Annotated in this window: 93 protein-coding genes, 2 tRNA genes and 1 pseudogene; 53 read left to right on the top strand and 43 right to left on the bottom strand. The window is 71.0% G+C overall.

Features of this window, described 5'->3' with window-relative positions; translation table 11 throughout:
• Window positions 1-231: 231 nt before the first annotated feature.
• Genes ACIPVB_RS15215 through ACIPVB_RS15205 form a run of 3 tightly spaced genes read right to left on the bottom strand, consistent with a single transcriptional unit; the run spans window position 232 to window position 2,776 of the window.
• Window positions 232-1,317, bottom strand: a complete 1,086-nt coding sequence (locus ACIPVB_RS15215; protein WP_400370005.1) for an ABC transporter permease — start codon at window positions 1,315-1,317, stop codon at window positions 232-234.
• Entirely contained in the window at window positions 1,314-2,090 is a 777-nt protein-coding gene (locus tag ACIPVB_RS15210; protein ID WP_400370004.1) for an ATP-binding cassette domain-containing protein, read from the bottom strand. The genes ACIPVB_RS15215 and ACIPVB_RS15210 overlap by 4 nt, the downstream gene beginning before the upstream one ends.
• Window positions 2,087-2,776 (bottom strand): nucleoside/nucleotide kinase family protein, encoded by a 690-nt coding sequence (locus tag ACIPVB_RS15205; protein ID WP_400370002.1) that lies wholly within the window; start codon window positions 2,774-2,776, stop codon window positions 2,087-2,089. The genes ACIPVB_RS15210 and ACIPVB_RS15205 overlap by 4 nt, the downstream gene beginning before the upstream one ends.
• 233 nt (window positions 2,777-3,009) lie before the next feature.
• On the opposite strand from ACIPVB_RS15205, the gene ACIPVB_RS15200 reads away from it, so the two are divergent.
• Window positions 3,010-3,738 (top strand): SDR family oxidoreductase, encoded by a 729-nt coding sequence (locus ACIPVB_RS15200; protein ID WP_400370001.1) that lies wholly within the window; start codon window positions 3,010-3,012, stop codon window positions 3,736-3,738.
• Between the two features lie 187 nt (window positions 3,739-3,925).
• Here the strand turns inward: ACIPVB_RS15200 and ACIPVB_RS15195 are convergent, their stop codons facing one another.
• Window positions 3,926-5,173 (bottom strand): D-arabinono-1,4-lactone oxidase, encoded by a 1,248-nt coding sequence (locus tag ACIPVB_RS15195; RefSeq protein ID WP_400370000.1) that lies wholly within the window; start codon window positions 5,171-5,173, stop codon window positions 3,926-3,928.
• Between the two features lie 106 nt (window positions 5,174-5,279).
• Entirely contained in the window at window positions 5,280-6,440 is a 1,161-nt protein-coding gene (locus tag ACIPVB_RS15190) for an ROK family protein (RefSeq protein WP_400369999.1), read from the bottom strand.
• 88 nt (window positions 6,441-6,528) lie between these two features.
• Here ACIPVB_RS15190 and ACIPVB_RS15185 point away from each other — a divergent pair, with 88 nt between their 5' ends.
• The 8 genes from ACIPVB_RS15185 (at window position 6,529) to araA (ending at window position 16,146) form a co-directional block, all read left to right on the top strand.
• The gene (locus ACIPVB_RS15185) at window positions 6,529-7,014 is read left to right on the top strand and encodes a glutathione peroxidase (RefSeq protein WP_400369998.1); all 486 of its coding nucleotides are present in this window, start codon (window positions 6,529-6,531) and stop codon (window positions 7,012-7,014) included.
• 215 nt (window positions 7,015-7,229) lie between these two features.
• Entirely contained in the window at window positions 7,230-8,126 is an 897-nt protein-coding gene (locus ACIPVB_RS15180; RefSeq protein WP_400369997.1) for an esterase/lipase family protein, read from the top strand.
• 101 nt (window positions 8,127-8,227) lie between these two features.
• Complete coding sequence (xylA, locus tag ACIPVB_RS15175; protein ID WP_400369996.1) at window positions 8,228-9,415, top strand: xylose isomerase; 1,188 nt, start codon at window positions 8,228-8,230, stop codon at window positions 9,413-9,415.
• A 169-nt stretch (window positions 9,416-9,584) separates the two neighbouring features.
• Window positions 9,585-10,976 (top strand): xylulokinase, encoded by a 1,392-nt coding sequence (xylB, locus tag ACIPVB_RS15170; protein ID WP_400369995.1) that lies wholly within the window; start codon window positions 9,585-9,587, stop codon window positions 10,974-10,976.
• 207 nt (window positions 10,977-11,183) lie between these two features.
• On the top strand, window positions 11,184-12,173 hold the full coding sequence (locus tag ACIPVB_RS15165) for a LacI family DNA-binding transcriptional regulator (RefSeq protein WP_400369994.1): 990 nt from the start codon (window positions 11,184-11,186) through the stop codon (window positions 12,171-12,173).
• 105 nt (window positions 12,174-12,278) lie between these two features.
• Window positions 12,279-12,995, top strand: a complete 717-nt coding sequence (locus ACIPVB_RS15160) for an L-ribulose-5-phosphate 4-epimerase (protein ID WP_400369992.1) — start codon at window positions 12,279-12,281, stop codon at window positions 12,993-12,995.
• Window positions 12,992-14,614 (top strand): xylulokinase, encoded by a 1,623-nt coding sequence (locus ACIPVB_RS15155; protein WP_400369991.1) that lies wholly within the window; start codon window positions 12,992-12,994, stop codon window positions 14,612-14,614. Before ACIPVB_RS15160 ends, ACIPVB_RS15155 begins: the two co-directional genes overlap by 4 nt.
• Before the next feature lie 20 nt (window positions 14,615-14,634).
• Window positions 14,635-16,146: an L-arabinose isomerase gene (gene araA / locus ACIPVB_RS15150; protein ID WP_400369990.1), complete on the top strand. Its 1,512-nt coding sequence runs from the start codon at window positions 14,635-14,637 to the stop codon at window positions 16,144-16,146.
• 319 nt (window positions 16,147-16,465) lie between these two features.
• On the opposite strand, the gene ACIPVB_RS15145 is transcribed toward araA, so the two are convergent.
• The 5 genes from ACIPVB_RS15145 to ACIPVB_RS15125 all read right to left on the bottom strand — a co-directional run bounded on the left by ACIPVB_RS15145 (window position 16,466) and on the right by ACIPVB_RS15125 (window position 24,118).
• The gene (locus ACIPVB_RS15145) at window positions 16,466-18,133 is read right to left on the bottom strand and encodes a deoxyguanosinetriphosphate triphosphohydrolase family protein (protein ID WP_400369988.1); all 1,668 of its coding nucleotides are present in this window, start codon (window positions 18,131-18,133) and stop codon (window positions 16,466-16,468) included.
• A gap of 443 nt (window positions 18,134-18,576) precedes the next feature.
• On the bottom strand, window positions 18,577-20,931 hold the full coding sequence (locus ACIPVB_RS15140) for a glycoside hydrolase family 3 N-terminal domain-containing protein (RefSeq protein WP_400369986.1): 2,355 nt from the start codon (window positions 20,929-20,931) through the stop codon (window positions 18,577-18,579).
• A 3-nt stretch (window positions 20,932-20,934) separates the two neighbouring features.
• Window positions 20,935-21,810, bottom strand: coding sequence for a carbohydrate ABC transporter permease (locus tag ACIPVB_RS15135; RefSeq protein ID WP_400369984.1), 876 nt, complete (start codon window positions 21,808-21,810; stop codon window positions 20,935-20,937).
• A complete protein-coding gene (locus ACIPVB_RS15130) occupies window positions 21,807-22,820 on the bottom strand; it encodes a carbohydrate ABC transporter permease (protein ID WP_400369983.1) in 1,014 nt (337 codons plus the stop codon). The genes ACIPVB_RS15135 and ACIPVB_RS15130 overlap by 4 nt, the downstream gene beginning before the upstream one ends.
• Before the next feature lie 11 nt (window positions 22,821-22,831).
• A complete protein-coding gene (locus tag ACIPVB_RS15125; protein ID WP_400369982.1) occupies window positions 22,832-24,118 on the bottom strand; it encodes an ABC transporter substrate-binding protein in 1,287 nt (428 codons plus the stop codon).
• A 200-nt stretch (window positions 24,119-24,318) separates the two neighbouring features.
• On the opposite strand from ACIPVB_RS15125, the gene ACIPVB_RS15120 reads away from it, so the two are divergent.
• The 3 genes from ACIPVB_RS15120 to mmuM all read left to right on the top strand — a co-directional run bounded on the left by ACIPVB_RS15120 (window position 24,319) and on the right by mmuM (window position 26,859).
• Window positions 24,319-25,380 (top strand): LacI family DNA-binding transcriptional regulator, encoded by a 1,062-nt coding sequence (locus ACIPVB_RS15120; protein ID WP_400369980.1) that lies wholly within the window; start codon window positions 24,319-24,321, stop codon window positions 25,378-25,380.
• 127 nt (window positions 25,381-25,507) lie between these two features.
• Complete coding sequence (locus ACIPVB_RS15115; protein ID WP_400369979.1) at window positions 25,508-26,014, top strand: MarR family winged helix-turn-helix transcriptional regulator; 507 nt, start codon at window positions 25,508-25,510, stop codon at window positions 26,012-26,014.
• Window positions 26,011-26,859 carry a homocysteine S-methyltransferase gene (gene mmuM / locus ACIPVB_RS15110; RefSeq protein ID WP_400369978.1) on the top strand — a complete coding sequence of 283 codons (849 nt, stop codon included), beginning with the start codon at window positions 26,011-26,013 and terminating at the stop codon, window positions 26,857-26,859. Before ACIPVB_RS15115 ends, mmuM begins: the two co-directional genes overlap by 4 nt.
• Window positions 26,860-27,012: 153 nt before the next feature.
• On the opposite strand, the gene ACIPVB_RS15105 is transcribed toward mmuM, so the two are convergent.
• Entirely contained in the window at window positions 27,013-27,486 is a 474-nt protein-coding gene (locus ACIPVB_RS15105) for an Lrp/AsnC family transcriptional regulator (RefSeq protein WP_400369976.1), read from the bottom strand.
• 155 nt (window positions 27,487-27,641) lie between these two features.
• Here ACIPVB_RS15105 and ald point away from each other — a divergent pair, with 155 nt between their 5' ends.
• Window positions 27,642-28,727 carry an alanine dehydrogenase gene (gene ald / locus ACIPVB_RS15100; protein ID WP_400369975.1) on the top strand — a complete coding sequence of 362 codons (1,086 nt, stop codon included), beginning with the start codon at window positions 27,642-27,644 and terminating at the stop codon, window positions 28,725-28,727.
• A gap of 344 nt (window positions 28,728-29,071) precedes the next feature.
• On the opposite strand, the gene ACIPVB_RS15095 is transcribed toward ald, so the two are convergent.
• Both ACIPVB_RS15095 and ACIPVB_RS15090 read right to left on the bottom strand, forming a co-directional pair.
• The gene (locus tag ACIPVB_RS15095; protein WP_400369973.1) at window positions 29,072-29,755 is read right to left on the bottom strand and encodes a response regulator; all 684 of its coding nucleotides are present in this window, start codon (window positions 29,753-29,755) and stop codon (window positions 29,072-29,074) included.
• The gene (locus ACIPVB_RS15090) at window positions 29,752-31,356 is read right to left on the bottom strand and encodes an ATP-binding protein (protein ID WP_400370006.1); all 1,605 of its coding nucleotides are present in this window, start codon (window positions 31,354-31,356) and stop codon (window positions 29,752-29,754) included. Before ACIPVB_RS15090 ends, ACIPVB_RS15095 begins: the two co-directional genes overlap by 4 nt.
• A gap of 136 nt (window positions 31,357-31,492) precedes the next feature.
• Here ACIPVB_RS15090 and ACIPVB_RS15085 point away from each other — a divergent pair, with 136 nt between their 5' ends.
• A complete protein-coding gene (locus ACIPVB_RS15085; RefSeq protein ID WP_400369972.1) occupies window positions 31,493-32,941 on the top strand; it encodes a cation:dicarboxylate symporter family transporter in 1,449 nt (482 codons plus the stop codon).
• On the top strand, window positions 32,938-33,768 hold the full coding sequence (locus ACIPVB_RS15080) for an HpcH/HpaI aldolase/citrate lyase family protein (RefSeq protein WP_400369971.1): 831 nt from the start codon (window positions 32,938-32,940) through the stop codon (window positions 33,766-33,768). Before ACIPVB_RS15085 ends, ACIPVB_RS15080 begins: the two co-directional genes overlap by 4 nt.
• Window positions 33,769-33,871: 103 nt before the next feature.
• Here ACIPVB_RS15080 and ACIPVB_RS15075 read toward each other — a convergent pair whose 3' ends face one another.
• From ACIPVB_RS15075 to ACIPVB_RS15060, 4 genes are read right to left on the bottom strand one after another with little or no spacing between them, the layout of a single operon-like run.
• Complete coding sequence (locus ACIPVB_RS15075; protein WP_400369969.1) at window positions 33,872-34,432, bottom strand: DnaJ family domain-containing protein; 561 nt, start codon at window positions 34,430-34,432, stop codon at window positions 33,872-33,874.
• On the bottom strand, window positions 34,429-35,361 hold the full coding sequence (locus ACIPVB_RS15070) for an oxygenase MpaB family protein (RefSeq protein ID WP_400369968.1): 933 nt from the start codon (window positions 35,359-35,361) through the stop codon (window positions 34,429-34,431). Before ACIPVB_RS15070 ends, ACIPVB_RS15075 begins: the two co-directional genes overlap by 4 nt.
• Window positions 35,362-35,412: 51 nt before the next feature.
• Window positions 35,413-35,943, bottom strand: a complete 531-nt coding sequence (locus ACIPVB_RS15065; RefSeq protein WP_400369967.1) for a hypothetical protein — start codon at window positions 35,941-35,943, stop codon at window positions 35,413-35,415.
• Window positions 35,944-35,945: 2 nt separating this feature from the next.
• Window positions 35,946-36,356, bottom strand: coding sequence for a DUF4383 domain-containing protein (locus tag ACIPVB_RS15060; protein ID WP_400369966.1), 411 nt, complete (start codon window positions 36,354-36,356; stop codon window positions 35,946-35,948).
• Window positions 36,357-36,610: 254 nt separating this feature from the next.
• Here ACIPVB_RS15060 and ACIPVB_RS15055 point away from each other — a divergent pair, with 254 nt between their 5' ends.
• From ACIPVB_RS15055 to ACIPVB_RS15045, 3 genes are all read left to right on the top strand, one after another.
• Window positions 36,611-37,039, top strand: coding sequence for a YdeI/OmpD-associated family protein (locus tag ACIPVB_RS15055; protein ID WP_400369965.1), 429 nt, complete (start codon window positions 36,611-36,613; stop codon window positions 37,037-37,039).
• A gap of 57 nt (window positions 37,040-37,096) precedes the next feature.
• On the top strand, window positions 37,097-37,735 hold the full coding sequence (locus tag ACIPVB_RS15050) for an asparagine synthase (RefSeq protein WP_400369963.1): 639 nt from the start codon (window positions 37,097-37,099) through the stop codon (window positions 37,733-37,735).
• A gap of 275 nt (window positions 37,736-38,010) precedes the next feature.
• On the top strand, window positions 38,011-38,217 hold the full coding sequence (locus tag ACIPVB_RS15045; RefSeq protein WP_400369962.1) for a hypothetical protein: 207 nt from the start codon (window positions 38,011-38,013) through the stop codon (window positions 38,215-38,217).
• Window positions 38,218-38,306: 89 nt separating this feature from the next.
• Here ACIPVB_RS15045 and ACIPVB_RS15040 read toward each other — a convergent pair.
• Window positions 38,307-38,381, bottom strand: a tRNA-OTHER gene (locus ACIPVB_RS15040).
• A gap of 134 nt (window positions 38,382-38,515) precedes the next feature.
• Between ACIPVB_RS15040 and ACIPVB_RS15035 the strand changes: the two genes are divergently transcribed.
• Complete coding sequence (locus tag ACIPVB_RS15035; RefSeq protein ID WP_400369960.1) at window positions 38,516-39,703, top strand: tyrosine-type recombinase/integrase; 1,188 nt, start codon at window positions 38,516-38,518, stop codon at window positions 39,701-39,703.
• Between the two features lie 24 nt (window positions 39,704-39,727).
• Here the strand turns inward: ACIPVB_RS15035 and ACIPVB_RS15030 are convergent, their stop codons facing one another.
• Both ACIPVB_RS15030 and ACIPVB_RS15025 read right to left on the bottom strand, forming a co-directional pair.
• A complete protein-coding gene (locus ACIPVB_RS15030; RefSeq protein ID WP_400369958.1) occupies window positions 39,728-40,108 on the bottom strand; it encodes a hypothetical protein in 381 nt (126 codons plus the stop codon).
• On the bottom strand, window positions 40,105-40,530 hold the full coding sequence (locus ACIPVB_RS15025; protein WP_400369956.1) for a hypothetical protein: 426 nt from the start codon (window positions 40,528-40,530) through the stop codon (window positions 40,105-40,107). The genes ACIPVB_RS15030 and ACIPVB_RS15025 overlap by 4 nt, the downstream gene beginning before the upstream one ends.
• 196 nt (window positions 40,531-40,726) lie before the next feature.
• On the opposite strand from ACIPVB_RS15025, the gene ACIPVB_RS15020 reads away from it, so the two are divergent.
• From ACIPVB_RS15020 to ACIPVB_RS15010, 3 genes are all read left to right on the top strand, one after another.
• Window positions 40,727-40,933: a helix-turn-helix domain-containing protein gene (locus ACIPVB_RS15020; RefSeq protein WP_400369954.1), complete on the top strand. Its 207-nt coding sequence runs from the start codon at window positions 40,727-40,729 to the stop codon at window positions 40,931-40,933.
• Between the two features lie 313 nt (window positions 40,934-41,246).
• The gene (locus tag ACIPVB_RS15015) at window positions 41,247-41,567 is read left to right on the top strand and encodes a hypothetical protein (RefSeq protein ID WP_400369952.1); all 321 of its coding nucleotides are present in this window, start codon (window positions 41,247-41,249) and stop codon (window positions 41,565-41,567) included.
• Entirely contained in the window at window positions 41,564-41,785 is a 222-nt protein-coding gene (locus tag ACIPVB_RS15010; protein ID WP_400369950.1) for a hypothetical protein, read from the top strand. The genes ACIPVB_RS15015 and ACIPVB_RS15010 overlap by 4 nt, the downstream gene beginning before the upstream one ends.
• A 58-nt stretch (window positions 41,786-41,843) precedes the next feature.
• Here ACIPVB_RS15010 and ACIPVB_RS15005 read toward each other — a convergent pair whose 3' ends face one another.
• Together ACIPVB_RS15005 and ACIPVB_RS15000 are read right to left on the bottom strand one after the other, a co-directional pair.
• Window positions 41,844-43,763 (bottom strand): DUF4365 domain-containing protein, encoded by a 1,920-nt coding sequence (locus tag ACIPVB_RS15005; RefSeq protein ID WP_400369948.1) that lies wholly within the window; start codon window positions 43,761-43,763, stop codon window positions 41,844-41,846.
• Between the two features lie 317 nt (window positions 43,764-44,080).
• A tRNA-Arg gene (locus ACIPVB_RS15000) sits at window positions 44,081-44,153 on the bottom strand.
• 146 nt (window positions 44,154-44,299) lie between these two features.
• On the opposite strand from ACIPVB_RS15000, the gene ACIPVB_RS14995 reads away from it, so the two are divergent.
• Window positions 44,300-45,796: an L-serine ammonia-lyase, iron-sulfur-dependent, subunit alpha gene (locus tag ACIPVB_RS14995; RefSeq protein ID WP_400369947.1), complete on the top strand. Its 1,497-nt coding sequence runs from the start codon at window positions 44,300-44,302 to the stop codon at window positions 45,794-45,796.
• 179 nt (window positions 45,797-45,975) lie between these two features.
• Here ACIPVB_RS14995 and ACIPVB_RS14990 read toward each other — a convergent pair whose 3' ends face one another.
• The gene (locus tag ACIPVB_RS14990; protein ID WP_400369946.1) at window positions 45,976-46,407 is read right to left on the bottom strand and encodes a MarR family winged helix-turn-helix transcriptional regulator; all 432 of its coding nucleotides are present in this window, start codon (window positions 46,405-46,407) and stop codon (window positions 45,976-45,978) included.
• 213 nt (window positions 46,408-46,620) lie between these two features.
• Here ACIPVB_RS14990 and ACIPVB_RS14985 point away from each other — a divergent pair, with 213 nt between their 5' ends.
• On the top strand, window positions 46,621-51,162 hold the full coding sequence (locus tag ACIPVB_RS14985; RefSeq protein ID WP_400369944.1) for a hypothetical protein: 4,542 nt from the start codon (window positions 46,621-46,623) through the stop codon (window positions 51,160-51,162).
• Window positions 51,163-51,541: 379 nt separating this feature from the next.
• Here ACIPVB_RS14985 and ACIPVB_RS14980 read toward each other — a convergent pair whose 3' ends face one another.
• A complete protein-coding gene (locus ACIPVB_RS14980; protein WP_400369943.1) occupies window positions 51,542-52,162 on the bottom strand; it encodes a histidine phosphatase family protein in 621 nt (206 codons plus the stop codon).
• 659 nt (window positions 52,163-52,821) lie between these two features.
• Here ACIPVB_RS14980 and ACIPVB_RS14975 point away from each other — a divergent pair.
• Both ACIPVB_RS14975 and ACIPVB_RS14970 read left to right on the top strand, forming a co-directional pair.
• Complete coding sequence (locus ACIPVB_RS14975; protein ID WP_400369942.1) at window positions 52,822-54,414, top strand: DUF222 domain-containing protein; 1,593 nt, start codon at window positions 52,822-52,824, stop codon at window positions 54,412-54,414.
• Window positions 54,415-54,998: 584 nt separating this feature from the next.
• Window positions 54,999-55,808 carry a Cof-type HAD-IIB family hydrolase gene (locus ACIPVB_RS14970; protein WP_400369941.1) on the top strand — a complete coding sequence of 270 codons (810 nt, stop codon included), beginning with the start codon at window positions 54,999-55,001 and terminating at the stop codon, window positions 55,806-55,808.
• A gap of 74 nt (window positions 55,809-55,882) precedes the next feature.
• Here the strand turns inward: ACIPVB_RS14970 and ACIPVB_RS14965 are convergent, their stop codons facing one another.
• Window positions 55,883-57,061, bottom strand: coding sequence for a trans-sulfuration enzyme family protein (locus ACIPVB_RS14965; RefSeq protein ID WP_400369939.1), 1,179 nt, complete (start codon window positions 57,059-57,061; stop codon window positions 55,883-55,885).
• 290 nt (window positions 57,062-57,351) lie between these two features.
• On the opposite strand from ACIPVB_RS14965, the gene ACIPVB_RS14960 reads away from it, so the two are divergent.
• Both ACIPVB_RS14960 and ACIPVB_RS14955 read left to right on the top strand, forming a co-directional pair.
• Window positions 57,352-58,806 carry an amino acid permease gene (locus ACIPVB_RS14960; RefSeq protein ID WP_400369938.1) on the top strand — a complete coding sequence of 485 codons (1,455 nt, stop codon included), beginning with the start codon at window positions 57,352-57,354 and terminating at the stop codon, window positions 58,804-58,806.
• A gap of 109 nt (window positions 58,807-58,915) precedes the next feature.
• Complete coding sequence (locus ACIPVB_RS14955) at window positions 58,916-60,613, top strand: flavin monoamine oxidase family protein (RefSeq protein WP_400369937.1); 1,698 nt, start codon at window positions 58,916-58,918, stop codon at window positions 60,611-60,613.
• Window positions 60,614-60,771: 158 nt separating this feature from the next.
• On the opposite strand, the gene ACIPVB_RS14950 is transcribed toward ACIPVB_RS14955, so the two are convergent.
• Both ACIPVB_RS14950 and ACIPVB_RS14945 read right to left on the bottom strand, forming a co-directional pair.
• Entirely contained in the window at window positions 60,772-61,632 is an 861-nt protein-coding gene (locus ACIPVB_RS14950; RefSeq protein WP_400369936.1) for a sulfurtransferase, read from the bottom strand.
• A gap of 253 nt (window positions 61,633-61,885) precedes the next feature.
• Window positions 61,886-62,371, bottom strand: a pseudogene (locus tag ACIPVB_RS14945) (DUF4188 domain-containing protein); the annotation flags it as partial.
• 69 nt (window positions 62,372-62,440) lie between these two features.
• On the opposite strand from ACIPVB_RS14945, the gene ACIPVB_RS14940 reads away from it, so the two are divergent.
• The 6 genes from ACIPVB_RS14940 (at window position 62,441) to ACIPVB_RS14915 (ending at window position 67,877) form a co-directional block, all read left to right on the top strand.
• Window positions 62,441-63,061 carry a MerR family transcriptional regulator gene (locus tag ACIPVB_RS14940; protein ID WP_400369935.1) on the top strand — a complete coding sequence of 207 codons (621 nt, stop codon included), beginning with the start codon at window positions 62,441-62,443 and terminating at the stop codon, window positions 63,059-63,061.
• A 71-nt stretch (window positions 63,062-63,132) separates the two neighbouring features.
• The gene (locus ACIPVB_RS14935) at window positions 63,133-63,582 is read left to right on the top strand and encodes a GNAT family N-acetyltransferase (protein ID WP_400369933.1); all 450 of its coding nucleotides are present in this window, start codon (window positions 63,133-63,135) and stop codon (window positions 63,580-63,582) included.
• 495 nt (window positions 63,583-64,077) lie between these two features.
• Window positions 64,078-65,046 (top strand): siderophore ABC transporter substrate-binding protein, encoded by a 969-nt coding sequence (locus ACIPVB_RS14930; protein WP_400369931.1) that lies wholly within the window; start codon window positions 64,078-64,080, stop codon window positions 65,044-65,046.
• Window positions 65,047-65,150: 104 nt separating this feature from the next.
• Entirely contained in the window at window positions 65,151-66,122 is a 972-nt protein-coding gene (locus tag ACIPVB_RS14925) for an iron chelate uptake ABC transporter family permease subunit (protein ID WP_400369929.1), read from the top strand.
• Window positions 66,115-67,122 (top strand): iron chelate uptake ABC transporter family permease subunit, encoded by a 1,008-nt coding sequence (locus tag ACIPVB_RS14920; RefSeq protein ID WP_400369928.1) that lies wholly within the window; start codon window positions 66,115-66,117, stop codon window positions 67,120-67,122. The genes ACIPVB_RS14925 and ACIPVB_RS14920 overlap by 8 nt, the downstream gene beginning before the upstream one ends.
• A complete protein-coding gene (locus ACIPVB_RS14915) occupies window positions 67,119-67,877 on the top strand; it encodes an ABC transporter ATP-binding protein (protein ID WP_400369927.1) in 759 nt (252 codons plus the stop codon). Before ACIPVB_RS14920 ends, ACIPVB_RS14915 begins: the two co-directional genes overlap by 4 nt.
• 15 nt (window positions 67,878-67,892) lie before the next feature.
• Here the strand turns inward: ACIPVB_RS14915 and ACIPVB_RS14910 are convergent, their stop codons facing one another.
• The 4 genes from ACIPVB_RS14910 to ACIPVB_RS14895 form a co-directional block, all read right to left on the bottom strand.
• Entirely contained in the window at window positions 67,893-68,114 is a 222-nt protein-coding gene (locus ACIPVB_RS14910; protein WP_400369926.1) for a hypothetical protein, read from the bottom strand.
• A gap of 140 nt (window positions 68,115-68,254) precedes the next feature.
• Entirely contained in the window at window positions 68,255-68,668 is a 414-nt protein-coding gene (locus tag ACIPVB_RS14905; protein WP_400369924.1) for a VOC family protein, read from the bottom strand.
• A gap of 46 nt (window positions 68,669-68,714) precedes the next feature.
• Window positions 68,715-69,704, bottom strand: a complete 990-nt coding sequence (locus ACIPVB_RS14900; RefSeq protein ID WP_400369923.1) for a DNA-3-methyladenine glycosylase family protein — start codon at window positions 69,702-69,704, stop codon at window positions 68,715-68,717.
• A gap of 78 nt (window positions 69,705-69,782) precedes the next feature.
• Window positions 69,783-70,562, bottom strand: coding sequence for a winged helix-turn-helix domain-containing protein (locus ACIPVB_RS14895; protein WP_400369922.1), 780 nt, complete (start codon window positions 70,560-70,562; stop codon window positions 69,783-69,785).
• A gap of 433 nt (window positions 70,563-70,995) precedes the next feature.
• On the opposite strand from ACIPVB_RS14895, the gene ACIPVB_RS14890 reads away from it, so the two are divergent.
• From ACIPVB_RS14890 to ACIPVB_RS14860, 7 genes are all read left to right on the top strand, one after another.
• Window positions 70,996-71,298, top strand: a complete 303-nt coding sequence (locus ACIPVB_RS14890; protein WP_400369921.1) for a GNAT family N-acetyltransferase — start codon at window positions 70,996-70,998, stop codon at window positions 71,296-71,298.
• Window positions 71,299-71,398: 100 nt separating this feature from the next.
• Window positions 71,399-71,608 (top strand): hypothetical protein, encoded by a 210-nt coding sequence (locus tag ACIPVB_RS14885; RefSeq protein ID WP_400369920.1) that lies wholly within the window; start codon window positions 71,399-71,401, stop codon window positions 71,606-71,608.
• A 1-nt stretch (window position 71,609) separates the two neighbouring features.
• Window positions 71,610-71,927, top strand: a complete 318-nt coding sequence (locus tag ACIPVB_RS14880) for a hypothetical protein (RefSeq protein ID WP_400369918.1) — start codon at window positions 71,610-71,612, stop codon at window positions 71,925-71,927.
• Window positions 71,928-72,038: 111 nt separating this feature from the next.
• Entirely contained in the window at window positions 72,039-73,193 is a 1,155-nt protein-coding gene (locus tag ACIPVB_RS14875) for an exonuclease SbcCD subunit D (RefSeq protein WP_400369917.1), read from the top strand.
• Window positions 73,190-76,519: an AAA family ATPase gene (locus tag ACIPVB_RS14870; protein WP_400369916.1), complete on the top strand. Its 3,330-nt coding sequence runs from the start codon at window positions 73,190-73,192 to the stop codon at window positions 76,517-76,519. The genes ACIPVB_RS14875 and ACIPVB_RS14870 overlap by 4 nt, the downstream gene beginning before the upstream one ends.
• 286 nt (window positions 76,520-76,805) lie before the next feature.
• Window positions 76,806-76,988, top strand: coding sequence for a hypothetical protein (locus ACIPVB_RS14865; RefSeq protein WP_400369915.1), 183 nt, complete (start codon window positions 76,806-76,808; stop codon window positions 76,986-76,988).
• Between the two features lie 76 nt (window positions 76,989-77,064).
• A complete protein-coding gene (locus tag ACIPVB_RS14860) occupies window positions 77,065-78,570 on the top strand; it encodes an MFS transporter (RefSeq protein WP_400369914.1) in 1,506 nt (501 codons plus the stop codon).
• Between the two features lie 33 nt (window positions 78,571-78,603).
• Here the strand turns inward: ACIPVB_RS14860 and ACIPVB_RS14855 are convergent, their stop codons facing one another.
• From ACIPVB_RS14855 to ACIPVB_RS14840, 4 genes are all read right to left on the bottom strand, one after another.
• Window positions 78,604-79,161: a nucleoside phosphorylase gene (locus ACIPVB_RS14855; RefSeq protein WP_400369913.1), complete on the bottom strand. Its 558-nt coding sequence runs from the start codon at window positions 79,159-79,161 to the stop codon at window positions 78,604-78,606.
• A 56-nt stretch (window positions 79,162-79,217) separates the two neighbouring features.
• A complete protein-coding gene (locus ACIPVB_RS14850; RefSeq protein ID WP_400369911.1) occupies window positions 79,218-80,162 on the bottom strand; it encodes an aldo/keto reductase in 945 nt (314 codons plus the stop codon).
• A 160-nt stretch (window positions 80,163-80,322) separates the two neighbouring features.
• A complete protein-coding gene (locus ACIPVB_RS14845; protein WP_400369910.1) occupies window positions 80,323-80,502 on the bottom strand; it encodes a hypothetical protein in 180 nt (59 codons plus the stop codon).
• Complete coding sequence (locus tag ACIPVB_RS14840; RefSeq protein WP_400369908.1) at window positions 80,499-80,696, bottom strand: hypothetical protein; 198 nt, start codon at window positions 80,694-80,696, stop codon at window positions 80,499-80,501. Before ACIPVB_RS14840 ends, ACIPVB_RS14845 begins: the two co-directional genes overlap by 4 nt.
• 101 nt (window positions 80,697-80,797) lie before the next feature.
• Here ACIPVB_RS14840 and ACIPVB_RS14835 point away from each other — a divergent pair, with 101 nt between their 5' ends.
• On the top strand, window positions 80,798-81,295 hold the full coding sequence (locus ACIPVB_RS14835; protein ID WP_400369907.1) for a DUF427 domain-containing protein: 498 nt from the start codon (window positions 80,798-80,800) through the stop codon (window positions 81,293-81,295).
• A gap of 16 nt (window positions 81,296-81,311) precedes the next feature.
• Here ACIPVB_RS14835 and ACIPVB_RS14830 read toward each other — a convergent pair whose 3' ends face one another.
• Window positions 81,312-83,372 carry an NAD(+) synthase gene (locus ACIPVB_RS14830; protein ID WP_400369906.1) on the bottom strand — a complete coding sequence of 687 codons (2,061 nt, stop codon included), beginning with the start codon at window positions 83,370-83,372 and terminating at the stop codon, window positions 81,312-81,314.
• A 107-nt stretch (window positions 83,373-83,479) separates the two neighbouring features.
• On the opposite strand from ACIPVB_RS14830, the gene ACIPVB_RS14825 reads away from it, so the two are divergent.
• Window positions 83,480-87,022, top strand: coding sequence for a TM0106 family RecB-like putative nuclease (locus ACIPVB_RS14825; protein ID WP_400369905.1), 3,543 nt, complete (start codon window positions 83,480-83,482; stop codon window positions 87,020-87,022).
• A 312-nt stretch (window positions 87,023-87,334) separates the two neighbouring features.
• On the opposite strand, the gene upp is transcribed toward ACIPVB_RS14825, so the two are convergent.
• Window positions 87,335-87,967 (bottom strand): uracil phosphoribosyltransferase, encoded by a 633-nt coding sequence (gene upp, locus ACIPVB_RS14820; protein WP_400369903.1) that lies wholly within the window; start codon window positions 87,965-87,967, stop codon window positions 87,335-87,337.
• Window positions 87,968-88,023: 56 nt separating this feature from the next.
• On the opposite strand from upp, the gene tadA reads away from it, so the two are divergent.
• Window positions 88,024-88,515, top strand: a complete 492-nt coding sequence (gene tadA, locus ACIPVB_RS14815) for a tRNA adenosine(34) deaminase TadA (protein WP_400369902.1) — start codon at window positions 88,024-88,026, stop codon at window positions 88,513-88,515.
• A 122-nt stretch (window positions 88,516-88,637) separates the two neighbouring features.
• On the opposite strand, the gene ACIPVB_RS14810 is transcribed toward tadA, so the two are convergent.
• On the bottom strand, window positions 88,638-89,567 hold the full coding sequence (locus tag ACIPVB_RS14810; RefSeq protein ID WP_400369901.1) for an LLM class F420-dependent oxidoreductase: 930 nt from the start codon (window positions 89,565-89,567) through the stop codon (window positions 88,638-88,640).
• Between the two features lie 35 nt (window positions 89,568-89,602).
• Window positions 89,603-90,715: an alpha/beta hydrolase gene (locus tag ACIPVB_RS14805; RefSeq protein WP_400369900.1), complete on the bottom strand. Its 1,113-nt coding sequence runs from the start codon at window positions 90,713-90,715 to the stop codon at window positions 89,603-89,605.
• Between the two features lie 123 nt (window positions 90,716-90,838).
• On the opposite strand from ACIPVB_RS14805, the gene proC reads away from it, so the two are divergent.
• Both proC and ACIPVB_RS14795 read left to right on the top strand, forming a co-directional pair.
• Window positions 90,839-91,684, top strand: a complete 846-nt coding sequence (gene proC / locus ACIPVB_RS14800; protein WP_400369898.1) for a pyrroline-5-carboxylate reductase — start codon at window positions 90,839-90,841, stop codon at window positions 91,682-91,684.
• 1 nt (window position 91,685) lies between these two features.
• The gene (locus ACIPVB_RS14795; protein WP_400369896.1) at window positions 91,686-91,973 is read left to right on the top strand and encodes a DUF1905 domain-containing protein; all 288 of its coding nucleotides are present in this window, start codon (window positions 91,686-91,688) and stop codon (window positions 91,971-91,973) included.
• 4 nt (window positions 91,974-91,977) lie between these two features.
• Here the strand turns inward: ACIPVB_RS14795 and ACIPVB_RS14790 are convergent, their stop codons facing one another.
• On the bottom strand, window positions 91,978-92,649 hold the full coding sequence (locus tag ACIPVB_RS14790; RefSeq protein ID WP_400369894.1) for a potassium channel family protein: 672 nt from the start codon (window positions 92,647-92,649) through the stop codon (window positions 91,978-91,980).
• On the bottom strand, window positions 92,642-94,084 hold the full coding sequence (locus tag ACIPVB_RS14785; protein ID WP_400369892.1) for a TrkH family potassium uptake protein: 1,443 nt from the start codon (window positions 94,082-94,084) through the stop codon (window positions 92,642-92,644). The genes ACIPVB_RS14790 and ACIPVB_RS14785 overlap by 8 nt, the downstream gene beginning before the upstream one ends.
• Window positions 94,085-94,152: 68 nt before the next feature.
• Here ACIPVB_RS14785 and ACIPVB_RS14780 point away from each other — a divergent pair, with 68 nt between their 5' ends.
• The 6 genes from ACIPVB_RS14780 to ACIPVB_RS14755 all read left to right on the top strand — a co-directional run bounded on the left by ACIPVB_RS14780 (window position 94,153) and on the right by ACIPVB_RS14755 (window position 96,060).
• Entirely contained in the window at window positions 94,153-94,548 is a 396-nt protein-coding gene (locus ACIPVB_RS14780; protein WP_400369891.1) for an ArsR/SmtB family transcription factor, read from the top strand.
• 138 nt (window positions 94,549-94,686) lie between these two features.
• Entirely contained in the window at window positions 94,687-94,878 is a 192-nt protein-coding gene (locus ACIPVB_RS14775) for a helix-turn-helix domain-containing protein (protein WP_108318458.1), read from the top strand.
• A gap of 82 nt (window positions 94,879-94,960) precedes the next feature.
• A complete protein-coding gene (locus ACIPVB_RS14770) occupies window positions 94,961-95,059 on the top strand; it encodes a 30S ribosomal protein bS22 (RefSeq protein ID WP_003792170.1) in 99 nt (32 codons plus the stop codon).
• Window positions 95,060-95,159: 100 nt separating this feature from the next.
• Window positions 95,160-95,453: a rhodanese-like domain-containing protein gene (locus ACIPVB_RS14765; protein ID WP_400369889.1), complete on the top strand. Its 294-nt coding sequence runs from the start codon at window positions 95,160-95,162 to the stop codon at window positions 95,451-95,453.
• A 29-nt stretch (window positions 95,454-95,482) separates the two neighbouring features.
• Window positions 95,483-95,761: a glutaredoxin family protein gene (locus tag ACIPVB_RS14760; protein WP_400369888.1), complete on the top strand. Its 279-nt coding sequence runs from the start codon at window positions 95,483-95,485 to the stop codon at window positions 95,759-95,761.
• The gene (locus ACIPVB_RS14755; protein WP_400369887.1) at window positions 95,758-96,060 is read left to right on the top strand and encodes a Dabb family protein; all 303 of its coding nucleotides are present in this window, start codon (window positions 95,758-95,760) and stop codon (window positions 96,058-96,060) included. The genes ACIPVB_RS14760 and ACIPVB_RS14755 overlap by 4 nt, the downstream gene beginning before the upstream one ends.
• 16 nt (window positions 96,061-96,076) lie before the next feature.
• Here ACIPVB_RS14755 and ACIPVB_RS14750 read toward each other — a convergent pair whose 3' ends face one another.
• The gene (locus ACIPVB_RS14750) at window positions 96,077-97,144 is read right to left on the bottom strand and encodes an ABC transporter ATP-binding protein (protein ID WP_400369886.1); all 1,068 of its coding nucleotides are present in this window, start codon (window positions 97,142-97,144) and stop codon (window positions 96,077-96,079) included.
• A gap of 84 nt (window positions 97,145-97,228) precedes the next feature.
• Window positions 97,229-98,566 carry an aspartate--tRNA(Asn) ligase gene (gene aspS, locus ACIPVB_RS14745; RefSeq protein ID WP_400369885.1) on the bottom strand — a complete coding sequence of 446 codons (1,338 nt, stop codon included), beginning with the start codon at window positions 98,564-98,566 and terminating at the stop codon, window positions 97,229-97,231.
• A gap of 59 nt (window positions 98,567-98,625) precedes the next feature.
• On the opposite strand from aspS, the gene ACIPVB_RS14740 reads away from it, so the two are divergent.
• Window positions 98,626-99,036, top strand: a complete 411-nt coding sequence (locus ACIPVB_RS14740; RefSeq protein ID WP_400369884.1) for a hypothetical protein — start codon at window positions 98,626-98,628, stop codon at window positions 99,034-99,036.
• The last annotated feature ends 146 nt before the right edge of the window (window positions 99,037-99,182 follow it).

Genomic DNA, 99,182 nt, shown 5'->3' with positions numbered 1-99,182 from the left:
ATGTAGAACTCATCCCCGGCCACGCCCTGCACGAACGCGATCTCGTACCCGTCCGAACCGGACGCACCCCCGGACGAGGACGATCCACCGGAACAGCCCGCGAGCGTCAGGGTCGCTGTCATGCCGAAGACCGTCAGGGCGGTCGCTTTCTTGTTCCACTTCATTGTGATCACCGTTCTTGTTGTCGGGTTGGGGAGGGGTGGGAGGGGGGAGGAGGGATGCCGCCGCGGTTCAGCCGCGCCGTCCTCCGCTGACGAACTTGCGCCAGAGGCCTGCAGAATTGCCACGCGTCGCCGCCGTGCGCCGTACCTGGTCGACGTAGACGGCGCTGATCAGCACCGCGCCGACGGCGACCTGCTGCCAGAAGGGCTGCACGCCGGTGATGACGAAGCCGTTCTGCAGCACCGCCGGAATGAACAGACCCACGACGGTGCCCATGATGGTGCCGACTCCTCCGAAGAGGGAGGTGCCGCCGATCACCACGGCCGCGATGACGTTGAGGTTGGTCTGCGACTGCCCCGCGATCGCGGTGGTGGAGAACTGCGAGAGCGACAGGATGCCGCCGAGCCCGGCCAGGGCGCCGGAGATCGTGTAGATCTTGATCAACTGCGCGTCGACCTTGACGCCGACGCGGCGGGCGGCGATCTCGCTCGAGCCCACGGCCAGGGTGTACAGGCCGAAGCGTGTGAAGTGCAGGACGATCGCGCCGATGACGACGACGACCAGCGCGATCACGCTGATGATGGGGACACTGCCGAAGATGTTGCCGTAGCCGATCGAGACCGTGAGCACGGTGGGCACGTCGCGGATGTCGACGCCGCCGGTGAGGATCTGCGCGAGGCCCAGCGCCATGCCGAGCGAGCCGAGCGTGACGATCAGCGGCGGGATCTTCGCCTTGGCGATGAGGAAGCCGTTGAGCAGCCCCCAGCACACGCCGCTCAGGACGGCGACGACGATGCCGATGGTCGCCACGCCCCACCCTTCGCCGCCGAGCGCCCGCATGACGATCGCCGAGACGACGCCGGAGAACACCAGCACCGAGCCGACCGACAGGTCGATACCCGCGGTGATGATGACATAGGTCATGCCGACCGCCAGCACGGCCAGGATCGAGGCGTTCTGGATGATGAGGCGGAAGTTCGACCACTGCGCGAACGAGTCCGGCGCGATGATGCTGAACACGATGATGATCGCCAGCAGGACCAGGAGGATCTGGAACGCCTGCGTCCGCAGGATCCGGCGGACGGGGTTGACCTTCTGGTTGTTGTCGAAGGTGCCGATCGCGACGGTCTCGGTCGGGGGAGTCCGGGTGCTCATTTGGAGTCGTCCTTCGTGACGGCGCCGGTCATGAGTCCGACGAGTTCTTCCATGGAGGTGTCTGCGGCCTGGATGTTGGCCACGCGGGTGCCCAGGCGCAGGACCTGGATGCGATCGCTGACGTCGATGACGTGGGGCATGGAGTGCGAGATGAAGACGACGGCGATGCCCTTGTCGCGGACGCGCCGGATGGTCTCGAGCACGTTCTTCGTCTGACGCACGCCGAGAGCGGCGGTCGGCTCGTCGAGGAAGACGACGCGCGAGGCCCAGTGCACCGCGCGGGCGATCGCGATGGCCTGGCGCTGGCCGCCCGACATCTCGCCGACGGGCGAGGTGAGGCTGCGCACGGTCGCGCCGAGCTCGTCGAAGGCGGCGCGTGAGGCGACGGCCATCTCCTTGGTCTTCATGAACCCCAGCGCGCCCGCGAGTCCCGGGCGACGGATCTCGCGACCCAGGTACATGTTCTGCACGGGGTCGAGGTGCGGGGCGAGGGCGAGGTCCTGGTAGACCGTCTCGATGCCGAGCGACGAGGCGACCTGCGGGTTCGACATGTCGAGGGGCTGACCGTCGAAACGGATCTCGCCCTCGTCGACGGCGAGGTTTCCCGAGAGGGCTTTGACGAGCGTGGACTTGCCGGCGCCGTTGTCGCCGATGAGGGCGGTGACCTCGCCGGGGTAGACCTCGAAGTCGACGTTGCTGAGGGCGCGGACGGATCCGAACTGGCGCGACAGGCCGCGCGCCTGCAGCACGGGCGTGGCCGTGGTGGTGCTCATGAGGAAGCTCCTTCGTGGGGACCGACGGGGGCATCGGAGACGGTGATCACGAGATCGGCGCGGTGACGTCCGCGCTCGACGACGGCGGCATTGCGCTCGTCGACCTCGCGGACCCAGGCGACGGCCTCGTCGTAGGGGTGGTCGTGGGACAGGCGACGGGCGACCAGGCGCTCGCGGCGGGCGTGGGGCTCGATGTCGAGGAACCACACCTCGTCGAGGCGGGAAGCCACGGCATCCCACCCGCACTCGTCGTGGAGCAGGTAGTTGCCCTCGGTGACGACCAGGGGGACCTCGGCCGACACCAGCACGGCGGAGCCGATCGACTCCTCGAGGCCGCGGTCGAAGCGTGGGGCGTAGACGGTGTGCCCGGCGCGGATGCGGTCGAGCAGGGCGAGGTAGCCGTCGACGTCGAAGGTGTCGGGGGCGCCTTTGCGCTCGCGACGACCGAGACGCACGAGCTCGTCGTTCGCCAGGTGGAAGCCGTCCATGCCGACCAGGACCGCGTCGTCGCCGAGGGCGGCGAGCAGTGCGTCGCTGACGGTGGATTTGCCGGCACCCGGGGTTCCGGCCAGGCCCAGGACGCGCCGCTCGCCCGTCGCGACCAGGTGCCGGGCCCGGGCGACGAGGTCGTCCAGCGACACGGTCGCGGCGGTGGCCGGCGCGGCGTACTCCGAGGTGGCGGTCACGGCGGTGTGGTCCTTTCGGGGACGCCGCACGTCGGAGTGCTGCGTCGATGAAGCGGTCCGGTGAGGCGGTCCACCGGTCGAATGCTGGTTACGGTAAGCCCACCGTGACACCGGTGTCAACACCCGTGACCGATTCGTCATGACACCGAAGTCATCCGCGTGATTCTGTGGTTATCATGGGCCGCGACGACACCGACGTCGTTCTCGACCTCGAGCCCGCGAAAGAGCCCCTCATGACCGCATTCACCGACCGCACCATCCTCGTCACCGGAGCCGGCGGCGGCATCGGCGGGGCAACCGTGCGACACCTCGTCGCCGCCGGAGCCACCGTGCTGGCAGCCGGGCGCACCGCCGACAGTGTCGAGGCGATCGCCGCCGAGACCGGCGCGGAAGCCCTCGTCTTCGACCTCGAGTCCGAGGACGAGATCCGCTCGGCCATCGAGGGACGCGATCTGTACGGCGTGGTCAACTGCGGCGGCTGGGGCGGCGAGATCGCTACGCCCATGGACACCGACATCGACGTGTTCGACAAGGTCATGAGCATCAACGCCCGCGGCTCGCTGTTGGTGACCAAATACGCCTCGCGCGAGATGATCCGCGTCGGCAAGGGGGGTGCGATCGTCAACGTCTCGAGTCAGGCGAGCCTCGTCGCCCTCACCGGGCACATCTCGTACGGCTCGTCGAAGGCGGCGCTCGACAACATCACGCGGGTGTCGGCGCTCGAGCTCGGGGGGTACGGCATCCGGGTCAACAGTGTGAACCCCACCGTCGTCATGACGCCGATGTCGGCCTGGTACTGGGGACGCCCCGACATCGAGGGCCCCTTCCTCGACGCCATGCCGCTGCACAAGTGGGCGACCGAGGACGACATCGCCGCGCCCATCGTGTTCCTGCTCGGAGACGGCGCCGGCATGATCTCGGGCGTCTCGCTCCCCATCGACGGCGGCTACTCCAGCCGCTGACTCCGGATGCCACGGGGCGGCGCCGCGGTGGGCGGCGTCGTTCCGCGGTCTCGCCGTTCGAGTCGCCCCCGGGCCCGTCGTCGCGCCCACCCCGTGGCCCGCAGGCCCCCGCCCGGGAGTCGCGGCGTCGCTCCGCTCGTCGACGCCGACGCGGGGCAGCCTCCCCGCGGCCGCCGGACCGCGGGGACTACAGGCCCAGCGAACGGCGCACGTAGGCGTTGCGGAAGACGCCCCGCGGATCGATCTCGCGCGCCACGTCGGCGAAGTCGCCCGAGCGCGGGAGCGTCGCGAGGATCCGCTCCGCGGGGAGGGTGAAGGCCTTCCCCCAGTGCGGGCGCGCGTCGAAGGGTGCCAGTGCCCGTTCGACCGCGGGAAGCGCCGCGAGCACTCCGTCGGTGTCGTTGCGCCACGTGAAGTGGACGGCCATGACGTCGCGTCGGTACGCGGGGCTCAGCCAGAGCTCGTCGGCGGCGACGGTGCGCAGCTCGGTGACCAGCAGCAGGTCGTCGAATCCCGCGGCGAGAGCGCGCACGGCGGTCAGCGCCTCGCGCGCCGAGCCGAGCGGCACGAAGTACTCGCTCTGGATCTCGTCGCCGTCGCTGGGCAGGGCATCGGCGCGGAAGTGCGGCAGGCGCGTGTGCCAGGGGCCGGACGTGCCGCGCGGGGTGGTGTTGTCGACCGTGCGGATGCGGCCGAGGTGGATCTCGTCGCCGACGGCGAGGCCCCCGAGCTCCTCGACCCACGAGGGAGGGCCGTCGTCGCTCTTGGCCCACACGAGGTCGTGCGCGGGATCGCCCCACGTCGTGAAGACGCTCACGCTGCGCGAGCCGCCGAACACCCGCTCCACGTCGTCGACGATGTCGTCCCAGGCCACGCCGGTGTACGCCTGCTGCGTGACCCGGTAGGTCGGCTCGGTCTGCAGCTCGACGGCGGTGACGACCCCGAGGGCGCCGAGGCTCAGGGCGGCGGCGCCGAACCACTCGTGCGTCTCGTCGATGCGGTGCGTACGGCCGCCGGCATCCATGATCTCGACCGCCCGCACCGCGCTCGACAGGTTCGCGTTGCGCACGCCCGAGCCGTGCGTTCCGGTCGCGGTGGCGCCGGTGACCGAGATGTGGGGGAGCGAACCGAGGTTGTGCAGAGCCCGGCCCTCGGCCTCGAGGACGGGGGCGATCTCGGCGAACGTCACCAGGCCCTCGACGCGGACGCGGTCGGCGGCGACCTCGATGCGCACGGGGAGACGTTCGAGAGACACCAGCGACCCCTCGGAGTCGGCGATGTCGTTGAACGTGTGTCGGGTCGCCTGCACGCGCAGCGAATCGGCGGATGTCACGACCTCGGCGAGCTCGTCGAGATCGGCGGGCAGGAGCACCTCGGTGGCGCGGTAGCGATGGTTGCCCGACCAGGTGGATCCGGCGGAACGCGTTTCGATCATCGGGTCTCCTGAGCGGGGTGGGGTGGACGCCTCCATCCTGCCCTGGACCGGCGACATCGGGTTCGCCGCCCGCGGCGCGAGAAGGGCCGTCACGGATGCCGACGGCTCAGCGCGCGGGGAACAGAGCCGCCTCGAAGACCGCCTCGGCCGCGCCCACGAGCAGGCGATCCTCTCCGAGTTCCGCCGCCGTCACCCTCAGGCCCTCGGTGCACGCCGGCATCGTCTGCCCCCGCACGGCTTCACCCAGCCCGGGCAGGTCGAGTTCGGCGAGGGTGGCGAGGAAGCCGCCGAGCACGATGACCGCCGGGTTCATCACGTTCGCCGCGTTCGCGAGGGCGGTGGCCAGGATCCGCCGTTGCCGCGCGATCTCGGCGTGGACGGCGGGGTCGTCGGCGGATCCGAGGGCTGCCGCGAGCGTCGACTCGTCCGCGGCGTCGAGCCCGACGGTCCTCAGCAGCCGCGCACGACTCACCTCGTCCTCCAGCACGCCGTCGGCGGCGCGCCGATCGTCGGGATCGACGATGCCGGGGCGGTTCCGCCCGAACTCCCCGGCGTAACCGCCCGCGCCGCCGACCGGTACGCCGCCCACGATCACCGCACCGCCGATTCCGCTCGCTCCGCCGTTGAGGTAGACGACGTCGCGCGCTCCGCGCGCCGCGCCGAAGAGGTGTTCGGCGAGGGCGCCGAGCGCGGCGTCGTTTCCGACGTGGGCGCGCACTCCCGTGGCATCCGTCATCAGGGCGGGCAGCGGGGCGTCGATCCAGCCGAGGTGCGGCGCCTCGCGCACGACGCCGTCGGCGGCGCGCACGGGACCGGGAACCGCCACGCCGACTCCGGCGATCCGAGAGGCCGCCAGGGTGCCGTCGCGCCAGAGCGCGAGCTGCGCCCCGACCAGCTCGGCCGTGCGTTCGGGGGTGAGCAGGTCGGTCTGCGCGCGCCTCTCCCGCGCCACGATCGTGCCGTCGAGGGCGACCGCCCCGATGTCGAGGGCGTCGACCTCGGGGTTGACCGCGATCGCGACGACGCGCGGATCGGGTGCCACGATCGGCGAGGGCCGGCCGACGCGCCCCTGCGTCTCGGAAGCGCTCTCGACCACGAGGCCGGAGCGATGGAGTTCGCCCACGAGGTCGGCGATCGTGGAGCGATTCAGTCCCGTGGCCTCGGTGAGGGCGGCGCGCGAGCGGGGGCCCTCTCGGTGCACGGTGCGCAGTACGAGCGACAGATTGGCGCGGCGCATGCCGTCGCCGCGGGTGCCCTCGGTGACCATCCGACCACTGTGCCATGTCGTCGGCATGTCGATCGTTAGGGGTGTTCATTCCCACCCCGCGCAGAGCGCGCGGTGCCAGGATCGGAACATGGACCTCTCCGGCATCCCCATCACGACCATCCGCGGCGAAGAGACCACCTTCGGCGGCCTGACCGCCGGCAGGGCGGCGCTCGTGGTCAACGTCGCCTCGCGGTGCGGCCTGGCCCCGCAGTACGAGGCGCTCGAAGCGCTGCACAAGAAGTACGCCGACCGGGGCTTCACCGTGATCGGCTTCCCCAGCAACCAGTTCCTGCAGGAGCTCAGCGACGAGGACAAGATCGCCGAGTACTGCTCGGCGACCTGGGGTGTCACCTTCCCGATGTCCGAGAAGGTCAAGATCAACGGCCGTCACGCCCACCCGCTGTACAAGGAGCTGACGACGACCCCGGATGCCGAGGGCAAGACCGGTCGCATCTCGTGGAACTTCGAGAAGTTCGTCGTGTCGCCGGACGGCCGCGTGACGCGGTTCAGCCCGCGCACCCTGCCCGACGCGCCCGAGGTCGTCGCCGCGATCGAGGACGCCCTGCCGCGCTGAGCCCCGCCGCGCCGCCTCGCCGCGCCGCCCTGCCGCGCCGCCCCCGCCGCCGCGCCGCCCTGTCGCGCCGCCTCCTTGGTTGAGTGTCCACGAAACGCCGCGACGACCCGGGGTGGCGCGGCGTTTCTTGGACACTCGACGGGCGGCGCGCGGCGGCAGGTCGATGTCGGCGGTCTGGCCTATCCTGACGGGGATCCGACCCTCGAAGGAGCCCCATGGCCGATGCCGTCGTCCTCGTCTCGGGCGGCGCTGCCGTCACCCCGTTCACCGACACAGACCGCGCCGCGGCCTCGGGTCTGGCGGCGGGCAACACCATGACGGCGTTGCGCCAGCACCTGCGCACCGCGGGCGCGGCGGTCTTCACCGCCCCTGCCCGCATCGGGGCCGGCACGGTCGAGCGGGATGCCGGGTGGCAGGGCTTCGACGACGTCCCCGTCGTGCTGCCCGCCGAGCTCACGATCAACGCGGTCGGATCGATCGACGTCGCCGGTGGGTCGCTCGCCGCTTTTCTCCGGTGGCTGTCGACCGAGCACGGGCTGCGTAGCGTCGACCTCGTCGGCCACTCGATGGGCGGGCTGTTCTCCCGCGCCGCGATCCGCGAGCTCGCGGGCGACGGCCCGCGCGTGGAACGGCTCGTCACCCTCGGTACGCCCTGGGACGGCTCGGTCCTCGGCGACCTGCTCGACGGCGAGATCACCGAGGACGACGCCCACGGCGACCCCGCGACCGGGCAGATCTTCGCCGAGGCGCGTCCCTACGCGGCCGCGAATTCCGAGGGGGCCGCGGCCGAGGTGTCCCGCCGATTCCTGCGCGGGTGGAATCAGGCGCAGGCGGGGGTGCTCGACGGCATCCCGGTCACCGTCATCGGGGCGGGCTACTTCTCCGCCGCGACCGAACCGTCGCAGTTGTGGCCCCACGACGGTCTGGTGTCGCTGTGCAGCGGCCGTGCCGATCACGTGCCCGCCGCGGTGCTGCCGCGGGTGACCCGGCACTCGTTCGCCGCCCACGTGCACAGCATCTTCTTCGCCGAGGCGTTCGGCCTGCCGTGGGAGCGCGCGTTGACGTGGGACCCCACGGTGTTCGCCGTTGTGGACGACGCGCTCGGACGCTGACGCGGGGGTGGACGCGGCGGCATCCGCGGTATATGTTGTGAAAACCAACAAACCCGGCGGTGCGTCACCGCGCGCCCGTGCGTCCATGCGAAGGAGCAGGAATGCCCACCCCCACCCGCGATGACAAGTTCTCGTTCGGACTCTGGACCGTCGGCTACAACGGCACGGACCCGTTCGGCGGCCCCACCCGCGCGCCCCTCGACGTCGTGCACGTGGTCGAGAAGCTCGCCGAGCTCGGCGCCTACGGCCTGACCTTCCACGACGACGACCTCTTCGCCTTCGGCTCCACCGACGCCGAGCGCCAGACCCAGATCGACCGCCTCAAGGGCGCGATGAAGGACACCGGCATCATCACGCCGATGGTCACCACGAACCTCTTCTCGGCCCCCGTCTTCAAGGACGGCGGCTTCACCTCGAACGACCGCCAGGTGCGCCGCTTCGCCCTGCGCAAGGTGCTGCGCAATCTCGACCTCGCCGCCGAGCTCGGCGCGCAGACGTTCGTCATGTGGGGCGGCCGCGAGGGCGCCGAGTACGACTCCGCCAAAGACGTCCGACAGGCGCTGGAGCGCTACCGCGAAGCCGTCAACCTGCTCGGCGATTACGTCACCGACAAGGGCTACGACATCCGCTTCGCGATCGAGCCCAAGCCCAACGAGCCCCGCGGCGACATCCTGCTGCCGACCCTCGGCCACGCGATCGCGTTCATCGACTCGCTCGAGCGCCCCGAGCTCGTGGGCCTGAACCCCGAGGTCGGCCACGAGCAGATGGCGGGTCTGAACTTCGCGGCCGGCATCGCCCAGGCGCTGTACCACGGCAAGCTCTTCCACATCGACCTCAATGGCCAGCGCGGCATCAAGTACGACCAGGACCTCGTGTTCGGTCACGGCGACCTGCACAACGCCTTCGCGCTCGTCGACCTTCTCGAGAACGGCGGCCCCGGCGGGGTCCCCGCCTACGACGGCCCCCGCCACTTCGACTACAAGCCCTCGCGCACCGAGGACGAGACGGGCGTCTGGGACTCCGTCTCGGCCAACATGAACACCTACCTGCTGCTCAAGGAGCGCGCCGCGGCTTTCCGCGCCGACCCCGAGGTTCAGGAGGCGCTCGAGGCCGCCAAGGTCGCCGAGCTCGCGCAGCCGACGCTGAACGAGGGCGAGAGCTACGACGACCTGCTCGCCGACCGCTCGGCCTACGAGGACTTCGACACCGATGCGTACCTCGGTGGCAAGGGCTTCGGATTCGTCCGCCTGCAGCAGCTGGCGACCGAACACCTGCTCGGCGCCCGCTGAGTCTCCCGGGGCCCGGATGCCACGGCATCCGGGCCCCTTCTTTCCGTCGAGTGTCCAAGACATGCCGCAGCGCCCCCGGGTGAGACGGCGTGTCGTGGACACTGAACGGGATGCCGCACCGCTGCGGCCGGGATGCCGCACCGCTGCGGCGCGAAGAGAGAGGCAGAGCATGGCGCTCGTCATGGGAGTCGATTCGTCGACGCAGTCGTGCAAGGTCGTCGTCGTCGACGCCGAAACCGGGCGCGTGGTGCGCGAGGGGCGCGCCGCGCACCCCGCCGGCACCGAGGTCGACCCCGAGGCGTGGTGGACAGCGCTCCAGGATGCCATCGCCCAGGCGGGCGGTCTGGACGACGTCGCGGCGGTGTCGATCGCGGGTCAGCAGCACGGCATGGTCGTCCTCGACGGCGACGGGGCCGTCATCCGCGATGCCCTGCTGTGGAACGACACGCGCTCGGCGCGGGCCGCGCGCGACCTCATCGACGAGGTCGGCGCCGAGGCCTACGCCCGGCGCACGGGTGCGGTCCCCGTCGCCTCGTTCACGGCGACCAAGCTGCGGTGGCTGCGGGACGCCGAGCCCGACAACGCCGCGCGCGTCGCGGCGGTCGCCCTTCCGCACGACTGGCTCACCTGGCGGCTGCGCGGCTTCGGCCCGGGCGACGCCGTGCTCGAAGAGCTCGTCACGGATCGATCGGATGCCTCGGGCACCGCGTACTGGGGCGCCGACGGCTACGACCTCGATCTGCTGCACCGTGCGCTGGGCCACGGCGCGACGCTGCCGCGCGTCCTCGGGCCGTGGGAGAGCGCGGGCACGCTGCCCGGTGGCGCCCACGTCGGGCCGGGTGCGGGCGACAACGCCGGTGCGGCCCTGGGGCTGGGGGCGGGCCCGGGCGACGTGGTGGTGTCGTTGGGGACGTCCGGCACGGTGTTCGCCGTCGCCGAGGCCCCCGCGAACGACACCACCGGTACGGTCGCCGGATTCGCCGACGCGACCGGGCGCTTCCTGCCGCTGGTCGCGACGCTGAACGCGGCTCGCGTCCTCGACGCGGTCGCGAAGCTGCTGGGCGTGTCGCACGATGAGCTCGGCGCGCTCGCGCTCGAGGCGGAGCCCGGCGCGGGCGGCGTCGTCCTCGTCCCGTGGTTCGAGGGCGAGCGCACCCCCAACCTGCCCGACGCGAAGGCGTCGCTGACCGGGCTGACTCTGGCATCCACCACCCGGGAGAACCTGGCCCGCGCGGCGATCGAAGGCATGCTCAGCGGCCTGGCCGTCGGGCTCGAGGCCATCCAGGCGCAGGGGGTGGAGGTGCGGCGGATCCTGCTGATCGGTGGAGCGGCGGCGAACGAGGGGGTCGCTCGGATCGCCGCGCAGGTGTTCGACGCCGAGATCGTCGTACCCGCGGCGGGGGAGTACGTCGCCCTCGGCGCGGCGCGACAGGCGGCGGGAGTCCTCGCCCGGGCGCCCGTCGACTGGGCGGTCGCGATGACCCGCGCGGTCGAGCCCGATCACCGGCCGGTCATCCGCGCGGAGTACGACCGGGTGGCGGGGTTGCGCGCGGAGGAATGAGAGGGTCTGCGCGCGACAGCGGAGGCCGTCGTCCCCGGACCCCGTTCCGGCGCGCGGGGCGCGCTCCGGCACGGTCGCTTCGGGGTGCGCCAGAGTAGAGGCGGGCCCGTCGACGTCTTGTAAGGGGGGCGTCGGCGGGCTCTTCTCGGGAGCGGTCCCAGGCGCGTGCCCGACGAGGTCCCCGCCGCGCCGCTACTGTGAGTCACCATGAGCGGCGACACCGGCGGCAGACGCATCGGCGTGCGCGAGGTCGCGGCCGCGGCGGGAGTGTCGACGCAGACCGTCTCGCGGGTGCTGAACGACTACCCGGGGATCCGCGACGCCACGCGCGAGCGGGTGCTCGACGCGGTGGCGGCGCTGGATTATCGCGTCAACAACGCCGCCCGCGCACTCGGCACCAGCCTGACGCGCACCGTGGGGGTCGTGGCATCCGATGCCGTCCTGCACGGTCCGGCCGCCGGGATCGCCGCCCTCGAACGCGCGGCGCGGGCGCGGGGCCGGTGGATCTCGACCGCGTACACCGACTCCGACGACCCCGCCGACATCGACGTCGCGGTGCAGCACCTGCTCGACCAGGGCGTCGACGGGATCGTCCTGGTCGCGGCGCACGGCGAGACACCGCTCGAGGGGTACGCGGTGCCCATCGTGCCGCTGTACGGCGAGTCCGGAACCCGCCAGCGCGAAGCCGCCGCCCTCGCCGTCCAGCACCTCGCCGATCTCGGACACCGCCGCATCATCGAGCTCGCCGGTCCCGCCGACTGGCGTGAGGCGCGGGCTCGTGCGGACGGGGTCGCCGACGCGATCGCGCGGCGCGGGCTCGAGCGCGTCGCCGGTTTCGAGGGGGACTGGAGCGCCGCGTCGGGTGCGGCGCTCGCGAGTGCGGTCGCCGAGCGGGTCCGAGCCGGCGCGACGGCGGTCGCGGTGGCCAACGACCAGATGGCACTGGGACTGAGTGCGGGCCTCGCGGCGCGCGGGCTGGTCGTTCCGCGCGATGTGTCGATGACCGGCTTCGACGACAACCCGGATGCCGCCTTCTACTCGCCCGCGCTGACCACCGTGCGCCTGGACGTCGAGGGTGAGGCGGCGTACGCCGTCGCCGCGGTGCTCGGCGACGCGGCGCCGGCCCCGACGCCGCCCGTGCTGATGGTGCGGGATTCGGCGGCGACGCCGCGCCAGGTCGCATCGCCGCAGGGCTGAGCCGCGGCGGGCTCCCACCACTCGCGGAATGACAATGTTACCGGTAACATCATGGCGGGAAGGCTGCCGCGCCCCCACCCCGAACCCCGTCGAAGGAGACCCCGCGTGACCGATGCCGCCCCGTTCGCGCCCGAGGTGCAGGAGGCGATCGACGCCGTCCGCGCCGACGTCGCGACGCTGCACGCCGAACTCGTGCGCTACAACCTCATCGTCTGGACGGGCGGCAACGTCTCGGGTCGCGTGCCCGGCGCCGACCTCTTCGTCATCAAGCCCTCGGGCGTCTCGTACGACGACCTCGCCCCCGAGAACATGATCCTCTGCGACCTCGACGGCAACGCGATCCCGGGCACTCCGGGCAGCGAGCGCAGCCCCTCGAGCGACACCGCCGCGCACGCGTACGTGTACCGCCACATGCCCGAGGTCGGCGGCGTCGTGCACACGCATTCCACCTACGGCGTCGCGTGGGCCGCGCGCGGCGAAGAGATCCCCTGCGTCATCACGGCGATGGCCGACGAGTTCGGCGGCCCGATCCCGGTCGGCCCCTTCGCGATCATCGGCGACGACTCGATCGGTCGGGGCATCGTCGAGACCCTCCGCGGTCACCGGTCGCGCGGCGTCATCATGCAGAACCACGGCCCCTTCACGATCGGATCGAGCGCGAAGGATGCCGTGAAGGCCGCCGTCATGCTCGAGGACGTCGCGCGCACCGTGCACATCGCGCGCGAGGCCGGCCCCCTCATCCCGATCCCGCAGGACAAGATCGACGCCCTCTACAACCGCTACCAGAACGTCTACGGACAGAGCACGGACGACCGCCGATGAACGCCCAGACCCCTGACGCCCCGGCATCCACGGAGACCGCCACGAGCGCCGGCGCCACCATCACCGAGGGCCGGGCCTCCCTCGGCATCGAGCTCGGCTCCACCCGCATCAAGGCGTGCCTCATCGGTCCCGACGCCGAGGTGGTAGCCACCGGCTCCCACGAGTGGGAGAACGTCTACGCCGACAAGCTCTGGACCTACTCTCTGGATGCCGTGTGGTCGGGCCTGCAGGCCGCCTACGCCGAGCTGATCCAGAACGTGCAGCAGCGGTACGGCGTCACCCCCGAGCGCTACGCCGCGATGGGCGTCTCGGCGATGATGCACGGCTACCTCGCCTTCGACGCCGACGGAGAGCTGCTCGCCCCGTTCCGCACGTGGCGCAACACCAACACCGGTGTCGCGGCGGCCGAGCTCACCGCGCTGTTGGGCGTGAACATCCCGCTCCGCTGGTCGATCGCGCACCTGCACCAGGCGGTCGTCGACGCCGAGCCGCACGTCCCCGAGATCCGGTTCCTCACGACCCTCGCGGGGTACGTGCACAGCTCGCTCACCGGCGAGAGGGTGCTGGGGGTGGGCGACGCCTCGGGCATGTTCCCGATCGACTCGGCCACGCGCGATTACGACGCCGAGCTCGTCGCCCGTTACGACGCTCTCGCCGACGGCCGCGTCCCCGCGCTGCGCGACCTGCTGCCGCGCGTGCTCGCGGCGGGTGCGGCGGCGGGGGAGCTGACCGCGGCCGGGGCAGCTCTGCTCGACCCGAGCGGGAGCCTGCGTCCCGGCATCCTCTTCGCTCCTCCCGAGGGCGACGCCGGCACCGGAATGGTCGCGACCGGCGCCGTCGCGCCCCGCACGGGCAACGTCAGCGCCGGCACGAGCATCTTCGCGATGGTCGTGCTCGAGCGGCCGCTGTCGCAGGTGCACCACGAGCTCGACCTCGTCACGACGCCCTCGGGCGACGCGGTCGCGATGGTGCACTGCAACAACGGCGCGAGCGAATTGGCCGCCTGGGCGAACATGTTCACCGCCTTCGCCGCCGCGGCCGGTACCCCGGTGACTCCGGATGCCACCTACGCGGCGCTCTTCTCCGCCGCGCTCGAGGGCGAGGCCGACGCCGGCGGGCTGCTCGCCTACAACCACCTCTCGGGCGAGCCCATCGCGGGTCTCGACGAGGGTCGACCGCTCGTCGTGCGTACCCCCGACAGCCGCCTCACGCTGCCGAACTTCATGCGCGCCCAGCTGTACGGGGTGTTCGGCACGCTCGCGCTCGGCATGGACGTCCTCCACGGCGAGGGCGTGCAGCTCGACCGCATGTACGCGCACGGCGGCATGTTCCGCACCACGGGGGTCGCCCAGCGCTTCCTCGCGGCCGCGCTCGACGCCCCCGTCGCCGTCGCCGCGACCGCCTCGGAGGGCGGCGCGTGGGGCATGGCCGTGCTCGCGGCGTACGTCGCCGACGGGCGGGGCCGCGACCTCGACACCTACCTGGCCGAGGTGGTCTTCGCCGACGCCCCCCTCACCACGGCCGACCCCGAGCCGGCGGACGTCGCCGGGTTCTCGGCCTACCTCGACCGTTACCGCGCAGGCCTCGCCGTCGAGGCCGCCGCCGTGGCATCCCTCTGATCACCCGAAAAGGAACAGTCATGACCCGCACTCCCCTCAAGAACGACCTCGACGGCTACGAGGTCTGGTTCGTCACCGGTAGCCAGAACCTCTACGGCGAAGAGACCCTGAAGCAGGTCGCCGAGCAGTCGCAGGCCGTCGTCGAGGGCCTGAACGGCCTGCCGGTGAAGGTCGTTTGGAAGCCCGTGCTGAAGGACTCCGACAGCATCCGTCGCATGGCGCTCGAGATCAACGGTCGCGACGACGTGATCGGCGTGATCGCGTGGATGCACACCTTCAGCCCCGCGAAGATGTGGATCGCCGGCCTCGACGCCCTGCAGAAGCCCCTGCTGCACCTGCACACGCAGGCCAACGTCGAGCTGCCGTGGAACGACATCGACTTCGACTTCATGAACCTCAACCAGGCCGCGCACGGCGATCGCGAGTTCGGGTACATCCAGACGCGTCTGGGCGTGTCACGCAAGACGGTCGTCGGGCACGTGTCGAACCCTGTCGTGCGTCAGCAGATCGAGGACTGGGAGCGCGCCGCCGCCGGCTGGACCGCTGCCCGCACCCTCAAGCTCGCGCGCTTCGGCGACAACATGCGCTTTGTCGCCGTCACCGAGGGCGACAAGACCGAGGCTGAGCTGCGCTTCGGCGTGCAGGTCAACACGTGGGGCGTGAACGAGCTGGTCGAGGCCGTCGAGAAGGCGACGGATGCCGACATCGACGCGCTCGTGCAGGAGTACGTCGACAGCTACGACGTCGTGGAGGCACTGCTTCCCGGCGGCGCGCGCCACCAGTCTCTCCGCGACGGCGCCGCGATCGAGCTCGGCCTGCGCTCCTTCCTCGAGGAGGGCGGCTTCGGCGCCTTCACCACGTCCTTCGAGGACCTCGGTGCGCTGAAGCAGCTGCCGGGTCTCGCGGTGCAGCGCCTCATGGCCGAGGGCTACGGCTTCGGCGCCGAGGGCGACTGGAAGACCGCGATCCTCGTGCGCGTCGCCAACGTCATGGGCGCGGGCCTGCCCGGCGGCGCCTCGCTCATGGAGGACTACACCTACGATCTGGTGCCCGGCAACGAGCGCATCCTCGGCGCGCACATGCTCGAGGTCTCGCCGTCGCTGACGACGAAGAAGCCGCGCCTCGAGATCCATGAGCTCGGCATCGGCGGCAAGGATGACCCGGTGCGCCTGGTCTTCACCGCCGACGCGGGCCCCGCCCTGGTCGTCGCGATGAGCGACATGCGCGACCGCTTCCGCCTCGTCGCCAACGTCGTCGAGAACGTCGACGCGCCCGACCTGCCGAAGCTGCCCGTCGGCCGCGCCGTGTGGAAGCCGGCGCCCGATTTCGCGACCTCGGCCGGCTGCTGGCTCGCCGCCGGCGCCGCCCACCACACCGTCATGACGACGGCCGTGGGCATCGAGGTGTTCCGCGACTTCGCCGAGATCGCCAAGACCGAGCTCGTCGTCATCGACGACGACACCACGGTCCGCGGCTTCCAGAGCGAGCTGCGCTGGAACCAGGCGTACTACCGCCTGGCCCAGGGCCTGTAAGACCCCCGCCGCCCCGGGCTGCCCCTCGCGGACCCCGGGGCGGTGCGGCACACGTACGCGCCTCGTTCGGGGCGCGTCCCGTGCACCGGGGCGGACATCGAGCGCCCCGGTGCACGAACCGTGCCCCGGATCCGCGTCGGTGGTGGGACGCCCGCGGGTCCGGGGCATTCGTGCGTCCGGGGGAATGTGGCATCCCTCGCGTCGGGGCGTGGCCCGACGTCAGCCGACGGAGCGGCGCGGGGTTCGCCGGGGGAGAAGGGCGGAGGCATCGAACGCGGCCCGGGGCCACGATGCGGCACAGGGTCCTCGGCGCCTCGCGCTACAGCCGCTGGCCCAGCGCCCACAGGCGGTCGGCGCGGCCGGAGATCGCCTCGGACAACGCGAAGGCCTGGGCATCGGTGAGGGATGCCACATAGTCGACGATCCCGCGCGAGCGCGCGAGACGCTCGGCGTCGGACGGCCGCCGCTCGGCGGGCAGGGCGTCGTACTGTTCTCGCGCGAGGGCGATGAGCTCGCGCAGACGCCGCGGCGTGCGGGCGCGGTCGAGATCGTCGTCGAGCCACTCGCCGAGGGCCCGCACCGACCGCGCGAGGATGCGGCTCATGCCGCGCTGCTGGATCGCCAGGTCGGGGCGGCTGAGCACGAAGCGCTTGTGCACGAACTTCAGCACCTCGACGTGGTGCCACGCCGACGCCGACAGCACCACGGGGCCCGCGCGCGGGGTGTCGAGCGGACGCAGTCGCGCCGACTCCTGGAACCGGCGGATCCACCGGTCGGTGAAGGCCGCGAGTCGGCGCTCGGCCGTGAGCGAGCCGTCGAAGGGGCGCGCGAGCAGGTCGGTGACCATCTCGGCGTCGACGTCGCTGACCGCGGCGAGGAAGGCCTCGTCGTCGGCGATCCACGGGTCGTCGCGGCGCATCTTGCGGCGAAGGCGCTCCAGCCCGGCACCCGGGGCGAGCTCGGCGCGCACCTCGGCGTCGTCGCGCTCGCGCCACTCGAGCACGTCGTCGAGCCACCCGCGGAACTCCGCCGCGATGGGCGCGTGATCCAGGATGCCGGCGCGGTAGAAGTCGTCGACGTCGTGCACCGAGTACGCGATGTCGTCGGCGAGGTCCATCACGGCGCCCTCGATGCTCTGGCGCAGGGGCTCGGCATCCACCCCCCGGCGAGCCTCGTCGAGGTCGTCGAGGTCGATGTCGTACGCGGAGTACTTGTGCACCCGGTAGGTGCCGTCGGGGGAGCGACGGATGCCGCGGGGCGGCCCGGTGCGCTCGAGCTCCGCGGCCGACACCGACGGCGCCCAGGGGTACTTCGCCGACGCGGCACGCACCGCGGCGGTGAGGTTGAGTCCGCGCGGGGCGGTCTCGATCACGTCGAGCGCGGTGAGGATGCGGAACGTCTGCGCATTGCCCTCGAAGCCGTCGGGCAAGCCCAGCTCGTCGCGGGCCAGGCGGTTGAGCGTGGACTCGCCCAGGTGTCCGAAGGGCGGGTGGCCCAGGTCGTGGGCGTAGGCGGCGGCCTCGACGACGGTGGCGTTGCACACGTCGCCCTCGCCGGCGCGGCGCGAGCGGGTGTTCAACTGCAGCGCGACGACGCGGGCGATCGCGCTGACCTTGAGCGTGTGCGTGAGGCGGTTGTGCACGGGGGCGCCCGAGATCGACGGCGACACGACTTGCGTGACGGCCGACAGGCGCGAGAAGTACGGCGAGAACTGGATCCGCTCGAGATCGATCGACCAGGGGTCGTGCACGTCGTCGCGGTCGGCGAAGATCCGGGATGCCGTGTTGCCGACCACGGTGCCGCGCTCCGCCCCCGCGTGTCCGACGGTCCCGTGCGCGTCGGTCCCGTGTCCGACGGGCCCGTGTCCGACGGTCCCGTGCGCGTCGGTCCCGTGCGCGGCGGTCCCGTGCGCGTCGGGCGTGCCCGAGGCGGGAGCGCCATCGCCCGCGTCGGCGGTCGGGGGAACGGTCTCGTCGTGCAGGGTCATCGGGTCCTTCCGCGGCGTCGATGCGTGGACCCACGCTAACGCGGATGCGGGCGCCGTTCGCCGCGGCATCCCCCTCCCCGCTCCCCGCCCCCGCCCCCCGCCCCATGGCGTCGAGTGTCCAGGACACGCCGTGCGACTGCGCGCGGATGCGGCGTGTCCTGGACACTCGAGCGAAAGAGGGGGCGAGCGGATGCGGGCGCCGTTCGCCGCGGCGCGGCATCCCCCTCCCCGCCCCCGCTCCCCGCCCCCCCGCCCCCCGCTCACCGCTCCCCGCCCCCCGCCCCCGCTCCCCGCCCCCGCCCCATGGCGTCGAGTGTCCAGGACACGCCGTGCGACTGCGCGCGGATGCGGCGTGTCCTGGACACTCAAGCGAAAGAGGGGGCGAGCGAGGGGGCGAGCGAAGGGCGGGCGAGCGGAAGAGTCGAGAGGGAGGGGGTGCGGGGTCAGGCCCCGCGCACCTCGACCTCGACCATGCGGGCGTCGTCGGCGCCCAGCTCGTAGGTCGGGCCGGTGATGCGGACGGTCACGGCCTCGTCGGTCTCGGCGCACGAGGGGCCGAGGCGCAGCTCGACCTCTCCGGCCTCGACGACCCGCCGCAGCGTCCGGTCGCTGTACGCGAGGCGCGAGGCCGGGACGGTGAAGCGCACCTCGGCGCTCTCGCCCGGATCGAGCTCCACGCGCGCGTACGCCACCAGCTGCGCGACCGGTCGCGTGACGCTGGCCACCTCGCGGTGCGCGTACACCTGCACGACGTCGGCCCCGCGCCGGGCTCCGGTGTTGGTGACGCGAGCCGACACCGCGAAGGCGTCTCCCGCGCGGACGTCGGCGGCGGGTCCGGATGCCGCCACCCCGCCGTCGGCGCGCGCCGCGGCGGCCGCGACCCCGTCCACCGACAGCCCGGCGCGCGCGAACGAGGTGTACGACAGCCCGAACCCGAAGGGCCGGACGGGTGTGGGGTCGGTGCTGGTCACGCCCGAGGGCCCGCCGAGCACCGGGTGCAGGTACGAGTACGGCTGCGCGCCCGCGGAGCGGGGCAGCGACACCGGCAGACGCCCCGAGGGGGTGGCATCCCCCGCCAGCAGGGCCGCGAGCGCGGGGGCGCCCTCTTCTCCGGGGAAGAACGCCTGCAGCACCGCGGCCGGGCCGTGGGCGTCGTCCAGCGCCCAGTCCAGGGCGTACGGGCGGCCGGTCAGCAGCACGAGCACGACGGGCGTCCCGGTCGCCACGACCGCCTCGACGAGCTGTCGCTGCACCCCGGGCAGATCGAGCGAGTCCGCGTCGTTGCCCTCGCCGACGGTGCCGCGTCCGAACAGCCCCGCGCGGTCGCCCACGACGACGACCGCGACGTCGGCGTCGCGGGCCGTCGCGACGGCGGCATCCACGTCCGAGAGGTCCGAGCCCTCGACCGCGCACCCGGGCGCGAACGAGACCGCGCCGAAGCGCTCGACGAGGGCGTCCCGCACGGTGGGCAGGGCGAAGCCCAGCGGTGTGCCCGGGTGGTGCGCCAGCACGTGGTTGGCGAACGAGTAGCAGCCCATCAGGGCGTCCGTGCTGTCGGCGTTGGGGCCGATCACGGCGATCCGGCGGCCGTGCGCGAGGGGGAGCACGCCGTCGTTGCGCAGCAGCACGACCGACTCCTCGGCGAGGCGGCGGGCGAGGGCGCGGTGCTCGGCATCGTCGAGGTCGACGCCCTGCGGGGGCGTGGAGAAGTCGGCATCCAGGAGCCCGAGCTCCTCCTTCTCGGCGAGGACGCGTGCGACGGCGCGATCGACCACGGCCTCGGGGAGGGCGCCGGATGCCACCCGCTCGGCCAGGTGCGGAAAGGCATCGGGCCCCGGCAGCTCCACGTCGATCCCGGCCTCGAGGGCCAGCTGCGCCGCTTCGCCGCGATCGGCGGCGATGCCGTGCATCGAGCGCAGGAACTCGACCGCGAAGTAGTCCGAGACGACGGTGCCGTCGAAGCCCCAGCGGCGGCGCAGCAGGTCGGTCAGCAGCTCCCTCGACGAGGCGACGGGCACGCCGTCGATCTCGGTGTACGAGTTCATGACGCTGCGGACGCCGCCGTCGCGTACGGCCATCTCGAACGGGGGCAGGAAGACGTCCTGCAGCTCGCGCGGTCCGGCGTGCACGGGCGCGTGGTTGCGCCCGGCGCGCGAGCCCGAGTAGCCGACGAAGTGCTTGAGCGTGGCGTGGACGCCGGCCGCCTGCAGCCCCCGCACGTAGGCCGTGCCGATCGTGCCGACGACGTAGGGGTCCTCGGCGATGCACTCGTCCACGCGGCCCCATCGGGCGTCGCGCACCACGTCGAGCACCGGGGCGAGTCCCTGGTGCACCCCGACCTCGCGCATCGAGCGACCGATCGCGGATGCCATGAGCTCCACGGCATCCGGATCGAACGACGCACCCCAGGCGAGAGGCGTGGGGAAGGTCGCGGCCTTCCACGCCGCGAAGCCGGTGAGGCACTCCTCGTGCACCAGCGCGGGGATGCCCAGTCGCGTCTCGTCCTGCAGACGACGCTGTTCGCCCCAGAGCCACCGGGCGCGCTCGACGGGGTCGACCGGACGGGTGCCGTAGACGCGCGTGAGGTGGCCGAGACCGTGCACCGTGGCATCGGCGTACGCCGTCGAGGTGACCTTCTCGCCCGACATCGGCGCGACGACCTCGTCGCCCTGGTCGACCCAGTAGCCGACCAGCTGCGCGAGCTTCTCGTCGAGGGTCATCTCGGCGACGAGCGCGTGGACGCGGGCCGAGGTGCCGGGTGCCGGTGCCGCGGCGACGTCGGTGCGGTGGATGGTCATGGGTCAGCCCTTCACGGCGCCGGTGAGGCCGCCGACGATCCGACGCTCGAACACGCTGAAGAACAGCAGTGCCGGGATCATCGACAGCGAGGTGAACGCGAGCACGCGGGCGGTGTCGACGGAGTACTGCGAGGCGAAGGCCTGCGTTCCCAGTGGCAGCGTGTACGCGGCTTCGTTGTTGAGGATGAACAGCGGGAGCATGTAGGAGTTCCAGCTGTTGACGAAGGCCAGGATGCCGACGGTCACCACCGCGGGGACGGCGAGGGGCAGCACCATGCGCCAGAAGAAGCCGAGTCGGCCGAGGCCGTCGATCGACGCGGCCTCCTGCAGCTCTGCGGGGATGGCCGCCAGGAACGGCGAGAGGATGATGACGGTCAGCGGCAGGGCGAAGGCGATCTGCGGGATGACGACACCGGCGAGGGAGTTCATCAGGCCGAGGTTGCGCACGAGGATGTACAGCGGCGTGATCGCGACCGTCATCGGGAACATCAGCCCGGCCGTGAACAGCGCGAAGACCACGCCCCGCCCGCGGAAGCGGTAGCGGGCCAGGGCGAAGGCGGCCATCAGGCCCAGGGCCACGACGAACACGGTCGTGGCGATCGCCGCGATCGCGGAGTTGCCGACCTGCCCCCAGAAGACGCCGCTGGCGAGGACGTCGGCGTAGTTCTGCCAGTTCCACGTGGTGGGAAAGCCCGCCGGGTCGACGGTGATCTCGGCGTTGGAACGGAAGCCGCCCAGGATGATGTAGACCACCGGGGCCAGCATCATGCCGATCAGCAGCAGGGCGACGAAGCCGACGAGCACCGAGGACGAGCGCTTGGATCCGGCAGCGACCCGCCGCGGGGCCTTCGGGGCGACGAGCGTGGCGGTGGCGGTCATTTCGTGCCTCCCGTGAGGGCGCCCGCGGTGTCGCGTCGCAGCACGAAGCGCTGGTAGACGAGGGCGACGGCGAGCGAGATGAGGAACATCACCACGGCGACGGCGCTGCCGTAGCCGAAGCTGCCGGCGTTGCGGCCGTTGGCGACCATGTAGGTCGCCATCGTGGAGGTCCCGGCGGTCGAGGCCACGTACTGGCCCCAGATGATCCAGACCAGGTCGAACAGCTGCAGCGAGCCGATGATCGACAGGAACGCCCAGATGCGGATCGTGGGTCCCATCAGCGGGAGCACGATATGACGCTGGATCTGCCAGTAGGAGGCGCCGTCGATGGCGGCGGCTTCGTTGAGCTCTTCGGGGATGCCCTGCAGGCCCGCGAGGAAGAGGATCACGGCGAAGCCGATGTACTTCCACGTGATGATGATGAGCAGCGTCCAGATCGCCAGCGCCGGATCCGAGATCCAGTCGGCCCGCAGGGCGCCGAGCCCGATCTTGTCCAGCGCGCCGTTCAGCGCTCCGCCCGACTGCAGCAGCAGCCCCCAGCCGAGGCCCACGACGACCTCGGAGATGACGTAGGGGACGAAGATCAGGACGCGGATGAGCGACTGCGCCCGCATCTTACGGTTCAGCAGCAGCGCCAGACCCAGGGCCAGAGGGCCCTGGAGCACCAGCGAGCCGACGACGATGAGGGCGTTGTGACCGAGCGCGTCGTGGAAGGCGGGGTCGGTGAGGATCGTGACGTAGTTCTGGATGCCGACGAAGTCGACGGGAGTGCCGAATCCCGACCACCGGTAGAAGCCGTAGTAGGCCGCCAGTGCGACGGGCAGGATGACGAACGACACGAACACCACGAGCGCGGGGCCCAGGAGGATCGCGAGTTCGCCGCGGATGCGCCAGTTATCGAGGCGGCGCCGGACGGGCGGCCGCCCGGCCGAGGGGGCGCGGTGAGCGCCCTCCCCGGCCGGGCGGCGGGACCCGGCGTCGGTCGCCGAGGTGGCGAGCTGGGTGGTCATGTGCTTCGTCCTCAGCGGGCGGCGGCGGCGTTGACGGCGTCGACGATGCCCTGCGGGCTGCCCTGGCCGGCGAACAGGTCCACCACGGCGACGTTCAGCGCGTTGCCGACGTTCTGTCCGTACAGCGTGTCGAGCCAGACCGAGACGTAGGGGGCGTCGGTGTAGGCCTGCAGGGCCGACTGCAGGGCCGGGGTCGTGACCGCCGCGGTCGCCTCGCTCGACGCGGGGATGGTCTGGAAGGCGTCGGCGTAGCGCTCCTGGTTCTCCTGGTTGACGGCGAAGTTCAGGAAGTCGGTGCACTGTGCGGGCGCGTTGACCCAGCACGCGTACCCGTCGACGCCGCCCATGATGGCGCCCTCTTCGCCGTCACCGCCGGGCACCTCGGGGAAGGGGAACCACCCGAGGTCGGGCAACGGCTGCTCATCGGGCGTCAGCGAGGCGATCACGCCGGGGTTCCAGGCGCCCATGAGCTCCATGGCGGCCTGGCGGTTGGCGAGCAGGCCCGCGGACGAGCCCGCGCCCTGCTGTGCCGCCGTGGTCAGGAAGCCGTCGTTGAAGGGCTCGGTGGCCAGGAACGACTGCAGGTTCTCGCCCGCCTCGATCCAGCACGGGTCGTCGAAGCTGCGGCTCTGGGCGGCCTCGTCGAGCACCTCTTTGGAGCAGGCCCGCAGGGCGAAGTTGTAGTACCAGTGCGCGGCCGGCCAGGCGTCCTTCGCCCCGACGGCGATCGGGGCGACGCCGGTGGCGCGGATCTTGGCGTTCGCGGCCTCGAGGTCGTCGATCGTCGCGGGAGCGGTGGTGACGCCGGCGGCCGACAGGAGGTCCTGCGAGGTGAAGATGCCCGAGGGAAGGACCGCGACGGGCATGCCGTAGTTCTTGCCGTCGACCTCGAAGGCGCCGAGGGAGTTGCCGAGGGCGGCCTTGGCCTCGGGGGTGATCTTGTCGGTGAGGTCCATCGCCTGTCCGGCGGCGACGATGTCGGCGAGCTTGCCACCACCGCGGGCCATGAAGATGTCGGGGGCGTCTCCGGCGTTCAGCGCGGTCTGGAGCTTGCCGTCGACCTCTTCGTTCTGCAGGGCCTGGATCTCGATCGTGACGCCGGGGTTCGCCTCCTCGAAGGCGGCCGCGGTGTCCTCCCAGTACTTCTTGCCGTCGCCGGTGGTGGAGTTGTGCCACATCGTCAGGGTGACGCTGCCGTCGGCGTTCTGACCGCCGGCGCCGCCCGCGGCGCAGCCGCCGAGGGCGAGGGTGCCGGCGACGGCGAGCGCCGTTCCGGCCAGGATCTTACGCGTGTTCATGTGATGCCCGTTTCTCTTCGTCGAGTGCGTCGCGGGACGCGTCGGTGTCGGCTGCTCTGCCGCTGTCACGGACCGTTCGTCACGGTCGGTCGTTCGCTGCCGATCGGGTGTGCGGCCCGTCGGGTGTCAGCAGTGTCGCCCGGGCTCGGAGAGGTCGTCAAACGTTTTCGAAAATGATTTCCACGCTAGGGTCGGATGCCATGATCAGGCCCACGACCAGGCGTGCCACGATCCACGACGTCGCCGCGGCGGCCGGGGTGTCGGTGGCCACGGTCTCCAAGGCGGTCAACGGTCGCTACGGGGTCTCTCCGCAGACGGTGGGCCGCGTCCTGGATGCCGTCGAGGCCCTCGGCTACGAATCCAGCCTCGTCGCCAGCAGCATGAGATCGCGGCGGACGGGGGTGATCGGCGTGCTGGTGGCCGACATCGAGCCGTTCTCGGCCGAGATCCTCAAGGGTGTCGGGGGAGCGCTCTCGGGCACGGGATACGACCTTCTGGCCTACACCGGTGCGCGGCGCGACGGCGAGGGGTGGGAACGCCGCTCCCTGAGCCGGCTGAGCGGCACGCTGATCGACGCGGCCATCATCGTCACCCCCACCGTCGTCACCGTCTCGGGCGAGGTGCCCATCGTCGCGATCGACCCGCACACCGGCCGGGGCGACCTGCCGACGGTCGAGTCCGACAGCTATACCGGCGCGCAGCAGGCCGTTCACCACCTGGTGCAGCTGGGGCATCGCCGCATCGGCTTCATCGCGGGCCGCCCCGACCTGCGTTCGGCCGTGGCCCGCGCCTCGGGCTACCGTGCCGGACTCTCGGCCGCCGGCATCCCCTTCGATCCGGCGCTGGTCGGGGTGGGCCGCTATGAGCAGGACGTCGCACGCGAGGCCGCCCACGCGATGCTGTCGCTCGACGACCCGCCCACGGCGGTGTTCGCCGCCAACGACCTCTCGGCCCTCTCGATCGTCGAGGTCGCACGCGAGCGAGGGCTGCGCGTCCCCGACGACCTGTCGGTCGTGGGGTTCGACGACGTGCCCGAGGCCGCCCGTGCCCAGCCCGGTCTGACGACGGTCGGGCAACCCATGAAGCGTCTGGGGGCCGAGGCCGTGCGCATGGTGCTGGCCCTGCTCGCCGGCGAGACTCTGACCGCGACGCACATCGAACTGCCCACGCGCCTGGTCGCCCGCGGAACGACGGCTCCGCCTCCCGCAGCGTCACCACCGACGGCGTCACCACCGACGGCACCGCCGCCGGCGGCGCGCTGAGTCGCACCCTCCGGCGACCACCCGGCATCCGGCACCGGCACGCCGCGCCGCACCACCCCGCGGCGACCCGGCTTCCGGCACCGGCACGCCGCGCCGCACCACCCCGCGGCTCCGGTACCGTCGAAGAATGCCTACCGCGAGCAGTAAAGACGACGAGGTCGACCTCCTCATCGACGCCTGGTCGCAACTGCTGCCGGAGGTCGACCTCACCCCGCTCGACGTGATGTCCCGCCTGCGTCGCGCGGCCTTCCACCTGTCCAAGCTGCGCGCCAAGGCGTTCGCGAGTGCCGGCATCGCGGTGTGGGAGTTCGACGTGCTGGCGGTGCTCCGCCGTGCCGGCACCGAGCTCAGCGCCACGCGCCTGATCACCGCCACGATGATCGGCAGCGCGGCCATGACCAACCGTCTCGACAAGCTCGCCGAGCGCGGTCTCGTGCACCGCCGCCCCAACCCCTCGGACGGTCGGGCGATCCTCGTCGCGATCACGCCCGAGGGCATCGACCGCGTGGATGCCGCGATGACCGAGCTCGTCCGGCTCGAGGCCGATGCTCTGCGCGATGTCAGCCGCGCCGACCAGGCCCTCCTCGCGAGCGCCCTTCGCGTCCTCGCGGCGGGCGAGACGCACGAGGCGTGATCGACCTCGCGGCCGCCCTGACCGAGCGTCCCGTCGTGCTCGACGGAGGGCTCGGCACCCTGCTCGCGGCGCGCGGCAACGACGTCACCAGCGCGCTCTGGTCGGCGCGGGTGCTGCGCGACGACCCGGACGAGGTGCGCGCCGCCCACGCGGAGTTCGTCGCCGCCGGCGCCGAGGTCGTCATCACGGCGTCGTACCAGCTGGGGTTCGCCGCCGGCATCCCCGATGCCGAGGTCGAGACGCTGCTGCGCCGCTCGGTGGCGGTCGCGCGCGAGGCCGGAGATGCGGTGGTCGCGGCATCGGTCGGCCCGATCGGGGCGTTGCGCGCCGACGGCAGCGAGTACACCGGCGACTACGACCTCTCGCTCGACGACCTGCGCGAAGCCCACCGTCGCCGACTGCACGTGCTCGCCGAGGCCGGAGCCGACCTGCTCGCGGTCGAGACGATCCCCTCGTCGCTCGAGGTCGAGGCCCTCGCCCTCGAGCTCGCCGCCCTCGGCGTCCCCGCCTTCGTGAGCGTGTCGGCGGACAGCTCGGGCTTCTCGTCCGCCTCACGCGCCGAGGTGTTGCGGCTCGCGGCATCCGTCCCGAACGTGCTGGCCGTCGGCGTCAACTGCTGCGCGCCCGCGTCGGTGACCGCGGCGCTCGCCGAGGCGCCTGCGGTGCCCCTCGTGGCGTACCCCAACACGGGTGAGGTCTGGGATGCCGCGACCCGCACCTGGCACGGCGGAGCCGCCGCGCTGGCCGACGACGCCCCCGCGTGGGTCGCCGCCGGAGCGCGGTTGGTCGGCGGGTGCTGCCGGTCGACCCCGGCCGACATCGCCGCGATCGCCGCCGCGGTCTAGCGTCGCCGCGGCTGCACCCGTACGATCGCGCCGATCACGACGAGCGCCAGGACGATCACGACCGCTCCGCCCCACAGGACGTCCGCGATCGACGGGAGCAGGGGGTTCCGGGTCAGCCGCCCAGGCTACCGAGCAGCTGTGCCGGGGGTGGTGTCAGTCGAAGTCCGCCGCCAGGGCGTTGCGGTGGTACTCGAAGATGATGCTCGTGCGGGTGGATGCCACGCTGTGCCGCGCCGAGAGATGATCGACGACGAAACGGCGAACGGCCGAAGAATCGTCGACCGCGATATGCACGAGGAAGTCGTCGGCCCCGCCGAGGAAGAACAGCTGGATGACGTCCGGGTGACGGCGGATCTCGTGCGCGAACGCCCGGATGCTCTCGTGCCGCTGTCCCGGCCGGAGCGTGACGCCGACGATCGCCTGCAGTCCCCGCCCGAGGCGGCTCTGGTCCACGGCGGCATGGAAGCCGGTGATCAGACCGCGGTCCAACAGTGCGCGAACACGGGCATGGGCAGTGGATGCCGCCACCCCCAGCGTGTCGGCCAGGGCGGCGTTGGTCATGCGGGCATCGGCCGAGAGCAGCTCGATGATCCGCGCGTCGAGCGGGTGCAGGTCGTCGTCGATCACCGTAGATCCTTCGCCGGGAGCGGGTGGGGGAGGCCGTGGCATCCGATTCTCATCGCCCTTGACCCTACGCTCTCGAAGGATGTTCGGGGAAACACCCGCGAAACGCCCTTTTCTGCGATTCTTCCGGCAACGCTCATCCGCTCGAGGAGGAACCCATGCGCGTATCCGTGCCCACCGAGATCAAGAACAACGAGAACCGCGTCGCGATGACGCCCGCGGGGGTCGATGCCCTCGTGCATCGCGGTCACGAACTGTTCGTGCAGGCGGGAGCGGGTGCGGGCAGTGGCTTCTCGGACGGGCAGTACCGCGCCGCCGGTGCCGAGATCGTCGAGACCGCCGAAGAGACCTGGGCGCGTGCCGAGCTGCTGGTCAAGGTCAAAGAGCCCATCGCCCCCGAGTACGCATTCCTCCGCCGCGACCTGACGCTGTTCACCTACCTGCACCTCGCGGCCGACCGCCCGCTGACCGATGCCCTGATCGCCGCGGGCACCACGGCGGTGGCCTACGAGACCGTGCAGACCCCCGACCGGGCGCTGCCCCTGCTCGCGCCGATGAGCGAGGTCGCCGGTCGGCTGTCGATCATCGAGGGCGCCCATCACCTGCTGCGCGCCTCGGGCGGGCGGGGACTGCTGCCCGGTGGTGTGCCCGGGACGCCGCGGGCGAAGGTCGTCGTCATCGGGGGCGGGGTCGCGGGGGAGCACGCGGCGGCCAACGCCCTGGGCCTCGGGGCCCGCGTGACCGTCATCGACATCTCGCTGCCCAAGCTCCGTCAGCTCGAGGAGCGCTTCGGCGGGGCGATCGAGACGCGCGCGTCGACCCGCCTCGAGATCGCCGAGCAGCTCGCCGACGCCGATCTCGTGATCGGGTCGGTCCTGATCCCGGGAGCGGCCGCCCCCAAGCTCGTCACCGACGACATGGTCGCCGCGATGAAGCCGGGCGCCGTGCTCGTCGACATCGCGATCGACCAGGGCGGATGCTTCGAGGGTTCGCGTCCGACGACGCACGACGCCCCCACCTTCCCGGTCCACGAGGCGCTGTACTACTGCGTCGCGAACATGCCCGGGGCGGTTCCGCACACCTCGACCCGTGCCCTCTCGAACGCGACGCTGCCCTACATCACGCGGATCGCGGACCGCGGCTGGGAGGCCGCGGCATCCGCCGATCCCGCCCTCGCGAAGGGGCTGAACGTGCGCGCCGGCGTGGTCGTCAACGAGGGCGTCCGCGCGGCCTTCGACCTCTGACCCCGCCCGCCTCTCCCGCCCCGCCCGGCGGCCCCGGCGCCCCGCCCGGCGGCCCCGCCCGCCCGGCGCCCCGCCCGCCCCGCCTCTCCCGCCCCGCCCGTTGCCCGTTGAGTGTCCAGGACACGCCGCAGGCGGGGTGTGCCGGGCGGCGTTTCGTGGACACTCGATCGGGGGGCAGGCGCGCACCCAGGCGTAGGCGGTCTCGGGGCGCCCCGCCCCGCCCGCCCGCCCGGCGGCCCGCCCGCCCCGCCTCTCCCGCCCCGCCCGTTGCCCGTTGAGTGTCCAGGACACGCCGCGGGCGGGGTGTGCCGGGCGGCGTTTCGTGGACACTCGATTGGGGGGGGTCAGGCGCGCACCCAGGCGTAAGTGATCTCGGGGCGGCCCTGCCCGCCGTAGCGGGGAACGCGGCGCACTCGTCCGACGTCGGCGAGGTGCTCGAGGTACCGGCGCGCCGTCACGCGCGACATGCCCTCGCTCTCGCCCACCTCGGTCGACGAGACGGCGCCGTCGACGGTGCGCACCCGCTCGGCGACCGCCTGCAGCGTCTCGTCGCTGAGTCCTTTCGGCATCGCCGGGGAGGCGACGGTGCGCAACGACCCGAGAAGTGCGTCGACCTCGGACTGGGTTGCGTCCCCGGCGGCGCGGTCGAGGCCTTCGACGTACGACCGGTACGCTTCGAGGCGCTCGCGGAACGCCCCGAAGGCGAAGGGCTTGATGAGGTACTGGACCACGCCGATCGACACGGCGGAGCGCACGGTGGCGGCATCCCGCACCGCGGTGACGGCGATGATGTCGACGCCCGATCCCATCGCACGGACGCGTCGAGCGACGTCGAGACCACCGCCGTCGGGCATCGTCATGTCCAACAGCACCAGGTCGATGCGGCGATCGGGGTCGGTGATGGCCGTGAGCGCGGCGCGTGCGCCGGCGGCTTGTCCGGCGACCTCGAAGCCCGGGACGCGTTCCACATAGGCCGTGTGCAGTTCGAGGGCGAGGGCGTCGTCGTCGACGACCAGAACACGGATCACGAGGTGACCGCCTGCGCGACCGCGGGAAGGAACACCCGCACCGTCGTGGGGGAGTCCGAGACCTGCAGCGTCCCCCCGCGCGCCGCCACGATGTCGCGCACGAGGGCCAGGCCCACGCCTCGGCCGCCGGGCGCCTGCGCCGTCTTGGTCGACGCCCCGAAGGCGAAGGGGTCGGTGAGGGTCGGGTCGAAGCCGGCACCGCTGTCGGCGACCTCGATGACGACGTCGTCGCCACCCTCGTGCAGCGTCGCGCGCACCCACCGCGGGGCGGCGCCGGCCGCCGCGGCGTCGAGGGCGTTGTCGACGAGGTTGCCGACGACGGTCACCGCTTCGGCGGCCGCCAGCGGCAGTGCGGGGGTGGGTTCGCCGACGTCGATGTCCAGACGCACGCCGCGTTCGGCTGCCTCGTCGAGCTTGCCCAGCAGCAGTGCCACGACGATCGCGTCCTCGTCGTCCGACACCATGCGGTCGGCGAGCTCCTGCCTCTCTCCAGTGGATGCCACGATCAGGCGCCGCGCGTCGTCCGAACGTCCGAGTTCGAGCAGCGCCAGGAGCGCGTGCAGGCGGTTGCCGTGCTCGTGGGTCTGCGAGCGCAGGGTGTCGCTGAGGGTGCGCACGCCCTCGAGCTCGCCCAGGAGCGCCTGCAGTTCGGAGCGGTCGCGCAGGGTCATCACCCGTCCGCGCTGCGGTGCGCGCCGGCCGTTGAGGTCGCGCGTCTCCTCCTGATTGACCAGGAGCACGCGCTCGCCGGTGACGACGGTCTCCTCCACCATGCGTCGACCGGTCGCGATCGCCTCCGCGAGGCCGGCATCCATGTCCACCTCGCGCGGGTCCAGCGAGACCTGTCCGCTCGTGGCGGGCGGCAGGCCCAGCAGGTCGGCGGCCTCATCGTTGTAGAGGACGATGCGTCCCGTCCGATCGGTGACGACGAGTCCCTCGCGCAGCGAGTGCAGCACCGTTTCGTAGCTCTCGACCAGACGCGACAGTTCGGCGGGGGTGTAGGAGCCGGTGACACGGCGCGCGCTGCGGCGCACGTACAGCGCGCCCAGTACTCCGATGCCGACGATGGCCGTGGAGGCCAGGACGATCAGCGGGGCGCGGGCGGCGATGTCCTGCTGTACGGCGCCCAGGGTCACCCCGACCGACACCAGGGCGACGATCGGGCCGTCTTCTGCGCCGTCGGCGCGCACGGGCGCGATCGTGCGCACCGACGGGCCGAGGGTACCGGCGTACACCTCGGTGAAGGTGCGTCCCCTAAGGGCCTCGTCGCGCGAGCCGAGGTACGGCTCGCCGATCTCGGAGCGATTGCGGTGGGTCAGCCGGATGCCGTCGGGCGTCATGATCGTCACGAACGACACGTCGGCCTCGGCGAGGATCTGCTCGACCATGGGCTGCAGGGTGTCGGAGTCCCCCGCGGCGGACAGCTGCGCGACGTCGGGCTCATGGGCGATCGTCTCGGCGACCGATCTGGTCACCTTCTCGGCTTCGCGCTGACCGGAGTCGCTGAGCTGCACGGATAGCAGCGCCGCGAGCACGCCGGCGACGAGGATGACGACGCCCAGCGACACCAGCGCCAGTCGCCCGCCCACACTCAGCCGCATGCTCACCGCCCCTCGTCGCGCCTGCCGTGAACAATACGACCACAAATCGCCACCGCGTTCACCGTCGACCACAGTCGTGTCATCCACCCGGCGCCCCCGCCGGACAACGAAGACGTTAGGAAAGGGATAGGCGCTGATGGCTCTCTCACTCCGCACCACTCGCGACGGTCGACCGCGTAAGAAGATCGACCGCAACCACTGGCTCTACATCGCCGTCATCATCGCCGTCGTCGGTGGAATCGTCGTGGGCCTCATGGCCCCGGCCTTCGCCACGACGCTCGAGCCGATCGGAAAGGGCTTCGTCAACCTGATCAAGATGATGATCGCCCCGGTCATCTTCTGCACCATCGTGGTGGGCATCGGGTCGATCGCCAAGGCCTCCACCGTCGGCAAGATCGGCGGCCTGGCGATGGTCTACTTCCTGATCATGTCGTCGTTCGCCCTGATCATCGGTCTGATCGTCGGCAACATCATCCACCCCGGCGAGGGGCTGAACATCGCCGGCGCCACCTACGAGGCGGCGGCCGAGCCGACCACCACGCAGGACTTCATCCTGGGCATCATCCCGACGACGTTCTTCTCCGCCTTCACCGGCGGCAGCATCCTCCAGGTGCTGTTCATCGCCCTGCTCGTCGGCTTCGCCCTGCAGGGCATGGGCGAGCGCGGCGCCCGCATGGTCGAGGGCATCCGCAACTTCCAGGCGCTGGTGTTCCGCATCCTCGGCATGATCCTGTGGCTCGCCCCGATCGGCGCGTTCGGTGCGATCGCCGCGGTCGTGGGCAAGACCGGTTTCCAGGCCGTCATCAGCCTCGGCATCCTGATGGGCGCTTTCTACCTCACGTGCTTCCTGTTCATCACCCTGGTCCTCGGCGTGCTGCTGTACGCCGTGACCCGCGTCAACATCTTCGCGCTGATGAAGTACCTGGGTCGCGAGTACCTGCTGATCGTCGGCACCTCGTCCTCCGAGGCCGCGCTGCCTCGCCTGATCGCGAAGATGGAGCACCTGGGCGTATCCAAGCCCGTCGTCGGCATCACCGTCCCGACCGGCTACTCGTTCAACCTCGACGGCACCGCGATCTACCTGACCATGGCGTCGCTGTTCATCGCCTCGGCGATGGGGACGCCCATGTCGATCCCCGAGCAGATCGGCCTCATGATCTTCATGATCATCGCCTCCAAGGGCGCCGCCGGTGTCACCGGTGCAGGCCTCGCCACCCTCGCCGGCGGTCTGTCGGCCTACCGTCCCGACCTGGTCAACGGTGTCGGCGTCATCGTGGGCATCGACCGCTTCATGTCCGAGGCCCGCGCTGTGACGAACTTCACGGGCAACGCCGTCGCGACCATGCTGATCGGTGTCTGGACCAAGCAGTACGACGCCGAGCGCGCCCGTCAGGTGCTGGCCGGCGGCATCCCCTTCGACGAGTCGCTGCTGACGGGTCACGACCACTCGGCGACTCCCGCGGCGGATGCCAAGGAGCAGGCGTCGGACGAGGTCGGAGCGGGCCCCGCGCCCGTCGACACCCAGGCGCTCAACGCCTTCCGCGCTCAGGCGGAGGCGGAGGCGGCGGCTCGGAGCCGCTCGTGACCCTCGCGCACACCCCGGCGGGGGCGGCTTCGGCCGCCCCGGCCCCCGCGCGTGTGGCCCTCGCCCGCACGTGGATGCTGCGTTCACCGCTCGCGGGAGGCCTCGAGACCGCGGCGGATGTGCTCGTCCTCGACCTCGAGGACGGCCTGCCCGCGGGTCGCAAGGGGGAGGGCCGGGCCCGTGCCCGCCGCGCGGCCGAAGAGTCACCCGTCTGGCTGCGCATCAGCGCGGCGGGTACGCGCGAGGGCGAGGACGACCTCGCCCTCGGGCGCGAACTGGACGGGCGTCTGGCGGGAGTGGTGCTGGCCATGTGCGCCGGACCCGACGACGTGACCCATGTCGCGGCATCCCTTCCGGCGGGTGTTCCGATCGTGGCGATGATCGAGTCCGCGGCGGCTCTTCTGGTGGCTCCGGCGATCGCCGCGCACCCCGCGACGCGTCGACTGGCGTTCGGCACCGGTGATTTCCGACGCGACACGGGCATGGGCGCGGATCGGATGGCGCTGTCGTGGCCGCGTGCGCAGCTCGTGGTCGCCTCGGCCGCCGCGGGGATCGCCGGTCCCATCGATGGCCCATGCGGTCCGCTCGAACAGGCCCGCGAAGCCGCGACGCACGCCGTCGCGATGGGGTTCACGGGCACACTCGCCCTGAGGGATGCCGCCGTGGCGGGCGCTCACGCAGGATTCACTCCCGCGCCCGACGAGGTCGAGCGTGCTCGTGCGCTGCTGGAGGCGACGCCGGACGGTCCCGTCGACGGCTCGTACGCGCCCACCCTCGCCCGGGCGCGTGCTCTCGTCGAGCGCGCAGAGGCCCTCGCCGCGCTCTGACCCGGGGTGCACAGCACGTTCTGGAGCACATCGGAGGGCCGACCTCCCGCGCCCTCGTCGAACCCACCGCCGCCGCACCGCCGGCGCGGCGCAGCCGTCTCGATCAGCGCCCTCGCCGCCCCCACCGCCGCCGCGGCGCCGGTTCGTCTGCCGCCGACGCGGCCTCCCGCTCCCGGCGCCGCTCGGTCCACGCCGCCACCTCGGCGTCCACATCCACCGTCGGCGTCACGACGGGCGGGCCGCCCAGCAGCTGGCGTCGGGCCTCGATGACCCGTCGATTGAAGTCCTCGAGCGCCTCGCGTACCTCGGTCTCGCGGGCGATGGCATCCATCCTCTGCGCCCGCTCGGCGTACTCCACGCGCAGGGTCAGGGCGGGGGGACCGAGGCCGGTGAGCTGCTCGGTCTGGATCTTGCGGCGGATCCACCAGTCCGGGTCGTGCGAATCGCCCAGCCCGGCGAGCGGTTTGCCCGCGCCGGGGAGGTCGTCGAAGTCGCCGCGACGGATCGCCTGCTGGATCGCGGTCTCGACGAAGGCTGCACGTTCGGCGGCCGTGGATCCGCGTGCGGGGGACTGCTCCGGTGGCGCGGCAGGCTCCATCCCCGCGTCCCGCAGGGCGCGACCGAGCCGGTAGCGCTCCGCGGCCTCTCGAGGGTCCTCGCTCATGCCGCCTCCGGCTTCTCACGCTCCAGACGACGCAGGCGGATGCGCGCCATGTCCTGTGCGCGGGGTCCGGACCCCAGTGCCCTTTCGGTGACGCGCAGGACGACCCGCGTCAGCGCGAGCACGGGCAGCGGCCAGCGGCGCACGCCGAGCATCTTGCGGTACCGGCGGGGGATTGTCGCCACGGCCGCGGCGAACAGCACGCGGTACGACACCCCCATGAGCCCCGGGAACGGCGGCCTGCGCAAAAAGCGCACCACGTCGGCGACCCGCTCGTCACCGCGCAGCTCACCCCGTTCGTAGAAGCCGTCGATCTCGGCGCGCAGGGCGTCGCGGGTCGTCGGCGGGTCGACGACGCGCATCAGCCGTCCCGCGGTCGCCCAGTCGGCGACGTACGCGTCGGGTCCGCCCGGGATGGGCCGGCGCGAGACCTCGTGGCCGGCGAGGAACGCGTCGGTGAAGGCCAGGTGCACCCAGCGCACGAGGTCGGCCGCTTCGGCGGTGTAGGTGCGCTCGCTGCCGTCGCCGGCGCGGTAGTCGCCCTTCACCCGCTGGTGGAACCGTCCGACGCGGCGGGTTTCGGCATCCGCCTGCGTCCGGGAGCCGTACGTCAGCGTGATGACCCAGCGCACCGTGCCCGTGAGACGGCCGATGGGATCCTCGCGATATCGCGACCAATCGTGCACCCCCGCGAGGGCGCCCGGATGCAGGGCCTGCAGCAGAAGGGCCCGGATGCCGGCGACCAGCGTCCCCATTCCCGCGTGCACGGTCCACGCGGGACCGTTCTCGGCGAAGTAGCCCGTGTCGTCTCCGTCGGCGATGGCGCGGACGTACGGGGCCATGCCGGTCGGGTCGCCCGCGAGAGCGACGAGGATCTTGCCCCGCAATGACTGGATCCAGCCCGGAGCGGAGGGGAAGGTCGCGTCGGTCACCCCTCCAGCGTGCCACCGTCTGAACGGGTGGGCGCGGGATGGGCGACGTGGTCAGTGACCTTCGTGCGAGATCACAGGAACGGTCCCGTCCTCGCGCAGCAGGACCGCGTCCTGCGTGGCACCCAGGGCGGGTGTGACCAGGACGGCCACAACGGCGGCGGCCACGACGAGACCGAGCACGCTCATGGGTCGGGGGGTGCGGTCCGCGGGGCTGCCCGTGCGACCGCGCCGCAGGTGCGTCGCCGCGGTCGCACCGACGACGACCAGGAGGACGGATGCCGCGGCCACGCCGATGATGCTGGTGTGCGCCGGGGCGAGGAAGATCAGTGCGGCGGTCGCCGCGAGGGCCGTGATGACTCCGATGAGTGCGACCCGGGGAAGGACGATTCGGCCGGTGGACAGGGCGGCTGCGCCCCAGGCGAGGCCGGCCACGCCCAGGACGACCATCCCGATTCCGAGGCCGCGCGCGGCGGCCCCGGAATCGGCACGGACGATCGCACCCGCGCCGAGGGCGGCGACGATGAGGCCGGCCCCCCACGCGGACACGGAGGGCCACGACCTCGTGAAGGTCGCGGCGGTCATGCTCAGAGAGCCGCGGTGCGCGGGAGGCTGCGCTCGGTGCCGAGGCCGACACCCAGCAGGACGACGGCGCTGGCGAGGTGCAGGAAGTGGTCGGCGGTGTTCAGCGCGAGGATGTTCGCGGCCGTGCCGACGAGGAAGAAGCCGACGAGGCCGAGCAGCAGGTAGACCGCGCCGACGGTGGTGTTCACGCCCTTCGCCGCACGGGCGTTGGCGAGGCCGGCGACCAGCAGCGCGCCACCGATCAGCAGGTGAGCGATGTTGTGCAGCGGGTTGACCTCGAAGATTCCCAGCAACAGGCCACCCTGGGTGGCGATGAAGGCGACTCCGCCGGTGACGGCGAAACCGAGCAGACCGACGAGCAGATAGACGGCGCCGAAGATCGTGGCGACGAGACGGTTGGGTGAAGAGCTCATGGCGAACCTCCCAGTATGCGTACAGCGACCGTTCGGGCGCCTCACAACATCTTCGGAGGAAACCCCCGCTTCGGATGGGGCTTTGCGTCGCCCTGCCGCCGTGAGGTAGGGCCACCGGATACGACAGAAGGCCCCCGAGTACTCTCCGAGGCCCTCCGCAACATCGACGACCGTACGGGGGCGCGCGAGGGGGCCGGAGGGGATTGCGTTCTGCGACGTGGTGGCATAGGGACCGGCTCTGTCACACTCGGGCCATGCGGTTCGAGACGACTCTGCAGCAGACCGGGAACAACACCGGCATCGAGGTTCCGGTCGAGGTCGTCGACCGGCTGGGCGGAGGCAGGCGGGCCGCCGTGACGGTCGAGGTGAACGGGTACGTGTACGCCAGCACGATCGGGGTGATGGGGGGACGATTCCTCATCCCGTTCTCGTCCGACAGGCGCGCGGCGACGGGGCTCTCGGGTGGGGATGCCATCACGGTGGAGCTGACGTTGGACACCGCCCCGCGCACGGTCGAGGTGCCCGACGACTTGGCTGCGGCGATGGCCGAGGCCGGGGTGCGTCCGGCGTTCGATGCTCTTTCGCCGAGTGCGCGGAAGGCCCACGTGACGAACGTGACCTCCGCGAAGGCGGACGACACGCGTCGTCGCCGCATCGAGGCCGTGGTGGCGAAGCTCAGCTGAGGGGCGACGACGCCGCGGCGCGACCGCGCCGGACGATAGCCTGGAGCGGGAGGTCCCGTGGGGCGCACGAAAGAGGCCATCGCCGAAGGGCTGTCCATCGCGACAGCGGCGGCGCGACTCGCGGTGCGCAACCGCATCCTCGTCGACACCATCGCACGGGGAGGCCACTTCGACGGCGAGGTCTTCGGGGAGTTGGCACGCGCGACCGTGCGTGCTCTCGCCGACGAGCAGGACCAAGCGGCCGAGCGCGTGACCCATCAGCGCAAGCGTGCGTGGGGGCGTTTCTCGGACTCGTCCGGCACGCACGACTACCGCGACCGCGACACGCGCAACCTGCGTCGCCGCGCCAAGCAGTCCCGGGGCGTCGCCAAAGAGCTGCGGGCCCTCGCCGACGACCCGGACCGCGTCGCCCAGCTGGTCGCCGACGCGCGCATCGCCGCGTGGGGCGATGTCGAGGCCAACCTCACGCAGCGGCTCGATGTCGAGGGCATGACGGCGGATGCCGACCCGGAGTACGCCCAGATGCGCAAGGCGCGCATGGATGCCCTGCGCATGGTCGACCTCGCGCGTCTGGCCTCGCAGGCGAAGCGTCGGGCGAAAGAGAAGGCGACGACGCCGGACAGTGCCGCGCCGGAGGTCGAGGAGTCGGCATCCGAGGGCAAGAACAGCAAGAAGAAGAAGTCCGCCGCGCGCTGACGAGGGTCGCGCCCGCGGAGGGGTGGTGCGTTCTCGGGTGGCGCTGTTCTCGGGGGATGCTCTTCGCGGGAGGTGTCGTTCTCGGGTGGTGCTGACCTCGGGTGGTGTCGTTCTCGGGTGGTGCTGACCTCGGGTGGTGTCGTTCTCGGGTGGTGCTGACCTTGGGTGGTGTCGTTCTCGGGTTGGTGCTGACCTCGGGTGGTGCTGTTCCCGGGTGTCGTCCCGACGTCGGGGGCGCCCTGTGGGTAGCGTCGGCGGCGACGGAGGGTGGATCCATGGCGCAACGACGGTTCGGACGCAAGGCGCGCGTCGCGCGGCCCGGTTACGCGATCGTGGCGGTGAGTGCGCGGGACGCCAACGGCTTCGTCCACCACTACGACGAGATCGAGACGCCGCTCGGTTCGCTGCACGAGGCGGTCGCGATCCTGCAGCTGCATTCGACGCGGATGGATGCCGCGCACGCGGGGGAGGAATCGGCCTAGCGATCACGCCCGCGCCGGCGCCCGGAGACGGAAGAAGCCCCGGCTGGAATCTCTTCGCAGCCGGGGCTTGTCACTGTCTCAACACAGTGTGCGCCCGAAGGGACTCGAACCCCTAACCTTCTGATCCGTAGTCAGATGCTGCACTCACGTGGGCATCCGGACGCCCCTCTCAATGACGCCGCTATCCCCGGAAAATCGCAAATCGAGACCCAAGACCTTCTGATCGTGTGGACCTCTGTAGACTGGTCTGGACATTCTGGAATGCCCACGGAATGCCCAAGCCACCGAAGGGGACGCCATGACGGAGCCGCGGAAGTACAAGGCGAACCGGGAAGACTGGGGCACCCTCCGCCAGCGCTCGAATGGCCGGTGGCAGGCGTCCTACCTGCACGAGGGCGTGCGCTACTACGCGCCGAGCACGTTCGACACGAAGACCGACGCGCGAGCGTGGCTATCGAGTCAGCGCAGCGACATCATCGCGGGACGCTGGAAGAACCCGAAGGCGCTCGCCGCGGAGACGTTCGGCCAGTACTCCGCGACCTGGATCGCCCAGCGCGTCACGTCCAAGGGTGAACCCCTCCGGCCCAAGACGCGCGTCGAGTACGAACGCCAGTTGGCCAAGGGGCTGGCCGTCTTCGCTGACGACGCCCTGACTGCTATCACGCCCGCCCGCGTCCGCACCTGGCACGCCGAGCGCATGACCGTGGGCAAGACGGCAGCAGCAGCCGAGGCGCGTCTACTGCGAGCGATCCTCACGACCGCCGAGGAAGACGGCATCGTGCAGGTCAACCCCGTGCCGGCCAAGCTGACGAAGACCTCCGCGGGGAAGACGTTCCGCCCGCCCACGGTCGAGGAACTGACCGTCCTGCACCAGCACGTGGACGCGCGGTTCAAACTCGGCGTGCTCATCGCAGCGTACGGCGGTCTGAGGCTGTCTGAGTGGCGCTCCCTGCGCCGTAGCGACCTGAGCTTGATCGACGGGCGCTACGTGGCCTCTGTGACGCGACAGGCCCAGCACGTGACCGGCGAGGGCTGGATCGTGGGCCCCCCGAAGAGCGCGAAGGGCATCCGCGCGGTCACGCTCCCCGCACACCTGACAGCCGCCATTGACGCGCACCTGACCGAGTACGTGGGTGAGTTCGACGGCTCCCTGATCTTCCCCCCGAACGGGCGCTCCGAGTTCATCCACGACAGCACGTTCAATGACTCATGGGTGCCCGCCCAGGATGCAGCCGGTGTACGCGGCCAGGTTCGCGAACACGACCTTCGCGACTTCTCTGCATCGCACATGCTCGCAGCGGGTGCGACGGCCCTGGAGGTGCGCGACGCCCTGGGTCACGCGAACGTGCGCACGACCGTGGATCACTACCTGCACCAAGTGCAGGACCGCGCCGCCGAGCTTGCCGACCGCATGCCCACCCTTCCCGCCCCGACGCCGTCGAACGTCACGACGATCAGGTCGAAGACGGGCACTAACGTCAGCTAGCTAGTCGAGATCCGTGCGTTGATCTCAGGCGTACGCAAACGATGCAGCGGATGGCACGTCGACAGATTGTCCCCGCACATTGATACGTATGCACTTGCCGGGATTCTGATCCATCTTGATGCCAAGCATGCCCATAGACATGTCCCCGCTGATTTCCATATCGAACTCGGGGTTGATGGCTCCGTCGTAGGTCATGACCTCGAAGTGCTTCGCGAAGGCGACGATGATGTTGAAGCCGCCCGCGCTGGAGAGCTTCTGCGCACGGTCGAACACGTCGCCGACATACTCGTTGGGCAGCACGATCATCAGAGGGGCGTTGCCGCTCTGGTCGCGAAAGAGGTGAGGTCTGCGCCGATCAATGGCGATCGTCCGCATGACGCGCTTGGAGAGCTCTGCCTTCGTCACGGGGTGGCTCCTTCGTTGTAGACCAGATCATACGCTTCGCCGACGGCCTCCCAGTAGCCATCCTGCACAACACCCTGATCGGTGATAGGCGCAATGGCCTCTAGCTGTGTGTGGTCGCCATCTCGATGGCGGTGCACCGTGCCGTGGTTGCACGTGTCGATACACAGCACCTCACGCCACTGATCCTGGCCCACGCGCTCCTGGACCACAACCGCAAACTCCACAATCGAATCATTGCGCACGTACCTAACTGTGCGCTGTGCGATCAGCAGAGTCTCCGATATGTAGTTGGTTTCCTGCTCCTGCACCGTAGGCTCACCCGGATTGGGGGACCACGCAGTCTCTTCATCGAAGGACGCCAGAGATTCGCGTGTCTCTCGACGCTCGCGCTCCCGATGCTGCTTTCCGTATTTGCCACCCACAGTGAGGCGAGTCTATCTACGACGACAACGTCTCTGGTCGAGCGCGTACCCACGTCACCTAGACTGGACATGAGCCGCCACCCTGTGGGACGGGAGGGGCAAGCGAGCCGACTGCGGTCGGCAGGGCGAAGAATTCCCGAGCCGGATCTCGATCTGAGATCTGAGCCGTACGACATCTCGTACGAGGGACTTCCCCATGCCCAGCAACACCGCCCCCGTCGCGGCCACCTACGTCAGCATCGCGACCGCCGCCGACATCCTGGCGTGCAGCACGAAGACCATCCGCCGCAAGATCGCGTCAGGTGAGCTTCCCGCTCGCTGTATCGGCACCCGCCTCATCCGGATCGACGCCACGGATCTGGCCGGCCTGGGCCGTCCCTTGACGACGGCTCGCCGCGCCTGAGACGACAAAACCGCCCCCTTGGCAGGTGGGCCACCCCTCAACTCCCCGGGCTTGGCAATCGACCCATTTAGGCCACGGACGCGTGGCAGAACACGTCGGCTGCGTTCCGTGGGCCGAACCCGGGGCCGCTCCCTAGTACGAGAGCGAGAGCACGATCATGGGACGACACCCCGCGAGCAAGATCCACCCGTGGCGTACGTCGGGCGTCAACCGTCCCGGTTACAGCCGACCCCCGGCACCCCCACAGCAAGCCTCAGCGGCCCCACAACGCCTGGATGACGACTGGGACTATGACGCACCGACGACGGTCAGCTTGGGCAAGACGCTCAGCCTGTCGCAGTTCCTCGCGGCCCAGGCCACCGCCGCGAAGTGGGGCCCCCTGCCGGCCATCTCGAATGGCCAGCCCTCCGTGCGCGTCCGTGTTGGCGGCGTCCCCGTCGTCCTCCGCGGGTCATGGGAGATCTTCATCGCTCGATCCACGGACGGAATCGAGACGGCGTACGGCCTGGACGACAACGGCGTCCTGCACCTCGTCATGCTTCGGGGCGACGGCACGCCCGCCGAGATGGTCGACGTACCCGACCAAGTGCTCGACCACATCCGCGACTGGGCCTTCCCCGGGGGCGCGTCGTGAGCCTCGTGCGCGTGGTCGGCGTCGGCTACAGCGGGAAGATCGCCGCCATCGCGTCCGACGCGCTCGTGCGCGTCTTCCCCGACCGGACGCTCTACCACATCGCCGGTGACCTCCATCAACTCCACGTGCAGGGCGACGCGGTGGTCGACACCCTCGTGCAGCGCGGCACCCACGCCCACCTCCTCGGGATGAGTGCATTCGCGACAGACGGCGACTGAGGCCATCTCTGCCCGAGGCGTGGACGAGCTAGCGGACGCCGATGCTCGACGACTCGAATTACCTCGCGTCGGGGTGGCGCGGGTCCGTGGGGATGAAGATCGATTCGTAACTCGAACCGTCTTCGGAATGTCGCCGAAGCTCAAGAGGTGGCGAGGCCGGCCGCACGGTCTCGAACAAGTCGAACACCGCCGCCCGAAGTTCATTGTCGCGAATTAGCTCCTCGTCCAGGATCACGTCCGCGAACGCGGGCCCGAAGTATTTCCAGGCGCACAGCATGGCATCTTGTCCAATTGCCGCACGTGCTTCTTGTTCGAGCGATTCATCCGTGACCGACTGACGCAGGAGCTCTAACCACAGGTAAGGGTCGACGTTGATAGTAACAGCGGCTGCGATGGAAGCGAAGATTGATTGTTTGCCTCGTTGCTCGTACACGTAGGCGAGTGTCGAGTGCGCCCGGCCATTGAGGGCGTCGGTGCTGATCGCCGCTAGTGCAGCGTCTTCTAATGCGGTCGTGTCTATGGTGTCTGGCGGAATGAATTCCGGTACGGCGAGGGTGGGTCTGGCTTGAGAGTCGATCTTCAGGTCTTCCACGATGAATTCCATTGCCTCTCGCGATAGCCGCCACTGAGCGCCGGCGTCTGGAGACGACCAGATGTCGGCATTCTCGAACGCTTGTCGTGCCTCGCGGAATCTCCCCGTTCTCATCAGCACGTCCGCGAGGAGAGGGGCCGCCCTCGTGTCGCCGTACTCGATTGCCTTGCGGTAAAACTCTTCCGCCTTCTCGACCTGTTGCAGCGACCAGTGCACCGTGCCTTGTTCTCTCCACCAGTACCCGCGCTCTCGATAACGCGCGTCTGCTTGCGCTGCCTCCTCATAAAGGCGAAGCGCGTCCTCGGCGTCCTCCTCAGTCAGTGTGTTCGCCGCGTTGTACAGGCCGGTGGCTGGTCGGGACCATGTTCGAGCAGCACGGGCAATCTCGTGCGCCACTGCTCGTCTCAGTTCGGGGGTTGCGCCTGCTGACGAGAACGCGGCTAATGCGATGTCGCGAGCCGGATGCTCCTCGTGAGCAGCGGTCCGTCGAATTAGCCTGAGCAGCGCTTCAGTCTCACCGTGTCGCGTGAGGAGCGCCACAGCGTAGCCAAATCCGTTCGATGTGAGAAGCGTGTGCGTCTCGGGTGCGGCGATCTTCAGCAGCCGCACACATAAGTCCTCCGCTCCGACGCTGGCGAGCGAAAGAGCAAAAGCCGCGATGACGTCAGATGCGAGAGCGCCGTAATCTCTCGCCCCGTGAAACTCGTAAGTGATCTGACGCAGATTGTCGCCACGCATTCCGGCCATTACCTTCGCGTCTTCGATGGAGGCCTGGAGGTACGGAAGGTGAGGATTGCTGTGTACGACTCGGAAAAAGGATGGCAGGGACGAAAGCTTTTGAGCAATTGCTCTCTTGAGCAGCCCAGCGCTCTCGCCATAGAAAGTGTCTCCGGTGAGGTGAACTTCGATTGGCAGGTGCCGCGAGACTTCCCGCGCCAGACGCCACGCCCGCGCCTCCTCCGCGAGATTGACTGCCGCATCCGCATCAAGTACGTTCTCGCAGCGCACCTGACGACTCTTTGTTTCTGGGTTGGAGTCGTGCGGCAGTAGGTGCGACCACCGATACCAGAGAGTTTGAGTGGAGTCGTGACCGATGACCACCAGAGTCGCGTCGGGGGTCTGGCTCCAATAGTTCAGCGTTGCCCGCCGGATGGAGTCCGCTGGCTGATAACCGCTGCCCCTGTCGGTTGATTTCAACTGAACGTTGAAGAAGATGCCGGTCGTTCGCCCCTCCTCGAACACTTCAACACGGCGGTCGATGCCGTAATCCTCTGAGAGGAGATGGATTACCCATTCACGCGGCAACACGCTCTCGAACGCGCGACTCGACCATGAAGAGCGCGAGTGGTTGTCGTGTCTTACCGGCAGATCTTCTTCAGGCGACATGTTCAGAAGTTATTGCACGGCCTGCGTCGTGCCCTTCTCAGCGCGCCAAAACGCCTCGGGCATCGCTTCATTCTGGCCAGCGCGCGCACGTCAGTGCAACGACGTTACCTGCACTTTCGCCCGCCGTCGCGCCGGGCGCAGTCCAATGCATCAAGCCCGGTCTTCTCTGCGGGGGTCGCGGCGAGCGCGATCCGGCCCCGTTCTCCCGCGTGGAATGCCCCTGGAATGCCCAGCCCGCCGCGGAATGTCCGCAGGAATGAGACAAGACCTGGTCCGGATTGCTCCTGGACCAGGCCTTTCACTGTCTCAACACAGTGTGCGCCCGAAGGGACTCGAACCCCTAACCTTCTGATCCGTAGTCAGATGCTCTATCCATTGAGCTACGGGCGCAGGGCCTCCGCGCGAAACGGCGCGCAGGCCGTGGTCAAGCATAGCCGGGACCACCGGAGACGTCTAATCGGTCCCGAACGGCGTGCATCCCGGGCGTGGCGAGTCGGTGTCCGCGCGGTGTCGGGTAGGGGTCGTACGCTGGCGGGATGAGCGCATACACCTCCGCGTTCGAGCTGTTCTCCATCGGGATCGGACCCTCGAGCTCCCACACCGTCGGCCCCATGAAGGCCGCTTCCGAATTCGCTGCACGGCTGCGCGCCGACGACGCTCTGAACCGGGTCGCATCCGTCTCGTGCGTGCTCTACGGCTCGCTCGGCGCCACCGGTATCGGCCACGGCACCCCCGACGCCGTCGTCGCGGGTCTGCAGGGTCTCGAGCCCGAGACGGTCGATCCCGACGCCGTGCGCCGGGCGTGGTCGGGCTGGCCCGACGGGCGGAGGCTCCTGCTCGCGGGCGTGCACGAGATCGCGTTCGCCCGGGCCGACATCGTGCTCGAGCCGCGCACGCGTCTGCCCGGGCACCCGAACGCCATGACACTGGTCGCGCGCGACGATCGGGGGGAGGTGCTCGCCGACGAGACGTTCTACTCGATCGGCGGCGGGTTCATCCGTCGCGAGGGCGAGCCCGCGCGCGTCGCCGGCGACCCTCTGCCCCTGACCTTCTCGGACGCGGCGACCCTCATCGCGCTCTGCGACGAGCGCGGGATCACGATCGCCGAGGCGGCGCGCCAGAACGAAGAGGCGTTCCGTTCCGACGACGAGATCGCGGCCGGTCTGGATCGCATCTGGGATGCCATGGCGGCGTGCGTCGAGGCGGGGTTGCACAGCGACGGCGTGCTGCCCGGCATCCTGAGAGTCAAGCGACGGGCCTCGGTCATCCGGGGCCAGCTCGAGGCGATCGAGGCCGAGGGGCACCGCGAACTCCCCGGGGAATGGCTCGGCGCCTTCGCCCTGGCCGTCAACGAAGAGAACGCCGCGGGCGGCCGGGTGGTGACGGCGCCGACCAACGGGGCCGCGGGCATCCTCCCGGCGGTGGCGATGTACTGGTGGCGGTTCCTCGCCGACTCGGGGCTCGGGGTCGGCAACGCCGTCACCCCGCACGGCGAACTCGTCGGCAGCGCCCTGCTCGGCTACGACGGCCACGCCGTCACGCGCACCGAGGTGGCGCAGTGGGATGACGACGACGTCGCCGACGCCAACCGGCGTCGTGGCATCCGTCGCTTCCTGTTGACGGCGACGGCCCTGGGGTCGCTGTTCAAGGCCAACGCATCGATCTCGGGCGCCGAAGGCGGGTGTCAGGCCGAGGTCGGATCGGCGTGCGCGATGGCGGCCGGAGGGCTCACGGCGGTCATGGGCGGCACGAACCGCCAGATCGAGAACGCCGCTGAGATCGCCATGGAGCACCACCTGGGGCTGACCTGCGATCCGGTCGGCGGACTCGTGCAGATCCCGTGCATCGAGCGCAACGCGATCGCGGCGTCGACGGCCGTGACGGCGGCGCGCCTCGCTCTCCGCGGCGACGGGAGTCACTACGTCTCGCTGGACGCGGTGGTCGAGACGATGCGTCAGACCGGTATCGACATGTCGACGAAGTACAAAGAGACCAGCGAGGGGGGTCTCGCGGTCAACGTCATCGAGTGCTGACACTCCGGCGCGCGGCGGATGCCGGGCGACGGGTCAGGCGTCGCCGCGGGAGCCCCGCGTGCCGGGCGACGGGTGGGGCGTTGCCGCGCAGCGTCGCCGCGGGAGCCGCGCATGTCGGGCGATGGGTGGGGCGTTACCGCGCAGCGTCGCCGCGGGAGCCCCGCATGCCGGGCGACGGGTCAGGCGTCGCCGCGCAGCTTCGCCGTCAGAGCGTGCAGCTGCGCTAGCTCGTCGTTGTCGAGTCGGGCCATGCGCTGCGCGATCGAGCGACCGTGCGCCGCGGCGATCCGACGGAACACGACGGCACCGTTCTCGGTCGCCGTCACGAGCGATCCGCGGCCGTCCTCGGGATCGGCGCACTTGGTGAGCAGGCCGCGGGTGACCATCTTCTCGACCAGGCGCGAGACGCTGGGCTGGCTGATGAGCATATTGCCCGTGACGTCGCGCAAGCGTGCGGTCATGTCCGGCGCCCTCGTGACCGTGAGCAGAACGTCGTACTCCGCCTGGGTCAGTTCGGTGCCGTCGAAGTCCGAGCGGATGTCCTCGAACACCTCGTGCTGCGCGCGGAAGAGGTTCTCCCAGGCCTGCACGGCGAGGCGTCGATCGGTCATCCCTAAACCATAGAGCCGGTCGGGGTCGACGTGCCCCGCGCACGGGTATCACACGCGGGTTGCGTGCCGCGTCACCTGCCGGTCACCTGATCGGGTCCGGGCGTTCACGTGCGTCTCCTGCGGGGTTTCTATGGTCGGAGCATCCCCCCAGATGAAGGTGGCTCCCCCATGCGCCCACGGCATTCCCGTGCCCTTTCCGCAACCCTGGCGACCGTGCTGGTCGCCGGGGTCGTCCCGACCCTGGCCGTTCCCCTGGCGCACGCCGCCGCGGGCGCTGCATCGGTCGTCGTGACCGAGATCGTCGCCGACAACACGGGTGCCGACAACTTCGAGTACGTCGAGATCCACAACGTCACGGATGCCGCGATCGACCTGGCGGCATCCGGGATCACCTTTGCGTACTCGTACGACGACTCCGCCGACCGCTCGCGCGACGTCCCGCTCACGCTCGAGCCCCTGGTGCTGGACGCGCACGAGACGGCGCTGCTGTGGGTGAGCTACACCTCGGGGTCGGTCGACACCTCGACCCGGACGGTGGAGGAGTTCCGCGCGTTCCACCAGGTCGCCGACGACGTCCAGGTCGTCCGGCTCACGGGTCAGCCGGGTCTCGCCAACGGCGGCAACCGCGGCATCCGCGTCCTCGTCGGCGGGGAGATGTCGTCGTGGTCGCACGCCCCCGCCGGTGCTTTCGGCGTCGATCTGGCGACGCACTTCGCCCTCGCCGCCGACCCCGGCGTCGCTCGCCTCGACGTCCTCGGAGTGAACGCCGCCCCGTCGCCCGGCACCGTGCAGCCCGAGGCCGTCGTCCGACCCGGCGGAGCATCGCCCACCCCGAGCGCGACCCCGAGTCCCAGCGCGACGGTGACGCCGCCGGCGGGTCCCGTCCCGGCCGGGGCGCCGCTGCAGGTCACCGAGCTGCTCCCCGACTCCACCAACGTGGGCGGCTCCGACGGCTACGAGTTCATCGAGGTGTTCAACGCCACCGACCAGCCGATCGACTTCTCGGACTACGTCATCGACTACCTCTACCCCGTCGAGGGCACCGTGAGCCGGTGGCCGGCCGTTCCGAGCGACGTCGTCATCCCCGGACGCAGCACCCTCGTCTTCTGGATCAAGAACGGCGCGAACGACGCGCTCACCGCCGCGGACTTCAACCGTCAGTTCGGTACCGCGCTGGTCGCCGGCGCTTCGCTCGTCGAGATCTCGTCGGCCGGGATGGCCAACGGCAGCCCCCGCGGCGTCCAGATCTCCACGAACACCGGCCACGCCGTGAGCAGCGCGTTCTACAACCTGGACGGGCGCGACGACACGCAGGCGGATAAGGGCATCCGCTTCACCGCCACCGAGGACCGGGCCCGTCAGCGGCTGCTCGACCTCGCTCCCGCGACGCCCGGCGCGGTCCAGGGCGACCAGGTCGCCGATGCGCCCGTCGTCGTGCCGGTCGACACCACCGCACCCACGGTGACCGATCGCACGGCCGCCGAGATCGCCCCGGACGCCGATTTCGTCATCGACCTCACCCTCGCCGACGACGTGCAGGTGCGCACGGCGACGCTCGAGCTGCGCAACGACGTGGACGCCGACCCTCTGCGCATCCCGCTCTCGGACGGGGGAGACGGAACCTTCCGGCACACCGTGAAGGCCGTCGACCTCACCGGCAAGCGCTGGTACGCCTACCGCGTCACGGCCTCGGACGGCGTGAACGCGGTCACGACCCCGGAGCGCCGTGTCGCGGTGGCGGGCGTCTCGGACGCGCCGGTGCGCCTGAACCTCGCCGACGGGGCGTTCGTGCGCGGTGCGACCGAGGTCGTGGCATCCGGTGACGCGTATCCGAGCCCGTTGACCCTGTCGATCGACGGAGCCGCGGTACCGACGACCCCGAGCCTCGAGGGGCGCCCGACGTTCGTGTTCGAGACGACCAACGTCAACTACTACTTCAAGAACGGCGTGCGCATCGGCGACGACGTCCTCACGATCTTCGACAAGGGCACCGAGGGGTGGGAGACCATCGCCACCCCCGTGCCGCTGGAGTACCTCGATCGCGGCGGTGACCTCACGGTCAGCGTCTGGGCGGGCAGCAAGAAGGCGCCCGAGATCGACGCCGACGAGAACAACGACGACTTCGAGATCCGGGGGATGCGTCTGGTGCTGCCCGACGGTCGCACGCTCACCCCCGCGGGATACGACGACCCGGCCGCCGTGCTGCGCATGGGCGACAGCGCCGGCAAGCTCGATTTCTTCGACGCCCGCTTCGACGTGCCCGAAGACGCCTACTCCGCCGTGGCGTACACGTGGGACACCGCCGCGCGTGCCGACGGCGATGCCGTGATCACGGCCGGGGACGGCGACGAGACGGCGTCGGCCACGGTGCGCGTCGACAACACCGCCCCCGTCGTCACGTCCCGCGTGATCGACGGCACCGCGTACCGCGGCGAGGTCGCTCTCGACGCGGAGGCGACCGACGCGGGGTCGGGTGTCGCCTCGACGGTGGCGCGCCTCGACGGTCGAGAGATCACCCTGCCGTTCACCACGTCGTCATTGGTGCTGGATGCCGGCGACCACACGTTCGAGGTCACATCGACGGACGTGGTGGGCAACGCCACGACCTGGACGGCGACGTTCGAGACGTACGCGGAGCAGCCGGCCGCGGGTCTGCTCTCGCCCGCCGACGGCGCAGAGGTGGATGCCGGTGAGGTGACCCTGCAGGCGAAGGTCGAGGACCCGCAGGGCGATGCCCTCGACGTGGCGTTCCTGGAGGGCCGTCGCCTCGATCTCGCCGACGGCGACGTCGCGGTCCGGTCGGGCGTGGTCGCCGACGCCGCCGCGATCGATCGCGCCGAAGCGCGCACCCTCTCCCGTGAGCAGGTCGAGGACCTCGCAGCCGTCGACGGCCTCACCGCGGACGTCTCGAGTTCGGAGGCCTTCCCGTACCAGCTGTTCGGGGTGGACGTGGATGCCGCCGATGCGGGCGCCGACGTGCGCTCGACCTGGTCGGGGCGTGCGAACGCCGGAGCGACGGTGGTGCTCTCGGTCCAGCGTCCCGACGGGTCGGGATGGGACGAGGTGGATCGCCACGTGGCGACCGCCGATGCCGAGGCGTTCACCCTCGACGGTGTGGTGTCGGTCGACGACCACCGTATCGACGGGGAGGTGCGCATGCTCGTTCAGCACTCCGAGGGGTTCGCCGCGCCGGACCGCAGCACACGGGACAGCGTGGTCGAGCCCCACAACGTCGACGATGTGCCGCGTTCGGAGTACGACTTCACCCTCGGGTGGGAGTCCGACACGCAGTACTACAACGAGAATGAGATGGCGGGGGAGCCGTACAAGCACCAGGAGGCGATCCACTCGTACTTCCTCGATCGTCGCGACGACCTCAATCTGCAGTACGTCTTCCACACCGGCGACATCGTCGACGACTACGACGTGATCCCGCAGTGGGACCGTGCGTCGGCGCAGTACGACCGTCTCGACGACGCGGGTCTGCCGTACGGGGTGCTGGCCGGCAACCACGACGTCGGTCACGACGTCGAGGACTACACGAACTACGGCACGTACTTCGGTGAGGAGCGGTTCGCGGGCAATCCCTGGTACGGCGGGAGCTACGAGGACAACCGCGGCCACTACGACCTGGTGTCGGCGGGCGGGATCGACTTCCTCATGCTGTACACCGGATGGTTGCCCGACGACGCGTCGATCGCCTGGATGAACGACGTGCTGAAGCGCTATCCCGACCGCGTGGCGGTCGTCGCGCAGCACGAGTTCATCCTGACGACGGGTGGCCTGGGTGCGATCCCGCAGCGCGTGCTCGACGAGGTCGTCGCCCCCAACCCGAACGTGCGCATGGTCATGTCGGGGCACTACCACGACGCGTTCCTGCGCACCGACGCGTTCGACGACGACGGCGACGGGGTCGACGACCGCACGGTGTACTCGATGCTCTTCGACTACCAGGGTCTGCCGGAAGGCGGGTTGGGCTACCTGCGTCTGCTGCACTTCGACAACGAGGGTGAGCGCATGATGGTGCGGACGTACTCGCCCTCGTTGGACCGCTACAACTCGGATGAGCCGAGCCTGCTCGGACCGGCCGAGGACCCCTACGCGCAGCAGGAATTCGAGCTCACCTACGACCAGCTGGGTATCGAGCCGCGGGAGCGGACGCTCGGGACGGACGCGTTCAGCGCGGAGGTCCTCGGGACCACCGAGATCGCCGCGTTCAGCGACGTCGCCAGCGGCACGATCCTCTCGGCGACGTGGTCGGTGCCGGACGAGGGCGAGCGCGGCTGGTACGTGCGGTCGACCGACCCCTACGGTGCCGTCGATCACTCGCGGGTCGCGCTCTTCACCGCGCTCGCGGTCACCGACGAGCCGGGTCAGCCGGGTGCGGGTGAGCCGGGTGGGCCCGGGACGGGTGAGCCGGGTGCGGGTGAGCCGGGTGGGCCCGGGACGGGTGAGCCGGGTGCGGGTGAGCCGGGTGGGCCCGGGACGGGTGAGCCGGGATCGGGTCAGCCGGGTGCGCCGGGGACCGGTCAGCCGGGATCGGGGCAGCCCGCTGCCGGTGACTCCGGGCCGTCCGGCGGGGCGGCCGCGGACACCGGGGCGGGGGGCGGCTCTTCGGATTCCGCCGGACGGACCCCCCTCGCGGTCACCGGTCGGGATGCCGCCGATCTCCTGCCGTGGGCGATGGGTGCGGGGCTTCTGCTCAGCGTCGGTCTGGGGATCGCGATGCTGCGGCGACGCGCTCGCCGCGGGTGAGCGTGCCCGCGCCACGTCCGCGTCGTCCGCGATGACATGACCTCAGGCTCCGCCGCCTGTCCGGCCCCTCGGGTTCGGGTGGGTGGCGGAGTCCCGGTCCGCGGGAACGGGTGGCGGAGTCCCGGTTCGGTCCGCGGGAACGGGGTGTCGGCATCCCGGATCACAGGAGGTCGAAGAGTAAGGGCCGGTCGGAGAGGCTTCCGACCGGCCCTTGTCCCTGCACCAAGAGTGTCCTGCAATCACATGTCGGTAGCTGCCACAGCAAAACAGTTACCGTGCGAGCACTCTATAACGGTGAGATAACGGAGGGGAAGAGGCGCCGTTATATTTCTGTGATGAATTTTCGCGGGTCGGTCGAGGGCGGCATCCGGGGTCCGCGTCAGCGGCCGCGAACGTGGTTCCACTGCGTGATGACCTCGGAGCCGTGTTCGAAGCCCAGTTCGCTGACCGCCGATGTGCCGAGGACGAAGTAGCGTCCGCCCTCGGCGGTCAGGCCGAGCCAGGTGCCCGCGAGAGCGCGCAGGAAATGCGCGTGCGAGAACAACAGGACCTGTTCGCCGGCGCGCACGCGCGGGCGGAGCTCATCGAGCAACGATGAGGCGCGTGCGGTGACCTGCGCGATCGACTCGCCGGGGGTGGCGCCCGCGGGCGCACCGGCCTGCCAGATCGTCCACGGACGGCCCAGTCGTTCGACGATCTGCGGTGTCGTCAGCCCCTCGTAGGCGCCGTAATCCCACTCGACCAGGCGCGGTTCGGCCCGGGCCTCGGGGTGGCCGGCCCGTGCGGCGGTCTCGACGGCGCGCTGGAGCGGGCTCGTCAGCACGAGGTCGAAACGTCGGGTTGCGAGCAGGGTCCCGGCCAGTTCGGCCTTGTAGGCGCCGGTCTCGGTCAGGGGGATGTCGGTGAGGCCGGTGTGGCGTCCGGTGCGGCTCCACTCCGTCTCGCCATGTCGCACCAGAACGATGCGGCCGTCGGGCTCTGTCAGGTCTGTGTCCGTCACGGGTTCATCCTTCCGCGTCGTGGCCGTGTCGGCATCCGGGGGCTCGGTGGCGTTCGGAGCTGCGGGGTGTGCGGGGGCTGCGGGGTGTGCCGGGCTTCGGGGCGTCCCCGGCGGCAGGGGATTCCGGGCTGCGGGGTGGGCTGGGCTGCGTGTCGTCCCGGGCTGCGTGTTGTCCCGGGCGGCAGGGGGTCCTGGGCTGCGGGGCGTCCCGCTCACTTCGGGTGCCCGGCGACTCAGGATGCCGTGGGTCGTCGGGCCGGCGGCGCATGCCGCCCCAGGGCGCCGTGGCCTCCGAGCCGGCGGGCTCGTGCGCGACGCTCGGGATGTTTCGGGTGCGGCAGGCTTCCGGCTGACGAACGAAGGGCCGGTCGGGAGATTCCCGACCGGCCCTTTCCTGCACCAGAGTGTCCTGCAATCACATGTCGGTAGCTGCCACAGCAAAACAACTACCGTGATCACACTCTATAACGGTGAGGTAACGGAGCGGAAGAGGAGGCCGTGACACTTTCGTGATTCATAGGTTCGGCGGGGTCGTACCGTGCCGGGGTGCGAAGCCGTCCGACCGTGCCCCTCCTCCTCAGATCTTCCGTCGGGGTTCCTGTCCACGGAAATCTCTCCATGACCGGGGCAATGTCGGAGGTTCGACCTAGCATGCACACATGTCGATCGAGACGTCCCCGCCACCTCCGTCCAGCGGACCCCGCACCCGCCAGGCGCTCGTCGCGGATGCCCTCGCGGCGGATGCGGCTTTCGCCGCCGCCGAGGCATGGCGTACCCGCGCCTACGCCGCTCTCGGTCAGTTCGGCCTCGACGCGGTCACCGGCGACAGGGCGTCGAAGCGTGCCTCCGACATGGCGATGCGCGAGATCGCATCGGAACTCGCGGCGGCTCAGCGCCTGTCCGATCGCACGGTGCAAGCCCACATCGGCCGGGCGTTGCAGATCGTCGACGACCTGCCGGCGACACTCGACGCGTGGGGTGCGGGCGCGTTCACACGCGCTCACGTGCGCGCCATCGTCGATGTCGCGAGCACTCTTCCTGTCGAGCGCCGGACAGAGTACGACGCGGTCGCCGCGGCGTTGGGTGCCCAGCTGAGTCCCGGCCGCCTGCGCAGTCGTCTGGCGGCCGTCGCCGAGGAATTGCAGCCGACGACGCTCACCGAACGGCATCAGCGCGGCCGTGAGACGCGGTGCGTCCGCATCGTGACGGGCGTCGACGGGATGTCCGACCTCATCGCGACCCTGCCGACGGTTCTCGCCGTCGGGATCTACGACCGCCTGACCCAGCAGAGCAGGGCTCTGATCGATGCGCGGGGATTCTCGGATGCGGATGCCGGGTGTCGCTCGGGTGCGGGTGCGGGCATGAGTGCCGGTGCCGGTGCCGGTGCGGATGCGGGTGGCGGTGCGGGTGCGGGCATGAGTGCCGGTGCCGGTGGCGGTGGCGGTGGCGGTGGCGGTGCCAGTGCCAGTGCCAGTGCCAGTGCCAGTGCCAGTGCCAGTGTCGGTGTCGGTGCGGGTGGGGGTGCGGGTGCCCGTGCCGGTGAGGGCGGGGACGTTGATGCGGGCGCGAGCGTGGGTACGGGCGCGATCGTCGCCGCGGACGAACGCACCACCGACCAGGTGCGCGCCGACTTACTGGCTGACATGCTGCTGACGACGTCGCCATCGGCAGATCCGACCAGGCCCGATGACGGGCCGGGCGCACTCGGCGCGATTCGCGCGCGGGTGCAGGTGGTGGTGCCGGCTCTGTCGGTGCTCCGCCCGGGTGACGAGAACCTCGACCCCGCCGAACTCGTGGGTCACGGACCGATCGACATCGACACCGCACGCAGGCTGGCAGACGTCACCGCCGTGCCGTGGGATCGGATCCTCACCCATCCGGTCACCGGCGAGGTGCTGTCGACCGATACGTATCACCGCACCGCGGCGATCGATCGTCACCTCCGAGCCCGGGATCGACGGTGCAGATGGCCCGGGTGCGCGGTTCCCGCGATCCGGTGCGAGGTCGATCACACGCACGAATGGGCGCGGGGCGGAAGAACCGAGGTAGCCAACCTGGGGCACCTCTGCCAAAGGCATCATTCTCAGAAGCAGTTCACCCGCTGGGGTGTCCGACAGCTGTCCGGCGGTGTGCTCGAGTGGACGTCGCCGTCGGGCCGGATCTACGCCGACGAACCGCTGCCGTACTCGCCGGCGGTGAGGTTCCTTCCCGAGGAGCCTCCGCCACCCGATCCGGGGTCCATCCCGTTCTGACCACGCCCGCGGCCGTGGTGCCCACGCACCGAGGGTCTCGTTCACTCCGTTCACGTGGCGGTCAGCGGCGCCCCGCGTGTCCGGCCGCGGGACGCGAGCACGGAATGTCCGGTTCGCGGACGAGATGTCGCGTGTCGATGGATCTGCCCGCGCGCATTCGAGTCCATTCGGTCGCTCCCGCTCAGACCCGTCCGGTCCCGGTCCGCCTCTCGTCCCGTTCAGGTCGCTCGTCCCGTTGTGCCCTCGTCTGGCTCTGGTGCGGTGCGGCCTCGCCTCTTGTCCCGTTCAGGTCGCTCGTCCCGGTGTGCCCTCGTCTGGCTCTGGTGCGGTGCGGCCTCGCCTCTTGTCCCGTTCAGGTCGCTCGTCCCGGTGTGCCCTCGTCTGGCTCTGGTGCGGTGCGGCCTCGCCTCTCGTCCCGTTCAGGTCGCTCGTCCCGGTGTGCCCTCGTCTGGCTCTGGTGCGGTGCGGCCCCGCCTCTTGTCCCGTTCAGGTCGCTCGTCCCGCCCTCCATGCGTCCCGTACCGCTCTCGAGGCGTCCCGCACCGCGCTCGTCCCGTCCGTGCCCCGCCTGAAAGGATGGACGCATGGCCCACGACATCCGCCTCGTCGCCGTCGACATGGACGGCACGCTCCTCGACGGCGACGGCAACATTCCGGCATCCCTCTGGGATGTGCTGCCGCGCCTCGCCGAGCGGGACGTGGCCTTCGTGCCCGCGTCGGGACGTCAGATGGCCACGCTCCGGCAGGCCTTCGGAGATGCCGCCGGCGCGATGACCTTCATCGCCGAGAACGGTGCCTACGTCGTCCATGAGGGTGCCGAGATCGCCTCCGCGGTCATCGACCGCGACGTCGCCGAACGTGCGATTCGACACCTGCGCGCTCTCGTCGCGAGCGGTTACGACCTCGGCGTCGTGCTGTGCGGAAAGCGCTCCGCGTACATCGAACGCACCGACGCGGACTTCACCGCCCATGCAGCCACCTACTACGCGGCTCTCGAGACGGTCGACGACCTGCTCGCCGTCGACGACGACGTGCTGAAGATCGCGATCTACGACTATGCGCTCGCCGAAGACAGCGTCGGCCGCGCCCTCGACGACATCGCCGCAACCCACCGCGTGGTCGTGTCGGCGCGACACTGGGTCGACATCATGAACCCCGGTGTCGACAAGGGCACCGCCCTGCGCTCCCTGCAGCGGGCGCTGCAGGTCGCTCCTGCGCAGACCGCCGCGTTCGGCGACTACCTCAACGATCTCGAGATGATGGATGCCGCGCACTGGTCCTACGCGATGCACAACGCCCATCCCGAGGTCATCGCTCGCGCACGCCACCGCGCTCCGTCCAATCTCGACGAGGGGGTCCCCCGCACTCTGGCGCAGCTCTTCCCGGCCGGCTGAATCGACGCACGGCGAGCGCACCCCGGACACGCCCCGAGCTCACCCGGGACGCACGGGAACCGGACGACCGCGGCCTACAGCCCCGCCGCGTCGAGCGCCGCTGACAGATCGGCGAGAAGGTCCTCGGCATCCTCCAGCCCCACCGACAAGCGCAGGTGCCCGTAGCGACGGAACGGCTCCGGATAGCTCGCCGTGCGAGGACCGTCGGCCGCGGTGTGCACGATCAGGCTGTCGTCGTGGCCGAGCGAGAAGCCCGACGTGATCAGGCGCAACTGCGCGACGAAGCGATTCTGCGCGTCCGGATCGCCCTCGACGGCGAACGCCATCATTCCTCCGAAGCCCCGCCCGCCGAACTGACGAGCGGCGAGCTCGTGCTGCGGATGCGACGCAAGCCCGGGATACGCGACGAAAGCCACCCGCGGATCCGCCTCGAGGTGCTCCGCCACCCGCTGCGCCGTCGACAGATGCTGACGCAGCCGCAGGGGGAGCGTCACCGACCCGCGCTGGATCAGCCACGCGTTGAAGGGCGAGACGATCCCGCCGACGTCGACCATCGCGTCGGCCTTGATGGGCTCGATCAATTCCGTCCGCCCGATCACCGCCCCGCCCATCGCGTCGCCGTGACCGTTGATGTACTTGGTCAACGAGTGCACGACGAGGTCGGCCCCGTCATCGAGCGGACGATAGAACGGCGGGGGCGTGAACGTCGAATCCACCATCAGCACCGCGCCGCCCGCGTGGGCGATCTCGGCGAGGAGCGCGATGTCGGCGACCTTCGTCGTCGGGTTGGCGATCGCCTCCACGCACACGAGCACCGTCTCGGGACGCAAGGCCGCGCGCACGGCATCGGCGTCCGTGATGTCGACGAAAGTCGCATGGATGCCGTACCGCCGGGGCAGGAGCTCGCTCCACAACCGCCAGGTGGCCTCGTACACGACATCGCTCACGATGACGTGATCGCCGGTGCGCACGTGCGTGAAGAACACCGCGTGCAACGCCGCAACACCCGATGCGAGGGCGACGGCATCCTCCCCGTGCTCGAGCGCGGCGAGCTTGCGCTCCAGGGCGAGCTGATTGACCCCGGAATTCCGCGTGTACAGGTTCGGCGCGGTGGCCGACCAGCTGATCGCGCGGGGATCGTCCGGCAGGGCGAACGAGTTGGCCATGACCAGGGGCGTCTTCAGCGCGCGCGTACTGTCGAGCTCGATCCCGCCGTGCACCGCGAGACTCGACTCGCCCAGGCTGCGCTCCACCGTCCGATCCGGTCGATCGGCGCCACCGGCGCCCGCACGATCGGCACCCCCCCGCGACAGGCGGACCCGAGAGAGGGCCCTCGGTCGCCTGCACGTCGTCCATCGCCGTCATCGTGCACTCCTCTCGCCCGGAGGGTGGGGCGCCGGCCTGTCACCCCGGGCGAACGACCGCTTCACCCCCATCCGTCCAGCGTAGCGAGCGCACCGCACCCGCCCCCATCAACTACTGTGACCTGCGTCGCCCGGACGCCTGCACGGCTCCGGGCTCCCTCACGATTGCGAGATCCCCCATGAGTCGTCCCACCGAGTCGCCCGTCGACGTCCCCACGACCGGTGGGGGCCCCCGCCGTCTGCGCCGGGCCATGGAAGCGCGACACCTGGTGATGATCGCCCTGGGTGGCGTCATCGGATCGGGACTGTTCCTCAGCTCCGGGTACACGATCAACCAGGCCGGGCCGCTGGGAGCGGTTCTCGCCTACCTGCTCGGTGCGTTCGTCGTCTGGCTGGTCATGGTATGCCTCGGCGAGCTCGCCGTCGTCTACCCCGTCTCGGGATCGATCCACATCTACGCCGCCCGCACGATGGGTCCGGCGACCGGTTTCGCCACGGCGTGGTTGTACTGGCTCTGCTGGGTGGTCGCGCTCGGGTCGGAGTTCACGGCATCCGGGATCCTGATGCAGAGATGGTTCCCCGCCGTCGACGTCTGGGTGTGGTGCCTCGTCTTCGCCGGAGTGCTCTTCACCCTCAATGCGATCTCGGCGCGAGTCTTCGGTGAGACCGAGTTCTGGTTCGCCCTCATCAAGGTCGTCGCGATCGTGGCGCTCATCGTGCTCGGCACCATGGCGATCTTCGGTTTCACCCCGCTGTCGTCCGAACCGCACGCGGCGGTGGGGCTGAGCAACTTCGTCACCTCGGACGGACTGCTTCCGGCGGGCCTGGGCGGGGTGCTCATCACCTCGCTGGCGGTGTTCTACGCCTTCAGCGGCGCGGAACTGGTCGGCGTGGCCGCGGGCGAGACGAAGGATCCTGCCCGCAACATCCCGCGCGCCCTGCGCTCGACGGTGCTGCGGCTGCTGGTGCTGTTCGTCGGCTCGATCGTCGTGATCGCCGCGCTCCTGCCGTCCGAGCAGGCCGGACTGTCGTCGAGCCCGTTCGTCGACGTCTTCGAATACGTCGGCGTGCCCTACGCCGCCGACATCATGAACTTCGTCGTCATCACCGCCCTGCTCTCGGTGGGCAACAGCGGCCTCTACTCGTGCGCGCGCATGCTGTTCTCGCTCGCCGAAGAGGGGTACGCACCGCGAGCGTTCACCCGGCTCACACGCCGCGGCATCCCCCTGGTCGCGCTGCTGGTGAGTCTGGCGATCGGACTGGTGTCGCTGATCTCGAGCGTCATCGCCGCCGAGACGGTCTACCTCGTGCTCGTGTCGATCGCCGGATTCGCCGCGGTCGCGGTGTGGATGTCGATCGTGGCGGCGCAGTTCTTCCACCGACGGGCGTTCCTCCGTGACGGGGGAGACCCCGCCGACCTGGCGTTCCGGACGCCCTTGTACCCCCTGGTGCCGATTCTGGCGTTCGTGCTGCTGACGGCGTCGATCGTGGCGATCGCGTTCGACCCCAACCAGGCGCCGGCGCTGTATTTCGGCATCCCCTTCGTGGGCCTGTGCTACCTGTTCTTCTGGCTCCGCTACGGCCGCAAGGGGATCACCCCGATACGCCGCGACGAAGAGGCGCCCCTCGACTGACGGGTGTACGCCGCGGCCAGTCGAGCTCCTCGAGAGCGCCAGATCGGTGGATGCCGCCCACCCCGCGCCCGCGTTAGCGTCACGGGACCACGAGCTTGCGGGAGCAGACATGAGCACACGCGACACCCCCGGCGCATCTCCGACCGGGGCGGCCTCAGTCGGCGCTGCCGCGACGGGCGCTGCCTCGACCAGCGCTGCCCCGACCGGCGCGGCCTCGACCGGCGCTGCCGCGACCGGCGCGGCCCCGACCGGCGCTGCCGCGACCGGCGCATCCCCGACCGGCGCTGCCCCGATCGGCGCGGCCGCGACCGGCGCTGCCGCGACCGGCGCTGTCGCGACCGGCGCATCCCCGACCGGCGCATCCCCGACCGGCGCGGCCGCGACCGGCGCGGCCGCGACCGGCGCTGCCTCGACCGGCGCGGCCGCGACCGGCGCTGCCTCGACCGGCGCTGTCGCGACCGGCGCATCCCCGACCAGCGCCGTCGCGACCCGGGCCGACACGATCGTGGTCGGAGCGGGCATCGCGGGCTTGGCCGCCGCGCGCCTGCTGGCCCGCGCCGGTCGCCGCGTGATCGTCCTCGAGGCGCGCGACCGCGTCGGCGGGCGCGTCTTCACCGATCGCACGGGCGGACACATCACCGATCGCGGGGCATCCTGGATCCACGGCATCGACGACAGCCCGGTCGCCGACGCCGCCCGGGCCTTCGGCATGCCGATGGTGGAGTTCACCGTCGGTGGTTACCAACCCGACTCCCGTCCGCTGGCGTATTTCGACGCCGCCGGACGCCGCCTCGACGACGCCGCCGTGCGCGGCTACGCCGACGACATCCGCGCCGTCAACGCGACCCTCGTCGACCTGATCGCGGCATCCGGTCCCGATGCGACCTACGCCGATGTCGTCGAACAGGCCCTGGCGGCGCAGGGATGGGACGCCGAGCGCACCGAACGCGTGCGCGAATACAACGACCGGCGCGCCCAGGAGCAGTACGGCATCGGGATGGACGGCCTCGGCGCCCACGGACTCGACGACGACACCGTCAACGGCGACGAAGTGGTCTTTCCGAACGGGTACGACGAGCTCGCGACCCACCTCGCCGCCGGCCTCGACGTGCGTCTGGGCCACCGCGTCTCGCGCGTCGGTCGCACCGCCACCGGGATCGAGATCGACAGCGAGCACGGGGCGTTCTCGGCCGACGACGTGGTGATCACGGTTCCCGTCGGCGTCTTACACGCCGGCGACCTCGTCATCGAGCCCGACCTGCCCGAGGGGCACCGCCGAGCTCTCGGCCTCTTGCGCATGAACGCGTTCGAGAAGGTCGTGCTGCGTTTCGCGGAACGGTTCTGGGATGCCGGGATCTACGGCATCCGTCAGTTGGGCCGTGAGGGCCAGTGGTGGCACTCCTGGTACGACCTCGGTCGCCTGCACGACGAGCCGGCTCTGCTGACCTTCGCCGCGGGGCCGGCCGCGGTGGCGACGCGCGAGTGGAGCGACGACGAGATCGTGGCCTCCACGCTGGCGCAGTTGCGCCGGCTCTACGGCGCGGAGGTGTCGGAGCCCGTGAGCGCGGTCGTGACGCGTTGGCAGGACGATCCGTTCTCGCGCGGCTCGTATGCGTACATGCTGCCGGGCTCGGTCGGCGCTGACCACGACGACCTCGCCGACCCGGTCGACGGTGTGTTGCACCTCGCCGGAGAGGCGACGTGGGGCGACGACCCCGCGACGGTTCCCGGGGCGATGCTGTCGGGTCACCGCGCCGCGCAGAACGTGCTGGGCCGCGAGATCCCGGTCACCGAACTCTGGGCGTGAGGGGCGGGGCGCACGCGGCGGCCCGCCGAGGACCGACCGCTCGCACCCCCGAGGTCCGTCGCTTTGCGGGCCATCCGCCGACAGCAGGTCGACGCGGGGTGCGTCGCCGAGGGTCGGCGCCGCGCACACCGGGCGGGCCGCACGCCGGACGGGGCCCCTCAGCGCGGCTCGGGACCCGTGGCCACGGGCAGGTCGGGGTGGTTCGACCACTGGCTCCACGACCCCGGGAACACCCGCGGTTCGAACCCGGCGAGCGTCAGCGCGACCGCCTGGTGCGCGGCGGTCACCCCCGACCCGCAGTAGACGCCCACGCCCACGCCGTCCTCGGCGCCGAGCATGCGGAAACGTGCGCGCAGTTCGTCGGCGGGGCGGAAGCGACCGTCCCCTCCGACGTTCTCGGTGGTCGGGGCGCTGACCGCCCCGGGGATGTGCCCCGCGCGTGGATCGACGGGTTCCACCTCACCGCGGTATCGCTCCGCGGCGCGCGCATCCAGCAGCAGGTCGGAGTCGGCGAACCCGGCGACGGTCTCGAGCTCCAGCACCGGTAGCGACCCGTAGGTCAGTTCGATCGATCCGGACGCCGGGGTGTCGGCATCCCCCCGCTCGAGGGGGAGCCCCGCGTCGGTCCAGGCCGTGAGCGCGCCGTCCAGCAGTCGCACGTCGGCGACACCCGCGTGCCGCAGCAGCCACCACGCGCGGGCGCTCGAGAGGTTCTTCAGGTCGTCGTAGACGACCACCGTGTCGCCGGGGTCGATGCCCCAACGGCGGGCGGCGGCTTGCAGCGATGCGATCGGGGGCAGGGGATGCCGCCCCTCGGTCGGAGCGCCGTGGGTGGCGAGGTCGTGGTCGAGATCGACGTACTGCGCCCCGGGGATGTGGCCGGCGCGGTAGTCGGGGCGCCCGTCGGGTCGATCGAGGCGCCAGCGCACGTCGAGGATGCGGACGGGACCGCCATCGGGGAACGCCCCGGTCTCGACGGAGGCGTGCAGGTCGGCGGCGGAGACGAGGATCCCGGTCATGGTTCCAGTCTGACGGTCATGGCCGAGCCACGGGAGCCGGTGCGGGAGTCGCCGCAGGCGTCGCCGCGGGAGCCGGTGCGGGAGCCGGTGCGGGAGTCGCCGCAGGCGTCGCCGCAGGCGTCGCCGCGGGAGCCGCCCCGGGCGTCGTCGCGCGAGGCGTCGCGCCCGCTGTCGAGGGGATCGCCGCGTCCGAGGCCCCGGACGCCGCCGTCGGGACCTCTTCTGCATTCGTCGCCGAAGAGGACGCATCGCCCGGGGACCGTGTGGCCCCGTCCGTGACCCGGGCTCGGGCGCGGTCGTGCCGCGAGGCGATCGGCACGACCTCCGTGGCCCGGGGCAGTCCCATGGCGGGGGTGCCGACGTAGATCGACTCGGCGCGGTCGACCAGGTACGTCTCGTGCCAGATGCCCACGGCACGAGGCGCCTTGCGCGCTCGACGGTTGAAGCGCGTCCACGCCGGACGATGCTCCTGGGCGGGGGCCGAGGCGTACGCGTAGAGCTTGTCGAGCGACGACCAGTACTGCACCAGGTACGGCCCGCGCGCGCCGATGAGCATCGAGTACCCGAGCAGGCCCGAATCGGGATCCGTACTGAGCTCGCGCAGCATCTTGGGCATGTCCGCGAAGACCGGCATCCACAGGTCGGGACGCCACCACTGGTTGACGGTCATTCCGATGTGGAAGACGACGAGTTCGTCGTTCCACCGATGGGTCATTCGACCCGGGATGAGGGATGCCATGGCTCGTCCTTTCTGGATAGTGACACTATCCAGTGTTAGATAGTGTTGCTATCGAGTCAAGGGGGGATCGTGCGGATCTCAGAACTGTCCACGCGCAGCGGCGTCCCCGTCGCCACCATCAAGTACTACCTGCGCGAGAAACTGCTCCCCGAGGGTGAGCGGTCCGCACCCACGCAGGCCGCATACGGCGAGGCGCACGTGCAGCGACTGGGCGTCATCCGCGCCCTCGTCGACGCGGGGGTCGGCATCGCCGGGGTCCGCAAGGTCGTCGGCGTCCTCGAGGAGCCTCCTGAGAATCCGTACGAACTCCTCGGTGCCGCCAACGCCGCCGTCACCCCCGCGGTCTCGGCGGATGTCGACCTCAGCGCCGCCCAGGCGCTGCTCGAGCGCATGGGCGGCGCTCCCGAGGCGTGCTTCCCCGACCAGATCGCCGCCGTCGCGCATGCCCTGGCCGCCCTGGATCGCGCCGGGTTCACCGTCCCGGACACCGTCATGGACGCCTACGTCGAGCACCTGGGCGCCCTCGCCGAGGCGGAGCTCGCGGCGACCCCGCAGACGACGATCGAAGACGCCGTACGGTACGTCGTGCTGGGGACCGCGCTCGTGGAGCCGCTCATCCTGGCCCTCCGCCGCGTCGGCGAACAGGTCGCGGCGTCGCGCCGGTTCGGGGCCCCGCCCGGTCAGGGGTGAGGATCGGGCACCGCCCCGTCGAGCCCGCAGCTCGGGCGGTTCGCCGCGCATGGTCCCGGTACGGTCGAGTCATGGCTGTCACCGTGCACCGCGCGCCCGTCGCCGACATCGCCCCCCTCACGTTGTATCGCATCCTGTGGTTGCGCATCTCCGTCTTCGTGGTCGAGCAGGGCGCCGCCTATCCCGAGATCGACGGGCGCGACATCGAGCCGGGCGCAGAGCTGATGTGGGCGTCCGAGGGTGACGAGGTGCTCGCGACCCTGCGACTGCTGCGCGAGTCGTCCCACTCCCGCATCGGTCGGGTGGCGACCGCCCCGCACGCCCGCGGCCGGGGAATCGCCGCCGAACTGATGCGCGCCGCCGTCGGGCGGCTCGAGGTCGAGATGCCCCGGGGGCCGATCCTCCTCGATGCGCAGGCGCACCTCGCCGAATGGTACGGCCGCTTCGGCTTCATCGTGGCGGGGGCGGCTTTCTCCGAGGACGGCATTCCTCACGTCCCCATGCGCCGCGACGAGGTCTGAGGGGTCGGGGCCGCCGGGGGACGGCCGTCTCTACACCGGCCGGGAGCCACGCGTCCGGGCGACCGCCCGCGCCGTCGCGCCGCGGGGTCCCGCGCCGGCGTGCCGCGGGGTCCGCCCGCGCCGTCGCGCCGCGTGCTCGCCCGCGCCGTCGCGCCGCGTGCTCGCCCGCGCCGTCGCGCCGCGTGCCTCGCCCGCGCCCGGGGGTGCCCGTCGGTGCATCCTCGGCCCGCCGGCTGCCGGCGCCGTCGTCGCGCGGGCCGGGGCCTTTGTCGAGGCGGCCCGCCGCGGCATCCGGATACGCCGGCCTGCGCCGCGGGGTTCGCCCAGTGCCGCGGGGTTCGCGCTAGTGCCGCGGGGTTCGCGCTGGTGCCACGGGTTTCGTGGTGACGCCGAGCACCGGTTCGACTCTTCACAAAGGAAAGGCTAACCTAACTTTTCGACCGGGCCGAGACCTCGCCCCGGCCGCCCTGCACAGACAGCACTGGAGAGATCCGCATGAGTTCACGCCTGTTCCGCCCCCTCGCCGTCGCCGCGCTCGCGGCCGGTCTCGCCCTCACCGGGTGCGCCTCCGCGGCGCCCGCCCCGGCTGAGCAGCCCGCCGCCGCATCCACGGTGACCGTGGAGGACAATCACGGATCGATCGAGGTTCCGGTCGCGCCCGAGCGGGTCGTCGCCCTCGACAACACGACGTTCCAGACGCTCAGCGACTGGGGAGTGACGCTCGTCGCCGCCCCGAAGCCCCTCATGTACGACCTCTGGCCGTCGCTCTCGGGCGATGACGAGGTGCTCGACGTCGGCCTGCACCGCGAGCCCGACATCGAGGCCGTCGTCGCCAGCGAGCCCGACCTGATCGTGGGCGGGTACCGCTTCCGCGAGATCTACGACCAGCTCACCGAGATCCAGCCCGCGACCATCGAGACGAGCCCGCGCGACGGCGAGGACCACACCGCGGAGCTCAAGCGTCAGACGGCCATTCTGGGCCAGGTCTTCGCGAAGCAGGACGAGGCCGCGCAGCTGTCCGCCGACCTGGATGACGCCATCTCCGACGCGCGCGAGGCGTACGACCCGTCGCAGACGGTGATGGGACTCATCACCTCGGGCGGCAAGATCGCCTACGCCGCGCCCGGGGAGGGACGCGGCGTCGGGACGCTGTTCCCGACGCTCGGCCTCACACCCGCCCTGGAGCGTTCGGCGGAGGACGCCTCGCATGGCGACGACATCAGCGTCGAGGCGATCGCCGCGGCGAACCCCGAGTGGCTGTTCGTGCTCGATCGCGACGCGATGTTCGGCGAGGACGGCTATGTCGCGGCGAAAGAACTGGTCGAGAACGCCGAAGCGCTGAAGAACGTCCCCGCCGTCCAGAAGGGGCAGATCGTCTATCTCGACGCGGGCTTCTACCTCGACGAAGGCATCCAGGCCTACACGAAGCTGTACCGCTCGGCCGCCGAGGCGTTCGCGTCCTGACCCGTTCTCCGACCCGCTCGCGCGAGGGGTCGAGACCTGCCGCCCGGGCACTCGCCGGGTGACAGGGAACGACCCCTCACGCGTGGCGGAGCGGAACGGATGCCATGACTTCCCAGCTCCATCGCCCCCGCACGCGCACGCGCACCGCGCTGCCCCTCGCCCTCGCGGGCGTGGCGGCGCTGGTCGTCCTGTCGCTGTTCGTCGGTGCCTACGATCTCGCCGCCGACGACTTCGGCGACGAGATGTTCCTGATCTCGCGCGTTCCCCGCACCGTCGCCCTCGTCCTGGCGGGCTGCGCCATGGCCGTATCGGGCCTCATCATGCAAGTGCTCACCCAGAACCGTTTCGTCGAACCGTCGACGACCGGGACGAGCGAGTGGGCCGCCCTGGGGCTGCTCGTCACGGTGCTGCTCGTGCCGACCGCGCCCCTATGGAGCCGAATGATCGCCGCCTCGGTCGCCGCCTTCGTCGGAACGATGGTGTTCATCGGCATCCTGCAGCGCATCTCCCTGCGATCGTCGCTCGTCGTGCCCCTCATCGGCATCATGCTCGGTGCCGTCGTCTCGGCCTTCACCACCTATCTCGCCGTCTCGACCAACTCGCTGCAGATGCTCGGCACGTGGTTCATGGGCAGTTTCACCTCGATCGTCCGGGGACGCTACGAGGTGCTGTGGATCGTCGCCGTCGTCGTGCTCCTGGTCTTCGTCTACGCCGACCGGATCACCGTCGCCGGGCTCGGGCGCGACATCGCCACGTCGGTGGGACTCGACCACACCCGCGTGCTCGTGATCGGTACGGGCCTGGTCGCCGTCGCGACCGGTGTGACCACCGTGGTGGTCGGATTCCTACCCTTCCTCGGCCTCGTGGTGCCGAATCTCGTGTCGATGTGGCGCGGCGACAATGCGCGCGCGAACCTCCCCTGGGTGTGCCTCGGGGGCGTCGCCATCGTCGTCGTGTGCGACGTCGTCGGGCGCGTCATCCGGATGCCGTTCGAGGTCCCTGTCTCGATGATCCTCGGAGTGGTCGGCTCCGCCGTGTTCATCACGTTGCTCCTGAGGATGCGCGCCCGTGCCTGACACCCTGACGACGGCCCTCGCTGCTCCTCCGCGCCGGCCCCGGATCGCCTGGCGTTTCGGCATCCTGGTGATCATCGTCGTCGTCGCGGCGGCGGGCGTGCTGACCTGGGACGTCCCGGGGGACCCCGGGACGCGTGGCTTCTGGATCGCGGTGAACCTGCGCGTCGTGAGCGTGGCGACCATCGCCCTGGTCGCCTGCTGCCAGGCGGTGGCGACCGTCCTTTTCCACACCGCCACGGCGAACCGCATCCTGACGCCCTCGATCATGGGTTTCGACGCGCTCTATGTCGTGATGCAGACCGCTCTCGTGTTCTTCTTCGGCAGCGCGGCACTCTCGGCGACGGACGGCCTGCTCAAGGTCGCCGTGCAGAGCGTGCTGATGGTCGGTTTCGCGACGCTGCTGTACGGCTGGTTGTTCGCGGGCCGCCGCGGAAACCTGCACATCATGCTGCTGGTGGGAGTGGTGCTCGGTGTCGGCTTGGGGTCGCTGTCGACCGTCATGCAGCGTCTGCTCACCCCGAGCGACTTCGACATCCTGTCCGCCCGCCTCTTCGGCAACCTGTCGAACTCCGACCCCGACTACCTGCCCTGGGGCGCGCTGGTCGTCGTCGGGGTGCTCGCGCTCGTCTGGCGCGGCCGGCGCCGACTCGACGTCCTGGCCCTCGGCCGCGAGACGTCGCTCTCGCTCGGCCTCGCCTATCGCCGCGAGGTGATCGGCGTCCTCGTGCTGGTCGCGGTGCTGGTCTCCGTGTCGACGACGATGGTCGGTCCGATGACCTTCTTCGGCTTCATCGTCGCCACCCTCGCCTATCAGCTCGCGGGGTCGTCGCAGCACCGCGTCGTGCTGCCGTTCGCCGTGCTGCTCGGCATGGCGACCCTGCTGGCAGGCTATTTCGTCCTGCGCCACATCTTCTATGCCGCAGGCATGCTGTCGATCATCATCGAGTTCGTCGGCGGCCTGTTCTTCCTCGTCTACCTCCTCCGAAAGGGGAGCCTGTGATCTCTCTCACCGACGTCACGATGACCTACGGCGACGACACCGTGCTCGGACCGGTGACCCTCGACATCCCCGCGGGTGGGGTCACAGCGCTCGTCGGCCCGAACGGAGCGGGCAAGTCGACCTTGCTCACGATCGTCGGACGCCTGTCGACGGCGACCACGGGGCGGGTCACCGTGGCGGGCAACGACGTCGCCACGACCTCCGGGCGCGCTCTTGCGAAGATCGTGTCGATCCTGCGTCAGGAGAACCACTTCGTCACGCGGTTGACCGTGCGCGAGCTGGTGGGTTTCGGTCGCTTCCCCCACTCGCAGGGGCGACTCGGTGCCGAGGATCACGCGAAAATCGACGAGGCCATCGCCTTCCTCGACCTCGGTGCTCTCTCGGGGCGCTATCTCGACCAGCTGTCCGGCGGTCAGCGTCAGCGCGCGTACGTCGCCATGGTCCTCGCGCAGGACACCGATTACATCCTGCTCGACGAGCCCCTCAACAACCTCGACATGAAGCACGCCGTCGCCATGATGGGCCAGCTCCGCCGCGCGGCCGACGAGCTCGGAAAGACGATCGTGATCGTCGTGCACGACATCAACTTCGCCGCCGCCTATGCCGACCGCATCGTCGCCCTGGCCGAGGGGCAGGTGGTGCACGTCGGTACACCGGCCGATCTCATGACCTCCGACACGCTCGAGCAGGTGTTCGGGACCCCGGTCGAGGTGCGGCGCGACGGCGCCTACCCGCTCGCCGTGTACTACCGATGAGGTGTGCGTCGTGACCTAGAGCTCGATGCCGTTGTCGGGGTCGTTGACGCCGACGTTGCGCCCGCGACCGGACTCGTAGGCGATGAGCCACCCGACCGACACCGCGGCCGCGATGACGAGCCCGAGCCATACGTTCTGCCACACGAGTCCGAACAGGATGCCGAGTCCCAGCAGCAGGACGCTCCCCAGCACCCAGTACGTGCGTCCGCGCGGCCAGCCGGTCCCCGTCTGCATCATGGAGCCAGCCTAGGGCGTCGGGTGGGATCGATCCGATGGACGTGATCGGGCCGCACCCGCCGACACGAGCGGTCGAGCCCCGATCGTCCACCGGGGCGGGCCGACTGGATCCGTCGACGCGAACGGGCGGCCGGACGCGCTCAGTCCTCTTCGCCGACGGCGACCATCCACGCCACACCGAAACGATCGACGAGCGTGCCGTAGAGCCCGCCCCACGGCGGCACGCCCACGGGCACCTCGACGCGGCCGCCCTCGGCCAGGGCATCGAACCAGCCTCGCAGGTCGGCTTCTTCGTCGCCGGTGAGGGCGAGGGTGAACCCACCGGAGGGAGCCAGATCCATTCCGGCGGGGGTGTCCGACGCCATGAGGACGAACCCCCGGGGGGTGCGTAGCCGCGCGTGCATGACGAGTCCGCCCTCACCCTCGCCGACCGGCATCTCGAAGTCGTCGAAGGTCGCGACGTCGAGGTCGCCCCCGAACACCGAATGGTAGAACTCCATCGCCTCGCGCGTGGAGGAACGGAACTGCAGGTACGTGACGAGGGTCGTGGTCATGCGGCCAGTGTGCACCCGTCGAGCGACGATGTCACCACCCCGGGCGTCAGCGGTCGCGATGGTCCTCGGGATGCAGACGCGGGCCGCGCCGCGGCTCGAGAGCGGACCCCGCGTAGATCAGACGGATCACGCGCTGGCGGTGCCCCGCGAACGGTTCGAGGAGTTCCAGCATGCCGTCGTCGTCGGTGCGATGACCGGTGAGGGCGAAGCCCACCTGGTGGGCGAGGTGATAGTCGCCGACGCTCACGGCATCCGGATCCCCGAAGGCGCGGATGCGCGTCTCGGCGCTGGTCCAGATGCCGACCCCGCGCAGGCTGATGAACACGCGGTCGCGGGCCTCGCCGTCTGCGGCGGCCTCGGCCGCGCGGACCACGCTCGCGCCGCGGCGTGCGGTCTCGACGATGGTGCGCGATTGCGGCGGCTCGAGGCCCGCCCGATGCCACGCCCACGACGGGATGTGCCGCCAGCCATCGACGTCGGGAGGGGCGAACATCGGTCGCGGCGTGGGGCCCGGCGCGCGCTCGCCGTACCAGGTGACGATGCTGCGCCAGGCCGAGAACGCCTGCATGCTCGTGACCTTCTGCTCCATGATCGCGCTGACCAGGGCGTCGAAGATCAGATCGGTGCGGCCGATGCGGAGATCGGGATGACGACGATGCCATTCGGCGACCGAAGGATGCCGAGCGGCATCGAAGCCGTCGGGGTCGTCCCGGGCACCGCACAACGCCGGAAGCTGTTCGAGGGCCCACGTGGCCCCGGGGCCCCACGCGGCCGCGCGGACGGTACCGCCGACGCTCTGGCGCAGCGCCAGTGTCGCGATACCGACGGGGGTGCGGCTGACCCGCCACACGATGCCCCCCGCCGCCATCGGCGTCGAGGCGTGGTAGGTCGGATCGTTGCTCCCGTGCCGCTGCGCGGCGACCGTGCGGCCGACATCCACGGGAACGCGCGGCCGGTACTCGCTCTCGAGGGGGCGTTCGGTGGGGACGACGAGGTCGCGTGACGCCAGTCGCCCGCGCACCTCGGTCGATCTCATGCCGACACCTTACGTCGACCCGCCGACATCACGGCATCCGCTCCGCCTACCCGCATGCGTCGGACGGCGGGACCGGGATCAGAAGCGGTCGGGCGAGGGGGTGCCGTGGCCGTAACGGATGGACACGTCGGCGTGACGGTCGAAGCGGTAGCCCACGCCGCGCACGGTGCGCACGATGTCCTCGTACACGCCGAGCTTGGCGCGCAGTCGGCGCACATGCACGTCGATCGTCCGCTCGCCGGGAGCTTCGTCGTCGGAGGCGCCTTCCCACAGTGAGACGACCAGCTCGGTGCGCTCGATCGTGCGACCCTCACGCAGCACGAGGTACTGCAGCAGCTCGAACTCCTTGAACGTGAAGGCGGCGGATTCGCCGTCGATGAGCACGCGCTTGCGCGAGATGTCGACGATGACGCCCCCGCGGGCGCGGTCCTCTTCGACGGGCTCGTCCTTCGTCCGGGCCACGGCCGAGGGCTCGTGCAGGGCCAGGCGGACGACGTCGACGTCGCGCCCCCCGGAACCGGCCGGGGCGAGAGCGACCGTGGCGTAGGTCTCGGCGGCGGGGGCGAGCTCGCCGAGGGTGCGACGCAGTGCCTCGACGAGGGTGCCCAGGCTCACGCCGGCGGCTGCGGCCTTGGCCTCGTCGATCCCGACGTACAGGGCGAAGCCGCGGGGAGCGGTGGGGGAGGCCGCACGGGCGACCTCGGGGGCCGGGGCGGCCGCGGCGGCGGAGGGGGCGGTGGCAGAGGGGGCGGTGGCAGCCGGGGCGGCACGGTGCGCCGCAGCGGCGCCGGGGACGGACGCCGACGCGGCGTGCGGGGACGGGGTCTGGGGGCGGTCGAGAACGGCGGAGAGCGACATGAGGAGGAGTCCTTCAGTGGTGAACCCTGGCGTCATCCGAGAGCGGGGTTCGACGGGAGGTGAAGGCCGAAAGGCCGGTGAGCGGCACCGGGTGCGCGTGATCGACGCGGGAACCCGAGCGACCGGGGGACGATGTCGGCGTTCAGAAGCACGAGATCATCCGGCGAGGAGCGCGGTTAGCGGCACATTCGACAACACATCGCGGCGCGGCCGGGCATCATCATGCCGGCAGTCCTGTTCGCCTCCCGGGCGGACAGAGAACGCGCAGTGACAGTCATGCGGCTGATTATGACCGAGAGGGTCGACATCCGTCAAATCCGTGCAGGGGAGACCGGTCAGGCATTCTGCACAGTCGTGGCGGTGCGAACGGTCTCGACACCGAGCATTCTGCAGGGTCGAGCACGCCTCGTGCAGAGGAGCGTACGCTCTCGGCATGTCCGATCTGCTGTTCGCCGACGACAAAGCGGCATCCCGATTCACCCTCCACCGAGGCGACGACCTGGTGTCGGTCCTCGACTACCGCGACGACGGGCGGACCATCGCCTTGACACGGGCGTTCACGATCCCGACCCACCGCGGGCACGGATACGCCGGCGTCGTCACCGAGAGGGCGGTGGATGCCATCGAGGCCGAGGGGGATCGCGAGATCCTTCCGGTGTGCTGGTACGTCGGGGAATGGTTCGAGAGCCACCCCGAGCGGGCAGGTCTGCTGCACCGGCGACCCTCCCCGTCCTGAGGCGGGCCCGTCGCACCGCGAGGGGCGTCGGACGAGAGCGTCAACCCCCCGCCCCGACGAGGGGGTGCGCGGGCAAGCTGGAGTCCTCGAAAGGGGACTCATGACCAATGAACGCGATCTGCCCGAGGGCGTCATCGACGCCGACCCGCCCGGAGGGTGGGAGAGCGGCACGGTCTCCGATGCGGAGACGGCCGAACGCAACGAGAGCGCCAAGGGGTCGCCGCGTCTGAACGACGCCTCGCCCTCGGACCCCATCGAGGGCGACGCCGCCAGCCAGGGCATCGACCCCGACCTGAGTACGGAGGACTGACATGTCGAACGAGACCCGCGCACCCGAACCCGGCACCGGACCCGACGGCGGCGCGGGAGCCGCCGACTCCGTCGGGGGCGCCGTGCACCAGGACCGCAAGGTCGAACGCCCCGGCGAACAGTCCGAGCCACGCATGGATACGCACGCCACGGATGACGAGGCGCGCATCCAGGGCGTCGTCGTCCAGACCCGCGCCGACGTCGGCGACAAGAGCGAGCAGCGCATCGCCGACGTCCTGCGCCAGCGCTTCGACGAGATCGGCCTCGACCTCGGCGATGACCGCATCCGTGCGCTCGCGGCCGAGGTCGCCGGCGCCTGACATCCTGAACGCCCCGCTCCGCCGTCTCGGAGCGGGGCGTTCAAGCGCGTGGCGGGTGAGCCCGGGCGTTTGCTGCGCGCCGATGTCGGAGGGGGGACGTACCGTGTCTGCATGCGCATCCTGCACACCTCCGACTGGCACATCGGGCGCACCTTCCACGGGCATTCCACCCTCGACGCCCTGACCGGGGTGCTCGACGCCCTCGTCGAGCAGGTGCGCACGAACGACGTCGATCTCGTCGTGATCGCGGGCGACGTCTTCGACTCGGCGGCGCCGGCGGCGGCCTGCTACCCGGTGTTGTCCGGCACGCTGGGCGCCCTCGCCGACGCGGGCGCGCGGGTTGTGGTCACGAGCGGCAACCACGATTCCGCCGCGCGGCTCGGCTTCCAGTCGGCCCTCCTGCGGCCCGAGATCACCGTCCTGACCGACCCCGCCTCGGTCGGCACCCCGGTCACGCTCGGGGACGAGCACGGACCCGTCCACGTCTACGGCATCCCCTATCTCGAGCCGGCGATCGTGCGTCACCTGTGGCACGGGGTCGAGCTGCGCACCCAGGCCCAGACGATGACGCACGCTTTGGACCTCGTGCGCGCCGACCTCGCCGCGCGCGGGGGACGAGCCGTCGTCGCCGCGCACTGCTTCGCCGCCGGGGTCGAGGCGACGCCGGGTGTGGAGCGCGAGATCCGTCAGGGCGGGCTGGACGTGGTTCCTCTCGCCGCGTTCGACGGACCCGATTACGTCGCCCTCGGCCACATCCACGGGCGGCAGCAGCTCTCGGACCGGGTCCGCTACGCCGGAGCGCCGCTGCATTACAGCTTCGGCGAGGCCGACAAGCCGCGCGGCTCGTGGCTCGTGGACCTCGATGCCTCGGGTCTGCGCACGGTCGAATGGATGCCCTTGCCCGTCCCGCGCCCGCTCGTCACCGTGCGCGGGCCGCTCGACGAGCTGCTCACGGCGGAGCGTCTCGAGGTCCACCGCGACCAGTGGGTGCGTGCCGAATACACCGACCCCACCCCGCAGCCCGACCCGATGCGACGGCTGCAGGAGCGGTTCCCGTGGTGCGCGACCGTGGTGCACCTGCCCGCCGTGACGCGCCCGGACGACGGTCACGGCTACGCGCGTCGCGTGCGCGCGGCGCGCGACGACGGCGAGATCATCGACGCGTTCCTCGCACACGTGCGCGAGGGCGAAGCAGCCTCGGCGGCCGAGCGCGCCCTCATCGGCGACGTCCTCGACGCGCATCGTGTCGCGCAGGTCCGCGCATGAAGCTGCACCGCCTCGAGCTCGAGGGCTTCGGCCCCTTCCTCGACCCGCAGGTCGTCGACTTCGATGCCTTCGCCGACGACGGGATCTTCCTCATCACCGGCCGAACGGGTGCGGGCAAGTCGAGTGTCCTCGACGGCGTCTGCTACGCCCTCTTCGGCGGCGTGCCGCGCTACGACGGCGCCGAGAGGCGACTGCGCAGCGATCACTGCGGCCCCGACGATCCCACGCGAGTGACGCTGGAGTTCTCCGCCGAGGGCGAGCGGTGGCGTGTCAGCCGCTCGCCGGAGTTCGAGCGACCCAAACGCCGCGGCGGCGGCACCACCAAAGAGCCCCACCGGGCACTGCTCGAGGTCCTCGCCCCCGAGGGCTGGACCGGGGTGGCGGCGCGACCGGTCGACGTCGCCGCTCGTCTCGACGAGATCCTCGGCCTCACCCAGCAGCAGTTCCTCCAGGTCATCCTGCTCGCGCAGAACCGTTTCGCGCGGTTCCTGCTCGCCAAGAACGACGAGCGGCTCGCCCTGCTGCGGACCCTTTTCGGCACGAGGTCGTTCGAGCAGTACGCCGGCGACCTCGACGACCGACGCAAGCGCGCGCAGGAGCGACTGGCCGCCGAGGGCGTCGAGGTCTCCACTCTGCTCGACGAGGCGGAGCGCCTCGCCGCCGAGATCGAGACCGAGGCGGCACCGCCCTCGGACTCGTCCGGCGCCTTCCCCGTCGAACCGGTCGGTGCGCGCAGCGTCGGCGAACGCCTGGCGCTCATCGTGCGTGCGGTGGATCGCGCGGACTATCGCGCCGACACCCTGTCGCGCGCGCGGATCGACAGCGACAGCCGGCTCGACGCGGCCCTGAGCGCCGAGCGCGCGGCGGCCTCGCTCCGCGACCGACAACTCGACCGCCTGCGGGTCCGCGAAGCGCTCGAAGAGCTGGACGCCCGGACCGAGCGGATCCAGCGTCTCCGTTCCGAGGCGCGGCAGGCCGGGCGCGCCGAGGACATCCGGGGCGTCGTCGACGCCGCGTCCTCGGCGAGCATGCAGTGCGAGCGCGCGCACAGCCGGGTCGATGCTGCGCGAAAGGCGCTGCTGCAGGTCGACGTCGATGCCGACCGAGCGGGGCGCGCGGCGGCCGTTCCCCGCGCCGCCGACCAAAGCGCCGGCTTCCGCGAGCGGGGCACCGCGGATGAGCGCGACGGCGCCCGGGACGAGCGCGACGGCGCCTCGGACGAGCGCGACGGCGCCTCGGACGAAGGCAAGGGCCCCCGGGCCGGGCGCGACGGCGCCTCGGACGGGCGCGACGGCGCCTCGGACGAAGGCAAGGGCCCCCGGGACGGGCGCGACGGCGCCTCGGACGGGCGCGACGATTCCGAGGAGCGCGTCGGCTCCGACGGGCATGACCACTCGATGCCGTACGCCGCGGCGCTCGTCGAACGCGACGACGAACTGACGGCACTGCTCGATCGCGGAGAGACGGCGCTCCTCGCCGAGGCCGAGGCCCAGACCGTTCGAGACGAGGTCGCTCGTGCGACGGCTCGCGAGGCCGAACTGGATCGGGAGCGTCGGGAGCTCGTCGCCGCGCGCGACGCTCTGCCCCGGGTGCTGAGGGAACTCGATGAGCGTCTGGCCGAGGTCGCGGGCGCGGATGATCGGCACGAGGTCGCAGTGGCGACCCTCGACGACGTCCGTCGTCGGCTGGTGGCGGCAGAAGAGGCCGCGCGACTCTCGGATCGGCGGGAGCAGGCCGATCTGGCGTCGCTGGTCCGCGCCGATGATCATCAGCGCGCCATCGAGACGTGGGCCGCACTGCTGCGCCGCCGCCTCGCCGGGGCCGCGGTCGAACTCGCCCACGGGCTCGTCGACGGCGAACCCTGCTCCGTCTGCGGCGCTCGCTCGCACCCGCACCCCGCGTCGGGGGACGACGAGCCGGTGTCGGACGACGAGATCTCGCGAGCGGAGGACCGCAAGAACGCCGCCGCCGACGCGGATCGCCTGGCGTCGGACGCCGCGCGCGTGGCACGCGACGCCCACGCCCTCGCGGTCGCACGCGCGGGTGGCGAAGACGTCGAGGCCCTGACCGCGCGTCGGCAGAAGGCGGAGGATGCCGTCCGCGCCGCCGCCGCGCAGAGGGCGGAGCACGAGCGCCTGCGCGCGGAGCGCGCGGTCGCCGCCGAGCGCGACGCACGGATCGCGGGGCGGCTCGAGCTCATCGCCGACGAGCTGTCGGTCTCCCGCCAGGAACTCGCTCTCGCCCGACAGCGCCTGCAGGCGCTGGACGCGACGCTCGAAGCCGCCCGGGGCGTCTTCGACACGGTCGCCGAACGACAGCGTGACCTGCGGGCGCGGCGCGACGCCGTGCGCGAGCTGATCGCCGCGCTCTCCTCCGCCGAGGCGGCGGCGGAGACCTCCGCGACGGCCGGGGCGGCGCTGGCGGCCGCGGTGGAGTCGAGCGACTTCGCCGACGTCGACGACGTCGTGGGCGCCCTGCGCTCGGCCGATCGACGGCGCGAGCTCCAGGCGACCGTCGCGGAGCACGACGCGCGGCTCGTCGCGACCCGCCGACAGCTCCTCGATCTCGAACTGCAGCTCGTCGACACCGGCGACGAACCCGTGGAGCTCGCTCCCTTCACCGCGGCGGTGGCGCAGGCGCGCGACGCCGTCCGCGCGGCTGCGGCCGCGCACGCGGACGCCCTGGGCGCGGCGCGGCGGCTGCGGCAGCTGGCTGAGCGCGTCGACGCCGCGCACGAGACCACAGCCGCTCTCGCCGACGAGCACGCGATCGTCGCGCGTCTGGCCGACACCGTGTCGGGCCGGGCACCCAACACCCGGCGCATGACCCTCGAGACGTTCGTCCTCGCCGCCGAGCTCGAAGAGATCGTCACTGCGGCCAACCTGCGCCTCGAGCAGATGTCGTCCGGGCGGTATCGCCTGCAGCACACCGACGCGCTCGCGGCACGCGGGGCGTCGAGCGGGCTCGGCCTCGAGATCATGGACGCCTACACCGGCCAGTGCCGCCCGCCGCAATCGTTGTCCGGCGGCGAGACGTTCCTGACGTCCCTCGCCCTGGCGCTCGGTCTGGCCGAGGTCGTCACCGCGCGTGCGGGCGGCATCCGCCTCGACACCCTGTTCATCGACGAAGGGTTCGGCTCCCTCGACGACGACACCCTCGACCTCGCCATGCGGACGCTCGACGAACTGCGTCAGGGCGGCCGCACCGTGGGGGTCATCAGTCACGTCGCCGCGATGAAAGACCAGCTGCCCGCGCAACTGCACGTCGCGGCGACGCCGCGCGGACCCAGCACGATCCGGCAAGGGGTCGCGGCCCTCGGCGGCTGATTGCGGGCCGCCGCCTCGACCCTGGGTCGCGGACGGTCGGGGCTCCGCCGTCGACGTGGGCGGTTCGGGCCCGCGGACGGTCGGGGCTTCACCGTCGACGCGGGCGGTTCGGGCCCGCGGACGGTCGGGGCTCCGCCGTCGACGTGGGCGGTTCGGGCCCGCGGACGGTCGGGGCTCCGCGTCGACGCGGGCGGTTCGGGCCGCCGCCTCGGCCCTCGGTCGCGGACGGTCGGGGCTCCGCGGGCGGCGCGGGCAGAGCCGTCGAGTGCACGTCTAGGCTGGGCGCATGCGCAAGAGCACAGTGTGGACCATCCTCGGCGTCGTCGTCGCGGTGATCATCGCCTGGATCCTGGTGAACATCCTGTTCTCGCTCATCGCCTTCGCCTTCCGTCTCCTGGCGGTCGCGGTCGTCGCTCTCATCGTCTTCTTCGTGCTGCGGGCGGTCTTCGCCCGACGCGACGTCGACTGACACCCGCCCGAACGCGCCGGGACCCGGGGCGCAAGCCCGCATCGCTCGTTCGAGGCGGGGCGTAACGTGCGAGGCGATGTCTGATCAGTCTTCTGCCGCCACCGCGCAGCCCGCCCACCCGGTCACCCGCGACATCGACCTGTCGCCCCGACACCGGTGGCGTGCGTACTGGGTCGCCGTCGCCGTCGCCGCCCTGACGATCCTCGACCTCACCAAGGTCAACGTCGCCCTTCCCTCGATCGAGGCGGCGCTCAACGCCGGCCCCACCGAACTCCAGCTGGTCGTGTCGGGGTACATCCTCACCTTCGGTCTCGTCCTCGTGCCCGCCGGGCGTCTCGGCGACCTGCGTTCCCGCCGCGTTCTCTTCCTCGTCGGGTTGTCGTTGTTCCTCGTCACGAGCCTGGCCTGTGCCCTCGCGCCGAACACCACGGTGCTGCTGGTGGCTCGACTTCTGCAGGGCGTGGCCGCCGGCATCCAGATGCCCCAGGTTCTGGGTCTCGTCCAGCAGCTCTTCCAGGGCAAGGAGCGAGGACGCGCATTCGGGCTGTTCGGCGCCACGATCGGCATCGCGACCGCGTTCGGGCCGACCCTCGGCGGCCTGCTCATCGCCCTGGGCGGCGACGCCGACGGATGGCGCCTGATCTTCTGGATCAACATCCCGCTCGTGGCTGTCGTGATCGCGCTGGCTGCGTGGCTCCTGCCCGACACCCGGACGAAATCGCACCGGCGACTCGACCTCGACCCGGTGGGCGTGATCCTCTTCGCGTCGACGATCCTGGCGCTGATGTGGCCGTTCCTGTTCACCACGGGGAGCCCGGACGACGATCCGAACCGATGGTGGCTGCTCGTGGTGTCCGTCGTGTTCGCGGCGGCCTTCGTGTTCTGGGAACGCCGCTACGCCGAGAACGGCCGCATGCCGCTGATGCCCTTCTCGATCTTCTCGCTGTCGTCGTACCGCAACGGCGTACTGATCTCGACCGCCTACTTCTCGGCGGTCCCGGCGATGTTCCTCCTCGGCACGCTCTACCTGCAGGGCGGACTGGGACTCGAGCCGGTGTTCGCCGGCATGGTGACGATCGGGTTCGCGGTCGCATCCGCGTGGAGCTCGTGGATCGGCGGCAACCTGGTCACGCGTCTGGGGCGGCCCCTGGTCGTGTGGGGCATCCTCGGCATGGTCGCGACCGCCGGCGGGCTCGTCCTGGTGGCTCTGTTCACCCCGCCCGAGTGGACGCCGTGGGCGATGGCTGCGGTCATGTCCGTCGGCGGCTTCGCGGGTGGGCTGGTCATCTCGCCGAACCAGACGCTGACGCTGGCCGACATCCCCGTGCGCAGCGGCGGCGTCGCCGGGTCGGTCGGCCAACTCGGACAGCGCATCGGCACCGCCGTCGGCACCGCGATCGCCCTCGCCCTGTTCTACGCCACGGTGTACCGCGAGCAGGACGCCGTCGACGACCCGGTCGTGCTGTTCCACGACGCCTACGCGTCCGGGATGATCACCGTCGGGGTGTTCCTGGGGCTGGCGCTCATCGTGGGGGTCGCCGATCTCGCGGGACGCGCCCGCGCGGGCTCGCAGACCCCCTGAGATCCGGAATCCGGTGCGACGGGATGCCGGGACTCACACGCCGTAGCGGGCCCGGAACTCCGCACGCAGTTCATGGCTGCACCGCTCGACGACGTCGTCCCACACCTCCGTGGCGCCGTCCTGGGCGCGGTCGGACACCGCGCGCAGGACGCGGATCGGCACGTCGAACTGCTGGGCCACCCAGATGAGCGCGTAGGACTCCATGTCGACCAGCCGCGCCCCGAGGCCCTGGATGAGGCGGACCGTGTCGGCGTCGTCGACGAAGTGGTCACCGGTCGCGATGACCAGTCCTTCGTGCCCGGTCTCGACCCGCGCCGGCAGGGACACGTGTTCTCCGAAGGTGCCGTCCAGGCCCTTCACGTCGTGCTGGATGGCGCCGGCGATCTCGTAGATCCCGCCCTCGACCTCGTCGTCGATGGCGCCGGCCGTTCCCACCACGACGATCTCGTCGTAGGTGCCGGTGGCCAGGGCCCGCGTGAGCGCGGAAGCGGCCGGGATCTTGCCGACGCCGGTCAGCAGCCGCTCGAACCCGGGGATGTCGGAGTCGAAAGCGACGAGTTCGGACGCGTGGGCGGCGACGAGGAGCTTCACTCCTCCATTGTCGGGGTTCGGCCGGGCACGCGCGCACCGCGCGCCCGGCCCGTCCGTCACGCCTGGGCGCCCTCCGAGACACGCGACAGGTGCTGGATCTCGTCAGCGGTCAGATCGAGCCGCGCCCCGGTGAGCAGGTCGGCGACCTGCTCGAGCTTGGAGGCGCTGGCGATCGGCGCGGCGACGGTCGGCTGCGCCCGCAGCCATGCGAGCGACGTCGCCGCGATCGACGCGTCGTGTGCGTCGCCGACCTCTGCGAGGGCGTCGATGAGCGCGAGGCCCGCGGGGGTCGCGAGCTGGGCGGCTCCCGCGGCGCGCGGCGAGCTGCCCGTGGCATCCGTCGAACGGTATTTGCCCGTGAGAAACCCGCTCGCGAGTGCGGAGTAAGGCACGAGCGACATGCCGTACTGCTCGGCCACGGGGACGATGTCGGTCTCGACCTCGGTGCGGTGCACGAGGTTGTAGTGCGGCTGCACGGCCACGGGCAGGGCGGCGCCGGCGGTCTCGGCGAGCGAGATCCATTCGCGGATGCGCGCGGCCGTGTAGTTCGACACGGCGATGTGCCGTACGAGCCCGTCGGACACGAGGCCGGCGAAGGCCGCGACGGTCTCTTCCAGAGGGGTGTCCGCGTCGTCGAAGTGCGCGTAGTAGAGGTCGATGGTCTCGACGCCGAGGCGCCGGAGCGACGCTTCGGCGGCGGCGCGCACCGTCCCGGCGGCCAGCCCGCGGAACTCGGGATGGGTGCTGACCTTGGTGGCCACGACGACATCCGCCGGCTTCCGGGATGCCAACCACTCGCCGATGAGCGTCTCGCTCTCGCCGCCGGAGTTGCCCGACACCCAGGCGCTGTATCCGTCGGCCGTGTCGATGAAATCGCCTCCGCCGGCGTGGAAGGCGTCGAGGACGGCGAACGAGGTGTCGCGGTCGGCCGTCCAGCCGAAGACGTTCCCGCCGAGCGAGAGGGGGAGGATGTCGAGGTCGCTGCGTCCGATGCGCGTCATGGTGCCCTTCCTGCAGAGTTTCGGTGATCTACAGGACAACCGCTCGCGCGCGGGCGCATTCCCCGGTCGCGCCGGGCGGGGCGGTTCAGCTCCCGCCGAGCGGGCCGGTTGAGCTTCCGGACGCGCGGGGCGGTTCAGCTCCCGGGACGGGCGGGGCGGTTCAGCTCTCGGACGGACGGGCCGGTTGAGCTTCCGGAAGGGCGGCTCGGCTCCCGCCGGACAGGATGCCGATCAGGCCGCTGATCAGCAGCCACAAGCCGACGCCCGCGCCGGCGACCCAGATGGCAATGGTCCCGGGCGGGTACTTCTTCTTGCCGCCGTCGCCCCCGGCCGCGCTCACGAGCGCACCATCATCACGATCGACACGATGAGCACGGCGAGACCTCCGACGATGGCGATGGCGGCGATGACGGGACCCCCGCCGACGACGAAGGCCGTCACGCCGAGAGCGAGGAACAGCACTGCGAGCGCGATGCCGACGACCTGGTACACGCGATACCGCTGACCCGCGGCCGACGTCTTCTGCTCGTTCACAGTGCCCCCTCCCGCACCAGGCTACCCAAAACCAGTGGATGCCCCGCTCCGCTGTGGAACGGAACGGCCCCCTCCCGCTCGAGCGGGCGTAGCGTATGCGCATGGCGCGTCCTGTTCCCGACCCCGTCCGCCCCGGCCAGGAATCCGTCTGGGATTATCCCCGGCCACCGCGCGTGGAGCGCATCGAGAAGAGGGTGCAGATCGATTTCGGCGGTCGTCGCATCGTCGACACCGACGACGTCGTGCGTGTCCTCGAGACGAGCCACCCGCCCGTGTACTACCTGCCGATGGCCGCGTTCGGCGACGCCCTGACGCTGGGCGAGGGCGCGTCCTTCTGCGAGTTCAAGGGCGGTGCCCGTTACTTCGACGTCCACGGCGGTCAGGGAGCGCTCGCCCCCCGCGCGGCGTGGAACTACCCCCATCCCATGCCCGGCTACGAGACGCTGGCGGACCGGGTCGCGGTGTACGCGGGCCCGATGGACCGCGTCATCCTCGCGGGAGAGACCGTGCAGCCGCAGCCCGGCGGGTTCTACGGCGGATGGGTCACGGGCGATCTCGCCGGACCTTTCAAGGGCGTCCCGGGATCGATGGGCTGGTGACGCCGGTCGCGGCGGATCAGCCGCGATCGAAGGCCTGCGGCACGGCCGCGTGCAGATCGGCCAGCCACGCGCGCGCATTCCCGTCGGACGGGGCGCGCCAATCGCCGCGCGGCGACAGTGATCCCGACGGCGAGACCTTCGGCCCGTTCGGTACGGCGGTGCGCTTGAACTGCGAGAAACCGAAGAACCGCTGCAGGAACACCTCGAGCCACCGCGCGACCGTGACCAGGTCGTAAGACGGGCGATGCGTCTCGGGGTAGCCCGGGGGCCAGGTCCCGGCATCCGGGTCCTGCCAGGCGTGCGCCGCGAGGAAAGCGATCTTCGACGGGCGGAAGCCGAAGCGCATCACGTGATGCAGCGTGAAATCGTGCAGGTTGTACGGGCCGATGCGGTCTTCGGTGGACTGCATACGGCCGTCCTGCCCCGCGGGCACGAGTTCGGGGCTGATCTCGGTGTCGAGCACGTCCTGCAGCACGGTGACCGTGGCGTCGCTCAGCTCTCCGGACGAGATGACCCACCGGATGACGTGCTGGATGAGGGTCTTGGGGACGCCGGGATTGACCGAGTAGTGGCTCATCTGGTCGCCGACACCGTAGGTCGACCAGCCGAGGGCGATCTCGGACAGGTCGCCCGTACCGATGACGATGCCGCCGTTCATGTTCGCCAGTCGGAACAGGTAGTCGGTGCGCAGGCCCGCCTGCACGTTCTCGAAGGTCACGTCGTGCACGGGCTCGCCAGCGGCGAACGGGTGCCCCATGCGCGAGAGCAGCTCGGATGCCGCGGGCCGGATGTCGATCTCTTCGATCGTCGCCCCGATGGCCTCGGCCAGGGCGATGGCGTTGTTCTTGGTCTTCGCGCTCGTGGCGAAGCCGGGCAGCGTGTACGCGAGGATGTCGCTGCGCGGACGCCCCATGCGGTCCATCGCCCGGGCGATGACGAGCAGGGCGTGGGTGGAGTCCAGACCGCCGCTGACGCCGAGGACGGGGCGGGGGCCGCCGATCGCCCGCAGACGCTGCACAAGGCCCGACACCTGGATGTTGAACGCCTCGTAGCAGTCCTGCGCGAGACGGGCCGGGTCGTCGGGGACGAAGGGGAAGCGGTCGAGGGCGCGGCGCAGGCCGAGGTCGGCCGCCGGCGGTGCGAGCTCGAACGCGATCGTGCGCATGCGCGGATCGATTGTGCGCCGGTTGTCGTCGAAGGTGCCCTGGCGCAGCCGGTCCTGACGCAGACGGTCGAGGTCGACGTCGGCGACGCTGCGTCGCGGTCCATCGGGGAAGCGCTCGGTGGTGGCGAGCAGCTGACCGCCCTCGTGGATCATGGTCTGGCCGTCCCACGAGACGTCGTTGGTCGATTCTCCCTGGCCGGCGGCCGCGTAGACGTAGGCGGCGAGGCAGCGCAGCGACTGCGACTGCGAGAGCAGGACGCGGTCGTCGGCGCGACCGATCGTGATGGGGCTCCCGGAGAGGTTCGCGAGCACCGTCGCTCCCGCCAGAGCGGCGCCGGAGGACGGCGGGATCGGCACCCACACGTCTTCGCACACCTCGGCGTGCACGGTGAGCCCGGGGACGTCGACCGCGTCGAACAGAAGGTCCGGACCGAACGGCACCGTCTCGCCGGCGACGGTGATGTGCCGGCCGATCTGGTCGTCGCCGCGGGCGTACCAGCGGCTCTCGTAGAACTCGCGGTACGTGGGCAGGTACGACTTGGGCGCGACGCCCAGCACCCGTCCGCGGTGGATCGCGACCGCGCAGTTGAACAGACGGTTGTCGTGCCGCAGCGGCGCGCCGACCAGCAGCAGCGGCAGCAGATCGACGGATGCCGACACCAGCCGCCGCAGCGCGACCTCGACGGCGTCGAGCACCGGGTCCTGCAGAACGAGGTCGTCGATCGCGTAGCCGGTCAGACAGAGCTCGGGGAAGACCGCCACCGCGACGCCCTCGGCGTCGCACGCGCGGGCCGTGTCGAGGACCGCGTCGGCGTTGGCCGCGGGGTCGGCGACGGCGACGGGGATCGTGCACGCGGCCACGCGGGCGAAGCCGTGCCGGTAGACGCTCTCGAACGGCAGGTCGGTGATCACCCGACCAGTCTGTCAGGACCGTCCGACCCCGTGGCATCCCTTCGTCGTGACGCGGTGATGCGCCGTGCGCCCGCCGATGTCGGTGGCCCCGATTAGCGTGGGACACCATGCGGTACATCGAGCAAGACGGGCGGATCGTCTGGAGCGCCAGCGATCTCAAGGCGGCGGCCGAGTGCGAGTTCGCCTGGCTGCGGGCGATCGACGCCAAGACCGGGCGCATCGCCGCCGTCGACGACCCCGAGGACGCCACCCTCGAGCGGGCCGCCCGGTTGGGGACGGCGCACGAGCTGCGCGTCCTCGATCACTACCGCGAGCGGTTCGGGGGCGCGGTGCGCGAGATCCCCGCTGCCCGTTCCTCCGATGCCGCGGCGCTCGCCGAGGCGGTGCGGCTGACCGACGAGGCCCTGTCCGATCCCGACGCCGAGGTCGTCTACCAGGCGGCCTTCGCCACCGACGATTTCGTGGGTTTCGCCGACTTCCTGGTACGCAGCGACGCGCCCGGTGCCGACGGCGTGCGGCCGTGGATCGTGCAAGACACCAAGCTGGCCCGTCGCGCCCGTGTCACGGCGCTGATGCAGCTCGCCGCCTACGTCGACCAGCTCGATCGACTGGGCGTCTCCCGCGCCGACGAGGTGCAGCTGCTGCTCGGCGACGGCACGACGAGCACGCACCGCGTCGACGATCTGCTGCCGGTGTTCGGGCTGCGCCGTGCCCGCCTGCGCGCGCTGATCGCCGATCGACGGGTCGGCCTGGGGGCTGCCGGTCCCGTCATCCCCTGGGGAGACGGACGCGCAGAGCTCGAGGTGCTGGCGTGCGGCCGCTGCGCGACCTGCGAGATCGAGGTCGTGGCTCACCGCGACCTGCTGCTCGTCGCGGGCATGCGGCCGGTGCAGCGCGAGCGTCTGCGCGCGGCGGGCATCCGCACGATCGATGCCCTCGCGGCGGCCAACGAGGCCCCGGCGTCCCTGAGCGCCGACACCTTCGCATCGCTGCGTACGCAGGCGCGTCTGCAGATCGAGAGCCCGGCGGGGGTGCCGTCCGACGACGCGCCCGCCCACGCCGTGCCGACCTTCGAGGTCGTCGCGCCGAAGTCGCTGGGGGTCCTCCCGCGTCCCGACCACGGTGATCTCTTCTTCGATTTCGAGGGCGACCCGCTCTACACCGAGGGTGCGGGCGAACACTGGGGCATCGACTACCTGTTCGGATGGGTCGACACGCGCGAGGTCTACGGCAGCCTGTGGGCGCACACCTTCGACGAGGAGCGGGCGGCTCTCGAGCGTTTCCTCGACATGGTCGCGCTGCGGCGACGGCAGTACCCCGACATGCACATCTACCACTACGCCCCGTACGAGCCCACGCACCTGCTCACCATGGCCGCGCGCTACGGGGTCCGCGAGGCCGACGTCGATCGTCTGCTGCGCGACGGCGTGTTCGTCGACCTGTACCCGGTCGTGCGGCGCGCGCTGCGGGTGGGCTCGCGGTCGTACTCGATCAAGAAGCTCGAGCCGCTCTACATGGGCGACGAGGTGCGCACCAGCGACGTGCAGCGGGGCGACGACTCGATCGTCAAGTACGTCGAGGCGCGTGCTCTCGCCGCCGACGCGGACCACGAGGGCGCCCGACGCGTGCTCGACGACCTGGCGGACTACAACCGCTACGACTGCGTCTCGACCCGTCGTCTGCGCGACTGGCTCGTCGACCGGGCTCGCGAGGCCGGGGCGGTGCCCGCGCGCAGCGCCGAACCCGACGAACGGGCCTACGAGCCCTCGCCCCGCGCGACGGCGCTGCAGCGGTGGGCCGCCGACGCCGTCGAGCCCGACGCGACGGCCCTGCGCCTCGCCGCCGCCGCGATCGACTACTACCCCCGCGAAGAGAAGACCTACTGGGCGACGCACTTCCTGCGCCTGCGCGAGCCCGTGTCGGTGTGGGAAGAGACCCGCGACGTGGTCGTGGTCGACGCGGCTCGCTCCCGTGTGATCGCCGACTGGCACGTCGCCGAGTCGGGGCGCGGTTCCGAGCGACGCCTGGTGGAGGTGCGCGGCGAGGTCGCCCCCGGTACGCGCCTGAGCGTGGATGCCGAGCCCTTCGCCCTCTACGACCTGCCCGCGCCGTTCCCGCTCGACGTCCGCCCGCGGTGGATCCACGGAGCACGTCGGGCGACCGTCCGCGAGGTGCTCGACGACGGCGCGATCGTCGAAGAGGTGGCGGCCGACGGCGTCACCTGGGACGACCTGCCGCTGGCCCTCACCCCGCCCGCACCGCCGCGCGCCGGTAACCAGCAGAAGGCGATCGACGCCTGGGCCGACGCCGTGCTGGCGACGCTCCCGGCGCTCCCTGCCGGCCCTGCCGCCGACATCCTGCGTCGGGTGCCTCCGCGTACCCGCTCGGGCGTGCTGGCACCGGTCACCGCCGTCGACGGGGCCGACGGAGACGACGAGGTCGCCGCGATCGCGCGCAGCGTGGCCGACCTCGACCACAGCTATCTCGCGGTGCAGGGTCCTCCGGGCACGGGCAAGACCTACGTCGGCTCCCACGTGATCGCGCGGCTCGTCGCCGAGCGCGGCTACCGCATCGGAGTCGTGGCCCAGTCGCACGCGACCGTCGAGCACATGCTCGAGCGGGTCGTCGCCGCGGGGGTCCCGGCATCCCGGGTCGGCAAAGCCCCCAAAGACGCCGGCGCACCGCATGCCTTCACGGTCCTCCCCAAGAACGGCGTCGCGGCCTTCACCGCCGAGAACGCGGCCCACGGCTTCGTGGTCGGGGGGACGGCCTGGGATTTCAGCCACGAGACGCGCATCCCGCGCGGCAGCCTCGACCTGCTCGTGATCGACGAGGCCGGGCAGTTCTCGCTGGCCTCCACGATCGCGGTGTCGCTCGCCGCCCAGCGACTGCTGCTGCTGGGCGACCCGCAGCAGCTGCCCCAGGTGAGCCAGGGCACGCACCCCGAGCCGGTCGACACCTCGGCGCTGGGGTGGATCATCGACGGTGCAGAGGTCGTGCCCGCCGAGTTGGGCTACTTCCTCGCACGGACGCGCCGCATGCACCCCGCGGTGGCCGAGCCGGTGTCGCGGTTGTCCTACGAGGGTCGGCTCGCCGCGCACCCGTCGACGGCACTCCGCCACCTCGACGGCGTCGAGCCGGGCGTTCACGTCGTCCCGGTGCGCCACACGGGGAACGCGACCTTCTCGGTCGAAGAGGCGGCGGAGGTCGCACACCTGGTGGCGGGGCTGGTCGGGCGCACGTGGACGGGGGCCGAGGGCGGCGCGGGTGACGAAGCTGTCCTCCACGAGCCGCGCGCACTCCGCGCGGAGGACGTCATCGTCATCACGCCGTACAACGCCCAGCAGGTCGCGGTCGAAGAAGCCCTCGCGGCGGCCGGATTCGCCGAGGTTCCGGTCGGCACCGTCGACCGCTTCCAGGGCAAAGAGGCCGTGGTCGCCATCCTCACCCTCGCGGCGTCGTCGGGACGCGACGCCCCGCGAGGCCTGGAGTTCCTGCTGCTGCGCAACCGCCTCAACGTGGCGATCTCGCGGGCCATGCAGGCGGCGTACATCATCCACTCGCCGGCGCTGCTCGATGACCTCCCGCGGACGCCCGAGGGAGTCGCTCGATTGAGCGGGTTCGCGCGGCTGGTGGGGCAGACGGGTTGAGGAACGGCGGCGCCTCCCCGCGACGCCGACCACCGCCGGTCGCTCCGCGTCGGGCGGGCCGCGCCGCCAACCCGGCCTCGGGCAGGCCCGTCGTGAGCGTGGCGTCGCTCAGGCCCGGCGCGAGCCCGGTGTCGTCCGGGTCTCGTCGCTGAGGTCCGTCGCGAGCGTGGCGTCGCTCAGGCCCGGCGCGAGCCCGGTGTCGTCCGGGTCTCGTCGCTGAGGTCCGTCGCGAGCGTGGCGTCGTTCAGGCCCGGCGCGAGCCCGGTGTCGTCCGGGTCTCGTCGCTGAGGTCCGTCGCGAGCGCGGTGTCGCTCAGGCCGTGCCGTACAGGCGGTCGCCCGCGTCGCCGAGACCGGGCACGATGTAGCCCTTCTCGTTCAGCCGCTCGTCGACGGCGCCGAGCACCAGAGTCACGTCGTGGCCCTCGACCTGCTTCTCGATCGCGGCGACACCCTCGGGAGCACCCAGCAGGCAGATCGCGGTGACGTCCTGGGCGCCGCGCGCGAACAGGAAGTTGATCGCGGCACCGAGCGACCCACCGGTCGCGAGCATCGGGTCGAGGACGAAGCATTGGCGATCGCTGAGATCATCGGGCAGGCGCTCGGCGTAGGTGGTGGGCTCGAACGTCTGCTCGTCGCGCACCATGCCGAGGAAACCGACCTCGGCGGTGGGCAGGAGCTTGACCATGCCCTCGAGCATCCCCAGGCCGGCGCGCAGGATGGGCACGACGATCGGGCGGGGCTCGCTGATCTTCACCCCCATGGTCTTGGTGACGGGGGTCTGGATCTCGATGGGGTCGACGCGGACGTTGCGCGTGGCCTCGTAGGCGAGCAGGGTGACGAGTTCTTCGGTGAGCTGGCGGAACACCGGCGACGACGTCTGCACGTCACGCAGCACCGTGAGCTTGTGGGTGATGAGCGGGTGATCGGCGACGTGGACACGCATAGGCTCAAGGCTAGCCGCTTCCCCTGTGCGCCTCCGCCTCGTTCTTCTGGAGCCCCATGACCCCGACCGAACGCGATCTCGCGGCGATGCGCCGCGCTTTCGCGCTCGCCGACGCCGCGTCGGCCGACGGCGACGTCCCGGTGGGGGCGGTCGTCATCGATGAGGACGGGCGGGTGATCGGCGAGGGACGCAACCTCCGCGAGGTCACCCACGACCCGACCGCGCACGCCGAGGTCGTGGCGTTGCGTCAGGCGGCGTCCCGACTCGGCTCGTGGCACCTCTCCGGGTGCACCCTGGTGGTCACGCTCGAACCCTGCGTCATGTGCGCGGGGGCCATCCTGCAGGCGCGGGTGCCGCGGGTGGTGTTCGGGGCGTGGGATGCCAAAGCCGGAGCCGCCGGGTCGATGTTCGACCTCCTGCGCGACAGGCGTCTGCCGCACCGTGTCGAGGTCGTCGGCGGGGTCGACGAGGAGCGCGCCACGGCCCAGCTGCAGGAGTTCTTCCGGGAACGTCGAGAACCCGACGACTCCGCAACGTCAGCGCGGTAGCGGGGGCAGCGCCGCGCTCGTCCGGGAACGTTGACTACCCGACGACGCCGCAACGTCAGCGCGGTAGCGGGGGCAGCGCCGCGCTCGTCCGGGAACGTCGACTACCCGACGACGCCGCAGCGTCAGCGCGGGAGCAGGGGGAGCACCTCGGCGCCGACGAGATCAGCGTGCTCCACGTCGCGCAGGTCCATCAGCTGGAAGTAGACGCGCTCCGCGCCCAGCGCCCGCAGGCGCTCGACCTTGTCGGCGACCTGCTGCGGCGTGCCGATGATGTTCGCCCCGTCGTCGAACTCTGCGCGGCTGCGCCCGATCGCCTCGGCGCGACGCGAGATCTCGGCGTCGTCGCGTCCCACGATCGTCGGCAGCGCCACCGACAGCTTGAGCGTCCCGGGGTCGCGGCCGATGGCCTCGCACGCGGCGCGCACCCCGGCGAACTTCTCGGCGATGACGTCCTCGGCCACGAATCCGATGTTGAACTCGGTCGCGTACCGCGCGGCCAGCGCCGGGGTGCGTTTGGGCCCCCCGCCGCCGACGATCACCGGGACGCGCGACTGGACGGGCCGGGGCAGCGCCGGCGCGTCGTCGAGACGGTAGTGCGCGCCCGCGAAGGTGAAGGTCTCGGCATCCGGGGTCTGCCACAGGCCCGTCACGACCTGGAGCTGTTCTTCAAGCAGGTCGAAGCGCTTGGCCGGGAAGGGGATTCCGTACGCCGCGTGCTCGCGCTCGAACCATCCGGTGCCCAGACCGAGCTCGGCGCGTCCGCCCGACATCGCGTCGACCTGGGCGACCTGGATCGCCAGGATCGAGGGGACGCGGTAGGTGACCGAGGACACCAGGGTGCCGAGGCGGATGCGCGAGGTCTCCCGGGCGAGGCCCGCGAGTGTCGTCCAGGCGTCGGTGGGGCCGGGGCGGGGGTCGCCCTCTCCCATGCGCAGGTAGTGGTCGGAGCGGAAGAAACCGTCCAGACCGTGCCGCTCCGCCGACTGCGCGAACGCCAGCTGGTCGTCGTAGGTGAAGCCCTGCTGGGGCTCGGTGAACAGGCAGTACTCCACGAGGACCTCCGGAGGGGGAGAGGGGATGCCGGACGTCAGTCGGCGGAACGAAGGATGATCGCCTCGGTGGGCGGCGCGGGGTCGGCGGGCCGGCCGACGTATCCGATGTGCTCGAGCAGGGCGCGGCGGAACGCGGCCGGGCGTTCGAGGTGGACGGAGTGTCCCGCGCCCTCGACGGCGACCTCGGTCACCTCGCCGCCCTTCTCGGCGTACGCCGCGAGCACGTCGCGGGTCTGCGAGACCATCGGCTGCGCGGGCGCGGCGTCGGCGCCGGGCCAGCCGGGGATTACGCCGAGGGCGCCGAGGTGGTTGAGATCGTAGAACGAGGCGTCCGAGACGATGGCGTCGGCGGTGCCGTGGATCCACAGGATCGGCGGCTTGACGTCGAGGTCGACGATGCCCGAGAGGTCGAAGTGTTTCGGCGCCATCGTGTTGAGCACCCCGGTGGTCCCCGGGGCGAACCCGGGCCACGTCTCGGTGACCACGGAGTCCCCGGGGTAGTTCCCTCCGGCGGTCGAGGTGGTGAGCATCGATTCGACCCACACGTCCTCGTGCGCGCTCTCGTAGCCCGCCGCCACGTAACCGGAGCGGAACACCGACCGGGGTGAGGTGGGTGCATCGGCGGAGGCGTCGTGATCGATCAGGCGCTGGACGAAGTCGGCGTTCGCCGCCCCCGCTCCGGTGCCGGCGTCATCGTCGGTCAGGCGCGAGCCGTCGCGGCGTGTCCCGCCGAAACCGTAGGGCGAGACCGGCGCCTGCAGCGTGAGCGAGCGCACCGGGTGGTCCAGGGCGTACTGCATCACGACGCCGCCGCCCATCGACCAGCCGACCAGGTGCGCCTCGGGGATCTCGAGCGCCTGCAGGGTCGCGTACAGGTCGTCGCTGAAGTCGCGGACGCCCCGGGTGGCGTCGATGGGGCTGTGCTCGGTGCGCCCGAAGCCGCGCAGATCGACGGCGATGACGCGCAGGTCGCTCGGCAGGTCCTGCATGATCTCCTGCCAGAACAGCGAGGACGAGACGTTGCCGTGCACGAAGACCACCGTGTGGTCGGGCGTCGTGGCGGGATCGTCGCCCACGCGCTCCAGGATGTTCACGCCGAGTCGGTCGGTCTCGACCAAGCGCGCGCTGATGCCGTCGAAGAGAGTCATGAGGGGTCCTCCGTGTCGCTCGCCGGTGCCCCGGTACACCGGTTTCCGACTCTAACGCGCACCCCTGTGCACCGCATGCGGGATTGCCCCGCGCCGCGAGACCCGCCTTCATAGACTGGACGCATGACGGATGCCACGACCTCCCTGCCCCCGATCGCGATCCTCGGAGCGGGCTCGATGGGGGGAGCCGTCCTGCGCGGTCTGGTCGCTGCGGGCCTGACCGACGGCGGAGTCGTGGCGACCAACCGCTCGATCGCGAAGGCGGCCGAGCTCGCCGAGCTCGACGGGGTCACCAGCGTCGCCCTCGAGGCGCACCCGGCCGGCAACATCGACGCCGTCGCCGCGTCGGACATCGTGCTGGTCGGGGTCAAGCCCGCCATGGTCCCCGACCTGCTGGACGAGATCGCCCCGCACCTGCGTCCGGGCGCCATCGTGGTGAGCCTGGCCGCGGGTGTCACCCTCGCGACCTTCGCCCGGCACCTCGGCGACGACGTCGCGGTGCTGCGCTCGATGCCGAACACCCCGTCGCTGGTGGGCAAGGGCGTCACGGGTCTCGCGGCCGGCACGTCGGCCTCGGCCGACGACGTGGCGGTGGTGCGCGCGCTGTTCGAGACGGTCGGGGCCGTGCTCGAGGTCCCCGAGTCGCAGATCGACGCGCTGTCGACGATCTCGGGGTCGGGCCCGGCGTACGTCTTCCTGCTCATCGAGGAGTTCACGAAGGCGGCCGTGCGGATGGGTTTCGACGACGACCAGGCGCGTCTGATGGCGCAGCAGACCTTCATCGGCGCCACCACCCTGCTCGACTCCGCCGACGTCCACCCCGCGGAGCTGCGGCGTCGCGTCACGAGCCCCAAGGGCACGACCGAGCGCGCCGTCGCCGTGCTGCAGGCCGCGCATCTCGACGACACGTTCACGGCCGGGGCCGAAGCGGCCCTCGCGCGGGCGAAAGATCTGGCCGCCGGGAGCTGACATGCGGCTGCGTTTCTCGGGACCGATCTGGTACTGGCGCGGGCCCGCGCCCTACCACTTCGTGACGGTGCCGCCCGCCGAGGCCGCGATGATCGCCGAGATCGCGCCCGTGGTGACCTACGGGTGGGGGATGATCCCGGCATCCGTGACGATCGGGTCGACGACCGTGACCACCTCGCTCTGGCCCAAGGACGGCGGGTACGTCGTGCCGGTGAAGAAGGCCTTGCAGGATGCCGAGGATCTCGCGGTCGACGACGAGGTCGAGGTCGTGCTCGACGTCGACGCTTGAGCGGTCAGCGGTCGAGGGCGGCGAAGCGCTCGATGTCGCTGTTGGTCCCCGACACGATGATGAGGTCGTGGTTGGTGACGACGGTGTTCGCCTCGGCGTAGCGGAACGGGCGCCCCGGGCTCTTCACCCCGACCACGGTGACGTTGTACCTGCTGCGCACGCCCGACTCGTTCAGGCCGACGCCGCGCACGAGCTTGGGCGGGTACATCTTGGCCAGCACGAAATCGTCGTCGAAGCGGATGAAGTCCAGCATCCGACCGCTGACCAGGTGCGCGACCCGCTCGCCGGCCTCGGCCTCGGGGTAGATGACGTGGTTGGCCCCGACGCGGGCGAGGATCTTGCCGTGCGACTGCGACACGGCCTTCGCCCAGATCTGGGGGACCTTCAGGTCGACCAGGTTCGCGGTGATGAGCACCGAGGCCTCGATGAGCGAGCCCACGGCCACGACGGCGACCTGGAAGTCCTGCGCGCCGATCTGACGCAGGGCGTCGATGTTGCGGGCGTCGGCCTGGACGGCGTGCGTGACGCGTTCCGACCACTTCTGCACGAGCTCGAGATTGCCGTCGACGGCGAGGACCTCGCGATCCAGACGGTCGAGCTCTCCGGCGCACGCCGCGCCGAAGCGACCGAGTCCGATCACCAGGACGGGCGCGTCACTGCGGATGCGTTCAACCAACGATGGGCCTTTCCACGGGGAGCGCGTACAGCTGCGACCGGGACGAGGCAGCCACGGCCGCGGCGAGAGTCACTGTACCAATGCGACCCATGAACATCGTGGCCGCCATGACGTAGACCGCCGGGTCGGGGAGCTCCGCGGTGAGACCGGTCGACAGCCCCACCGTGGCGAACCCCGAGACGACGTCGAAGAGCACGTACTCGATGGGGGCGTCGGTGATGCGGCTGATCGTGACCGTCGACAGGGCGACGATGGTCGCACCCCATGCCACCACCGACAGCGCGACGCGCTGCACGTCGCTGGGGATCCGCCGCCCGAACGCCTGGACCGACGGGCGCCCCTTCGCCTCCGAGAACACCGCGAGGGCGAGGACGGCGAGGGTCGTCACCTTGATGCCGCCCGCGGTGGATGCCGATCCCCCGCCGACGAACATGAGCATCGACCCCACGATGAGCGTCGCGCCGTTGAGATCGCCGACGTTGACGACACTGAACCCGCCGGACCGTGTCATCGCTGAGAGGAAGAACGCCTGAAAGGTCGTGTCCCACGCGTCCATGCTCCCGAAGGTCAGCGGGTTGTCGTATTCCAGGAGCAGAATGACGCCGGCTCCCGCGATGAACAGCACGACGGTCGTGATGATGGTCAGCTTCGCGTGCAGCGACCACAGCCGGAACCGCCAGTAGTGACGCCAGAGCGTGAAGATCACCGGGAAGCCGATCGAGCCGAGGAACACCCCCGCCATCAGCACCGTCAGAAGGAAGTAGTCCTGGGCGAACGGTGTCAGTCCGTCGGCGTTGGGGACGAACCCGGTGTTGGTGAAGGCCATCGCCGCGTAGTACGGCGCCTCCCACAGCGCGACGAGCGGGTCGATGCCCCCGATGATGAGCGACGGGTAGATGAGCACCGTCAGCACGGCCTCGATCACGAGGGTCGACAGCGCCACGGTGCGCAGCAGCTGACCGACCTCGCCCAGCCGAACGGTCTGGCCCTCGTTGACCGGCCCCCCGTGCGCGCGCAGAGGGTTGCTGTCGCCGGCAGCGATGAGCTTGGCGCGCAAGCCGAGGCGCTTGGAGATGATCAGCCCCAGGATCGACGCGAGGGTCAGCACCCCGAGGGCGCCGACGTTGACGCCGATGTAGGTGATGACTCGTCCCAGCGGCGACCAGTCGGAGTACATGTTGACCGTCGCAAGGCCCGTCACGCAGATCGTCGAGACCGCGGTGAAGAGGGCGTCGGCGAAGGGGACGCGCTCCCCGGTGGCCGACGCCGCGGGCAGGGAGAACAGCGCGGTGAACAGGGCGATGAGGGTCGCGAACACCAGGACCGCGAATCGAGCGGGGGATGCCGTGGTGAGATTGCGCAGTCGATCCCATGCCTCGTAGGCGATGCGCAGCGGCCGCACGCGTCGTCGAGCCTCGTTCGGCGTCGCCGCCATGCGCCGCTCCCTTCGCTGCCCGAACCCGAATCATGGTACTCGGGCCGGGGCGCCGCTAATCTGATGCCATGGCGGACATCTTCGACGTGATCGCTGACGGCACGCGTCGCGACATCCTTCAGCTCCTGCTCGACCGCGCGACCGGAGGCGAGCGGGGAACGAGCGTCTCGCAGATCGTCGCGGCACTTGGGGTGAGTCAACCGACGGTGTCCAAGCATCTGAAGGTGCTGCGAGAAGCCGAACTGGTCTCGGTGCGCGAAGAGGGGCAGCACCGCTACTACAGTCTCGCCGTCGCCCCCCTCGACGAAGTGGACGACTGGCTGGTGCCGTTCTTCTCGATGGACGAGGACGCCGAGCCCGCCCTGCCGGAGTCCGCGGCGCACGCCGCCGAAGTGGTGGGGCGTGCGGCGGCCTCGGTCAAGCACTCGTTCTCGACGGCGCTGCGCAAGTTCCCCGGACGCTGACGGCGGGGAAGGCCGCGGACGCGGCAGCGGTAGTGCACATGCGTCACAGCAGGCCCACAGGTTTACAGTCGTCGCGCGCAGACCCTAGAGTGTGCTCAGCATCAGTGGGTGAATGCACCCGGGACGAAGGGTGACGCGATGGCCGAGCTGCCGGATGTGCGGTTTCTGACGGTCGCCGAGGTCGCCGAGCTGATGCGGGTGTCGAAGATGACGGTCTACCGGCTCGTGCACTCGGGGGAGCTTCCCGCCGTGCGCTTCGGGCGCAGCTATCGCGTGCCGGAATCGGCCGTGGTCGAAGCTGTGCAACGACCGGTGTCCGACGTCGGCTAGACTGATCCGAGGCTTTTTTCCAACGCCTGCTGTTCCCGGGGGCCGACATCGGCACCCAGACCCCGACTTAGTGAGGTTTTCCGTGGGTTCTGTCATCAAGAAGCGCCGTAAGCGCATGGCGAAGAAGAAGCACCGCAAGCTGCTTCGCAAGACTCGTCACCAGCGCCGCAACAAGAAGTAAGCGGCCACCACACCGAGCGCCTGTCCCACGCGACGGGCGCTTCGTGTATGCGCCCGCGACGCGCGAACGCGCTCGTTCATCCGTTCTCCCGGAGGTAAGCATGCAGTCCATCTCGGTCCACGACCTGCACGCGGGGCGCGAACGCCCTCTCATCGACGTGCGCGAGGAGCACGAGTTCGCCGCGGGTCACGTCCCCGGTGCGGTCAATCTCCCGATGTCGACGTTGGGCGAGCACCTGGACGAGCTGCCGGGTGAGCCGTTCGACGTGATCTGCCATGCCGGTGGCCGCTCGGCGCGCGTCGTCGAGGCCCTCACCGCGCGCGGACACGACGCCACGAACGTCGAGGGTGGAACGGGCGACTGGATCGCCGCGGGGTACGACGTCGAGTCCTGACCCCGCGCGGTCCTCCTAGGATGGACAGCGTGACCACCCTCACGCTGATCGGCAAGCCCGGATGCCATCTGTGCGACGTGGCCGAGCAGATCGTCGAGTCGGTCGTCGCCGAACTGCCCGCCCCCGTGGCCGCCCGGGTCGACATCGAACAGGCCTCGATCGCCGAGGACGCGGAGCTGTACGCCCGGTGGTGGGAGAAGATCCCGGTCGTGCTCATCGACGGCGAGCTGCACGCGCACTGGCGCGTCTCGGCCGACCGCCTGCGTGCCGCGCTCCTCGCGGCAGATCAAGAAGGAGTCCCCTCGTGAGCATCCGCCACATCGTCCTCTGGAAGCTCGCGGCGGACGACGCCGACACGCGTGCACTGCACGCCGAGCAGATCGCCGAGCGCCTGACGGCGCTGAAAGACGTGATCGAAGAGATTCAGCACATCGAGGTGGGTCGCAACGTCGCGAACCCCTCGTCCAACTGGGACGTCGCCCTCGTCAGCGAGTTCGCCGACGTGGACGCCCTCGAGCGCTACCAGGTGCACCCGGCTCACCAGGAGGTCGCGGCGTTCGTACGCACCGCCGTCTCGGAGCGATCCTGCGTCGACTACCCGTTCTGAGCCGCCGCCGGTCCGCTCAGCTGATCGGGCGGACCGTCACGGCGACGGGCGCGAGCGCGATGCGGACGGTCGCACGTTCATCCAGGCGGATCTCGACGGGGTGCTCCACCACGACGCGGCTGCCGTCGGCGGTGAGGACGGTCGTCCGGCGCGCGTGGCCGAGGAAGGTGGATTGCTCCACCACGGCATCGGCGCCGGGGGCGTCCGGCCCCGCCAGCACGACCTGCTCAGGGCGGACGACGACCTCGCAGTGTCCGTCGTGTGCGGGTTCGGCCAGGGGGAGCTGCGTGCCCCACACCTCGACGACCAGGCCCTCCACGATGCCGGGCACGGTGCTGACCGGTCCCAGGACTTCCGCGACCGCGGCGTCCGAGACGCGCGCGTAGACCTCGTCGGGGCAGCCGGCGGCGACGATGCGGCCGGCGTCCATGACGACGAGCTCATCGGCGACGGCCGCTGCCTCGGCGGTATCGCGCGTGGCCCACAGCGTCGTGACCCCGCGCGAGCGCAGTTCGCGGACGACGGCGTCGCGCGTCCGCGCGCGGGCCGTGGTGTGCAGCGCGGCGAGGGCGTCGTCGAGGACGACGGCGCGGGGCCGCGTCGCCAGCACCCGGGCGAGCGCCCATCGCTGACGGTCGCCGTGCGACAGCCGATGAACGCTCCGGTCAGCTGCGCCCAGCCCCACGAGGGTGCACAGTCGGTCGGTCTCCTCCTCGAAATCAGCGACGCCGGCCTGACGCGAGGCGGCCACGACGGCTCCGCGTGCGCGGCCGAACCGGGCGACGGCGGCGCGGTCACGCACCTCGGCGACACGCGGCGCGGCTGGCCCCTCGCGTCCCTCGATCACGACCGTGCCGGCGTCGGGGCGCTCCGCTCCCGTCACCAGCCTCAGCAGCGTCGAGGCTCCGCACCCGGACGGTCCCACGAGCGCCATGATGCGTCCCGGCTCGACCTCCAGGTCGATGTCGCGCAGGATCGGTGTACCGGCGCGCTCGCGGCTGACCCCGCGCAACGAGATCGTCCATCCTGCGGGGTGGCGTGCGCCCGCGGACGATAACGGATCCGCGGGGACGATGGCGACCATGCGCCCACGGTAGATGCCGCGGATGACATGCGAACGCCCGGGGGGTGAACCCCGGGCGTCGCGCGTTCGAATCTCCGCCGTGCCTTACGGCGCCAGGCGCGTCGGTCCGCGGAAGAGGTAGGTGACCTCACGGATCGACGACTCGCCGAGCATGAGCATGAGCACGCGGGCCAGACCCATGCCGAAACCGCCATGCGGCGGGGCGCCGAAGCGGAAGAAGTCGAGGTAGAAGTCGAGGTGCTCGGGGTCGAGACCCTTCTCTTTCGCCTGCTCGACGAGCACGTCGACGCGGTGCTCGCGCTGAGCGCCCGTGGTGATCTCGACGCCGTTGAAGAGCAGGTCGTACGACTTGGTGAGCCCGGTCTCTTCGTCACGCATGTGATAGAAAGCGCGGATCTCGGGGTGGTAGTCCGTGATGAAGACGAACTGGTGTCCGAAGGTCTCGGCCACGTGCGCGGCGATCTGACGCTCGCCCTCGGGGTCGAGGTCGCCGTCGGTGCGCGGGATGTCGTACCCGCGGGCCGCGACGATCTCGCGCGCCTCGGCGAGCGGGATGCGGGGGAACGGCAGCGACGGCACCTGCACCTCGACACCGAACAGCTCGTGGATCTCGGCGCCGTGCTTGTCGGCGACGGCCTGGAACGCCGAGTGCAGCAGCTCCTCCTGCATGCGGGCGACGTCCTCGTGCGAGTCGATCCAGCTGATCTCGGCGTCGATCGAGGTGAACTCGGTCGCGTGGCGGCTGGTGAACGAGGGGTCGGCGCGGAAGGCGGGGGCGATCTCGAAGATCTTGCCGAAGCCGGCGACCTGGGCCATCTGCTTGAAGAACTGCGGGCTCTGCGCGAGGTAGGCCGTCTTGTCCTCGAAGTAGGGCACCTCGAACAGCTCGGCATTGGATTCCGAGGGGGACGCCATGAGCTTGGGGGAGTGGATCTCGATGTAGTCGCGGTCGATCCAGTACGTGCGCATCGCGTGCTCGAGCGTGGTCTGCACGCGGAAGATGAGGTTGTTGCGGCGCTGACGCAGGTCGAGGAAGCGCCAGTCCATGCGCTTGTCGGGGCTGCTGTCGGCGGCGATGGGGGTCTCGGGGTTGGCCGCGGCGGCGACCGCGAGCTCGCCGACCTTGATCTCGACGCCGCCGAGCTTGACGCGCTCGTCGTGCTTGAGCTCTCCGCGGACCGTGAGGAACGTCCCGGTGGCCAGGGCGCCGATCGTCTCGGTCAGCGCGAGGGCGTCGACATCGTGCTCCGTCTCTTCGGACGGACGCGTCGCCGGGTTCACCAGCTGTACGGCGCCGGTCTCGTCGCGCAGGACGACGAACTGCACCTTCTTCTGATCACGGACGGTTTCGACCCATCCCGACACCTCGACGGGGCCGGCGGGAAGGGATTTCAGCTGGTTGACCAGGACGCGTTCGCTCACGATCGACCAGTCTACGTGCGCGACCCGCCCGAGACCGGGCGCGAACCTACGATGGGGATGTGACCTCGTCCCCGTCCCCGGAGTCGTTCCCGCTGCCGCCGCAGTCGTTCCGGACCCTGCGGCCCGAGCCGCGCGCGCGAGCGGCGCGCCCGTGGGATGTGGCGCTGACGATCGTCCTGCTCGTCCTGCTGCCCCTGCTGGCGCTGGGGGCATCGTACGCGGGCGTGCTGCTGGCGTTCGCCTCCGACGCGTGCGGCGCCGACCGGTGCGATATCGCCCTCATGAACCTGGGGTTCTGGGCCGCGGTCATCTCGCCCTGGGTGGTGTTGGTGCTGGGGCTCGTCGTCACGATCGTCCGCCTGGTGCGCCACCGGCTGGCCTTCTGGGTCCCCCTGGTGACGATCGTGATGATGGCGGCCGCATGGTTCGTCGCCGCGGCCATCGTGGGCGCGGGGGTGTCGGCATCCTGAACCCGACCTCAGACCACGCCGTGGCGGGGGGGGGGGGGGGGGGGGGGGGGCGGGCCCCCCCCCCCCCCCCGGGGGGGGGGCCCCGGGGGGGGGGGGGGGGGCCCCGCCGGGGGCCCCGAACCCGCGCCGGAAGGCCCCCCATACCC

It is taken from the genome of Microbacterium sp. NPDC090007, from assembly GCF_044748345.1.
Taxonomy (GTDB): domain Bacteria; phylum Actinomycetota; class Actinomycetes; order Actinomycetales; family Microbacteriaceae; genus Microbacterium.
The sequence above is the reverse complement of the archived record's forward strand: the minus strand, read 5'-3'. Positions and strand labels throughout refer to the sequence as shown.

Coding starts and splice junctions, on each gene's coding strand:
- ACIPVB_RS15090 (WP_400370006.1), bottom strand. CDS start 31,356: ATGCGGCTGAGTGTGGGCGGGCGACTGGCGCTGGTGTCGCTGGGCGTC.
- ACIPVB_RS14835 (WP_400369907.1), top strand. CDS start 80,798: ATGGCGCGTCCTGTTCCCGACCCCGTCCGCCCCGGCCAGGAATCCGTC.
- ACIPVB_RS14890 (WP_400369921.1), top strand. CDS start 70,996: ATGTCCGATCTGCTGTTCGCCGACGACAAAGCGGCATCCCGATTCACC.
- ACIPVB_RS14780 (WP_400369891.1), top strand. CDS start 94,153: ATGGCGGACATCTTCGACGTGATCGCTGACGGCACGCGTCGCGACATC.
- ACIPVB_RS14805 (WP_400369900.1), bottom strand. CDS start 90,715: ATGACTCTCTTCGACGGCATCAGCGCGCGCTTGGTCGAGACCGACCGA.
- upp (WP_400369903.1), bottom strand. CDS start 87,967: ATGCGTGTCCACGTCGCCGATCACCCGCTCATCACCCACAAGCTCACG.
- proC (WP_400369898.1), top strand. CDS start 90,839: ATGACGGATGCCACGACCTCCCTGCCCCCGATCGCGATCCTCGGAGCG.
- ACIPVB_RS15020 (WP_400369954.1), top strand. CDS start 40,727: ATGCCCAGCAACACCGCCCCCGTCGCGGCCACCTACGTCAGCATCGCG.
- ACIPVB_RS14955 (WP_400369937.1), top strand. CDS start 58,916: ATGAGCACACGCGACACCCCCGGCGCATCTCCGACCGGGGCGGCCTCA.
- ACIPVB_RS14825 (WP_400369905.1), top strand. CDS start 83,480: ATGCGGTACATCGAGCAAGACGGGCGGATCGTCTGGAGCGCCAGCGAT.
- ACIPVB_RS15185 (WP_400369998.1), top strand. CDS start 6,529: ATGGACCTCTCCGGCATCCCCATCACGACCATCCGCGGCGAAGAGACC.
- ACIPVB_RS14865 (WP_400369915.1), top strand. CDS start 76,806: ATGCGCAAGAGCACAGTGTGGACCATCCTCGGCGTCGTCGTCGCGGTG.
- araA (WP_400369990.1), top strand. CDS start 14,635: ATGACCCGCACTCCCCTCAAGAACGACCTCGACGGCTACGAGGTCTGG.
- ACIPVB_RS14950 (WP_400369936.1), bottom strand. CDS start 61,632: ATGACCGGGATCCTCGTCTCCGCCGCCGACCTGCACGCCTCCGTCGAG.
- ACIPVB_RS14860 (WP_400369914.1), top strand. CDS start 77,065: ATGTCTGATCAGTCTTCTGCCGCCACCGCGCAGCCCGCCCACCCGGTC.
- ACIPVB_RS15115 (WP_400369979.1), top strand. CDS start 25,508: ATGCCTACCGCGAGCAGTAAAGACGACGAGGTCGACCTCCTCATCGAC.
- tadA (WP_400369902.1), top strand. CDS start 88,024: ATGACCCCGACCGAACGCGATCTCGCGGCGATGCGCCGCGCTTTCGCG.
- ACIPVB_RS14795 (WP_400369896.1), top strand. CDS start 91,686: ATGCGGCTGCGTTTCTCGGGACCGATCTGGTACTGGCGCGGGCCCGCG.
- ACIPVB_RS15200 (WP_400370001.1), top strand. CDS start 3,010: ATGACCGCATTCACCGACCGCACCATCCTCGTCACCGGAGCCGGCGGC.
- xylB (WP_400369995.1), top strand. CDS start 9,585: ATGGCGCTCGTCATGGGAGTCGATTCGTCGACGCAGTCGTGCAAGGTC.
- ACIPVB_RS14885 (WP_400369920.1), top strand. CDS start 71,399: ATGACCAATGAACGCGATCTGCCCGAGGGCGTCATCGACGCCGACCCG.
- ACIPVB_RS15190 (WP_400369999.1), bottom strand. CDS start 6,440: ATGGTCACCGAGGGCACCCGCGGCGACGGCATGCGCCGCGCCAATCTG.
- ACIPVB_RS15140 (WP_400369986.1), bottom strand. CDS start 20,931: ATGACCATCCACCGCACCGACGTCGCCGCGGCACCGGCACCCGGCACC.
- ACIPVB_RS15120 (WP_400369980.1), top strand. CDS start 24,319: ATGATCAGGCCCACGACCAGGCGTGCCACGATCCACGACGTCGCCGCG.
- ACIPVB_RS14935 (WP_400369933.1), top strand. CDS start 63,133: ATGGCTGTCACCGTGCACCGCGCGCCCGTCGCCGACATCGCCCCCCTC.
- ACIPVB_RS15165 (WP_400369994.1), top strand. CDS start 11,184: ATGAGCGGCGACACCGGCGGCAGACGCATCGGCGTGCGCGAGGTCGCG.
- ACIPVB_RS15135 (WP_400369984.1), bottom strand. CDS start 21,810: ATGACCGCCACCGCCACGCTCGTCGCCCCGAAGGCCCCGCGGCGGGTC.
- ACIPVB_RS14750 (WP_400369886.1), bottom strand. CDS start 97,144: ATGGTCGCCATCGTCCCCGCGGATCCGTTATCGTCCGCGGGCGCACGC.
- ACIPVB_RS14990 (WP_400369946.1), bottom strand. CDS start 46,407: ATGACCGATCGACGCCTCGCCGTGCAGGCCTGGGAGAACCTCTTCCGC.
- ACIPVB_RS15085 (WP_400369972.1), top strand. CDS start 31,493: ATGGCTCTCTCACTCCGCACCACTCGCGACGGTCGACCGCGTAAGAAG.
- ACIPVB_RS14880 (WP_400369918.1), top strand. CDS start 71,610: ATGTCGAACGAGACCCGCGCACCCGAACCCGGCACCGGACCCGACGGC.
- ACIPVB_RS14910 (WP_400369926.1), bottom strand. CDS start 68,114: ATGATGCAGACGGGGACCGGCTGGCCGCGCGGACGCACGTACTGGGTG.
- xylA (WP_400369996.1), top strand. CDS start 8,228: ATGCCCACCCCCACCCGCGATGACAAGTTCTCGTTCGGACTCTGGACC.
- ACIPVB_RS15195 (WP_400370000.1), bottom strand. CDS start 5,173: ATGATCGAAACGCGTTCCGCCGGATCCACCTGGTCGGGCAACCATCGC.
- ACIPVB_RS15055 (WP_400369965.1), top strand. CDS start 36,611: ATGCGGTTCGAGACGACTCTGCAGCAGACCGGGAACAACACCGGCATC.
- ACIPVB_RS15035 (WP_400369960.1), top strand. CDS start 38,516: ATGACGGAGCCGCGGAAGTACAAGGCGAACCGGGAAGACTGGGGCACC.
- ACIPVB_RS15075 (WP_400369969.1), bottom strand. CDS start 34,432: ATGAGCGAGGACCCTCGAGAGGCCGCGGAGCGCTACCGGCTCGGTCGC.
- ACIPVB_RS15005 (WP_400369948.1), bottom strand. CDS start 43,763: ATGTCGCCTGAAGAAGATCTGCCGGTAAGACACGACAACCACTCGCGC.
- ACIPVB_RS14775 (WP_108318458.1), top strand. CDS start 94,687: ATGGCCGAGCTGCCGGATGTGCGGTTTCTGACGGTCGCCGAGGTCGCC.
- ACIPVB_RS15215 (WP_400370005.1), bottom strand. CDS start 1,317: ATGAGCACCCGGACTCCCCCGACCGAGACCGTCGCGATCGGCACCTTC.
- ACIPVB_RS15155 (WP_400369991.1), top strand. CDS start 12,992: ATGAACGCCCAGACCCCTGACGCCCCGGCATCCACGGAGACCGCCACG.
- ACIPVB_RS14995 (WP_400369947.1), top strand. CDS start 44,300: ATGAGCGCATACACCTCCGCGTTCGAGCTGTTCTCCATCGGGATCGGA.
- ACIPVB_RS14905 (WP_400369924.1), bottom strand. CDS start 68,668: ATGACCACGACCCTCGTCACGTACCTGCAGTTCCGTTCCTCCACGCGC.
- ald (WP_400369975.1), top strand. CDS start 27,642: ATGCGCGTATCCGTGCCCACCGAGATCAAGAACAACGAGAACCGCGTC.
- ACIPVB_RS15065 (WP_400369967.1), bottom strand. CDS start 35,943: ATGACCGCCGCGACCTTCACGAGGTCGTGGCCCTCCGTGTCCGCGTGG.
- ACIPVB_RS15060 (WP_400369966.1), bottom strand. CDS start 36,356: ATGAGCTCTTCACCCAACCGTCTCGTCGCCACGATCTTCGGCGCCGTC.
- ACIPVB_RS14895 (WP_400369922.1), bottom strand. CDS start 70,562: ATGTCGCTCTCCGCCGTTCTCGACCGCCCCCAGACCCCGTCCCCGCAC.
- ACIPVB_RS14900 (WP_400369923.1), bottom strand. CDS start 69,704: ATGAGATCGACCGAGGTGCGCGGGCGACTGGCGTCACGCGACCTCGTC.
- ACIPVB_RS15210 (WP_400370004.1), bottom strand. CDS start 2,090: ATGAGCACCACCACGGCCACGCCCGTGCTGCAGGCGCGCGGCCTGTCG.
- ACIPVB_RS14765 (WP_400369889.1), top strand. CDS start 95,160: ATGCAGTCCATCTCGGTCCACGACCTGCACGCGGGGCGCGAACGCCCT.
- ACIPVB_RS14785 (WP_400369892.1), bottom strand. CDS start 94,084: ATGGCGGCGACGCCGAACGAGGCTCGACGACGCGTGCGGCCGCTGCGC.
- ACIPVB_RS14925 (WP_400369929.1), top strand. CDS start 65,151: ATGACTTCCCAGCTCCATCGCCCCCGCACGCGCACGCGCACCGCGCTG.
- ACIPVB_RS14960 (WP_400369938.1), top strand. CDS start 57,352: ATGAGTCGTCCCACCGAGTCGCCCGTCGACGTCCCCACGACCGGTGGG.
- ACIPVB_RS15180 (WP_400369997.1), top strand. CDS start 7,230: ATGGCCGATGCCGTCGTCCTCGTCTCGGGCGGCGCTGCCGTCACCCCG.
- ACIPVB_RS15045 (WP_400369962.1), top strand. CDS start 38,011: ATGGCGCAACGACGGTTCGGACGCAAGGCGCGCGTCGCGCGGCCCGGT.
- ACIPVB_RS14850 (WP_400369911.1), bottom strand. CDS start 80,162: ATGACGCGCATCGGACGCAGCGACCTCGACATCCTCCCCCTCTCGCTC.
- ACIPVB_RS14870 (WP_400369916.1), top strand. CDS start 73,190: ATGAAGCTGCACCGCCTCGAGCTCGAGGGCTTCGGCCCCTTCCTCGAC.
- ACIPVB_RS15125 (WP_400369982.1), bottom strand. CDS start 24,118: ATGAACACGCGTAAGATCCTGGCCGGAACGGCGCTCGCCGTCGCCGGC.
- ACIPVB_RS14930 (WP_400369931.1), top strand. CDS start 64,078: ATGAGTTCACGCCTGTTCCGCCCCCTCGCCGTCGCCGCGCTCGCGGCC.
- ACIPVB_RS14875 (WP_400369917.1), top strand. CDS start 72,039: ATGCGCATCCTGCACACCTCCGACTGGCACATCGGGCGCACCTTCCAC.
- ACIPVB_RS14970 (WP_400369941.1), top strand. CDS start 54,999: ATGGCCCACGACATCCGCCTCGTCGCCGTCGACATGGACGGCACGCTC.
- ACIPVB_RS15130 (WP_400369983.1), bottom strand. CDS start 22,820: ATGACCACCCAGCTCGCCACCTCGGCGACCGACGCCGGGTCCCGCCGC.
- ACIPVB_RS14975 (WP_400369942.1), top strand. CDS start 52,822: ATGTCGATCGAGACGTCCCCGCCACCTCCGTCCAGCGGACCCCGCACC.
- ACIPVB_RS15145 (WP_400369988.1), bottom strand. CDS start 18,133: ATGACCCTGCACGACGAGACCGTTCCCCCGACCGCCGACGCGGGCGAT.